Source organism: Bradyrhizobium sp. CCBAU 25360, assembly GCF_028128695.1.
Classification (GTDB): Bacteria; Pseudomonadota; Alphaproteobacteria; order Rhizobiales; family Xanthobacteraceae; genus Bradyrhizobium; species Bradyrhizobium ottawaense.
Genome location: NZ_LBJA01000035.1, coordinates 1 through 112,033 on the forward strand (window position 1 = coordinate 1; position 112,033 = coordinate 112,033).

Sequence of the window (112,033 nt, forward strand, 5' to 3'; positions counted from 1 at the left end):
TTGCTTCCTTGGCCACTTCCTTAACAACAGGCGCGGGCGCTTCAGCGGCCGGCGCGGGCTCGGCCTTGGCTTCAGCCTTGGCGACGGGCGCGGGCGTCGGCGCCTCGATCGCGGTCTCGCGGAAGGCGCGCTCGAGCTCGTCGAGCGAGACTTCGCCCGGACGCAGCGGGCGCTCCAGGGTCTGGTCGATCAGCGAACCCGTGGTCAGGTTTGCCGGCGCAGCAGCGGCAACCGGGGCTTCCGGCACCAGCGGCGGGGCTTCGGCAACGGGAGCGGCGGCAGCGCCCGCGGCCATAGCGGCCATGCCCTGCTCGACCATCGCTTCCAGCTTGTCGATGAGATCGCGGTCGGTCCCCTCGGGCTCGGCTTCGGTCGCTTCGAGGCCGGCGAGGATTTCCTTGATGCGGTCGATCGAGGACAGGATCACCGTCACCGCTTCGGCCTTCACCGGCATGCCGTCGCGGAATTTGCCCATCAACGTTTCGCCGGCATGCGCCAGCGCTTCGAGCCGCGGCAATCCGAGGAAGCCGCAGGTGCCCTTGATGGTGTGGACCAGGCGGAAGATGTTATCCAGGATCTTGGCGTTGTTCGGCTCCTGTTCGAACTTCACCAACTGGTTGTCGACGGTGTCCAGGCTCTCGCTGGTCTCCGTCAAAAACTCCCGCAACAGATCATCCATGAGCTACGCCTTACTGACCTGACCCCTGGACTTCGGCGCCTGCGCCACCTTTGGCACGGACGGAAGCCCTATTCTCGATCGTTAGACATCCCTTTTCACAGTCCCGTTAATTTCATCCTCCGTCCTAATACGGATATTGAAGAGAAGTTTGCGGTTCGCCCGCATGCGGCTGCGCCTTTCGGCAAAACCGGCTCCGCGCCGCGACGGTGGGGACGCGTGAGGTAAACGGGCCGATAACAGCGGGCGAAGCGCGCCGGAAAATCCTGCTCATGAAGGACGATAGGGGCGGCCTGCGGGACATCGAACCGCGCCGTCCGCAACCAGAGGCGCAGTCGCGCCCCTCAGTTCGCATTGGCGGCGCGATCTGCGTGGTCCGCGGACGCGGTAAACGAACCGTTACCCCGTGGCCATAGCCGCCCGCGCCGCGCTAACCCAATCGCGCGGCCGAGGCGATGTCGCCGTCGGGACGGTGCTCCGCCAGGCAATCGTTGATGGCGGCGAGCAGCGCGTGCGGCGTGAACGGCTTGCGCAGACAGCGTGCGGCACCGAGCTCGAGCGCCATCCGGAGGAAATCGGGTGCAGGCGAATTCAGATTTGCAAAGGCGTAGCCGGACATCGCGATCAGCGGAATGACCGGCGCCCGCTCGTGAAAGAGCCGGATCGATTCGAAGCCGCGCATGTGCGGCATAAAGATATCGATGATCATCAGATCGAATTGCTGGTGTTCGAGCGCGCGCAGTCCGGCTTCACCTCCTTCGGCAATCGTTACCCGAAAATTGTTGCGCTGGAGATAGACCTCGATGGCCATGCAGAACCATCGGGTCGTCGTCGACAACGAGAATATGGCGCAGACCTTCTGTCCCCATTTGAGTTTCCCGTTTTGGCGATTCAATAATTGAACCGTGGGGCACGCCGTTCTCCTTTGCTTTCAATCGAAAAAATGGACGGTCGCGAATGTCATTGGCGGCACGGGGAAGATGGACGCGAAATCTGCGGCCACGCGACGCCAGGCTTCATGGCAATATTGGTTGGCTGTAAATGCTGGTCCAGCGGACGACACTGCGCGGGTCGACCGGCCTCTGATCGCAGCGCGGATGCAATGCTTCCGGCTCATGAAAGCCCCTCGCAGCTTTTTCCTGCGCAACCCCCGCAGGACCGGCGCACAGGCTCATGAGCGAATCAGCGCGCCATTCTTATTTCCGCCGCAAATGCCGCAGCCTGTCTGCCCTCTAACGGGTATATGGACAGCCCCACAACCTTTACAATATGTTTTTGTCACCGTGCAACTGGATGACGGGCGGGCTTTACACCGATCGTGCATCGAACACGCCGGATTGACCTTCAATGATTGCGAGCGGCTGCCCGTCCAACCAATTACTGCAAATGCTCGACGCGGCAGATCTCGATCTGCTGCGTCCGCATCTCGCCACAGTCGAAATGGTCAGGAAATCTGTCTTGTGCGAGGCGGGTGCTGCGCTGAGATATGTCTACTTCCCGCATGGCGGATCCGTTTCGATCACGGTGGGCCTGTCCGAAGGACAGATGATCGAGGTGGCGATGCTGGGCCGCGACAGTGTCGTCGGTGGCGGCGCGGCGCTTGCCGGCGGCATCGCGCCGACAGACGCGGTCGTGCTGTTCCCAGGGACCGCTTCCGTGCTGGAAATCGCAGCTTTCCGTACGGTCGCTGCCGCAAGCGCGCCGTTTCGCCAGCTGATGGTCCGCCATGAGCAGGCCTTGCTCGCGCATGCGCAGCAGTCGCTGCTCTGCAATACGCTGCACCCGGTCGAGGCGCGCCTCGCGCGCTGGCTCCTGCGTGCCCGCGATCTCTCGGACAGTGAAATCCTGCCGCTGACCCAGGAGGCGCTGGCGCAGATGTTGGGCGTACGGCGCAATGCCGTCTCGCTGGTCGCGCATGCGCTGCAGCGGGCCGGCATCATTCACTACAGCCGCGGCCAGATTGAAATCCTCGATCTGCGGGCGCTGGAGACGACGTCCTGCGACTGCCATTCGGCCGTGAAAGCCCACCACCTCCGCCTGGTAGGAACCGTGCCGTGACGACAGCTCGGCACAATCGACTGTATGCCGGCATGCACGCAGCGTGGCAGGACCGCTGCCGTGGTCGGACAACTTGTCCCAATTGCCAATATATCCCGGCGTGAACATGATGGAACTTACCCGCCGCCGGGCGTGATTTCGTCTATCGCGATTCGATGACGCGGGAACGGGAGGCAGCTTTTGGAAACGATGGTGCGCTCAGCCAACGGTTTCCTGTCCGCACTGTCGGCAGACGACTATGAATCGATCCGCCCGCACCTGCGAACAGTCGACCTGCCCCATGACGCAGTGCTGGTCGAGACCGGCGAGGCGCTGAAGCGCGCGTATTTTCCCCACCGCGGCGTCATTTCGCTGGTGGTGAAACTCGCCAAGGGCGAGCATGTGCAAGTCGCCATGATCGGCCGAGACAGCCTGCTCGGGACGCTCTCGACCATGGGCGATGCGTCCGCGCTGAACACCGCCATCGTGCTGGTTCCGGGCGTCGCGTCGGTGATGGATCTCGACCGGCTGCGGATCGCCGCCGATCAGAGCAGCACCCTGCGCACGTTGCTGACGCGCCACGGGCTCGCGGTCTACGCCCAGGTCCAGCAGACGGCAGGCTGCAATGCCGCCCATCCGGTGGAGTCGCGGCTGTCGCGCTGCCTGTTGCACACGCATGACCTCTCGGGCGACTACCGGCTGCTGCTGACCCAGGAGGCCATGGCGCAGATGATCGGCGCACGGCGCAACAGCGTGTCGCTGGTCGCCAACACCCTGCAACAAGCCAATTTCATCCATTACAGCCGCGGGCACATCCAGATCACCAACCTCGACGGCCTGCGCCAGACGGCGTGCGAATGCTACGCCACCGTGAAGGCCCAGTACGACCGGCTGCTCGGCGCGCGCTGACCGCCGCACGCGCATGGTAAACTGCCTGCTAATGCCGGCCTGCAAACACCTAGTGTCCTGCTACCGGAACTGAAATTCGAATGCCGTAGACACGGGGCATTCCTCGCGCCGGGACGTGCCGCGCGACAAATGACCCGTGATCAAGGCAGCAGGCCCGTGTTTGAAGTCACCGTCGCGCCCGCGCAGAAGGCGCTCGATGCCGAGCCTGCGCGCGAGCCGCGCGCTTACGAAGCGCTGGTGCGCGAGATCGGCGAGGACGGTGCCTGCGAAGTGCGCGATGTATTCTGGAGCGAGACTTCCGCGCGCCTGCAATTGTTTCGCACGCTCCCGCCGGCGCAGCATCACGCCAGGATCGCGCGCGAAGCGCATTCGCTGAAGAGCGCGGCCGGAACGTTCGGCTATGTCAGGCTCGCGGCGCTGGCGCTGCGACTGGAGAAGTCCGCAGAGAGGCTCGGCGATGGCGAATTCCGCGATCTCCTGGACCTGATGGACGCCGCCTACGCCGCCGCGCGCGCGCAGGAGCCGCAGGGCTAACCACACGCGCGTGCATTCCCGCCGTACTTCTACGGCTTGGGATTTTTAGAGATGGCTAATCATAGGTGGCGATAGTCGCCGGAAACCAGGAGGGTTTCCATGTTCACCTACGAGACCGCGGACCAGAAAGAGGTTCGCCGCTTCCGTATTGCTCAGTTCAACGGCCGCATGGCGACGGTGAGGGCTGGCGAGTCCACGGTGACCGGCTTCGTGCGTTCGGTGCTGGAGCATGAATCGAGCATGCCGCCCCGCTGGACCATTACGATCATCCCGAACGGACCGAAGGAAGAGATCAAGCCGCTGCGTCCCGTCTCGCGCGCGCGTCCCTTCGCCGAAGATTATTTCTGAGCGCGATCGGGTTTTTCAGACGTCCCGGAAGATCTCCCGGGGCTTTTCCGCATCGCCCGCCGGCGCTGCAACACACCAGCCTCAGTCGATCGAGTGCAGCAGCGCTGCGCGGACGAGATCCGCGGTGTTGCGCGCACCGAGCTTGCGCATCGCCTCGGCGCGATGGCTCTCGAACGTGCGCGGGCTGATCTGCATTCGAAGCGCACCCTGCTTGTTCGAATAACCTTCGCTGATCAGCCTCAGCACCTCGCGCTCGCGCTTGGTCAGCCGCTTCTGACCCGACAGGCTGAGGAGTTCGGCGCTCGGCACGCGCTGGGCCTGCTGGGCGCGGACGGCCTTCGATTCCGCGTCCTCGGCGCTGGAGGGGATCGACAAGCCACCCTTGTGAGGACCGGCAAGCTGCTTGACCAGGCCGCAAACGCGCTCGGTTTGTGCCAGCGCGTTCTCGACCACGCGCTGCAAATAGGCGCGGTCGCCGGTCACAGGCGCGAGTTGATCGCTGTGATGCTTGATCTCGCCCATGTAGAGCAGCAGGGCAGTCAGGGGGCCGTTGAGCTCGCGGGCGATGGCAGCAGCCATTTCGTCGGCGGCCTTGGCCCGGGCGGCGCTCAGGCGGACGAAATCGAGCTCTTCAGTTGGAGCAGCGCTGCTTTCGTACCATTCCGACGGCCGCGAATCGGTGGCCGTATCATTCTGTGACCCCATGTCACTCGTTTAGCGGAACCGGGGGCGGTCTGTGGTTAACTTTTTGCTCCGTAAGACTACGGTGATTTTGTCGGTTTTGCGTTAAAGTGGTGTCGCCGGCACAATTTGTGCTTGCGTTTGGCGGCGCCGGCCCACGCCTGGGTTGAGTTTTTTGCCAAAAACTTGGGCAGACGGACGAAATCATCCTTAACCGCTGCTTTGGCCCGACGCCGCCCCCGGGTTTTACGGATTAATTAACGGCGACTTGCTTCTCTGAGGGGAAGTAGAGAGCGCGCAAATGCCTCCACGCATTGGGCCCGCACGCCCGCGGGAAACGCTGCGAAAGATTGCGTGCCATGAACGACATCGATCGGCTGTCGGAATTCCTGCAGAGGCTGACGCCGCTGTCGCGCAGCTGTCTGCTCAGCGAACTCGAACGGCTCGAGCTGTGCGGCATCGACATGCCCGGCTCGTCCGACATCCAGTCGCGCTTGCGCGCCGAGTTTCGCAAGGACGGATCGACCCAGGCGCGCGCCACCAGCCCGTCGCGCTATTTCTTCGCGCCGCTCGAGCTGCTCCTGATCGACGCCGCGCCCGAGCACGCCAATATGGGACGGATCTCGCGCAACACCCTCACCCCGATCTGGGAGTGGATCTGCCGCGACCTGCTGCCGACCATGGCACGCGATTACATCAAGGCGATCAACGACCAGGTCGCCGCCAACAACCCGAAGGAAGTCCTGAAGGTCGCCTCGACCTTCCAGACCAAGGTCGTGAAGGTCCTCGAGAGCACCTTTGCCTCGGCCGAGAGCACCGAATTCGCGCGCGGCAAACTCGCGCAATACACGGCCTCACGCACCGCCTTCGACGACGTCAGGAAGATGCAGCACGTGCTGCGTGCGGGCAATGCGCTGCCGAAGTTCAACGAAAAGCTGCCTGAGAAGATCGTGAAATTCGACGACGGCCGGGTTGCCCAGATCACCGCGCAGCTCGACGCCTTCAAGAAGTCTCATCCCGATGCGCTGCCCTTCGCGCTGGCGCTGGTGGCGAGGCGCCTGACGATGCCCTGGCAATTGGCGCGTCTCGCCACCAAGGCCGCTGCGAGCAAGAGCGTCACCGATGTCGCCGCGACGCCCTATGCCTGCGTCATTCCCATGGTACTCGACCGGCTCGACGACAAGCGCCTCGCGCTTCGGATCGCACTCCGGCACAACCGGGTGCTGGTCGCGCGCGACCTGCTCGCCGAGATCTACGACACCGAATATGCACTCAAGGTGCGCATCGACGGCATCGAGGGTTGCGAATGGGGAATCCGGCTCCAGCAATTGATGGACGCGATCGCGGCGCTGGTGTCGGCCGAGGTGAGCCGCTTCCCGTCCAATGTCGGCCACATTCTCGGCTCGCGCCGGCTGCGCAGCCACGACACGCTCGGCGGCAAGCTGACCTATCTGGCCTGGAAGGGCCGCGACGTGGTGCAGGACGGCGCGGCGGCGTTTCGCAAATTGATCGGGCAGACCTGATATCGCGCGAGGTGCCTAAAGCATGATCCGGAAAAGTGCGCAGCGGTTTTCCGAAAAGATCACGCTTGAACAATAACCCAAAGCGCGATGATCGCATCGCGCTTTAATGCGCACGCGGCAGGCACAGGAAGCGATCGAGAAATCGCCCTGACATCACGATCCTGAACCACCAATACATCATTCGCCGCATCGTCATTGTCGTAAATCCTCGACAGCCCACCACCGGCTGTGCGGAGCAATAGCGCAGGTGCAGCAATGCGCGTGTGATGCACTTCACATTTGCAGCCGTGGGCCCGGACGCGGTGTCGCAGAACCGTCACGAGCGAAAGCGAAACTTGCGCGCATCGCGCGAATGCAATCCTCCGAACGTCGCCGCCGCACGCTCCCAATCCACCCAAAGCCATCGGGGAGAGCGACCGCCGCAACGCAGCCCGCCCACCGCGGACGACGCGGTCCTGTTCACCGTCTTCGTCGCAACGAGCGGTCGCACACCCCGAAGAAACGCCGGAAGTTAATCTCCGCTGGTCGCGTCGTTGCTTCGAAAGGGCACACATCTGCGTCGCTCGCTTCCATCCGTCGGCGAACAGGACGCAGCTCAGATCGCGCGAGAGACATTTCGCGTGCGCTGGCAGGCGTTGCGCGCGTGGTGCTCGGGTATGCGAGTTCTTTGCGAAGAGTGTCTGTCGACAAATTAGCTCGAATTGCAGGGCTTAACGTTACTCAGATAATTCAAGAACGATGTGAAGCTCTCCTTATTTGAACCCACGCTCGGCGTTTAAGAAACCGTCACGGAACGGGAGTGGTGTTGATGAACGATGGGATGGTTGAACTCGTCGGACGAAGGCCTGTGACCTTCGGACGACGAAAGGTAACGCCGCGCGCCTGCGTGGCCGACAGCAAGCGGCATCTGCGCGCCTTCCTCAGCGAGGTGCTGGAGGATCTCGGCTTCGTCACCAGCGAATGCGCCAGCTCGGACGAGCTGCAAACCGTGCTCGCCACCGAATTGCCGGACCTGATCCTGCTCGGCGTCGCCGCCGACGGCATCGAGCCGGGGAGATTCCTCGAAATACTGGTGCGCGAGGCATTCGCCGGCAAGGTTCTCGCCGTCGGCGCCCGCGAGTCGATCATCGTCAAGGCCGTGCGGCAGGTCGGCGAGGAATATGGCCTTGCCATGCTGCCGCCATTGACCACGCCCTTTGCGGCGGAAACGCTGCGCGAGCGCATCGCCATGCTGCTGCCGGAAGAGCCCGCGCCGAGTCCCGCCGTGCATGTCGGCGAGGCCCTTCATGCCGGCTGGCTCGAGCTCTGGTACCAGCCCAAGATCGACGCGCGCACGCTGATCCGCAGCGGCGCCGAGGCGCTGGTACGGATGCGGCATCCGACCTGGGGCGTGGTGCCGCCGGCTTACTTCATTCCCGAAGAGCGCGATCCGCATCTGCGCGACCTCTCCGAATTCGTGATCGAGCGCGCGATACGGGACTGGCATTATCTGCTGGAGCAGCAGACCCCGGTCGATCTCTCGATCAACCTGCCCGCGTCCTATCTTAAGGAGCCGCAGGCGGTGCGCGATCTCTGCCGCCGCGTGCCGACGCATCCGGCCTTCGGCGGGCTGACGGTCGAGATCGACAGCGAGGAGGCGATCCGCGATCTCGATCTCCTGACCGAGGTCGCGCGCGAGGTCGGGCTACACAATATCGGCCTGTCGATCGACAATCTCGGCGCCAACTGGCCGGCGCTGATGGAGCGGGACAAAGTCCCCTTCGTCAAGCTGAAGGCCGACCGGCAATTCGTCACCGGCAGCGGCAGTGACCGGTTGAAGCGCACGGTGTGCCGACACATCGTCGAGCTCGCGCAGGGCTTTGGCGCGCGCAGCGTGGCCCAGGGGGTCGAAAGCCGCGCCGACCTCGTCGCCGCCAACGAGCTCGGCTTCGATCTCGTGCAGGGCTTCCTGTTCGGCAAGCCGATGCCGCTGAAGAAGTTTGCAAAGGGCGCGCTGACGAAGACAGTGATGGGGCAGGCGTGAGGCACAAGCCTCACGCAAACCGGCGTGCGAAGAAGACGCAGGCGACAACGAGCGCGGTCGCCGCGATCATGCTCCAGGCGACGGGCTCGTGCAGCAGCAGGCCGGCGAGCGCGAGACCGAAGAACGGCTGGAGCTGCTGCAACTGGCCGACACGCGCAATGCCGCCGATCGCAAGGCCGCGGTACCAGAAGATGAAGCCGACGAACATGCTGAAGATCGAGACGTAAGCGAGCCCGATCCAGGCGGGCACGCTGACGCCGCTCCAGCTCGCCGGCCAGGTCAGAACCGCGACCGGCACCATCAGCGGCAGCGCGAGCAGGAGCGCCCAGGAGATCACCTGCCAGCCGCCGAGCCGGCGCGACAATGCGGCGCCTTCGGCATAGCCGAGGCCGCACAGCACGATCGCAGCCACCATCAGGAGATCGCCGGTGAGCGAGGCCGAACCGCCATTCGACAAGGCAAAGCCGGCCACCGTGGCGCTGCCGAGGATCGCGAACAGCCAGAACAAGGGCCGCGGCCGCTCGCCGCCACGCAGCACGGCGAAGACCGCGGTGGAGAGCGGCAACAAGCCGATGAAGACGATCGAACGGGCCGAGGTGATGTGCTGGAGCGCGAGCGCCGTCAGCAGCGGGAAGCCGACCACGACGCCGATGGCGACGATGGTGAGAGAGGCGAAATCCCCCCGCTGCGGCCGGGCCTGCCGCAGCACGCCGAGCACGGCCACACCGATCAGCGCCGCGATGACCGCGCGGGCCGATGTCAGGAACAGCGCGGAGAAGCCGCCGACCGCGACGCGCGTCGCCGGCAGCGAGCCGCTGAAGATGATGACGCCGAGCAGGCCGTTGCCCCAGCCGCTTCCCGCAGATTGCATGTCCGTTCCGCCTTTCCCGAGCCGCGATACTCGGCTGCCGGCGGTGGCACGACCAGTCACAATCCAGTACAATCCGGCAAATCTGTATGGGTATGGAAGGTGATACACCTTGGACATCGGAGCGCCATCGAAGGGACGCGGGGGCACGCGGACCATTGACGTGATGAGCGCGATCCGCGCCAAGGTCGCCGGCCGCGCGCTCAGTGCCGGCGACCGCCTGCCATCGGTCCGCAGCCTGGCCGCCACGATGGGCGTGTCGCCGTCGACCGTCGTCGAAGCCTATGATCGCCTCGCAGCCGAAGGCCTGATCCGCGCCCGTCGCGGCTCCGGCTTTTATGTCTCGCCGACCATCATGCCGCCGCTTGCGCTGACCGAGGCCGGGCCGCGGCGCGACCGGGAGGTCGATCCGTTCTGGGTCTCCAGGCAATCGCTCGATGCCGACGCCGCCGTGTCGAAGCCCGGCTGCGGCTGGCTGCCGGCGGAGTGGATGCCGGAAGCGGCCTTGCGCCGCGCCGTCCGTGCCCTTGCGCGGACCGATGCGGATCTCTTGACGGACTATGGCAGCACGCGCGGCGGCCTTTCGCTGCGCCGGCTGCTGCTCGCGCGCCTTGCCGAGGATTCGATTCCCGCGTCGGTCGATCAGCTCATGCTGACGGGCTCGGGCACGCAAGGCGCCGACCTCGTCTGCCGCTTCCTGCTCCGTCCCGGCGACACGGTGCTGGTCGACGATCCCTGCTACTTCAATTTCCGTGCGCTGCTGCGGGCGCATCAGGCCAGGATCGTCGGCGTGCCCTATACGCCGTCGGGCCCTGATGTCACCCGCTTCGAGCAGATCCTCGGTGCCGAACGTCCCAGGCTCTACGTCACCAATTCAGCGCTGCACAATCCGACCGGCGCGACGATGTCGCTTGCAACCGCGCACCGGCTTCTGACTGTGGCCGCCGCGCACGACCTCGCCATCATCGAGGATGACATCTTTGGCGATTTCGAGCCGGAGCGCTCGCCGCGCCTAGCGGCGCTCGACGGGCTCACCCGCGTGATCCGCATCGGCAGCTTCTCCAAGACGCTGTCGGCCTCGGTACGCTCAGGCTACATCGCCGCGCGCGCCGACTGGATCGAGCATCTCGTCGACCTCCAAGTCGCAACCAGCTTTGGCGGCCCGAGCCCGGCCGCGACCGAGATCATCGCAAAGGTGCTGGCCGGCGGCAGCTATCGCAAGCACATGGACGAGCTCCGGCAAAAGCTGACGCGGACGCGCCGCGACGTCGCGCGAAAACTTCAGGCGTTGGGGCTGGAGCCATGGCTGATGCCACGCGGCGGATTCTTCCTCTGGTGCCGGCTCACAGGCGGACAGGACGCCGCGCAGGTCGCGCGCGCCGCGCTTGAGGACGATGTCGTGCTCGCGCCGGGCAACGTGTTCAGCGTGTCGCAGACGTCACATCACTTCATGCGCTTCAACGTGGCGCAAATGAACGATCCCCGAATGTGGGACGTGCTGCGGCGAGCATTGAAAAAACACGCCCGAAACCATGGCGCCTGATACCCGTCGCAACAACGGAATTAGCCAAACTGTGCAAGGCCGATGCTAATTGGACGGAAAGAAGTTGCAGCATAGTTCTGCTGGTTTAAGCTGCGAGTGAAAATTGTTTTGCCGGCCGTCGATCCGGTCACATCATTAGCTGAATGACATTCATGCGCTACTTCATTCTCGCGGCAATTGCAGCTGTTGGAGCCTGCAATTTTCCGGCCCAGGCCGAGACCCTGCAGAAGAAGCACGGTCCCGGGTGGAACTGCAGCTACATCTCCGTCGAATTGCAGGGTCTGTATAAAAAATGCATGGAGTGCGACAGTCTCAAGCAGGACGTCGCTCGAACTGCCTATGATGCCGGACAATGCATTGACAGGGCTTCGTTGAGAGAAAACCTCACGACCCGGCCGGACTACGAGAGTCCCCAGGAGGAGCGGATGCGGCTGAACGGCGCAGCCGCTGTCGCTCGCGAGTTGCAGGAGCTTCAGCGTTGGCGAAATCAGCGCACGCCGCTGGACTCGGACGTTTCAGGTGACGGCGGCGGACGAGTGGCCCCCAGCGCCCGGAGACCAAATTCCTCGCCAAGCGGAAATTCCTTTCCAACCAGAGAGTCGGGCGTCAGCGGCGCCGGCGAGCGAGCTGGATCAGGTTCGAATTCACCCGAAATCGGCTCAAAGCCATCCGGGTCAAACGTCAGCAGTCCAACTCACTCGCCATCCGCGGCACCTGTCGGCGGCGTGCACATCGGAGCGGCTCCGACGGGGAAGGAAAGCGACCTGGGCGAGCTCAGGCGCAAGGTTCTCAATTTGAAGAAGCCGGATACTTAACTTCGAAATTTCTCGAAGCGGGGAAATAGACCTTCATGATGCACAGAGTGCTTGTCAATCGGCGCGGCTTCCTGGCGTCGGGCGTCAGCGCGCTCGTCGCGCAACAGCCCCTGGCTGCGGTGGCGGCTGACAGCGCCTGCAAGGCTCCCCCCGCGACGGCGATCACGGACATGCGGGCGGACGTCGCGGTTTCGCTGCGCGAAGCCTTGAAGCGGGCGAAGTCGGGCGGACCAAAGCGGCTTACCGGATTGACCCGCATCGACGCTGTCTGCCGGGACGACGACAACGATATCCTGCTTTGCGGAGTTGCCGAGAGGGGCCAACCGGATCTCTATCTCGACGATCTCATCGTCGCAATCAGATCGGCCGACAGAAAATACGGGAAGATCGAGCCGGGAATCTCTCTGGACCCGGACAGAAGCCAAACGCCCGGTCTCGACCAGATTGCCGGGCGCGACGCGGCGGCGAAGCAACAATACCTGCGCATGTGCTCGCAACAGCCGCAAATGGTTCGCGTGGACGCCCTGCCCAGGCATTCCCGCGTGACGAAGGTGCTCGTCGAAGCCGATTATCGCATGAAGCAGGTTTCGCAGGGCACGCTTCAATTGCCGGTTGATCCGCCCTTGCCCGGGACGTTCACGCGCCGGCTCAACCAGTCGCGGCAGATGCTTCGGGCTGGCACGTCCACGGGCGATTGGAGCAGCCGGCGCCGGTTCTGGTTTGAACCCGGCAAGTTCGAATATGCGCACGATTATGAAACAGCGTTCCTGCAGTCGGCCCAGGTGATCCTCAGCGACGCGGATGCCGACGCAGATGCAGGGGCCAAGAGCGGGAACGAAGATCCCATCGCAAGGGAGTTCGCCTGTGATTGGACCGCTCGCATGGAGGAGACAATTCGTGCCGAGCCGATCTGGCGCGACATGTACAATATCTACCGGCATTTCGCGATTGCACATATCCTGAAGGAGCGGAACCTCTACGCGTATGATCTCACGCGACTGATCGACGCTCATGAGATCGATCACGTTGCATTGCCGGATTCGCTTCCAGGCCTGGGGCGCTGGGAAACCCTCGAAGAAGCGAAGGGCAATCGTCGTCTGACGCTGGTCTCATCGGTCTGTGGTGGGGTTTCGCTCGGGCTCGCATCGCGTTTGACGGCGAACAGAGTCAGTTCTGAAAGCAAGTCGCCGTCGCAAATGGCACTGCTGTCGCGGGCGATCGTTCTTTCAAGACCGGAAAAATCATCGGTGAGCTGGACGGTTCCGCCGACGGCGCTTCAAGCCGCTGCAAAGTGGTATGTGGAACGGGAAGAGCAACGCTTACAAGCGGCGAGGGAGTCCGAGGAGAAGGAGCGCAAGGAGGCTAACGACATCAAGATGGGAATGGCGCTGCTGGGCGGGTTCGTGGTGACCGGAATATTGGCCGGGTGGCTGCTGAATCGTCGAAACGCACCGACCCCGGAATTGGCGGCCGCCGGTCCGGGCGCATCATCAACGTCACTCCTGAAGAGTCCCGGTGAACCAGGGACGTCGGGGGAGCTTGCAGGCTTGCGACGCAACGACCTTTGCCCATGCAATTCAGGAAAGCGCTTCAAGCATTGTCATGGCGCACACGAAGCAACTTAATACAGCGGCTCCTCATAGACCGGCTCGCCGTCGAGCAGCAGCCGCTTGATGGCGGCGCGGCCTGAGGGGAGCACGGCGGCAACGATCCGCAGCTTCTGCTGGTTGCGGGCCTGCTCTAGCTTGCCGCCCTCGCCTTCGGGCACGAAATAGCTTTCGAGACCGTATTTGATCGTCAGCCTGTCGCAGAAGGTGCGGACGTTGGATCCGCAGGAATGGCTGACGCGGCCGCGGATCAGCACCTCGGGCGCCGTGACCGGCACGGACTCGGCATGCACCGAGACGGCGGCGTAGACGCCATCGGCATTGGGCGCGAGCTTGACGAACACGACGGGGTTGCGCGCGTCGGCCGTCTTGCCGGCGAGCGCACCGGCCGGCAGCTGCGAGATGTCGTAGCGCAGCACGACATAGTCGCCGCGCAGGAGATCGCGCGGATCGACCGGCTGCGTCTGCAGAGTGACCTCGGTGCCCTCGCGCAAAATCTGCATGCGGTCGGCGACCATCAGCACCAGCAGAACGCATTGCAGCAGGACGGCGGCTGCGAACAGCACGGCTTTCGGGATGCGCTGCCAGAACTCGGAAACGGACGTGACCAACCTGTTCATCGCGCAGCCCTCGGCAGCGCGCGATTGAGCGCCGTTGCAAAGACGACAGTGACGATGCCGGCCGCCGCAAGGAACGCCGAGCGACGCAGCAACGAGCCCTTCACCGCCCAGGTGATGCCGGCGATGACGCCGGCGATCCCGAGCCAGCCGGCGACGATGCGCGGACGCACGTCATCGAGCACGCCTGACACGACGAGGCACAGCATGGCGCACAACAGCGCGGCATAAGCGAACCAGGGCTCGCCGGCCGTGGAGACCGGCCAGATCGGCGCGGCGAGCAACACCAGCCCGGTCGCGCAGGCGCCGAGGATCTCACCCGCACGCTTCGTGAACGTGGCGGAGACGAGGGCGAGGATCACCCCTGCGGCCCCGCACAGGATCGCCCACAGCGGCTGGCCGGACGCCGTGCCGGTCCGGAAGCGAATGAAGTCGTCGACCGTCGTCACCTCCAGGACAGCGACAGCGGCGAGCGAGAACGCCCCGTAGATCGACAGGACGGTCCCGAGCCGGAGCGCCCTCGGCGAGGGCCAGGCTGCGAGCGCGAGCCCGGCGCCGAACAGCAGGGCGGCGCCGTTGGCGAGCACGAAGGACGGCTGGGCGCCGTCGAACTCGAAGCGGAGCGACGTCGCGATCCACCACGGCAGCACCGCGAGCGCGACGAGATGGGCGGCGGCGCGCGAATTCCAGGCGAAGGCGAGGCTTGCTGCGATCAGCCAGACCGCCACGAACGGAAGATGCAGGACGTCGGGCGCGTCGTAGATCCGCATGCAGGTCCAGATGCCGGCGGCGACGAGGCCGACCGCGAGCGCACCGCGCGAGCCGGTCAGCAGCGCCGCGGCGAACGCGCCGATCGACCACAGCAGCATGCCGCCGGCAAAGTCGTCGCCGAGATGATACATCTGGCCGACCAGCGCGATGCCCGCGCCAAAGATGATCGCGCCGACGCTGGCGCAGAGATCGGCGAGAACATTGCGGCCGCTCGCCGCGAACCAGGCCCCGAGGCCAGAGGTAGCGATCATGCCGGCGAGCAGGATCGCGAACCGCAACAGCCGCGCGATCTCGGTCCAGTGCGCCGCCACGAAGGCGAGGAATGCAGCCGCGATCAACAGACCGCCGACGATGCCGACGACCACGGCAATGTTGATGCCCGCAGGCAGCGGCGGCAGCGCATTACGGATCGAGGCAGCCGCCGCCGGCGCAATCACGCCATCGGCCTCCCATTGCGCAAGATCAGCCTCGAGGCGGTCGCGGTAGGACTTTTCGAACATTGGGGTGAGGTTACCTTGGGCCCGCATGATGGCGGGGCATTGCTAGGTCGGGTCGTGCGGGTGGTGGGTTCAAGCTGGCACCGCTTTGGTGGGGACATCGGGGTGTCGGTTGCTGCGTAGCAGGTCAACCGGTGAGGCTGCGTTCGCGGATCGCATGCGCGACCGCCAGAATACCGCTCTGGAGCCTGCGCGAGAAATATTCAGCCGGGATCCAACTCGCCTGTCCAGCGATCTCGTCCCCTCCAGAAGGAACACCTTGGGCAAGGCTCGCCCATCGGATAATCAACGCCTTCTTCGTGCGGACATCCAATGATTCCGTCCACCATCGCCACCGAGTGCACGGAGCTTTGACGCAGATGCGCAGCGATCTCCGAGAGAATTATCGGATCGGTTCGCACGTCGCCGGTTTCCGAAAACCAGCGACGCAGATCGGGCTCAGCTCCTTCATACCGGATCACCGACACCGCAACCTTCGAGGCCCGTTGATTGTCGGGACCATAGAAGGCAAGCGTACCGACCGGATAGCCACGCATCCCTTGCTTGGCTTTTTTGTGCAGCCATTTCGCGGGCTGCGGTCCGATCTTCATCGCCATCACTGGATACTTTACTGCTCGCGCTCACAGATTGATGGAGGTCGGGCGCTAATTGGCGGAGAGGGAGGGACTCTCCCCCGCCGGTGCGAAAACACCCGGTAAATACAAGTTTATCTGTGTTTTTGGGCGTTCCTTGAGCCGTCGGTTCTACACCGAGGGTCTACACTACTATGGGAACGACGAAAATGCCGACCCCTTTCCGGCCCAAGAAGGCCAGCGGCAAGGAGCAGAACGTCTACTGGATCCGAAAGAAGGTACCGGCGCGCTACCGCGCTCTGGTCGGCCAGACCGAGGTCTGGAAGTCGCTGAAAACTACGGACCGCCGGACGGCCAACGCCCGGATCGTGGCCGTCTCGGAGGACCTGGAACGCGAATGGGCGCGCCTCGCTCTTGAGGCCAAGCGGGGCCCAGACGGTCGGGGCCCGGTGGCGCCCCTGACCCATCAGGACCTGTTCGCGATCCAGCGCGAGACCCACATCCGGATCCGCGACGCCCACATCGCCGAGCCCGGCACGGGATTCGGCGCACTGAGGTGGCTCGCACTCACGGAGAACCAGGATGATCCGGGAGCCGAAGAGGCGCTCGACCAATGGGCGCGCGAGGTCCTGACCCGCGAACTCGGAGAGCCGCCCGCGGAGGCGCAGGTCGAAAAGCTGAAGCCTCTTCTCGCCGAAGCGAGGAAGGGGGCCTACGGCGACGTCTTCCGCGCCTCGACCGGCGACTTCGAGGAGAACAAGAAACTCGGCAAACTGCCCAAGGAGCGGACGAAGCCCAAGGTCGACATCATGGAGGCCTTCGAGCTCTACTGCAGCCAGCCTCGGATCAAGGGCGGCCTCGACGGGCCGACCGCCAAGCGCTGGCGGCCGGTAATCGAACGTTTCGTCGAATGGATCAAGCACCGAGACCTCGCGCGGGTGACGCCGCAGGACGCGGTCCGTTGGCGCGACTACATGATCTCCCAGGGCATCGCTTCCAAGGCCGTCCGCGACGTCTGGCTGGCGGCGCCCCGGTCGGTGGCCACCCACATGCTCAACGCGCTGCGGCTCGAGGTCAATCCGTTTGCCGGGATCAAGGTCGAGGGCGTCAAGGCCTGGAAGGAGGACGACGAGCGAGGTTTCGATCCGGAGCAGGCGCTGAAGATCCTGTCGGCGACCGTAGCGACGCCGTCGCACTTGATGTCCGCCGAGATGAGGGCGGCCAGACGTTGGGTGCCCTGGGTCTGCGCCTATACAGGCGCGCGCGTCAACGAGATCACTTCGCTCCTGCCGTCGGACGTTCAGCCCATCCTCGGCCATTGGTGCTTCGTGCTTAGACCCGAGATCACGAAAGGCAAGCGGCTGCGCCGCGTGCCGGTCCACAAGCATCTGCGCGATCAGGAATTCTTGGTCTACGTCGAACAGCGCCGCAAGCTGGGCAAACCGCTGTTCTACGATCCAGTCCGCGCCCGCGGCGGAAAGGGGGCCAATCCCCAATGGCAAAAGGTCGCCGAACGGCTGGGAGAATGGGTGCGCGATACGCTCAAGATCACCGACGTGCAGCCCAACCACGGTTGGCGTCATCTCTGGCGTGAGATTGTGCGCGGCACGAAGATGAAACCCGAGTTGTGCGACTACATGTGCGGCCATGAAAGCAAGAGCGGGACTGGGGCGCGGTACGGCAAACGAAAGGTGCCGGTGCTCGCGAAGGAGCTGGCTCTCTTCCCGAGATTCAAGGTCCCAGCCTTGAATCGGCCGCCGGCGCCTCTCAAGCGGACGCGACGCTCGCCGCAGCAGATCGCCGCGGACAAGGCCGAAAGAGCGGCTCGGCGCGCGGCCGCCTGAAGGCCCAGCGACTAGGCATGCTTGGCGAGATCGAGACGCAGCCGCTCTACGTCCGCCTTCGCGGCGCGAGACGGTTCGTGCTAATTATCAGCGGACCGAGACAGCGACGGCCCGCCTTGACAGCCACGACCATTGCCGACCCGCAATCCTTCATCCGAGCCAACACCCGGCTGCGGTCGGTGCCCCTGGTGCCGGAAATCGCGGTCTTCCTCGCCGATGAATCAGTGCCGCTCTGGCAGAAGACCGAGAACGAGCTGAACGAGGCCGGCCTTCCCCCGCCCTTCTGGGCCTTTGCCTGGGCGGGCGGCCAAGCGCTGGCTCGCTACGTACTCGATCATCCTGATACCGTGCGGGACCGGCGCGTGCTCGACATCGCTTCCGGCTCCGGACTCGTCGGCATCGCGGCGATGAAGGCTGGCGCGGTCGGGGTGACCGTGTCCGACATCGACGCCTTCGCGATCGCGGCGGCGGAACTCAATGCGGAGGTCAATCAGGTCCACCTCACGTCGTGCGGCGAGGACGTGCTCGACACTCAACCAAGCGGCCGATGGCAGACCATCCTCGCGGGCGACATTTTCTATGAGCAGGACACCGCGGCGCGTGCCTTCGCATTTCTGGCCGACCATGCGCGCGCCGGCGCGACCATCTTGATCGGCGACCCTGGGCGCTCTTTCCTTCCGAAGACAAAACTTGTCCGACTCGCCGACTATCGCGTACCGGTGACCCGCGACCTAGAAGACGCGGAGATCAAGCATACGGCTGTTTGGACCATCTCGCCGGATTACCTGTAAGGATGCGTTGCATGACGTTAGCGGTTTCCGAGCGGCTCGACGAAATCAACTTGGATCAATTCTCAACGACTGAACATGCGCTTTATCGCGCACTGCGGCGGAGAGAGTGGGACTCTCTTCCCCTATGCCCCCAAATGCGCGAATTCCGCCGAAAAACAAGGATTCCCGAAAAGCCGGCCGGTGTTTTGCGACCACCGCTGTGTACCACCTGTTCGGCTGATTCGGCCGGCAATCTCGGCCGATTTCGAGGCGTGCTGTGAGAATCTATTTTGGACCTGGGCAGCGGAAGCGGAGCGCGTTTGGGTCAAGGGCTGCCCTGAGTAACAGCACGACCTTGTCAGCTCACCTGTTGAAAGGAGACCTCAAAGCGCGCCCGGCGGAGGTCAGGCAAGAGCCAGAAGGAGACCCCTGCTCGTAAGTAAGCAAGCAACGAAGGTCCTGGCCATCTCATTGCTCGCGAGCGCCGGCCTTCCTCAGTCCTTCGACGATGTCGTCGTACTCACGACGAAACTGCGGATTGCTCGAACGTGCGTAGCCGATTTGCTGAAACCATCGGATCGTGAAGTCCGGTCGGATTGCATTCAATTCGACCAACACTTGCTGGGCCATTTCCAATTGGCCAGTGGCTCCATAAGCTGAAATCAGATCTACATACGGAAACCAGTCCAATTTACTCAAGTTGATGGAGCGCTTACATTCCTCGATGCCTTCCGCGTATTGACGCAGATGGACATGAGCATGACAGAGGAAGTAGTGCCAAGTGCCAGCGGCCGGATCTTTGGGGCTTAGGCGCAAGGCGATCTGAATCGGAGGAAACGCTTCGCGCGCGCGACCCGCCGTAACAAGTACGATCCCCTTGGATGCATATGCGACGGGCGAATTAGGGTCGATTTCCAAAGCTGCGTCATACTCAGGCAAAGCTTCCTCAGGATTTCCATAATTCAAAATGTTTCCCTTGGCTACGTGCGCGCTTGCGGTCGCCGGGCGCTTTGCGAGAACTTGATCAATTAGCTTCAGCGCCGTTCTTTTGTCCTCAACCACGGATGTCGACCATCCGTAGATCACGCCCTCGGCTATGCACAACGCCTTCCCGATCATTGCATCGGTGTTGTCTGGATCGAGGCGCAGTGCGCTATCGAACAAGTCGTTTGCCTGTGCATTCGTAAACTTGGTCCGGGGGCCATAGCGCTTCGCCCAGCCGCGCATGCTGAAATCCACAGCATCTGGATTGGTTGGCCTGTCCATTTGGCTGCGCCGGCTTTCGGCCTGGATGAGTTCGACGTTGAGAGAGCGAGCGAGGCGCGCCGTGACCTGCTCCTGCAAGGCCGCAAGATTTGTCCGATCGCCGTCAAAGCGGTCAGACCAGACGTCACGACCAGTCGACAGTTCGGCAAGTGACACGTTCATCCGGACCCGATCTCCGGCCCGTTGCACCGCGCCCTGTACCGCCCATCGGATACCGAGATCCTTGCCGAGCGTCTTGAGATCGACCTGCTTATTCTTATAGGTGAAAGCCGTCCCGCGCCCGATGACGAATGTATCGGGCATTTGCGCGAGGTCTGTTGTTAGATCGGTCGTAATGCCGTCGGCAAAATAGTCCTGCTCCGCATCGTTGTTGAGGTTTGCGAATGGCAGAACAACGAGAGACAAACGGGGAGCAACGTCGGGCCGTGCGGTAGCCTTCTTCTGCGTTTTTTGGCTTTCCGGAAACACGTCTGTGCGGAGCGTCTTCCAAACAGTCCAGTAGCCGACGAGCCCGCCCGCAATCGCTCCCACGGCAGCAATTGAAGCGAGCGCGCCGCCGATCAACTGCAATCGTGCCCGCAACCGAATCTTTAGATTGCGATCGGATGGCGGCTTCCGCTCCTCATCGAATGCCGCTTTGTCTGGCTGCTCATTATTGGATGGCGGCTTGCCCGGAGGGTCATTGGAGACTTCCAAGTTTGTCACCCTCGCCTCCCTGCACGGGCCACACGCCCGGACTGCAAACACTAGCAGAATGCACGGCTTCAGGTTGGTCAAGACTTCTGACTCATTCGCTTTTTTTTGCGAAGACTATGTTCGGTCTACGAGGTCCGATTACTGGGGCAGACCGGCTTTGTGAAAGCCCTCAATCATCAGCTTCGCATTAGTTGATAGCCGGCTCCGAGCGACCCACGCCGATATTGTGAAGGTGGGGTCCAAGTCAAGCACACCAGCTGCCGCCTCACGAGCTTCAGCGTCCCGTCCGAGATGTGCGAGAGCGGATGCGAGGCAGCGGTACGATCCTGGATAGGAAGAGTTCTGGCGCAGGGCTCTCTTCCCTGCAACGACGGCCTCGTCAAAGCGACGAAGCTCAATAAGGGCAAATCCCATCCCGGTTAAAACTGTGAACTGTTGCGGGTCCACCGGGCTCATTCGGATTGCGTGTTCAAAGCTCCGGATCGCTTCCTCCGGCTGCCCCACAACGCTGTAGACCCAACCTCTGCGTCTCCATATGTGAGATGAATTTGGGTTGAGCGCGACCGCCCGATCGGCAATCTCAATCTCAGCCTCACGATCGCCTACCAAAAAAGCCGAGATTGATGCAGCAGTTGCTAACGTGTCTGGATCATGATCGTCGAGGCTCAATGCCAAGCGCATAAGCCGAACGGCTTCACTGCGTTCGAATTGTGGATCAATCGCATAGCTTCTAAAGACGTTTTCCATATGACAGTCGCCTGCCAACGCCGCCGCAGCAGCAAACCCGGTGTCAAGCTCCAAAGCGTGCTGAACCAGTCGGAGTGCCTCGGCCAAACTCTCGCGGGTCGATCGGACGGCTTGCTGTATTGCCTGGAGATAAAGATGATACGCGGTGAGGTCTTCCGGTCGCCGCCGAGTCGCCAGTGTAATTTCTGCTCGAAACAACTTTGGCTGGATCGCTGAGACAATGGCGAGCGTGACTTCGTCCTGCAACGCGAAAACATCTCTCATGTCACGCTCGAACTTGTCCACCCAAATGTGTGCGCCTGTAGCCGCTTCAATCAATTGGCCCGTAATGCGAACTTTCCCCGACGCCTTTCGCACCGCTCCTTGAAGGACATAGCGCACCCCAAGCCTGCGCCCGACTTCCTTGACGTCGACGGCTTTGCCCTTGAACGTGAAACTAGAGTTTCGAGCGATCACGAACAACCATTTGAAACGAGAAAGAGCGGTGGTGATCTCCTCAACCATTCCATCCGCGAAGTACTCCTGCTCGGGATCGCCAGACATGTTCGCGAACGGCAGTACGGCGATGGAGGGCTTGTCGGGAACTGCAGGAGCGCTCTCGGGCTCATCGCCCGGATCTGGGTTCGCAACTTCTCCCGCCTCCCGGACCCGTCCGATGAAGCGGAAACCCTTGCGTGGTAGTGTTTTGATTAAGCGCTGTTCCTCGCCAGAATCGCCGATTGCGGCCCGGGCGGCATTCAGGCGGGTCGTCACCGCCGCGTCGGATACGCTACGCCCATTCCAAATGGCCTTGATGAGCTCGTCCTTGGTGACAACTCGCTCCCTGTTGCGGATCAGGTAATCGATCAAGTCAAATACCTGCGGCGCGACGGGCACGAACTCGCCCCCGCGACGCAGCTCGCGCCGGTCGGTGTGGAAGACGTACTCCTCGAACAGATAGCGCAACTGCCATCCTCCGCCGTGTCAGCCCCGCAGCGAAACAACGCCTCTCCCGCCAGTCGGAATGGAAGAGAATAAGCCGCTGATAAGGAAAATGTAAGCCGCTCGTAAAGCGCACCGGACCGCGCTTCGGCAGTCTAGCCGCCGAGAATACGTAGCGGAGGCGACGATGAGTGCGACCTACGACTCCAAGAGAATGCGACGGGCTGGTGCATTTGCACAACGGAGTGCTGGCCTACTTGTCTGCTCTGCGCTTGTCGTCGCCTGCGCCAACGCTGCTGAAGCCCAATGCTCGGCGCAGGATGTCCTGCGCAATCACCTGGCGCTTAAGGGGACTCCACCAGCCCGCGACACTCGGACTTCATTCAGCTCCGCCGCCGAGGTTCCTTTCTGGAAGAGGATTACTGTCGGGACGTTTAGGGATTTGGCCGCTCTTCGGGACGCGATGAGTGCACTGGGCTGCGGTGTTGGGAGCTCGGCCGACGAGATTCTCGGAAGGCCGACCTTTACCCTCAGCACGAAGAAGACAGAGGTCGAGCTTGTTGCCGTATCGCCAGCCGAACTTGGCTTTGCGGGCACAACGGCAACGCTGCGAAAAGTCTATGCGCGCGCGCAATTGCTGGGCCTTCTGCTTGCACCCGCCGAAGTCGCGCTGCAGCTAAGGCTTCAGTATCTGGATCAGCCGATCGGCGAATTCCTTATCATGGCCATGGAGCCGATCAGGACATGGGCTGGTGTACCGGTCATCCTAACAGTGGCCAATGGTGGGGCGGGTCTCATTCTGATCGGGCAGGACGGCGAAGACGGTTTGGACCTGCCGGTGAGGTCGCGTTTTGTTTTCGTTCGGCCCGGTACATCCGGGCCTTCCCAGGCAGCCGCATTCGCTCCATAGCCAGGGGTAAAACCGATTTTGTCGCTTCCGTCCTCCGCATATCGCAGAGCGAGACAGTAGATAGGCGCATAGCGCGCTTGCAGCATCGTAGAGAGGAACGAATGTCCGCGAGAATACATGCAGCGCTCATGCTTGGCCTGATTGTGTTGGCGAGACCGGTGCTCGCCCGTGATGACGGGCGCTACGCTAATTCGCCGCTGAAGCCATGGTTCGAGAGCTTGCACAGTGAGTTTGGGCAGTGCTGTACGAATGCCGATGGGTACATCGTCTTCGACGCCGATTGGGAATCCGACCGTGGCCATTACCGCGTCCGCATCGAAGGGAAGTGGGTCGTGGTTCCTGAGGGCGCCGTCCTAAACCAACCGAACCGCGCCGGTCCGACTATGGTATGGAAGCACTACATCGATGGCCATCCGCGCGTTCGCTGCTTCCTGCCCGGCAGCATGATCTGAGAACGTGCCTCAGAATTCGATGCGCTATTAGTTATCAGTGGTCGATCAGGTCAAACACCTGGGCGCAAGGATACTAGGTCGGCCCCGCGACGCAGCTCGCGTTGATCGGTGTCGAATTCGTACCCGCAAAACGATAGAGCAGCTGCCAATTCCCCCGGTTGTAGCAAAACCTAGAACGCAAAGAGTAAGCTGCTCTTAATGGAAATGTAAGCAGCACGTGAAGCGTTCCCGCCGGGTTTCTGGCATCCTCTCTTGGTGGAAACAACGGAGCGCTGCAATGAGCACGCTTTACCAGACGGGCTTAGCCCAGACGACCGTATCGGACCGACACTATTCCGGTGCCTTGAAGAGTTTGTGGGGCGCGTTTCAAGAGTGGCGGAAATGGGAGCGGCTGCGGGGTGATCTTTGGCGCCTTACCGACCGGGAAGTAGCAGATCTCGGAATTACGCTCTGCGAGATCGACTATGTCACGTCGAATCGAGATGCCCACTCGTGAGGCATTCGATCCGGATGATGTCGATGTCTACCGTTTGGACGATTGGAATTGGACAGCGCCAGCTGCCTCGTGACGCAGATGCTGACTGACTTCCGACCCGGTCAAAGGCTGCCCTCGGTAGCCAGCATTACTTTGATCGGTTCACCTCTCGGAAGCGGACGTGGAGCCGCTCAGAGCTAAGGCAGAGACGGGACACAATCGGACTGGGACCATTTAGCGGAGAGAGCACGAAGGTCTCTGCAGGTTAAAAGGCGATCATTATGTCCGGCGGCCCTCGCGACGAGAGGGGTTCCTTTTTTCTCGCCGCCGGTATTTCATCTGCACAGCGGAGAACGGGCATGCAGGGATCGCTGGGGGAAAAGATCGGTGAAGGCGCCTTCTCCGAAGCCTATGCTTGGGCGCCCGGTCAGGTCGTGAAACTATTCAAGGCCGGCGTCTCTCATCTGCTCGGCCGGCACGAGGTACGCATGATCCACGCTGTGCGGGCCGCCGGCGTCCCGGTGCCGGAGGTGTTCGGCGAGGTGACGCTGGACGGCCGCTTCGGCATCGTGCTGGAGCGCGTCGACGGACCGACCCTGTGGCATCTCTCGCGGATCGGCGCGGTGACGTTCGAACAGGCGGGCGCGATCCTCGCGGCTCTGGCCATGTCTGTTCACAAGACGTCCCTGGCGTCGGAGCTCCCCTCCATGCGCGAGTATATGGACAGCGAGTTGAGGCACGACGGCGGCAAGGTCCCGAAGCACATCGCCACCGACATCCTCGCCCTGATCGATCGCCTGCCGACCGGCGACGGGCTTTGCCATTGCGACCTTAGCCCCGGCAACGTGATGATGACGGCGGAAGGCCCAAAGCTCGTCGACTGGACCTTCGCGATGCGCGGGCCCGCCGCCTTCGATCTTGCGTTCTTGCATATCATCCTGTCCGAGCTCGCCCCGGAAATAGCCGACAATCCGGAGCGGCCGCGCGCGACCAATGCGGCGGCGCAATCCGAATATGCGCGATTGGCCGGCATGTCTCTCGCTGAGCTGACGGCGGCAATGGAGCCGTATTTGCCCATCGTCCGCACCTTCGTCGTCCTTGGCAACGTGGTGCCTGCGCTGCGGGAGCCACTGATCCAGCGCATCGAAGCGGGGCTGCGTTCGGAACACTGAACCGTCTTGTCGCGCGCGCGAGCCGAAGTGGCCTCGAAGCGACGCATCAGTGTCTTGTTTGGGATCACTGGCGGTCCTCGACATGCAGCTGGCTCGATGTCCTCAATGAATATCGAAGCCGAAGTTGACTGGCCTGACATTCGGCCCATCCCAGCCTTCGCTAGAATTCCGAGCCATTTTCCGCAAAGCTTAATATGCCTGAATCCCCAAGCCGGCAAACGCGGCTAGGATGGGGTTTTCCCTTTTGGGGGGAACCTCATGTTCGACACGGAAACTACCGCGCTTTTGCGCGCCTCGATGAAGTCTGCGAAAGCGTTTCGCACCGCGAGATTGGAGCCGGACTCACGTCGCTTCGAAAATCCTGGAGGCCGCCACCAGAGGCGAGGTTTCGCCCGATGGGCTCAGGCGGGTCGGCCACGACGCGCTGTCCCGTGCACCCACGATGTGGCGCTGATTGATCCGGAGGGGGCGTGAACTTCCAGGTGACGGTCCTCAAGATCCTGGTGAGCTATCCGGATGGCTTCGCCGTCATGGAGGACCTCAAACGCGACATGGCCATCCTGGCGACCAGCGGCCGCGTTGCTTCTCGCCTCGATCGCCCCGGTAGCCGCCGCCCCGCCAGCCAGCTGCGCCGGCAAGTTCGTCGGCCGATGGACCCACACTGGCGGCAACAACTCCACAGTGACGGCCGACGGCCGCGCGACGTGCGAAGACCACGCCTTCTGCGTCAAGGGTGAGCACACTTGGACCTGCGACGGCAACGTCTTCATCTACACCAATTCCGTCGGGACCTGGAACTACACATTGGCGCCCGACGGCCGGACGATGTCGGTAGGCACTGCCGTCGCGACCCGCTCGGGCCGGTACCGGCCAGTGCGCGGTCGCGCGATATCGGCGGCGCTTCGAACGTCGCCGCCGGCGTTTTCGGCGTCGACCGCACGCCGTCGGCCGCGCCGCCCGCAGCTGCAGCCGTGGCACCCGCGAAGCCCGCCGCCGGCCGCCCGGCTGCGGATCCCGCAGCGGAGGCCGACGCTAGGGAGGCGCGCAGATCCTTTCAGGCCGGCCTGGCTGCCGCCAAGCGCCGCGACTGGTCCGCAGCGGAAGGCGCTTTCTCCGTGGCGAGGGAGCGCTTCCGCAGCGCCAAGATGCCAAACGAGGCCCAGACCGCCGCGGACAACGCCACCGTGGCCGGAAACAACCGTCTCCGTCAGTCGGCGGCCAGGCTCAACGGGACGACCGGCCCGGCGCCAAAGGCGACTCCCTCGAACAGCGGCACGCACGCGAACAAGCGGTCGAAGGAGCAGTGCGAGCAGATCGAGAGATACATCATCGACAGACAGATCGAACAAATGAAATCGGGCAAGAATAGCAGCGCCGCCGCCGGCCGCGAGTTGGCTGGCGCACGCGGTCAACTGCGCAGGGAATGTCAGTGACCCCCTACCGAGGCGGGTATGTCAATCGGCGTTCCGCACGACGCAGGGAAGGCTGCCATGGCACTACTGTAGGAAGAATTCAGCCCAAGGGCTGATTTACAAGCCCGTCCGAACCGTCTGATAGTGGCCCCGCTGCTGACCTTCACGCGAACTCCGGCAGCGTCTGCTATCCCGCGTACACCGGATCAGCCCTGAAACAGGGCTGAAGTCGCAGTTTGACCCGCAGCAGACTCAATCAATATTGAAGCAAATTCTTAAAACGCCTGCGAACAGCCGGCTGCTAAAGGCCTAGCAGGAGATTCCTGGGGAATGGATCGCCGGGCGACTCATCGGCGATGTCGAATGACCGGCGCGCGCCGCTTGTTCCCGGACGAGGGCATACCAAGATGATCAGCCACTCTTCCCCGACGATTGTCCTTACGGTGTCCGCTGTCCTCCTCGGCTTTGTCGCCGCCGCACCTCGATTTTCCGTAGCGAGCGGCGGCACGCAGTCCCGTCCAAAGTATAGGCGCTACGCCGTCAGGCAGCAGGACCGCGCTGTAGGCCGGTAATTGCATGCCCTCTCTTTTCAGGTCCGCATGAAGCCCTCGCACTCGCCTTCCGCCCAAGCGAGAACCCTCTCCATCGCTTCGCCTTGTGCGTAACGGAGACACATCTTGGTTAACGTCGCCTGGACATTGATCTGCGACGCAATCTTCGGCGGAGCCGGCGAAGCCACGACGGAGAGTTTCTGATGTTTGTAGGGATTTGGGTAGTGATAAAGGGTGCCCTTGGGGGGCTCTGCTTCCGCCCAAATCTTCAACGTCGTGAACTTCTCGTAGGCTGGAAGATCATAGCCTCCACTTGCAACCACCATTCTCTCAATCGATGACGGCTGTGAGAGATGAACGAGGAGGCTCTTGGCGGCTTCCTTGTTTCTAGTAAATTTCCATATCGCCCAGAAGAAGGGCAGGTACGGCGCGAAGCGGCCTTTCGGACCCGCCGGGAAGCCGTGGGTCCAGCATTGCGCGGCGATCTGTGGAGCATCTCGCTTCGCCACCGCCCAGGCACTGGGCGCATTCATGATCAGCGCTCCTCGGCCGGAGATGAGCCATTTATTATTGGATGCATCGTCCCACGCTGCTACATCGGGAGGCAAAAGCCCGATCAACTTCCTGTAAAATTCCAGAGCTTGACGCACTTCGTCGGTCCTGACTGTGATCTTACCAAAGGCGTCGACCAGCTGTGCGCCGAATGAGTGGAAGAATGCGCCGGCAGCAGCGACGCTATCGATCGTCTCTCCCAATCCGATTCCAAAGGGAAATCCTCCCTTGTGACAGGCTTCTGCTGCTTTCAGGAAGGTTTCTGTTGTCCAATTGTCGGCTCTCGGTGCTCCTCCGGCCGGATACATGTCCTGCGCGTCAATGCCGGCATATTTTTTCATTAGGTCGATGCGAGAGCATGAAGCCTGGATTTGGCTACCAGCCGTGGCCGGAACGGCCATCCATCCGCCGTTCACTTGGCCGAGATACTGCACGACGCTGTTAACTTCGCCGTTCTGCTTGACGATCGGCTCCATGATATCGTTGACCGGCTCGAGCTGCTCGGCATGCGTGTGAGGCCGCCACGTCGACATCGCGAGAATGTCGTGGCCAGCTCTCGCTTGCGCTTCGGCGGCGATGGTCAGCAAGAGCTTGTTGCCCTGGGTTGTAATGTAATCGATCTGGACCTCGACTTTTTCCTTCGCAGCCCATTCCTTGATGAGATCGCCCGACGCCTTGTTGGCCTCAGGCACGAAATGATCCCAGAGACCTATCGATAGTTTGCCGGCGGCGTAAGCACTGCGCACATGAGGCGCCGCGAAGAAGGCAACAGATGACATGGCGGTCGCTGCCGCAAATTGTCGTCGCGATATTCTGCGTGACATTGTTTCCCTCCAAACGGAGAAATCGGCCTTGCGATGCCCTTAAATTATCCGAGATCAGCTGGCGACCTTCTCAAACTGGATAAGGCTGAACGCACCGACACTGGACGTTTTGGCAAAAACGAAGCCGGCAGACTCAATCAGAGTGCAGTATTCGGATTCCGTTCGTTCGACGCCGCCGGTTCCCCGCAACATATTGAGATCGCTCATAGCGCGCGAACGGTGTTCAGGGTCGGCCACGGCAACCTCCGGCATGATCCGTTCGACAATGATCAGCTTGCCGCCGGATGGAAGTGCATCCCGGCAATTGCGTAGGATGATCCTGCAACGATCGTCCTTCCAATTATGGATGATGCTCTTCAATAAGATTGTGTCGGCGCCGCATGGCACCGTTTCGAAGAAGTTGCCGGCGACGAAGCGGCAGCGATTTGCGATACCCAGACGGTCGAAATGTGCCCGTGCTGCTTCCTCGCAGCGTGCAAGGTCAAAGGCGATCCCTTCAAGACCGGGGTGGTGGCGCAGCACGCCGCCGAGCAGTTCGCCGGTGCCCCCACCCACATCAAGGACGACACGCGCGGTCGAGAAGTCGAAGGCCTCAACGATCCTAGGAGCCACAGTCCGCGTGAGATTAACCATCGCGGCGTTAAACCGAGCGATCCATTCCGGCGAATTGCCTGCCGCGGCATAGCGGTCGTCGCCTTCTCCCCAGAGCTGGGTCGCGCTTTTTCCGGTGCGAACCGAATCGATTAGTCCGCTCCAGGATTGCACGAGCATCTCGCCCTCAAACAGAGCCCAGTCCTTGAAAGATTGATCGGCGCTGCCGTCGAGCTGCCGCCCAAGATCGGTCAGGGAAAATCGGTCCCGGTCCACTTGCTTGCAGAGGCCGACGGTTGTCATGCCAACGAGTAGTCTGCGTAGCGCGCGCTCGTCCGTGGATACCAGCCCGGAGAGCTCGGCGGCCGATTTCGCATCTTCGCCGATGGCCTCGGCGAGATTGAGCTTCGCCGCCACATAGATCACCGCCGTGATGCGATGCGCCTGCACGAGATCATGAATAGATTCTGATTGGCTCATGTGTTCCCCCGATGGTTCCTAAAATCGAAACTTCCGCCGGTCCAATCTCCTAGATCAATCGGTCGGGACGAAGCCGGTTGCCTGTACGATCGCCTTCCACCGATCGGATTCGGATGTAATCAGTCGCGAAAAGTCTCCCATAGCGATCGCGTCGGGCTCGACCGCCAATTTTTCCATGCCGGACTTGACCTCATCGGTGCGTAGCGCCGCTTGGATGGCGGTATTGAGCTTTTCAACGATGTTGGCCGGTGTCTTCGCGGGAACGAAGAACCCATACCATGTGAGGTCCTCTAGCGACGGATAGCCGGCTTCCCCCACCGTCGGTACCGCGGGAACGAACGGGCTGCGGCGCGGGCCGGTGGTGGCCAAGGCCCGAATATCGCCGGATTGGACGAGGCCGAGCGAGCTGCCGACCGGCATGATCGCCGACGCGATCTCGCCTTTGAGCAAATCCTGAATCGCGCCATTGCCCTGATAGGGTACGTGAAGATAATCGAAGCCGGCAGTGCGCCCCAGCATCGCACCAAGGAAATGCAGAGTGGTCCCGGCACCCGGCGTGCCGTAGGTGGCCTGTTTCGGATTGGCGCGGCACCAAGCGACGAAATCTGTAAGGGTCTTCACTTCGCCTGGCACCTTCGGACCGATCGTCAGCAATGTCGGGGTCGAGGCAATGGTCGAGACCGGGGTGAAATCCTGCGGCTGGTATCTGAGCGACTTGTAGACGTGCGGAAAGAACATCATGAATCCAAGCGGCGCGAGCAGCATGACCGATCCGTCGGCGTCGGCCGTTTTCACCGCCTCCACCGCGACACGACCGCCTGCACCCGGCCGGGTCTCAACTACAATCGTTTCAGCATAATCTTTCATCTGGCCGGCAACGACCCTTGCCAGGGCGTCCTGCAGCCCGGGCGTGAAACCCGACAATATATGTGCGGTTCTTGGCAGCTGTTGTGCGGTGGCCTGCTGCGCAATGTTCGCGGCGGAGAACGCGACGCCAGCCGTCGCCACGGTCAACAAATCACGACGTGTGATCATCAACTGTCTCCTCACCGCGGTTTGATGCCTCGGCCCCCGCTCTACGTTTTCATGTACCACGGCGGGGATGGGGCTGGCTTGGTTTCCGGCTTACTTTTTCTTTACCGTCAGCTTATTCTTGCACTCGGGTGTAAGAACATCGATGTCGCAGTTACGGGGAAGTGGCGTGCGCTATTTCTTTGAAGATTTTTCATTCGATACCGATCGGCGCGAGCTACGTCTCGGGTCGGATGTAATCGCCATCGCGCCGCAAGTGTTCGACTTGCTCGGCTATTTGATCGACAATCGTGAGCGCGTCGTCAGCAAGGACGACCTCATACGCACCATCTGGGAAGGCCGCGCTGTCTCGGAAGTGGCTCTGACCACACGCCTGAATGCAGCGCGGAAGGCCGTTGGTGACTCCGGCGATGAGCAACGTCTCATCAAGACCCTTCCGCGCAAGGGCTTCCGTTTCGTCGGCACGGTACGTGAAATGCCCGATCCGGCGAGCGCGACCATCGCGAGCGGCTCGCCGAGACCTGCCTTCGCCGTCCCTGACAAACCCTCACTTGTTGTTCTGCCGTTCGCCAATCTGAGCCCTGATCCCGACCAGGAATATTTTGTCGACGGCGTGACTGAGAGCCTGACGACGGATTTATCACGCATGGCCGGCATTTTCGTGATCGGTCCCAACACTGCTTTCACCTACAAGGGAAAGCATGTTGATCTGAAGCAGGTGGGTCGCGAACTTGGCGTTCGTTATGTTCTTGAAGGTTCCGTGCAACTTGGTGGTGGCCGCATGCGCATCAACGTCCAGCTCATCGATGCCGAATCCGGCAATCATCTATGGGCTGAGCGATTCGACAAACCGATCGCCGATATTTTCGACATGCAAGATGAAATCGGTGCGCGCCTTGCGGGCCAGCTCGGAACGGAATTGGTCACTGCCGAGGCCCGCCGGGCGGCGCGGGCGCCACATCCCGATTCGATGGATCTGTATTTCCAGGGCATGGCCAGTGTGAACCGGGGAGGAGCTCCCGCCATCCTGTCACAAGCGCGCAAATTCTTCGAACGGGCCCTCTGCCTGGATGCCGGCAACGTTGAGGCCAAGGTTGGGATGGCATTCGTCGATGCCATGCGGGCCACGTCCATGATGACCAGCGACCGAACCGCGCGCCTGTTGGCGGTCGAGGCGTCCCTGGCCGAGATTCTGGCACACACGCCAGATCATGCGATGGCGCATTGCATCGTGGGTGTGACCCAGATTTTCTCCAAGCGCGCCGCCCAGGGTATCGCCGAATGCGAGCGCGCCTTGGCGCTGGATCGAAATCTGGCCGCCGCTCACGCGTGGATTGGACTTGGCAAGTGCTATCTCGGCCGGGCTGAGGAAACCGAAGCCTGCATCATGAATGCGTTTCGGCTGTCTCCTCGAGACAGCCGGGCGTCCAGCTGGATGAATACCGCGGGCGTCGCGCAGTCATATCTTGCCGCCGATGAAGCTGCGGTCAACTGGTTCAAGCGATCAATCGAGAACAACCGGAATGTCGCGGCATTCGTTCACTTCTATCTGGCGGCGGCGCTGGCGCATCTCGGGCGGATCGAGGAAGCGCAGGCGTCGTTGCAGGCGGGCCTCGTTCTCGACCCTGGTTTCAGCATCGCCGAATTCCACGCCAGTTCGCCCTCGGATCATCCGACCTGCCTCGCTCAGCGGGTGCGGATCGCCGATGGTTTGCGCAAGGCAGGACTTCCGCAAAAGTGAATGGGTGCCTGCGTCGCCGTCAGATGGATCGATCTGGCGAAGTCTGCTTGTGACCCGTGGCTTACGTTAGCCAAGAACCCGAGGGTGTCCGCTTCCGACGGCCGAGAGCAGACGTTTCCCCCTTGCAGGTGAAGATTCTGGACAAGTGGGAGGCAAGTATCCCTCCATTGAGGGCCGCCTTGTTTGACGGGCGCGATCGCTGCAGGTCCTAGGGGTAATCCTAGGAGAAGCGCTATGACGAATTCGAGGGCGGAGGTGATCACATCGGTCGAGCGGCGGCGCCGGTGGTCGCAAGACGAGAAGGAGCGGCTTGTTGCGGCGTCGCTCGAGCCCGGCGCCAATGTTTCCGAGGTAGCTCGCGTGGCCGGGCTTCATGTGAGCCAGCTGTTCAGGGGGCGCAAGGAGCTTTGCAGACACGGCGAAGCGAGCATAGCTCCGTTTGTTCCGGTCGAGATTGGGCCGTCTGCGTCACCGCAGGAGGTGGCCGAAGCGCCGTTGACGACGACGGCGCGTCGGCGGAAGAGCCAAGGCATCATCGAGATCGACCTTGGTAGTGGGCATCGCATCCGGGTCGATGGCGACGTTGATGGAGACGCGCTACGTCGCATTCTCGATGCTTTGGCCCGCCGATGATCCTGATTCCGACTGGCGCGCGAGTGTGGCTCGCGACAGGCTACACGGACATGCGCCGAGGCTTTCCGTCGTTGGCTCTCCAAGTGCAGGAGGTGCTGCGCAAGGACCCGCTCAGCGGTCATTTGTTCGTCTTCCGGGGGCGCCGCAGCGATCTTGTGAAGGTGATCTGGCACGATGGCCAGGGGGCATGCCTGTTCACCAAGAGGCTGGAGAGAGGAAAGTTTATATGGCCATCCGTTGCCGGTGAAGCTGTGACGATCTCGGCGGCGCAGATGAGCTATCTGTTGTCCGGAATCGATTGGCGCAACCCGCCGACCTGACAGCACGCATTTTGAATGGTGAGGAAGCTCATTGGACCCTCGATGACGCTGCAGGTTGGCAAGCTGACAACAATCATGCCATTTCGATCGTGAAGTTGCAGCTAGTCACCAACAAAGTTTTAAATTGCAGACCTCCAAGCATAAAACATTTGTGAGGTGGAATGTGGGGCTAAAATCCCCATAAAAAAATTAATACAGACAAATCAACTTGTTGATCAAACCCATTGGCGGAGAGAGTGGGACTCCCATCCCCGATGCCGCGATTGCGCAAAAACAGCCGAAAAACAAGGATTCCCGAAAAGCCCGGCCGAATTTTGTGACCACCGCTGTGTACCACCGCGACGGCCATTTCGGCCGTCAATCTCGGACGATTTCGAGACGCTTGAGGTCGCCGGACGCCCTGACCGTTGCTCTATCCGGACTTCCCGGCCTCTATGCGATCGAGACGTAGCCGGTGTCTATGGTCGGTAAGCAGGCGAGCGCCTCCCAGGACGGCCGCCAGCGTTCCCAGGCCGGTGCCACCGGCGATCAGGAACATGATCAGCAATTGATATTTGACCGCATCGACCGGCTCGACGCCGGCAAGGATCTGGCCGGTCATCATCCCGGGCAAAGAAACGAGGCCGATCGCCGCCATGCTGTTCACGATCGGCATGAACCCACTTCTCAAGGCGTCCCGTATGATCGGCAGCATTGCTTGGTGTCGGCCGCCGCCTAGCGCCAGACAAGCTTCTACGGCGGCCCGTTCGCGCACCAAGCTGTTCGTCAGCACGTCCAGGCCAAGGCTTATTCCGGTCATGGTGTTGCCCAGCATCATGCCCAGCAGAGGCAGCGCATAGCGCGGGTGATACCAAGGATCGGGGCGTAGCTCCGTGAGGAGCGCGAATATCGTGACGGTGCCGGCGGCGACTAGCGTGCATGTCGCTCCCAGACCGTACTTCCAGACCCCCCTCAGGCGTCGCTTCTGCCGCGCGACGATCTCCCGCGAGGCGAAGAGAACCATGACGAAGGCGGCGAGTGCGGTCCAGAGCGGCGAGACCGCGGCAAACAGGAACGTCAGCACGTATCCGACGAGGACGAGCTGAACCACCATCCGGACGGTCGCGATGGCCAGTTGCTTCTCGAGCTTGAGGCGGAGAACAAGAGAGAGGACGCCATCCATGACAACAAGGAGCGCGGGTAGGACCAGATCGCCGTACGAAAGCTGAATGTACGTCACGGCCGGCTTTCCTTGATGCCGCCGTCAGGGCCCATCGCGAAAATCCTTGATCCGACACGTCGCGCTTGAGCGTCATCGTGGGTGCTCCAGATGACGCTCGTTCCATGCGCGACACGTTCGGCAATCAATGCCTCGACGGTGGCGGCGGATGCAGAGTCGAGCGCCGAAGTCGGCTCATCCAGCAGCAGGACGCGCGACCGCAGCATCAGCCCCCGCACAAGCCCCAATCGCTGTCTCTCGCCCGTCGAAAGTCTCTGAACCGGCCAAGGTCCGCAGTCGCCCGGAAGGCCAAGACGCATGACCAGCGGTAGTGCATCATCCCAGGCCGTGAAGTGCTCCTGCACGATGTCGGACCACCAGCCGGGCTCGGCGGCGAGATAAGTCACTTGCTTTCGCCAGGCGGGCGCGAACACCGCCTCCCGCGGCGTTCCGTCAAGCTTGACCGCCCCTTCGTTGGGGTCGAGGTCCGCGATCGAGCGAAGCAGCAAGGTCTTCCCGACGCCGGATGGTCCCTGCAGGACGACGCATTCGCCGTCCTGCAGATCGAATGACACGGAGATGTGCAGGCGCTTGAGCCCGCTGACCGTCAGCATGCGTCAAAGCTTGAGCTTTAGCCGGTCGGCGACCCGTCGGGCGATCTCCGACGGCGCCTCTGCCGGGTACGGATGCACCGAGCTGACATTGATCTCGCCGAGCACGTAGCTGTCGCTCCCATCAGGCTGGACGGGGCCGAGCATGAAGTCGGCGTCCCAGATCGCCGGCAGGTCGCTTGGCGCGATATCCAGCAGCGAGGTTAGCTGCAGCGTCCACTCGTCTTCCATCAGCCGACGCAGCCGCTGGAAGCGCGGGTCGGCGTTGGACGTGTAGAGCCGCGGCCCGGCCGCGGCGCGCGCGGCCGGCGACTCCACCAAAGCTTTGACCTTGTGGTGACCGAAGCCGGCGCAGCGGTCGCCGGCCATGTAGCAACGCACGACGCCCTCATCTAACCGGGGCTGGAACGCCTGGTCGACCACGCTGCCGTTCTCGAAATACTCCGCACAGCGGCGGAGAAAATCGTCCAGCGTCAGTTCCTCCGGCGTGTCTTTGGTCGCTTCCAGCACCCTGATCATGGATGAGGTCGCCAGCTTCTCGACCTTCCAGACGCCTTGGCCACCGTTGCCTCGGTTGCGCTTGATCACGCGTGGGCCGGAGGCGAGCCGCGACGGCAGCTCGGCGCGCATCGCAGCGGCGGTTTGGTACAGCGCCATGTCGCCTCCCCAGCCCATGGAGCGGGTGCGATAGAGGACCTCCTTGGTGCCCATCTTGAGGATGACGTCCGGGTGGGCGCTCACCCAAACTCCTTGCGCGGCGACGTCGCGCAGCAGGGCGTCGAGACCGGCGCGGTTGCGGCCGTCTTGGATGGGGTTGACCCAGACGAGTACGCCGTCAAACGCGAGCAGTTCTTCGCGGGCGGCCTCCGCAAAACTCTCGTCGTAGATCACGGGGCGCCCCTCGATGCCGACGGCGGCAAGCGCATCGAATACGTCGACGAAGCGGCCGCTTTTCGGGGTGGCATCTCGACGCGCGGCGGCGTCTCCTCGCGAGAGGATGGCTACCGTGCGTCGGGCGGAGGAGTGTTTTTCGGTGTCCATGCGCGAGCTCCACGTGTTGCGTGCTGCGCAGAGCTTGGACCGAAGTCTCGCCGGGAGTCTGCTTGATCCCGCCCCGGCACTCTACGTGAGATCGCGTGGATCCTTCAAGCGGCGGTTTTCCGTGGCCGGCGCGTTGACCCGGCGGTGAGGCCTTTCCGCTCCGGACGGCGGTGAAATTTTCGTGACGGTCGGTTTCACGCGCCCGAGCGATCGCGGGTTGACAGCCTCGCCGAGTGAGTTTTTAGTCGCGTGACGGGGATATGCGATCTCCCCGCGAGGCGTCATGCTCAAGAATCGCGTCCTGATCACCAAGGGCGCAGCATGTCAGCATTGTACACCTACCTTTCACCCGACAAACTTTCTCGATCGGTAGGCTCGGCGGTCGCGCCGCGCTGGGCCGGCTCGCGGCTTCGCGCGGCGTTTCGCGCATCGAGCGGGTGAACCCAGGTCTTCTCCTACACGACCGATGTTGCCGCGACACGATCAGGGGATCGCACGATGGGCCGGCCAACAAGGTCAGGTGAGGCCGGATGCGGGACTACTTCTGGGGCTGGGACAACCAGGAGATCAGACATGCGAACTTCGACGATCTATCAGGTAGCGATATTCGTGGCGCTTGCAGCGGGACTCTCGCCTGCCCGCGCCCTGACCCAAGACGAGTTTGTCGCCAAGATCCAGGCGGCCGGGTACTCGCAGGTGACCGACGTCAAATCAACCGCCGAGGGCATCACCGCCAAGGCTGTGAAGGACGGCAAGCCGGTGACCCTCGTCGTCGACAGCAGCGGCCAGATCAAGGAGCGAAACTGAGATGGAGGACGCGCATGATGAAACGCAAAATCTTGTCCCTGGCAGTGACCGGCCTCGCTCTCGCCTACTTGCCCTTTGTCTACATGGCACGCGCGCAATCGATCGATTGGCAAAAGGTCGACGAGACCCTCGGCCGGAAGGCCGCGGTCTCCGATGACGTCCACCGCTACGGCTTTCCACGTAGCGACCTTTCGGTGACCCTGGACGGCGTGACGATCAAGCCTTCACTGGCGCTTGGCGGATGGGTCGCCTTCAAACCTGGGCACGGTGGCGCCATGGTCATGGGGGACCTTGTGCTTCTTGAGACCGAAATTAACCCTGTGATGGCGAAGACGGTCGCGAGCGGTCTCGAAATCACAGCCGTGCACAATCATCTGCTGCGCGCGAGCCCGGCGACGTTCTACATGCACGTGGCCGGCCACGGCGACCCCCTCAAGCTGGCCTCGGCGATCCATGATGCGCTGGCTGAGAGCACGACGCCGCTGACCATCGCGGCCCCCGCAAGCCCGCCGCCTGCCGTGGACCTCGATACGGCGAAGCTCGACCAGATCATCGGCGTTAAAGGCCAAGCAAACGGCGGAGTCTACCAGTTCACCGTGAAGCGGCGCGACCCGATCACGCAAGACGGCACGCCGTTGACGCCCGTCGGCCCGATGGGCGTGGCGATCGGCATCAATTTCCAGCCGACCGGGGGCGGAAAGGCCGCCATCACGGGCGACTTCGTGCTGACGGCCGACGAGGTCAACCCCGTCATCGTGGCGCTGCGGACACACAGCATCGAGGTGACGGCGCTACACAGTCACATGCTCGATGAGCAGCCGAGGCTGTTCTTCATGCACTTTTGGGCGAATGACGACGCGATCCGGCTTGCCGAAGGTTTGCGCGCTGCCCTGGACAAGACGGCGAGCACGAAGAACTAAGGCGTAGATCGCAAAGGAGGCGATCCGATGTCCTACCGGGCCAAGCCGCTGCTCGCCCTAGCGTTCATGTCGATCTCGTTGATGGGAGCGTCCGCCATGGCTCAGACCGTGAATTTCGATGACGCTCCCGCGGGAACGTCGCCTGAAGGTTGGATCCTTACGATGACTGGCCGAGGAGAGGCGAACTGGACCGTTGAGCCAGACCACACGGCGCCGAGCAAGCCGAACGTCCTCAAGCAATCCGGCAGGGCGACTTTCCCAGTGGCGCTCAAAATGGGTACCGACATCCGCGACGGCTTCGTCGAGGTGAAATTCAAGGCGGTCGCCGGCTCCGAGGATCGCGCTGCGGGACTCATCTGGCGCGCGAAGGATGCCGACAACTACTACGTCGTCCGGGCAAACGCTTTGGAGGACAATGTCGTGCTCTACAAGACGCTCAACGGCGTTCGAACGTCTCTGGATATCGCAGGTCGCAAGGGCGGATATGGCATGAAAGCGCCCGTGGCCTCCGGCCAGTGGCACGTGTTGCGCTGCGATTTCACAGGAACGCGGTTCAGGGTGACGTACGACGGACGGCAGTTGTTCGATGTGGAGGACGCCACGATCTCCCAATCGGGCATGATCGGCCTGTGGACCAAGGCGGATAGCGTGACCCTGTTTGATGATCTGACGTATGGTGAGGTCAAATAGGTCCCTGTCCCGTTGCCGGAGATAACCATGAACACTCGACCCCTGATGGTCGCGACTGCCTTGGTGATCGCTTCCGTCTGCCCGCTGCGGGCAGAAGAAAACTTGGTCGCCTACAAATCACTAGCTCCAGAGTTGGCATTCGATCTTGCACGCGCCGCGTTGAATAGCTGCCGCTCCCGGGGATTCCAAGTCGCAGTCGCCGTGGTCGATCGTTTCGGCGTGACGCAAGTGATGCTGCGTGATCGCTTTGCAGGTCCTCACATGCCACCAACGGCGGCAGGCAGGCTTGGACGGCCGCGTCGTTCAGGACCAGTACGACTGAGCTCAATGCGATCAGTCAACCCGGCATGATGCAGGCGGGCATTCGCCATCTTCCTGGAGTAGTCATCATAGGAAGGGGACTGGTGGTCGAAGCCACCGGCTCGCTGGTCGCAGCGGTAGGTGTCTCCGGAGCTCCGGGGGCGACGCTGACGAAGCGTGCGCGAGGGACGGCATCGACGCCATCCGCGACAGGCTGGAGTTCTGACCTGGATATGGAGCGGCTCCAGTATCCTAGATTGGAACCTGACCCAATCGCCAGCGAGGCCCCTCCCGCTGCAACGCTAGAAGTGAGAGCAATCTGTGAACTAGCTCATTTTAGATTGAAGGAGATCGTGCCCTAACAGGAAGGCGAGTTCGAGGATTGCACCAGGAGCGGGCAATGGCGATCACCACCGAAAGGACCTCGTTCACCAAAGACATCCAGGGCCGCTACCTCTGCAACAACCTGGCCGAGGTTGATGCGTGGAAATCCACAGGCGGGCGACCATTCGATTTCATCATCGTGGGAGGCGGTACGTTCGGCTCGGCTATCGCCGAGCATCTGTGGTTCCGACAGAAGCAGAGTGGCGGCGGATTGCGGACACTGGTCGTAGACGCCGGGCTGTTCACCGTTCCTGAGCACGTTCAGAACACGGGGATCCAGGGGTTCGGCGATCCGGCCAATCCATTCTTTCTGGACGAAAACTTGCCGCAGCCGGAGCCGCCACGCAACGAGGTTTGGGGCATTCCTTGGAAATCGACCATTCCCTTCAAGGGACTGGCGTATACACTCGGAGGCCGATCACTCTATTGGGGCGGTTGGTCGCCTCGTCTTCTGGACGAGGAGATGTCGGGTTGGCCGGCAAATACCGTAGCCGATCTGAACAGCCGCTATTTCGACGAGAGTTCGCGGCAGATCGGTGTCGACGAGGCGAACGACTTCATTTTCGGCGAACTGCAGAACGCGCTTCGTCGTCAGCTCTTCGATAATTTGTCCAGCGTGCCTGGGGCGATTACGCTCGACGCGCTCCCGCCCTCGCCGCTGCTGAAGCCCGGCGCGGACCCCGCACAGTTGCTCGGTCTGTCGTCGAGTGGCGGGCTTTCGCAAAACGACCTCCTGAACATGCTAAAGCTCGAAGCGCCGCTTGCCGTACAGGCGCGCCCGCCACATGCGGGGTTCTTCCCGCTCAACAAGTTCAGCGTCGTTCCGCTGCTCATGAAGGCGGCGCGAACCGCGGCGAGCGATTCCAACGGCAATGATTCCGTCAAGGAATTCATGGTGCTGCCCGATACGCATGTGCTGACACTGCGCACCGTGCCGACCGCGGCAGGGACATGGCGCATCTCCGGCGTCGAGACGAGCCGCGGCCCGATTGACCTGGCTCCGGGCGGCGCCGTCATCATGGCGCTCGGCACGATCGAGAACGCGCGGCTCGCTCTGGCGTCGTTCGATGCCACCGGACTTCCAACCCTGCCGCTCATCGGCAAGAACCTGATCGCTCACCTTCGCTCGAACCTCGTTATCCGCGTGCCGCGCTCGGCGATTCCCGGGCTTTCGTCGGCGGTGAACGAATTGCAGACCGCGGCCATGTTCGTGAAGGGCCGGGCGACGCGCCCAAATGGTGACCTGATCGGTCACTTTCACCTTCAGATTGCTGCGAGCGGCGGCGGCAATACCGTAGGCGGCGAGGACGAACTCTATCGCAAGGTGCCGGACGTCGACTTCTACGACCAACTGCGGACTTCGACCGATACGCATATCGCAATTGCAATCAGGGGCCTCGGAGAGATGGAGCCGGCCGACCCGGCCGATCCCGCCGCTCATCCAAGCCGGGTCGATTTGAGCGCGCGCACCGACGAATACGGGGTTCGTCGTGCATCGATTGCGCTAACACCGACACAGCGAGATTGCGATCTTTGGGCCGCTATGGATGCGGCAATGCAGAAGGTGGCCGCCACCTTCGCCAACGGGCAGCCGATGCAGGTGCTCCAAAGCAACCAGGACGGGCTCGGGACGACGCATCATGAAGCCGGGACGCTTTGGATGGGCACCGACCCGGCCGCGAGCGTCACCGATGGCAACGGACGCTTCCATCACACTGAAAACCTCTATGCGGCAGGCCCCGCGCTGTTCCCGAGCATCGGCTCTCCCAACCCCATGCTGACCGGGATCGCGCTGTCGCGCCGCACGGGCGACTTGATCATGGCGCCGCCACCTGTCGTGGCCGATGCGGGCTTCGAGACGCTATTCGACGGTAATACTCTTGGTGACTGGACAATGTCGACGATCAGCAACCAGCCCGGTCGGAACGACCCTGGCTCGTTCCGGGTTCGGCGCGGTGTGCTCGAGACGCGAACGGGAACGGACCTTGGGCTCCTCTGGCTGAAGCGCCCCACGCCTCCTCGCTACGTTCTGCGGCTGCAATGGATGTTGACCGCGCCCGACGACAATTCGGGTGTCTTCATCGGCTTCCCCGACCCTCGAAACGAAGGTTACGACAACACGGCCTATGTCGGCGTCAACTTCGGCTTCGAAATTCAGATCGACGAATTGGCCCGACCGGACAGGGCACCGGTCCACAGGACAGGTGCAGTCTACTCCTTCAAGGGGCCGACCGACGGTCCGCTGACTGTCCATCCTGTCGGAGAATGGAACAGCTATGAAATCACCGTCGATGGTGCGGACATCACCGTCGTGCTGAACGGGCAGACGGTAAACATCTTCCATTTCGCCGGCGATCCGCAGTCTCCGCGCCGCGGTCTGCCGTCCACCGCGCAGGACCCGCGGTTCATCGGCCTGCAGACACATACGGGCCGAGTGCTCTTTCGCAACATCCAGTGGAAGCCGCTGGAAGGCGCTGTGGCATGAACTTGATGCCACTCGGATCATTGGGCGCCGTCGAAACACACGGAACGGTGACGTTCGGACTGTGGCTCCCCTGGGTGTCGGCGGCCGACGGCGACGTCGTCACCGTGAAGATCATCCATGAGGCAGATCAGTTTCTCCAGGCCTTTCCGGCTCGAGAGTTCCAGCTTACGCACAGTGTTCGTCCGCCGTATGGGGACTTCTGGTCGGCCACCGAACCCATCGCCGGCACGCTGCCCGCAGTGCCGGGCTCAGCTTGGGGCAATCCGGGCCGCTACGTCTATCGCTACACGATCACGAATCCGAGCGTAGGCACGCTCGACTGGATCATCGATCCCTTCGCACGCGAGTTCGGTGTCGGCAAGCAATCCGCCTTCACCCTGGGCTATGAGCCCTACGTCTGGAGTGCGGGCGAGGCGCAATGGCGGACGCCGGCGCTGGCAGATCTGATCCTCTATGAGGTGAACATCGCCGAGTTCGGCAGCGACCTCAATCGGGCCCGCGGCTTCGCGGCCTACCTAGCTGACCTCGGTATCAACGCCATCGAGATCATGCCGCTGTCCAACGTCGGCAACTCGGTCGACTGGGGCTATCTGCCGATCGGCTATTTCGGCGTCGACGAGCGCTTCGGCAATCGGTTGGATTTCCAGCAATTGGTCGACATTTGCCATCAGCACGGGATCGCAGTGATCGTGGACGTCGTCTATGGCCATACGGGCGTGGATTTCCCGTACTACGACGCCTACACGCGGCTGCGGTACCGCGACAATCCGTTCATGGGGCCGTTTGCCAAAGACTACTTCAGCAATTTCGGGAAGAGCACGGACTTCAATCGGGAGATCACGCGCGACTTCTTTTTCACGGCCAATCACCATTGGCTCGAGGTCTATCACGTCGACGGCTTCCGCTACGACTGCGTCCCGAACTACTGGGACGGGCCCATGGGCGTGGGTTATGCGAGCCTCGTCTATGAAACGCACCAACTGACCAAGGCGAACATCGCGTCGGGTCGACCTTACTGGAGCCGCTTCGACGCAGGAGCAGGCAAGCCGCTGACGCTGGTGCAAATGGCCGAACAGCTCGAAGCCCCCGAGGAAGTGCTGCGCTCGACCTATTCCAACTGCACGTGGCAGAACGGCACCTACGGCGCTGCGCGCGCGGTTGCCCATGGGGATCGCGGCCGGCTGGCCGACCTGGGTCTGCAGCTGGGCCTCTTCGGCTACCCCGACCGGGAGACGCTCAATGGTGACGAGATCCCCAAAACTGCACTTCAATACGTCGAGAACCACGATCACGAACGCTTCCTTTGCAATTTCGGGACCTCCAATCCCGACGAAGCCGTCAATCCGCTGTTCGCCGAGGGCGACCGGACACTCTGGTACATGCTGCAGCCCTATTTGATCGGCCTGCTGATGAGCAAAGGCATTCCGATGCTCTGGCAAGGCGAGGAATTTGCCGAGAACTACTTTCTGCCCGACTTTGGAATGGGCCGCGTCTCCCTGCTGCGGCCGATGCGATGGGATTTCTTCTACGATGAGTCCGGCCGACCCATCGTGAGCCTGATCCGCAGGCTGCTGCGGATCAGGCGGCGACGCGACCACATTCGTCAGGGCACGTACTTCTTCTTCAACGATTGGGATCGCTATCAGCAGTTCGGAGTCCTGCTGTTCGCGCGCTATGCAGCCACCCAGTACACGTTGGTCGCAATCAATTTCAGCGACACCGGCCGGACTGTCCCGTTCTGGTTTCCGATGGGGGGTGACTACGTCGAAGAGCTGCATGGCGGCGCTCTCGACCTGAGGAACGTACTTTCATTCCGGCGAGTAGATCTTGATATCCCGTCGCACTATGGACGGATCTGGACGCTGATGTAAGTGCGGCTGCTGCCCTCACCCAGTTCACGGCAGGGTCGATTACCGATCGACGCGCTCTCAGTGGCAGCTGATCTGAATGCGGCCGAACTTCTAGGAACGATTGGGATCGTTCAACGTGGCACGATCGCCCATTGATGGAGGTAACTTAGGAAGCCGCAGATTTGCTGTAGCGATCTTCTCACATGCCCACTCTGAGCTCCGCAGCGGGCATATCCGCGCCAAGCGGGCCTTCATGTTCATGCAAACGCCCGCATCTCCTAAACAGCCAAAGGCCTCGCGCAAAAAAGAAGCCCCCTAGTGTTCTGGCGGGCTTCAGTCTGATCGCAGCCGGTCCTTTCTTAGGCGACCTCGACGCTATTTCTTCGGCGCAGAGCCGTCCTTCAAAGAGGCGTCGTAGTCCGCCTGCGAGCTATTGATGTGTGATTGATTGCCAGACGCACTGCTACCTGTTGTCGTCCCGACTGTGTTGGTTGTCTCCCCCGGCGCATGAGAAGCCGCGCCGGGCCGGTCCTGGTTGCCGACATAGCCCGATTCGCCGGAATTACGGGTTTTGATACCCTTATCAGCTTCGGTCTGCACGTTTTGAGCTGCTCCGGATTGCAACGTCGGCCCTGTTTGCTGGGCTTTAGTAGCTATCGGCATGATTGGAAGTGCGAGAAGCAATGCCGCAGACAAGTATCGCATGGCTATTCTCCATCTAGGTCCCGCCGCTTCGTCAACGTGTGCATTCCAGAAGATTTCCGCCAAAATTGATCAAAACTTGCGACTGCATGGCTGACACTTTCCGTGCAGGATCTGGCAGGAAAGAAGCAATCTCGTCCTTTGTCCACCGCTACAGCCAAGTCATGCTGCCAATCGCTTCGCGTCGCGCAGGAACGACCACGCGTCGGTTTCGTTGTGCTCGCTCCATGGACGAGAAGGGAAAGATCATGGACCGTGAACATGTGAAGGGCGCCGCCGACAAGGCGAAAGGCGCGATCAAGGAGGGGGCTGCCAAGCTCACAGGAGACAAGGACCTGCAAGCCGAAGGCAAGATGGATAAGGCCAAAGGAGCCGCCCACAACGCTGCGGGAGACGTCAAGGACGCCGCAAGAGACGCCGCTGACGCACTCAAGAAATAGACACAAGAAGCAAGATCTGAAACTAGCCGCCGCAGCGCGGCTCTTTTCTTTCTCACTTTTTGCGGGACTGCAGGTTGGAGGCAGCGCCGCCCGCAATGCCAAAACTCCCTCTTGTCGTGGCAGACACTCTGCCAGTGATGGCGGGGCGGTGGAACTCGCAGGCTCGGCGGCCGTTGCCTGCCGCGACAGCAGTAGCGAGTAGGAGAGCCCGTGAACCGACGCCAGCTTGTTCGAGGGTCGGCGTTGCTGCCGGCGGTGCTGCTCGCTGCGCGGAGCGGCTTCGCCGCAGCTGGACCGCCGGAGGGCGCGTTCAGCCCTTCCTCTGTGAGAGACCTCGCCCGTGCGTTGGCGAGCAAGCCGTACGAAGCGCCCGACGAAAAGCTGCCGGGCGGCTTGAAGGACCTGGACTACGATCAGTACCGTTCAATCCGCTTCCTGCCCGATCGCGCGCTCTGGCGCGGCAAGAATCTTCCTTTCCAAGCGCAGTTCTTCCATCGCGGCTTCTTCTACAAGAACCGCGTGAACATCTTCGAAGTCGCGGACGGAAAGGCCAGCGAGATCAAATACCGCAAGGAAGACTTTTCCTTCGGCGAGAAGGTGCCGGCGTTTGAGGAGACAGATCTCGGCTTCGCCGGCTTCCGCATCCACGCGCCGATGAACCGCCCTGACTACTACGACGAGGTCTGCGTCTTCCTGGGCGCGAGCTACTTCCGCGCCGTCGCCAAAGGGCAGACTTACGGGCTTTCCGCCCGCGGCCTTTCGATCGATACCGGCGAAGCCAAGGGCGAGGAATTTCCGCTCTTCAAGACGTTCTGGCTGGAGCGGCCGGCGCCGGGCGCGACCTCGTTGGTGATCCATGCCCTGCTCGACAGCAAAAGCTGCGCCGCGAGCTATCGATTTACCGTGCGTCCGGGGGACACGACGGTCTTCGACGTCGAAATGTCGGTCTACCCGCGCGTCGAGATGCCGCGCGCCGGGCTCGCGCCCATGACCAGCATGTTTTTCTACGGTCCGAACGACCGCAACGACATCGATGATTTCCGTCCCTCCGTTCACGATTCCGACGGGCTCGCGATCTTCAACGGCAAGGGCGAAAGCCTGTGGCGGCCGCTCAGCAATCCCCGTGACCTCCAGATCAGCACCTTTCAGGATCTCAATCCGCGCGGCTTCGGCCTGATGCAGCGGGAGAGAAACTTCTTCGCCTACCAGGACATCGAGTCCAGCTTCGAAAAGCGCCCCAGTCTCTGGATGGAGCCGATCGGGGATTGGGGCGAGGGCGGCGTCACGCTGTTCGAGATCCCGACCAAAGAGGAGGTCCACGACAACATCGCTGCGTTCTGGCGGCCGAAGAACCCGCTGCAGGCCAAGGGCGAACACAACTACACCTATCGGCTGCATTGGGGGCCGGATAGTCCGAAGCCGCATTCGCTGGCCCGCTTTACGCGAAGCGGGATAGGGGCGCGGGGCGAGGACGCACGCCTGTTCGTGCTCGATCTGCTCGGCGATAACCTCAAGGGCATCGATCCGGCGGGTGTCAAAGGCGTGGTCACGGCGGAGAAGTCCGAGGTGAAGAACATCGTCACGCAGCCCAATCCCTACACCGGCGGCTGGCGGCTGAGCTTCCAGTGCCAGGTGAAGGGAGAGCCGATCGAGCTGCGGGCGTTTCTGACCGAGGGCGACAAGCCCTTGTCGGAAGTCTGGGTCTACCGATGGGCACCCTGAACACGGCGCCCCGCCCGGTCGCCGGCGACATCACGACGCAGCGGCTGTTGCCTGGCGAGTCCCCGCTTTCGATGGCTCCTGGCGACCTCGGGAAAGGCCGGGTCCTCGACCGCGTTCCTGCGGCGGTAGGCCCCGCGATGGCCTGGCGACGCGGCGTCATTCTGCTCGCGACAGCGGCGCTCACGGGGGCGGGCGGTTATGAGATGTATCGCGTGCTGGAGGTCGGCGGCGTCACCGTCCTCGAAGCCATGGTGCTGGCGCTCTTTCTGATCCTGCTCGCCTGGGTCGCCTTTTCATTCGCCTCCGCGCTGGCGGGCTTCTTCCTGTTGCTCGCCCATCGCCCGGGCGCCTTCGCGCCGGACGCGGAACTGCCTGCGATCGCAAGCCGCACCGCCATGCTGCTTCCCACTTACAACGAAGACCCGCACCGACTGACGGCACGACTTCGTGCGATCATCGAATCCTTGGAGGCGACCTCGCACGGGGAGTTGTTCGACTGGTACGTCCTGAGCGACAGCACCGATCCGGACATCTGGGTCGCCGAGGAAAAGGCGCTTCTCGCGCTGCGACAGGCTGTCGGCGTGCCACGCCTGTACTATCGTCATCGGGCCGAGAACACGGCCCGGAAAGCCGGCAACATCTCCGAATGGATCACGCGATTCGGCGCCGTGTACGACTTCATGATCGTGCTCGACGCAGACAGTCTCATGAGCGGGCAGACCATCGTCCAATTAGTCCATTCCATCGAGACCAATCCAACCGCCGGGCTCGTCCAAACGCTCCCAATGGTCGTCAATGCGCGAAGTCTGTTCAGCCGCGTCCAGCAATTCGCGGGCCGCCTGTACGGACCGATGATCGCGGCCGGCGTCGCCTGGTGGCACGGCTCGGAAGGCAACTACTGGGGCCACAACGCGATCATCCGCGTGAAGGCGTTCGCGGAAGCTGCGGCGCTGCCGCAGCTTCGGGGGCCCAAGCCGTTCGGCGGGCACATCCTCAGCCACGACTTCGTCGAGGCCGCGCTGATGCGGCGGGCCGGGTGGGGCATCTACATGCTGCCGATGCTCGGGGGAAGCTACGAAGAGGTGCCGCCTTCACTGCTCGATTTCGCGGCGCGCGATCGGCGGTGGTGCCAGGGCAACCTTCAGCATCTCGCAGTGGTGCCCGCTCGCGGTCTCCACTGGGTATCGCGCCTGCATTTCATGGTGGGGATCGGAGCCTATCTGACGGCGCCCCTTTGGCTGCTGTTCCTCTTGCTGGGGATGCTAATCTCACTGCAGGCTCGCTTTGTGCGTCCGGAGTATTTTCCGAAGGGCTTCTCGCTGTTTCCGACCTGGCCGGCCCAGGATCCCGTGCTGGCCATCTGGGTGTTCGTCGCCACGATGGGACTGCTGCTGCTGCCGAAGCTGCTCAGCCTTGTCCTTGTCTGGCTACGGCGCGCGGAGCGACGCCAATTCGGCGGGGCTTTGCGGACCTTGGCCGGAGTTTTGGCGGAGATAGTGGTCTCCGCGTTGATGGCGCCTGTGATGATGATCTTTCAGTCTATCGCGGTCATCGAGATTCTGGCTGGCCGCGATGCCGGCTGGCAGACGCAAAGGCGCGACGACGGTACGGTAGAGCGCCGGGAGCTGTATCGGAAATACGGCGTCCCGACCCTGTGCGGCGTTGCGATGGCGGCGAGCGCTTACGCCGTTTCGCTGCCGCTTCTGCTCTGGATGTCGCCGGTGATCGTCGGGCTGCTGTTCGCCGTGCCCATCGGTGCGCTGACGGCCAATCCCGCTTCCGGCGAACTGTTTGCCACCCCTGAAGACCGGGAGCCGCCGTCGGTCTTGCGCCGGGCCAACGAATTGAGCGCGGCGGCGGATGTCAGCATTAAACCCGCTCTTGTGGCGCTGCGCGAAGACTCCGAGTTGCTGGCCTTTCACGTCGCTCAGCTGGCGCCTCCTGGCGCCGTCCGGCCTGACACGGTCGACGCGAACCTGGTGGTCGGGCGCGCCAAGGTCGATGCCAGCGATACTTTTCAGGAGGCCGCCGCGCATCTGTCCTCGCGAGAGATTTTCTCGATCTTGAACGACGGCACGGCGCTCTCCACCATTTTGCAGAAGCAATGACGGCGAGCGTCTGCGCGCCGGCTGGTATGGCAAAGCGCTGCGTCGAAGGCTTCGGTCATCGCCTGACCTGATGCTCTTCACGCCTGAAGGACCGACGGCGATCCCAAGGTTCTCGGGTTACAGGATGTAGAAAAGGCAGCCCAATGCAGCCCCGAAGGGACAAGTCCAGCAGCAGCCTTCGCTGAGGTCGGCAGGACCTTTGACCGGGGCGCAAGACGGCCTGGCAGCCCTTTCTGACGCCGGAAGCACGATGCGGTCGTCTCCGTGCGGGATTACGACCACACCATCGAGCAAGCCATGCCCATGATGCACATGAACATAGCCGCGGTCGCGACCCAGCCCAGCCAATAGACTGGCCCCGAAACCATGAGATCGCCCATCACTGATTTCCGCCGGACCAGCAGCATCATGACGGTCATGATCGGCGCAGCCAGTATGCCGTTAATGACGGCACTCCAATAGAGCGCCTTGATCGGGTCAAGCGCCGTGAAGTTGAGCCCGACGCCAAGCGCGACCGATAGTGCGAGTACACCATAGAACGCAACCGCCTCCTTCGGCTTTCGCGACAGGCCGACCGGCCACTTGCGACCTTCTCCGATAGCGTATGCTGTCGAGCCGGCGAGCACCGGGATCGCAAGCAGGCCCGTTCCGATGATGCCGAGCGCAAAGATCAACTCGGCCATTGCCCCCGCGACGGGCCTCAGGGCTTCTGCCGCTTGGGCCGACGATTCGATGTCGGTCTTTCCGGACGCGTGCAACGTTGCCGCCGTCGTCATGATGATCGCGATGGCGATGACGTTCGACACTGCCATGCCGACGAGCGTATCAATCCGAATTCTTTTGACCTCCTCGTCCTCCTTCTCGGGCTCGCGCTTGAGCGGCTTCTTGTCGGGATCGATCCGCTGCTCCTCGGCTTCCTGGGAGGACTGCCAGATGAACAGATAGGGCGAAATCGTCGTGCCGAGGATCGCGACTAAAGTCGTCAGAAAGGGCCCATTAAATTCGATTTTCGGAATTAGGAGTCCTTTCAGCGCCTCGCCCCAAGGCACCTTTGCGAGGAATAGGGCGATGACATAAGCGAGCAAAACGAGCGTCAGCCATTTCAGGATCGCCACATAACGCTCATACTTGAAGAAAATCTGCGCTATGACGGACACCGCGCCGAAGACTACGACGTAAAGGGTGCCAGGTCCGCCGATCAGAAGCTTGAGCGCATCGCCCATCGCCCCAAGGTCGGCGGCGACGTTGATCGTGTTGGCGACGAAGAGCAGCACGATCATGGACCAGATAACGGGCGCGGGGAAATTTCGGCAGACATTTCCGGCGATGCCGTGACCAGTGACGCGTCCGATACGACCCGAGATCTCCTGGATCGCGGCCATCAGCGGATAGGTGATCAGCATGGTCCAGCCAATGCCGAATCCTAGCTGAGCGCCAGCCTGGCTGTAGGTGCCGATACCGGATGGATCGTCGTCGGAAGCGCCCGTGATGAGGCCGGGCCCCAGGCGCTGCAAGAAGCTGTCCTGATCTTTATTCTCGACCGGCTTCTTGCGCGTTTTCCTCCTCGCCACTTAGTCGCTCCTCGCTGCATTGGATCCGATTCCGGAACTCATAACGTCCGTGCAGGCCTATTGGTTCGGCGTGTGCATTTTTGACCACCAGACCAAGTCGGCATGGACTGCAAAGTTGTAACCACGTCCAAAACCTGCATCATGCTGTCATGGTTGGATGGGTCACATGCGTCGTCTGTTGATTTTGCTTGGGGCATCACTGCTTTGTGGCGTCGCACTCGCTCAAGAGGACAAGAAGACCGACGACCTCAAGCCCGCCGATCCTGATACCGGCGAAAGTACCGTGCAGGAGACGACGCTGGGATTGCTGCCCAATCCCTTCGAGAGACAGGGCGTCAAGTTTGCGGTCACTTACATCGGCGAAGTTCTGGGCAACCCGTCCGGAGGCGCAAAACAGAGTGCCGTGTACGAGGATCGCATTAACTTCGCTTTTGATGCCGACCTCGAGAAGCTGGTCGGGCTTAAGCAGGTCACCTTCCACGCGAACGTCTTTCAGATCGACGGCGGCGGACTGTCCCGAGGTTCGTTGTTCAATTTCATGGATGTCAGCGGAATCGAAGCGCTGCCGACGACCCGTCTCTATGAGGCCTGGTTCGAAAAGAAATGGGGCGAGAAGATCGCGCTCAGGGCGGGACAGCTTGCCGCCGATACGGAATTCATGACGTCGAAGTACACCGACGTCTTCACGAACGCCTCTCTCGGTTGGCCGGCCGGTCTGTCGCTCAATCTCCCGAGCGGCGGTCCTTCGCCGCCGCTTGCCGCCATGGGAGCACGCCTGCGTGCCGACTTGAGCGACAATCTCTCGGTGCTGGGCGCCGTATTCGACGGCAATGCGGCTGGCCCGGGCTTCAACGACCCGCAGCTACGCAATCGCTACGGCGTCAATTTCCGCGTGAATGATCCGCCTCTCGTTCTCTACGAAGCGCAATTGCAATGGAACGCGAAGAAGGGTGATCCCGGCCTCGACGGCAAGCTCAAGCTTGGCGGCTGGCGCCATTTCGGCAGCTTCACGGACCTGCGCTTCGATACGACAGGCCTTTCGCTGGCGGATCCAGCGAGTTCGGGAACGCCTGCCGGCATCGCAGGCGACTACGGCCTCTACGCCGTGTTCGAACAGAAGCTCTTTCGCGTCGGCCGCGACGACGATCGCGGCATCGGCGTATTCGCTCGCGGGTCCTATGGACCGTCCGATCGCAATCTGATCGATATCTACGCCGACGGTGGCCTCGAGTTCATCGGGCTGTCCGACGCGCGTCCCCACGACAAGTTCGGCATCGCGGCTGCTTACGCCCATGTGTCGCGTTGCGCGCAGGCACTTGATCGGGACTTCCAGTCGGCCTCCGGGCTGCGATGGCCGCTGCGGACTTCAGAAGAGCTCCTGACGGCCGTCTACCAGTACGAAGTTCAAGCCGGTCTGACGATTCAGCCGAATGTCCAGTTCATCCGCCGTCCCGGTGGAGGCGCCACGGATCCCCTCGGGACATCGGCCGGGAGGCATCTCAAGAATGCGACCGTCGTCGGATTGCGGTCGGTCATCAAGTTCTGATTTCACCATGGCTCTATCCGCACGGCTCGCGCCATCATTTCGGGAAAAATAAGCAATCATCCTGCGTTTTCCCGGAACCTTGCCATCATTCCCGGGTTCTCGGATGCCGCATATGGCGGCGAGGAGAACAACATGAACAAGCTTCTATTGACGACCGCGCTGGCGGCGCTGATCTCGACGAGCGCGATGGCGCAGTCGACCGTCGTCACCACCACCGGCACTGGTCATGCGGCCGCCGTGCAGATCGAGCCGGAATACCGCACCAAGATCCGCACCTACGTTACCGAGCATAAGGTTCGTCCGGTGCAGCAGAAGATCGTGGTCGGCCAGCCTGTGCCGCGTGAAGTCGAGCTCGAGGCGGTGCCTGCCGACTGGGGTCCTTCGCTTACCAAGTACCGCTATGTCTACTCGGGCGAGCGCGTAATGCTGGTCGATCCGTCGACCCGCACGGTCGTCCAGGAGATCGACTGAGTTTCCCGGCGGGTCGCTGATCGCAGCGGCCCGCCACCCATCCGGCCCGGCCGATCCCCTGATTTCATTTGCGAGCGGCCGTACATGCCGATTCTGCGCTATTTCGTCTTCGTCGGCGGGTTCTTGCTGGCGCTGCTTTTCGCTGCGGATCGGTACCTGCCCGCACCGGTCGAAGCCGCCGCCCTGGCCGACCCCGACAGGACCATCATCCGCATAAAATCGGCGAGGAGCATCCCGGAGAAGATTGTCTTCGACACCAGCCAGCGGGCCGAAGCGCCGATTCTCGCGCAGGCCGACCCGGTCCCGGAAGAGCCGCTGCGAGAAGCCATGGCCGCCGTGCCCGCAGCACCCTCCGGCGAGACCCGAAAGGAAGCGCCGGCCCGCGCTGCGGCGGTCCTCACACATCCGAAGCGATCGGCAAAGCTGCAGAAGCGAACATCAGACAAGCGTCTCGCCTTCGAGCGGACTGATCCGTTTGCCGGCAGATGGTGGTGAGCGGAAGCGTGACTGGGGTTAAGGAAAAAGGCCGCTCCCTCGGGGTGCGGCCTTCGTCGCTTTCACGTGCGCCCGCACTCACCAGTGGCGGTGGTGCCGATGCCAGTGATGACGAACGACCGGATAGGACCCACGATAGTAGGCGTAGGCAGGGCGAACGACGCGGCGATAGCGATGACCGTAGGACACCGGCGCAGTGTAGTAGGTCGTGGTGTAGCCGCCGCCCCAACGATAGGGCTCGTCGTATCCGTAGTCGTAGGCGTAGGGACCGCCATAGTAGCCAGCCCCATAGTAGCCAGGGCCCCCGTAGTAGCCATAACCCGGTCCCCACCCATATGCCGAAGAGGCGAGGCCGCCGATCACGGCACCCGCGACGAGGCCGCCAGCGATGCCCGGGCCCCAGCCGCCTCGCCAGTGAGCTTCGGCAGGGGCCGTGGTGGCTACCGAGGCGAGACCAAGGGCGCCGACCATCAGCGCCGACATTGCAATCTTCTTCATTGAGCATCCTTTCAAGTTGTTCGTGCGCCCCACCGACAACGGGAAAAAATGGCAATGGTTTCGCTCGCCCGGCGGCGAGCCGACATCGGCGCCTGGGCAGCTTCGCTCGAGAGGATCGAGCTTGGACCACAACAGCAAGTCCCGGTTGGGTTCTCTTCATGTTGCGTCGCGGAAGCTCTCGACGGCCTTTCGCTTGATGTGACCGCGTTAACTTTGTTGAGTTCACCGTACAGCGTTTCCGAGTAGACTAACTCTTCTCGCGTTGGGGGTTCCCATGTTCGATCCGGCCACGACCGCGCTCTTGCGCGCCGTCTTCGACGAGGTCTGCGAGGACGTCTCGCGCCACGAAACCGCGGCACGCACCCATGTTGCCTCGAGAATGCTGGAAGCGGCCACCGACGGCGACACCTCGCCCGAGAGGCTGAAGCAGGTCGGACGCGAGGCACTCCACGACGCGCCGACGACGGGACGATAGGAGAAGGCGGGGTGAACTTCCAGGTCACCGTGCTCAAGATCCTGGTGAGCTATCCCGATGGATTCGCCGTCATGGCGGACCTCAAACGCGACATGGCGATCCTGGCGACGAGCGGGCGTGACTGGGCGGACCGCACCAAGCGCTTGGCCGCTCGCGTGCCGGAGCTCGACATCTTCTCGCAAGGACTGGTCGAGCGTCTGAATGGCGGATGGCGAATAACGGAGAAGGGCCGATCCGTGCTCGAGCTCATGGAAGCCAAGCCTGCCGAGCCGAGGACAGAGAGCCCGGCGCCCGCCGTTGATCCGCCGGCTTCAAGTCCAGCGGCGTCCCCACCTCTCGCCGCTGGCCGAAGCCAGCGGCTGCAGCGCCGTCGTGCGGCACGTGAGCGGGCCCGCGCAAAAGCTTGCTGAACGCGCGCTTGTCCGGTTCGCGAGGGTAACCGGGAAAAACTGGAAACTTTTGCTGACCCTGACGAGTTGCCAGCGATCGGATCGGTCGCCGGGAGCATGCAGATGGTCGACGAAGTCGTCTTGAAAAATGCCACGGAGACCGCCTGGACGGCGTATCGGGCACGGCACCCCGACGTCGACGCTCATGATGGCCGACGCTGCCTTATGGAGCGCTACCTGCATCGGAGATGGGAAGCGCGACAGAGCGACACCGAAGACCTCGCGACCTTCGGAATAGCCTACTACCTACACCGGCTCCCCAAAGACGAATGTTGACGTGCATGAAAATACTTGTCGCGCGCGTTGCCAACGGAAGCACACGGCCCAGTTGGACGCTGCTCGCGATTTCCTTTCTCATTTCCGCAGTCCTTGTGGTTGGCTTGCGCAGCGCATTCGGGGCCTAGCTCGATGCGGATCGCCCAGCTTGCCCCTTTGGCCGAGAGCGTTCCTCCGAAGCTGTACGGCGGCACCGAACGGGTGATCGCCTGGCTGGTGGACGAACTGATCGATCTCGGTCACGACGTCACCCTGTTCGCGAGCGGAGATTCCAGCACAAAAGCCAAGCTCCACCCCGTATGGCCGCGCGCGCTGCGCCTGGGGCGGCGGGGCGCCGATCCGAACGCCGCCTGCGCGCTGCTCATCGAGGCGATAGCCGAGCGCGCGCGCGACTTCGACGTCATCCACTCCCATATCGACTGGTTGCCGCTGCCGGTCCTGAGACGCACGGGAGTGCCGTTTCTGACGACCATGCACGGACGCCTCGACCTTCCCGGCCTGGCGGACGTGATCGGCGCTTTTCCGGAGGCCCCCTTCGTCTCCATCTCCGACAACCAGCGCCGTCCGCTTCCGGATGCGAACTGGATCGCGACGATCCCCCATGGGCTTCCCAAGGACCAGTTTCGACCGTCGTTCGAAAGCGGTTCGTATCTTGCGTTTCTCGGACGGCTCACGGCGGAAAAGGGGCCCGAAGATGCGATACGCATCGCACGCGCCGTCGGGATGCCGCTGCGGATTGCGGCTAAGATACCCCGGGCGGAGACGGCGTATTTCAAAAAGAAGCTGGAGCCGGAGATAGACGGCAAGGAGATCAAGCTCGTCGGCGAGGTGGACGAAGCCCGCAAGGAGCCTTTCCTCGCGGGGGCTGCCGCGCTCCTGTTTCCGATCGATTGGCCGGAGCCGTTCGGTCTCGTCATGATCGAAGCGATGGCTTGCGGTACGCCTGTGATCGCGTACCGCTCCGGATCGGTGCCGGAAGTGGTCGAGGACGGCGTCACCGGCTTCATAGTCAATGGCGAGGAGCAGGCGATCGAGGCGGTCGGGAAAGCGGGCCTGCTGGATCGGAGTAGGATCCGCGCCCGTTTCGAAGAGCGATTTGCAGCCGACCGTATGGCCCGCCGCTACGAAGAAAGCTATCGCGAGCTGGTCGCTCGCGGAGGCTGTCTCGCCTGAGGCGCATCCGAGCGCGCAGGATCGAAGAGATCGTCGCACGTTCCGATCTGGGAACAAGCGGCAATCATACGCGTTGGGGCGGGCATCCGAACGGGTGCGTCACCTGGAGGAGAAAATTCGATGAAAAGCTTTCTTGCCGTCGCTCTGCTGAGCACTGCCGTGATCGGCGGCGCCGCGTTCGCGCAATCCGCTCAGCCGGCCGACCGCGCCGCGCCGGCGGCCACCGCACAACCCGCCGACAAGATGATGCTGAAGGACAATTGGCGCGCTTCGAAGCTCATGGGCCTGAACGTCTATAACGAGGCCAACGAGAAGCTGGGCGACATCAACGAACTGCTGGTCGACAAGAGCGGCAAGATCAATGCTGTGGTGATCGGTATCGGCGGTTTCCTCGGGATGGGCGAGCACGACATCGCGGTCTCGATGGACAAGCTGAAATTCGTCGAAGAGCCGGTTCGGACCAGCTCGACCGGCAACTCGACCACTACGCGCGAGACGACGACCACCGGCGCGGCTTCGACTAGCACGACAAACCGCAACACGAACGATTGGGTCCCGGACCACGCGGTGATGAGCGGCAACAAGGAGCAGCTGAAGGCGCTGCCGCAGTTCAAGTATTCGGACTACAACTGAGGGACCAAGCATTCTCGGATTGAGGGGCCCCCATCGGAGGCCCCTTTTTCTTTGAGGTTCGATCACGCCCGCCAAACAGAAACGGCCCGTCCGGGGAGACGGACGGGCCGTTGGTGCGAAAGCTAGTAGTTTAGTGCATATGAACCAGGAAATAGCCGACGCCGCCAACAACGAGAACGGCGGGAACGGCCCAAAGAATCAAAACGGGCATTTTCTCCTCCAATTGCTGTCAGTAGTTCGCGGGCCTGTCGGCCCGCGAATGGTCGCTTACTGCTCGGTGCAGACCTTGGTGGTCTTGACAGCCGACTCGGCCTCGACCTTGGTCTTGTAGACGCCATTGCCGACAACCGTGGTGGTGGTCGTGGTCGGCTTGCTGTCGACAACAGTGCACTTCTTGGTGGTCGCATCGCGCACGATGTAGAACTCGGCGGCGCTGGCGGCCTGGGTGCCGAGGGCGAAAGCGGCGAGCGCGCCGCACACGATCAGCTTCTTCATGATGTCCTCCTCAGTGTTCGCAGGTAGTCACTGCCAACGGAGATTCTTCGTCGAAGTTCCGGTTGTTCCCGCCCCACTAACCCGTCGTGCCATTTCGCTACAGCACGAATTATCCGGCCTGCGGAAGAAATTGCCGAATTTTCCCGAAACGGAACCGAGACCGGCCCTTCGGGTTAACCGACGTCTGCTTTTAGGAGGTTTCAGAGATGAACAAGCGTTTATTCTTGGCAACGACCGCTGCCGTCGCCATCGCGACTTCGGCATTCGCGCAATCATCTCCGAGCACGTCGAGCTCCACTCCGTCCGCAACGCAGCAAAAGGACTCCACGGCGACGCCGTCCTCTCCGACGTCGACACCCTCGAATTCATCGGGCTCGGCTCAGACCACTCCCTCGAGCAACTCGGCTCAGAGCCAGTCGCCATCATCGACCAACCAGACCGCTGGTAGCCCGCCGTCCAATTCCGGGTCAGGCACCAACACCACCCAGGCGCCCGCCTCGGGCAACTCGACGAACCAGGCGCAGACCAATCAGCCGACGAACCAGTCCACGACGCCGTCCAACCAGGCGCAGACCAACTCGCCGTCTAGCACGACGCAGAGCGCCAATCCGCCGGCTTCCGGCACTAACCAGGCGCAGTCGCCCCCGGGTAGCGGCTCGACCAAAACCGCGCAGCAGCCGAACAATCAGCAGAACACGGCGGATCGTTCGTCGAACACCAACGTGAATGCGTCGGTGAACATCAACGACCAGCAGCGGACCCGCATCAGCACGTCAATCTCGCACCTGAACGTGCAGCCTCTCACCAACGTGAACTTCTCCCTGTCGGTGGGCACCGTCGTCCCGCGCGACGTCCGGCTGCAGCCGCTGCCGGCCGAGGTCGTCGAGATCGTGCCGCAGTATCGGGGCTACAACTTCGTCCTGGTGAAGGATGAGATCGTGATCATCGAACCATCGACCTACAAGATCGTGACCGTCCTGCCGTACTCGGGCCGTTCGACCGCGTCGGCGCCGGCGCGCACCGAGCAGCGCAAGGTGACGTTCAGCGACCGCGATCGCGAGGTCGCCCGCAAGCACGCGAAGGCGCGCCCGGTCGAGCGCGAGAAGCGGGTGACCACCGGCAGCTCGGTCCGGACCGAGCTCCGGACCGGCGAGCGCGTGCCGGAAGGCGTGGAGATCGAGGCGTTCCCTGAAGAGGTCTATCGGGATGCTCCGACCCTTCGCGAGTACCGGTACATCAACCGGGACAGCCGCACCTACATCGTCGAACCCCATGAGCGTCGCGTCATCGAAGAGATCGATTGATCTCGCAACGGAGGAGAAGAACCATGAAGACTATCGTGTTGGGAGCGCTCACGGCGACCCTGATGGCGGCGTCGGCGAATGCCGCCCCGCTCGCACCTGCGGCCATCGCATCGGCCGAGCTTGGCGGCACCGAGCAGGTCCGGCTCGTCTGTGACGAGTACGGTCGCTGCTACCGGACCCGCGGCCCGCGCTACGTCCAGCGCTACTACGGCGGGGACGACGGGTATGTGGTCCGCCGGAGCTACGGCTACTACGGCGGTCCCGGCTACTACGATCGCGGCTACGGCTACTACGGCGGCGGGCCGAGCATCGGTTTCAGCTTCGGCACCCGAAGCTGGTGAACTACGAAAGGGCCGCTCTCGAGCGGCCCTTTCTCGGTCGATTTCCTGTGGGGATGATGAGATGTCGGCTGTTGCGAAGCTCCTAGCTCAGAAAGAGCAATTGCTCGCTCGTCTCGAGACCGATCCGGGTCCGAACGAGCGGGCCGAGATCCAGGCGGTGCTTTCGAAAATCGAGACGGCGCTGAAGCTGCTCGGCGCCCAGGATTCCGCCGCTCCCGCGGCCGGCGAATAGTCTCGAGCGATTTCTCTAGAGCTTTTCTGAAAGACCCGTACAGAGAAGGCCCCAGCTCTGGGGGCTAGGGGGCTATGAGCTGGGGCCAGTACGGGGTTCGCCCCTGGGGCAGGGGCATTGGGAAAACTTGGCACTGGAGCCTTCGTTCCTGCGTGAAGGAAGTTTGAACCTTCCGCGTCCAACCCCGCTGAAATTCCGAAGGTCCGCCGGTTGATCGCTAACCCGGCGGCGCACCCCTCACTCGGTCGAATTCCTTGACCACCCGCACGATCTCGTCCGGGTGGAAGGGCTTTCTCACGATACGGCTGCCTTGGACCGGGCGAGGCGGGACCGGCGAGAAGCCGGTCGCGTAGACGACCGGCAAATTCGGGTACTGCTCCCGACAGCGTTCCGCGATCTGCCACCCGTCGACCTGTCCGGGTAGCCTCACGTCGGTGATCAGCACATCCGCGACGCGGCGGTCGCACCAAGCGAGCGCTTCCTCTCCCGTGCTCGCATGGATCACGTGATAGCCGGCCTCGCGCAGGGCATCGACGACGAATTCGCGGATCAGAGGATCGTCTTCGACGAGAAGTACGCTCACTGGTGGCTCTTGTGGATTTAGTGTCTCACATTCGAACGGCGCAACGTTGCGGTCGTTCCCGGCTCTGATGCAGCTTGCGAGAGAGCTGGTCCCGTGGCCTGGAGCCGACGCGCCGTAGTGAGGAACGGGCATGCGTGGCTGGCGGTTCTCGGTCCATGAACAGGCTCTTCCCTCTCGTCCTGGAGCATGGGCTTCCGACAGTAGCCAGGTACGCCATTTCGACGTGCATCATGCTGGGCTGCGCCGTCCTGCAGATGGCACTGCAGATGCAGACGGGTTCGCCGGGATATTTCCTGCTGCTTCCCGGTGTGTTTCTCTCGGGCCTGGTCTTCGACCGCGGCTCTGGAATTTTCGCAGTCATCATCGCGGTCGCCGTCGGTGCCTACGTCGGCTATGCCGGCAACAACGGCATGGACTACTTGGCGACTAACGCTCTCTTCGCCATCACCGCAGCCGGAACGGCCGCCGTCGCCGAATTCCAACGCTCCGAGCTGGGGCGGGTGGTTTTGGCGGACAAGACGAAGGCCCTGCTGCTGCAGGAGATGGCTCACCGGACGAAGAACAACCTCGCATCCTTGGCGGTATGATTAGGCTGGAGGCGAGACATGGCGGTTCGGAAGTCGCGGCCGCGCTGGAGGCCACCGCGCGTCGCCTGCAGGTGATGGCGGAGGCCTACGACCATCTCTCGCCAAAGCGGGATTCGAGCTCCGTGAACATGCGCTTCTTTTTGAACAACGTCGTGGAGAAGGTCTTCCAGTCTTTGGCGCCTCCCGGGCCGATTGCATTTCAGGTGGTCTGCGAGGACATCGACCTGGCCAGCAGCCATGCGCTCGCGATCGGCATGATCACGAACGAGCTTGTCACGAACTCGCTGAAGTACGCTTTTCCCGGCGACAGGCCCGGCCACATTGCGGTCTCGTTCGCTGCCCGAGGGGGCAGAGCCCGGCGGATTGGGGTCACGCATCGTCCAGTTGCTCGCCCAGCAGCTGGAACGGCCAAACCGCAACCGTCGAAGGAAGTTCACCAGTGGAGAGAGGACGAATGATAGAAGAACCGCGACAGTGATCGGTACAAGCACTTCCCTTGCGAAATAGAGCGCAGCTACGATGACGACGCCAATCTGCAGCGATAAGATGGTCGAGGCCGGACTGGCGGCGGCTGGGACATTTTCATCTTCCCAGGACGAGGAGCGATCCGCATTAGACATGGCGGCCCTATAAGGCAAGCGCCCCGAAAGCGGCGCGGCGCTAAGCCGAACCCGCCGTTCTTCTAAACGTTCCGACTGCGCAGTCATCGTTTGGGATACGCAGCGGGTGATGGCCAGAAGCGAGGCGCGCCGAGTGCCAAGGGAGCCCGCGTCCATCGTCCTGTCTGCCGGGCGTTAGGAACTCAGCTGTCTTCCCCGAGTTCGAGTGTTTAACCTGTTGAGGAGTCCTAAGATGAGCCGCGGAATGCCCTCCATGACCGCACTTCTCGGAATGCTGGCGATCGCCGGGTATCAAAATCGAGACAAGCTCGCGGAATTGCTTAGAGGGCCGGGCGCCGGATCGCTGGAGCCAGCCAACCCCCAGCAGCCGCTCGGCGGCCTTCTCGGAAATCTTACAGGTATGTTGAGCGGCGCAGGCGTTGGGGGCCTGCTGCAAGGAGGAATTGGCGAACTCCTGGAGAAATTCAACCAGAACGGCCATGGAGACACGGCCAAGTCTTGGGTCAGTTCTGGGCCGAACAAGGAAATCTCGCCTCCGCAGCTCCGGGAAGCAATCGGGCACGACGTCTTGGACAAGCTCGAGAAGGAGACCGGGCTCTCTCAAGAAGAAATTCTCGCAAGGTTATCGCGTGAGCTGCCCCAGGCGATCGACAAGTATACGCCTGAGGGGCGTCTACCAGCCTAATAGCAGTTGAACGGGTCGTTTATTCGAAGGAGAATTATTTGGACGATCATCATCGGCTTTATCGCAGGCGTGATCGCAAAATTTATCATGCCGGGTGACAACGAACCATCAGGGTTCATTCTCACCACCATTCTCGGCATTGTCGGCGCCTTCGTTGCAACCTATCTCGGCCAAGCTCTTGGCTGGTACCGTCCAGGAGAGGGTGCCGGACTCGTTGGTGCCGTGGTCGGCGCCATCATCGTGCTCTTTGTGTATGGCCTCTTCGCCGGCCGACAAAGGCGCGCGATTTGAAGAGCATCAATTCAGGCTTTTTGCTGAGCGACCATCTCGGATCGCAGGAGCGCGCGGTCGCCATCGGGCTCCTGCGATATCACTTATGAAGGGGACTTCACCTCCGCACGCGCAGCGGCGGCAACATCAGAGCCAGTTTGCTTGAGGCGGTCCACAAGTTCGGCACCGGTGTCGCTTATCTCCGCGACGACGGTGTCCGAAGCTTCCCTCAGAGCTTGCGAGACGGCACCGGCGCGTCGATTCAAATCCGCCTTCACATCGTCGCTGACGTCGCCGACGTACTTGTTCTCGATATCGGACGCGCGAAACGAGCCTGCAACCGCTGCACCGATCGCGATACCCACGACCCCGAGAACGAGAGGTTGCCGCTCGAGCACATCCGTAAGTGACGATTTCGCGCTGTTGACGGTCGGTCTGTCGGGAAACGAACTGCCGAGTTTGTTGAATTGCTCCCGTGCAAAGGCGACTCCCTCGTCGAAGCGGTCGCGCACGCTGTCGGCAGCTCCCGCCATCGCATCGGAAGCGGCAGCGGTCGCGCCCTGAAACGTGTCTCCGGCGCCCATCGACCCTTGGTCGTCCATCTCAGGTGCGGTCGGAGGCGCCACGGTCTGCTTGACCGCGGATGCCGCCGACCTGAGACCACTCGTCCCAGCATCGGCGGCGGATGCAACGGCCTCCGTCGCCGATCGCGCCGCACTCTTCAGCCTCTGGTCGCCCGCGAGCAACCAGAGCGCTCCGCCTCCGATCAGCGCGGCGGCGAGCGGGTTTTCCCGGGCGGCGGTCACCAAACTGTCTATAAAGCTGCTCTTTGCGCTGCTCATCGCACCATCCCCTTCACCGTATCCTTATCCTTTTCGAGCTGGCTGATCGTTTCCCGAGGGGTCAGCTGACGCGCATCGAGCCGGTTGACGCCGATAGCAACCAGTACGGCGGCGATGACCCCCGCAATTACTGCCGAGGTCAGATAGGAGACAGCCGGCGACCATCCGGCCGAGATCAACGCGGCGGACAAGGCGAACAGCACCATGATGATCGCCGGGATCACCAGAACGGCGCCACCTACAATCAGGCCTAACGCCCCACCGATCTTCTGAAGCTTCTCGCCGAGCTCCGCCTTTGCCAGGTCCATTTCATTCTGGAAGAGCTTGGCGAACTGCGACAGGGCGTCGCCGAGCAGCGTCGAGACAGCCCTGAATTCGCCCTGGCTGGTTTTGATATTGCGCTCGATGCTCATGGTACGTTGCTGCCCTGTGCCGACGAGGTTTGTTTCGTATCAGAACTACGCTGCATAGAGCCCTGAGACCAGGTTTGTTGTCCCGCCGAGAACGAACCGCCCGGCCTCTGACCGTGTTGCGACGACGAAGATCTCTCTGTCGTGTCGCGCTGCTGAGAGGATGACGAGCGCTCGCCCGATGCCTTGAGGAAGCGGACGGCCGCGAACCCTGCCAGCACCGATATCCCGAGAAAGGCGGCGGGCTGACGCTTGGCAAAATCGGTCGCACCCTGGAGGAGATCTCTGAAGCTCCCTTCCCGGATCTTCTGCGCAGCGTCCTCGACATAGTCGGCGGCGGAATCGATCCCCCGGGCCGCGAAAGGCACGTCTGCCTCAAACGCGCGGCCGGCTTCGCGAATGTTGCCCGCCAGGCGCTCGATGAATTCGGCGCCGGACCGCTGCTGCTCGCGGGCCTGGCTCTGGATCTGGTCAACGGCCCCGTCTGCGACGCCCTTCGCTGCATCCGCGGCCTCGCCGAACTTATCCTGTGCAAGACCGGCCGATGCCTGGAAAGCATCGCCGGCGCGCTGCTTCATCTCCGCTCCGACCTCACCAAGCTGTTCTTTCAAGTCCTTCGCGGCGCCCTTGTCCTGGTTCTTTCCGAATTGGGTGACGTTGTGTGGGTCCAAATCGCTCATGATGGTATTCCTTCAAGTGTTGGTTTGAGAGGGGCTAAAGGCAGCTTTGACCACGTCTTCGGCTGCCTCCTTCAATGTGTCCGCCATGTTCCGCGTCATACGGCTGGTATGGCTGCCAAGATCGGCTTCGGCGACCTTTTGCGTCGCAGCGTCGGCTGCGGATGTAGCCGCATCTTTCGCCGCCCCGAATCCGGATTGCGCTGCAGCGGCCGCAGCCTGCTTCACTCCGTCGCTTGCCCGGCCCATCACCTTGGCTTCAGCCTTGGTCTCAGGAAGAGCGGCAGCAATGATGGCGCCGATCGCGATGCCCAAGCCCCCAATCAGGGCGGCATTGTCGCCGATGGTCTGTCGGGCCTGCTCAGGCGCGTTCGCAGCGGCATCCTTGGCGGCGTCCATGCCGCTCTTCAGCTTTTCACTTGCGAAGCTGGCAGCCTGCGCTGCGCTCGCCCGCAGGTCAGAGGCGAGACCAGCGGCCTTGTCCTGCACGTCAGCAGCCATCCCGGCGGCTCGGCTTTGGGCGGACGACAGCGTCTCCTTAGCGTCACCCTGTACGGCTCGGGCGCCCTCCGTCACGTCCCCAAGCATGTGTTCCGCTTTGTCCATGACCGGGCCGGTGACGTCTGCAGCGCGATCCCGCACCGTCTTCGACGTCAGGGCCAGTCCGGCGCCGATCATGAGAAGTGGCAGCGGCGTGCCTCGCACCAAGCGGAGCAGCGGGATACCGATTGCGCCGCCCGCAGCCACTGCGCGCATCGGATTGTCCATGATCTGTTGCTTGAGCCCGTCAACCCAACTCTGGGTCTTATGGCTGACGTATTCGGTAACTTCGGACTTGATGTGCTGCGGCGAGATCTTGTGGCGAATGTCATCGGCGGTGTCCGATATCTGCTCCCTCAATCGCCCCACCGTCGCGGCCAGCTCCGCGCGGCTGCGCTCGGACTCGCGTCTCAACTCCTCCACGGATCGTGTCATCGGGTTACCTCTTCATATCTCTTGAATTTGTTTTCTTGAATTTGAGAATCGAACTCACCCTTTCTTGAATCGTTCCTCGCATCGCTTGGCAGCCTGCCTGGCGACAAAACGGTTTTGCTTAAGGGAAGGGGAGTGCTCAGCGATAGCGGTAAAGCTGCTTGCCGGATATCCGCGGAGAAGACGCCGGCGTAAGAAGACGCTGTCGCGAGGAACGTCAGGGCCAGAGAACGCTTCGCCGTCTGGCCCACGAAATAAAAAGGGCCGCGATTGAGCGGCCCTGGTTATGATTCACCAATGACGGTGGCGGCTCCAGCCATAGTGATGGCCACGGCCCCTTCCCCACCCGTAATGATGGCCGCGGCTACCGCGGTGCCCCCATCCGTGGCCGCCGCCATGACCGTGGCCACCTTTGACTTCGATCGCGGTCGAGGCAGGTCCACCAATTGCATTCGAAGTTGCAACAGGCATGGCCGAGACGGACGTTGTAGAAGCTATGGCAACAGCGCACGTCAGATAGCTAAGCCTGCAAATCCATTTCATGTATTGTGCCTCCCTGTAGCCGGCGCAACCGTCGCGACCGGGTATGACCCCAACAGTCCAACCGGGAAAAAGTTGCAATCCTGCGACTATGGTGTCGGAACGACGCTGCTGCAAGGCGAGGCTTGGTTGAACGAGGGTGGCGGCCGGTGTTCGGACGCCGTGTCTCCTCGCCTGCTACGACTGCTAAACGTCAAAGGCTTCCCTCGGCGTCTCCACGATGACTTTCCGCTCAGCCCTGAAGGCGGACCCTGCGAAACCGAAAGGGGAGGTCAGCCACGGGCCAATTCCGGACATACCAGCAAATCCGCGGTGGGAAGCCAATCGAGGTGGCCTATCGCCTGCGATGCTCGTCCAACCAGTCCTTTACCAGAAAATAGCCTGGCCGGATTGCGACCTCGCCCAGTTCGTCCGTTGCGAAAGTTGGCCGAAGAAGACCCTCTAATATCAACATGTCGGCATAGAACCGAAGCGGCCTATCAAGCCCGCGTATGCGGGTCCAAGCAAGTCCTTCGATGAACTCGCGCAGCAGCGACATGCACTCTTCATGCTTGGCCTCTTTCGAGATTGGTCGCTCGACGATCAACTGCCACTGATTGACCAACTCGGAGTATGCGCGGACTATTCGCGATACTGCCATAGGTCTCCTCCGCCCGACCGCTTAAGCACCTTATGCCGCGATTGAATAACCGTAAAACATCAACCTGTCGCATAGCAGAACGCAATAATTTTATGCATCCCTACAAGTCTGTTTCGGGTCGATACTGTTGAAAAAGTCCTCTGTGGCGCGCATCCCAAATTTCTAAAGGCTGCTGGTGCGCTCGACGCCGTCTGACGCGAGGGACCACGTCATTCCTTGCGGGATCGCTGTGTGTTTTCCTAGGACGTGGACTCATTAAGGCGCAGCCACAGCCTGATTGATGCAAGTTGAACGAAGGCAAGGTAGTTGGCGGCAAGCCTATCGTAGCGTGTCGCCACACGGCGACATTGTTTGATCTTGTTGAAGAACCGCTCGACCTGGTTGCGAGCGCGGTAGAGATAGGGGCTGAAGCAGATCGGATCGCTGCGATTGCTTTTGGGCGGGATGTTGGCCCACGCGCCCTTCCTCGTGGCAAGCTCCCTGATCCAGTCTGCGTCGTAGCCACGGTCAGCAAGCAGCATTGACCCCGATTTCAGTCGAGACAGCAGCTTTCCGGCGAGTCGAACGTCGTGGGCCTCACCAGGGCTCAGCGCCAGCCGTACCGGCAGACCGTTGCTATCGACGACCGCATGAATCTTGCTGGTCAGCCCGCCGCGCGACCTTCCCATCGCCTGGCGCTGGTTCCTTGTGACGCAGGCTCCATGCTGATGCACGCGGACAATCGAGGTGTCGATCATCTGGACAGCGGCATCGTGGGCAGCGGCAAGTGCGTCTATGATGCGGCCCCAGACACCAGCCCGCCGCCACCTAACGAAGCGGTTGTAGCAAGTAGTGTACGGACCAAACGCCTCGGGCAGATCACGCCAGGGTGCTCCGGATCGCAAGATCCAGAAAATTCCATTGAGAACCCGCCGGTCGTTTACCCGGGGAACGCCACGCGCCTTGTTCGGCAGCATTGGCTTGATCGCAGTCCATTCATAATCTGCGAGTTCGTAGCGCATGATTCGAGCTCCCAGTTCGGGAGGTTGAATCACGGGAGTCTGGCCGAAAGCAATGTCGTTGGTCGGCCTGGTACGGCACTTACGAGCGGACAGCAACCAGCCAACGATGCATGGTGAACCGGTCAAACAACCTAAGCGGACTTCCTGGACGGAAGGACGCGCTCGCGGCCAAGGAGAACAACCATTGCAGCCAAAAGCTGGATGCAAGCGACAATCCCGAACGCCAGACCATAGCCTGAAGTCGCATCGTGGAAGGCTCCAATAATGGCTGGCGCAAATGCAAAAACTGCTTGATTGATCGCGACGATCAGGGCAACCACAGCCAAGACGTCCTGGCGATTGAACTCTTTCTGCGCGATCAATGGCGGCAGAGTCGTGAGATTCCCGATCCCCAGGCCGAAGACAACGCAACCAAATGTCAGTACGATCCATCCATTGCCAAGGATGAGCAGCAGAACTCCTATGGTCTGGATAGCGAAGTTGATGGCTGCAGCGATCCGCCGGTCGTGATCTCCGATCCACCAACCTGTCAGGCTCCGTCCGATTACTGCGCATACCGTCGCTAAGCTGAGAAGCAAGCCTGCAGTTGCCGCACCAAGATCGGGTGTGAGCCGGGCTATCAAGTGTGACAGGAGGCCGATCTGCGCAAACAAGCCAAGAGCAAACGCTGCCGAAAGCGTGATAAATCCTGGTATCCGAATAATCTCGGAGCGAGATAGTCTCGGCCCCGGTTTCGCGACAAGTGTAGGCACTCCGTTGCCATCCGGGCCGAGGCCAAGGCTCGTTGGAGTCAGCTTGAAGTAACGGACAGAAAGCCCCCCAATCACACCGATAGCAACAATGGAGATCGCCTGCGCAGCGTTCTGGAAGCCGAATTGATCGATCAAGAAGAGCCACAACGGCACGAACAGAACTCCCCCGACACTTGCGCCATTGAATGCCAGACTCATTGCTTTCGGACGATCGCGGTCGAACCATCTGGCGACTATTGCGTTCAAGGCTGCACCGCTGGTCGCGGCCCAACCTCCCGCACTCGGAATAGCCGCCAAGAAGAGTTGCCACGGCTCCCACGAAACGGACCATCCGATCAACCCGATGGCCATCAGAAGTGCACCGCCCAGTGTGGTTCCGGCAATACCAATCTTGCGATGGATTTCGGGCAGATGCGCGACGAGGAGCGCACTGAGCAGGAAGTGGAAGGTAATGGCAGCCGAAATTTCTGATATGGGCCATCCGCGCGAAGCGTGCAGAGTCTGAAGGAAGACCGAAGGACCATAGAAACCGATGCCCCAGGCAAACACCGCCAAGGTAAAGGCAGCCCATGCCACCGACCAACCAACGAAACGCTTTTCGTCACCCATTGTCTCGCTCATTCATGCTGATAGGTTGATGGCGTGGTAGCAATCGGAGCGTGTTATGGCTCGCCGGAATCGGACTCCGTCGTCGGTCTTAACAGACATCGAGACACTCGATGCTGCCGCATGCGAACAGGCGCGAGTGAACCGCGACCCGCGCTATGACGGTTTGTTCTTCTCGGGCGTCAGAACAACGAGGATCTATTGCCGACCCGTGTGCCCCGTGCGACCCGCCAAGGCGAATAACGTGACGTTTTATCTTTCGGCCGCTGCAGCAGAGCAGGAGGGATATCGACCGTGCCTCAGATGCCGTCCCGAAACCGCGCCGTTCTCTCCAGCTTGGAAAGGCTCACGGACGACAGTTGAGCGTGCCCTACGTTTGATTAGCGGTGGCGCACTGGATGATGCCAGGGTCGAAGCACTGGCGGAACGTCTCGGCATCGGACCAAGGCATCTATCGCGGCTGTTCAACAAATATGTCGGCGCAAGTCCCGCCCAAGTCGCGCGAACGGGGCGTATTCAACGGGCGAAGCGTCTCTTGGATGAGACGAAGCTTCCGATGACCGAGATTGCACTTAGATCGGGATTCCGCAGCCTACGGCGTTTCAACACAGTATTTGCGGAGGTCTACAAGCGCCCACCGACGGCGATTCGACGGACGAAGGCATGATCAGCTAACACGGGCCTTCCCTCATCGGGACATATTGCGCTGCCGCACGAACTTAGCCGCTGTCGGAGGATCGCGGACATTGCCCTCGCCATATTATGCCGCTGCATTTATAGGTACACGGCCTAGTCTCGTGGCAACGGCCTTTATTGCCAAGACTCGACTAGAGCTGATCCGAGCGAGATTTTTGCTGTCTCTCTACTTTCGACTTTTTCAACAGTATCGGTCAACAGCGGAAATCGGCACGCGAGCGACAAGTCTCATGCGGCCCAGAAGCAGACCCATGCAGCGCAACAGGGCTAGAGAATAATGACGCCTTGCCGAGGCGATCCCGCAACCTTAATGCATCGATAGCTCACTCGGAGGCACTAGTTCAAACGGTTCCAAGAGCTGAGATTGCTGACCAATCCCCTATCTCACTGCAAACGGAGCCTGATAAGGCCGGCCGAACGGCACACCGTTGATAACGGTCTGGATCGGCTTGAGATAGGCCCTCCCGTCCCTCTTGTTGTTGCGGGTATCGAGAAAGCTGACCGGTCCCTCCACTAGTTCCATGACGCTGACGTCTCCGGGCGCTCCAACCTGCAGGGTGCCAATCATCGGCGCACGATTGATGACCTTCGCCGGAGAAGTCGTGGCCATGGCAACCACCTGCTCGAGCGTGAAGCCAAGCGCCATGAACTTGCTCATGACATTCGGCAGGAAAGGGATGCCCGGCGAATTGCCGGAGAAGACGTGGATGTCGGAGGAGATGGTGTCCGGCGTGCATCCGCCCGGGATCGCCACTTCAGCCACCGTGAAATCGAAGCTGCCACCGCCATGACCGACATCGAAGATGACACCGCGCTGCTTGGCCGCCAGGGCCGCAGGCAGCAGGTTGCCATCTTGAACGATATTCGTGAAGACGTTGGACATGTTCGGGGCGCCTGAATAGGCGTGGGTCAGCACGTCGCCCGAGCGAAGCAAGTCGAGAATTTGCGACATCAACTCCTTGGTCTCGACCCCGCCGATATGCACCATCATCTTCGCCGGCCAGCCGCACTTTTCGCAGGCCTGGATGCCGCGTTTGAGGGGCTCGAGCCCGTATTTGAAGATGACGTTCTCGGACATGCGTACCTTGACCCCGAGCAGGAAGTCTGCATTCTCGGCAAGGGCCATCGCGCAGGCCTCGGTTTGCGCGTTGTCGATGTTGTACAGCTCTGACACGGGGGCTGCGGAGAGGCCGTTATTTGCGATGTGGAGGAAGGCGTACATCCGGGCTCGGGTCTGCGCCACGATGAAGCGGCGCAAGGCCGCCAGATTGTTGACGCCGGCATCACCTGCCGACACGACGGTCGTGGTGCCCTGGAATTGCACGAGCTCGTCGGCGGGAATGCCGATAGCCGAACCGTATGGATAGACGTGACAGTGCAGATCGATGAGGCCTGGCATCACGAGCTTGCCCGACGCGTCGATGCTTTTCAGCGCGCGTTCGGCCGCGATCGTCTCCTGGACCGTTTCTATCCGGCCCCAGCGAATGCCAATATCGCGTCTGGCGCGCAGCGACTGGCTGGGGTCGAGTACCTCACCGCCACGGATCACCAAATCGTACTTGTCATTTGGCCCCATGGCGGCACGCGCGGGCGAGGCGAGACCGACCGCTGCGGCTGACGTCGAAAGTGCCAAGAAATCGCGACGCGACAACGCGGACATGATGGCCTCCTGTGCTCCTGTTCGCGAATACGGAATAAGCAGCCGCTCTTCGGCGGCAAACCTTGCGATCTTCCACTGCCACTCATGCTAAGTCCCGTCGGGTTGCGACTTTGACCTAAGCAAGAGGGCTCATTCGAAATCAGGAATTCGCGAAGTGAAAATCCTGGTTCTAGCCAGCTGGCGCTTTTACTTTAGCACGAGAAAAGTTGCGCGCGAGGTCCGAGAGGTACATCCGAAGAAGTCAATTTGAGCAAATCTCGTCCACCATGCGCCCAACGTAAGCGTAGAGACCCAATGTCAATCGGATTGAGGGGGTGGAGCTTTACCGTCCGGCGCGCCCTACCCGGGACACCGGAAATCTCATTACCCTAGTTTTCGTAAAGACTTCCGAAGGATGGCGTATTGCTCACGCTCACAAACTACCATTACCTCCGATCAAGCAGAAAATGGGTCATTAGTCGGCTTTGGGTCAAAATGCGAAAAACTCAGCGTTAGCAAATCTAGTCCGTTCCGCCCACTAAGCGGACCTCAAAGAGAGGTGTGGCCACTTCGCATCTGGGCCCAGCAGCAGACATCACATGCCTTGGCCTGTTATAAAGCGCGCTCGTTGAGGCAAGTGAAAATGAGCAAGACGCAGATTACCGATAGCCGACAATAAACTAGGGGTTTGTCATCAAGGCTCTGAGCTTTGGGGGCTGCAGCGATACATAGGGTTCCAGCACGCGCCCGCAGATGCAGCGTATGGACAATCTGACGAGATGCCACGTCCCAAGGCGGGGTCGGTTGGCAGCGACCCTCTCTCGAACGGCTAGAATTGTCGCCTGATCCCTTCTACACTTAATGGACAGGCGGAGCGGTCATGTCGCGAGAGAATGGAGGCCGAGGACGCAGGTTGGCGGCCATCATGGTCGCCGACGTGGCGGGCTATTCTCGGCTCATGCACAATAACGAAGAGGCTACACATGCCCGCCTCACGGCGCTTTTGACTGATGTTGTCGAGCCGACCATTAGGCAACACGGAGGCCGCATCGTCAAACACACCGGCGACGGCTTCCTCGCCGAGTTCCCGAGCGCGGTCGAAGCGGTTCGAGCAGCCGAGCACTTTCAGAGTGGCGTTGGAGACCTCGCAGCCGGAGAGGAGGAAGAGAAGCGCATTGTCTTTCGCGTTGGCATCAACATCGGCGACGTCATCGTCGAGGCGAACGATATCTTCGGCGACGGCGTCAACATCGCCGCCCGCCTTGAGGGGATCGCCGAGCCCGGTGGTGTTTGCCTTTCCGCGTCCGCCCATGATCAGGTCAGCGGGAAGATCGACGTCGAATTCATTGATCTCGGCGAGCATAGCCTCAAGAACATTGCGCGTCCGGTACGCGCGTATGCAGTGAAACGCAACCGGCTCGACTTTGTCGCACAGGGCTCAACGTCGCGTGAGCTCGCCGCGCCGCGTCTGTCGATCGTTGTGCTTCCTTTTGCTAATTTCGGTGGCAATCCCGATCAGGAATATTTTGTCGACGGTATCACCGAAAGCCTGACGACCGACCTGTCGCGCATCCCAAGCGCCTTCGTCATTGCACGCAATACTGCGTTCACCTTCAAGAACAAACCGGTGGACGCCCGCGTCGTCGGACGCGAGCTCGGTGTGCGCTATGTGATGGAAGGCAGCGTGCAGAGCAGTAGCGATCGCATCCGCGTGAATGCTCAGCTCATTGACGCGACAACCGGCGCGCACCTCTGGGCCGAGCGTTTCGACAAACCGCGCGCCGATATTTTCGACATGCAGGACGAGATCACCACGCGCCTTGCCCGGATCGTTGGTGTCGAGCTTGTAGCCGCTGAAAGCCGGCGGGCGGAGCGTGAGCGGCCAGGAAGCATGGACGCCATCGACCTCGCGATGAGGGGCTGGGCGATTCTGAACCAGCCCCTATCGCTGCGTGGCCACCGCGCGGCATGTGAGCTCTTTGAAGACGCGCTCCGACGGGACGATCGCAATGTCGAGGCGTTGATCGGCATTGCCAACTATCATTCTGATGAGGTTCGTACGTTTGCTTCGACAAACCGGGATGAACAGCTGCGTATCGCCGGGACGGCGATCACTAAAGCTTTGGATCTCGCTCCGCGTAACGCCGCGGCACATCTTATCTATGGGAATGTGCTTCATGTCTCGGGAGCGACAGAGCGGTCCCTGCGCGAATTCGAATTTGCCATCACTCTTGATCGCAACTTGGCTTGGGCTCACGCCAATGCCGGCTTTGCGAAGGTGTTGCTCGGGCGTGCAAAGGAGGCGGAAGCGGACCTCATGAACGCTATCCGGCTGAGCCCGCGTGATCCCGGGTTGGATCGCTGGCACGCCCTGCTCGGAATTGCAGACTTGTTTCTTGGGAGGCTGCAATCGGCGCTGGACCGATTGCGCAAGTCGATCGAAATGAACCCGAACGTCGCCATGGTGCATTTTTTCCTGGCCGCCGCATCCAGTCTGAGCGGGCTTATGGACGAGGCGAGCGCGGCGCGGGAAGCCGGCCTCCGGCTCGACCCGAACTTTACGGTGGCCCGATTTCGCAACGAGCGGCGCAGTCAGAACGCTACATTTTTGAGCCAGAGGGAGCGGATCTATGAAGGCCTGCTCTTAGCTGGCGTGCCGAAAGGAGAATAAATGTCCTCCACGGCTGGTGAAATGCATGTCTGCTTTGGGTCTTGGCTGTGTGAAAACGCCAAGATGGTTGAGAGCGATAGAAGAAGTTGTTCGTCCAAGGCCGATCTAGCGCTTATGCGCGCAACCGATTTCAAGCCAGACGGAACGCAATTCTAGCCGTTTTTCGCCTCCTCGCGTTTTTACACAGCAAGGGTCAATCGCGTCGATTCCCTCGCGTCCCCACGTGTCTGGTCCGGCCTCGACTGCCGACGTCCGGGACACGATGCCGATCTTCGCCTTCGGGCCAACAGCGAACATCACCGCTTCGTTCGTCTTTGGACTGAACTTACAATTTCCGCCGCTGCGTTTTGAAGCTCGGCCAGATGATGAGCTGCGAAGGCTTCGATGGAGAACGCTTTTTTGAGCCAGAGCATGTTGATCGCTCCAAGCACGCGGGGACCATCGCGCAGGGGAACCGCGATCGAAAATAAGCCGTCCGAGTGCGGCGGCCCACCATAATAGCCCCCGCTGTGCATTGAGTTGCGTATGCCATAACCGCGCTCCCGCACCTCGTCGAGAATAACGTTGAGCCGCCCCGGTTCACGTGCAAGCCGGTCTTCGGGACGGCTCGATTTGCGAAGTAAATCGAGCACGCGTTGACGTTCTTTCGTCGGACAGTACGCAAGATAGGCTGTCCCGACGGCGGACCACAGCCAGTTGACAGGCAGTCCGATCCGCTCCTGCTGCAACAGGAAGGGACTCCGGGCCCGGGTCGTTTCGCGGATTTGCATGTGATCGCCTGCGGGCACCATCAAATCTGATGGCCAGGAGACGCGCTCGCACAAGCGCTCCAGGATCGGCGCCGCGGCTTCCGCTATCCGGTCGTGATGTTCGCGACGCGAGGGTGCATGCGAAAGCATGGCACCGATCCGGTAACGCCCGTCACCAAGCCTCCGCGTCACAATACCTGCTCGGGCGCAGGTGTGCAGGATGCGCAGTATGCTTGGTTTCGAGATGCCCGTGAGGAGGTAAAGCTCCTGCAGCGACGAATCCGGCTGCATCTGCAGCGCTTGCAGAACACGTAATCCGCGTTCCAAGCTCTTGATAACTTTTGGCCCGGACATCGAGTGACCTCACACGTTCCACGGCGTGAAACGTACCATTTCACACTGCGGAACGCATGCCGATTTTCCTAGCTCGGCGCGAACAGGGGGCCGAAGCTGGCGTGCGTGCTGAAGTTCACTTTCATCGTTTGATGGAGACTTCCATGACATCTCACCTGTTTCGCCACTCCACCGTCTTATCAGTTGCGATCCTGCCTCTGCTTGCCGCCACAGGATTGGCGCAGTCATCCTTCCCAACGGGGACGATTCGGTTCGTGGCGCCTAACTCGGCTAGTACCCCGCCCGACATCATCAGCCGCATTATCTCGAGGGAACTAACGGAATCCGAAGGCTGGCGAGTCATTGTGGAGAACCGGCCGGGCGGCGTCACCACGATTGCGGCGAGCGACGTCCTGAACCAGCCGTCGGACGGCAACAGCCTCTTTGCGATGTCTGTACCATCGGTTGCAGCACCGTCGCTGTTGCCGAAAATCGCGTACGACCTAAGCAAGGACTTCGACCCTGTCATCAAGGCTACCGTCTCCTACAATGTGCTGGTCGTGAATCCATCGGTGCCGGCCACGACGGTGGCCGAACTGGTAGCGCTGCTGAAAAGCCAGCCGGACAAGTTGACGTTCTCCTCGGGTGGCTTCGGCACGCCCGCACATCTTATCGGCGAGCAGTTCAAGCAGCAGACCGGTACGCGCGCCCAGCACGTTCCCTACGCGCAATTTTCGCAAGCGATCGGCGATTTGCTCAACGGCACAAACACGTTTCAGTTCATCACCGTATTGCCGGTCGTTGACCTGATTAAGACGGGCAAGCTGCGCGCTTTGGCGGTGACTGGTCCGAAGCGTGTCCCGGCCCTTCCCGACGTCCCAACCATCATCGAAGCTGGCTATCCCTCTCTCGTGGTTGAGGACTGGACGGGTTTCGCGGTCAAGCACGGCACCCCCAAGGAAACTGTCGCGCGGCTTAATGCAGCGATTAACAAGGCGCTGCAAAAGCGATCGGTCCAGGAAGCGCTGGCAAAGATTGGCGCCGAACCGGCAGGCGGCACGCCGGAGCAATTTGGCCGCATGGTCGGCGACCAGGTCGCGCACTGGTATCAAATCGTCTCCGGCGCCGGCATAAAGGTAGAGTAGCAATGACCGCTGATTTCCGGGTGACGCTGCTCGGGACGGGGGTACCGATCCCCCGTCCCGACCGGTTCGGGCCCAGCACGTTAATCGAGGCCGGCGGCCACACTCTTCTTATCGACGCCGGCCGCGGTGCTACGATGAGGCTATTTCAGCTCGGCGTTCCCATAGGCAGCATCGATGCACTGTTGCTCACGCATTTTCATTCCGACCACACTACAGGGATTCCAGACCTCTGGCTCACCGGCTGGCTGAGCTCTTATTTCGGCAACCGCCGGCGGCCTCTTAATGTGATCGGGCCCGTCGGCACCGCCAAGCTGATGCATCATATTGAAGCAGCCTATGCGCACGATATCGACATCAGGGTCGCGGATGAGAAGCTCGCCCGTGAGCACGCCGCTATCGACGTGAAGGAATTTGCTGATGACGGCGCCGTTTATCAGGCCGGCGACCTAAGGGTTGTTGCCTTCGCCGTCGACCATGGTGAGGCCATTAAGCCGGCTTACGGCTATCGAATCGAATATCAAAATCGGGTTGCCGTGATCTCCGGTGACACCCGCTACAACGTCAATGTGCTGCGCTACGGCGCGGGCGCTGACCTGCTGGTGCATGAGGTCGCCATGGCGCGGCCGGAACTTTTGAGCGAAGTTTACATCCGGCGCATTCTCAATCATCACACCTCGCCTCAGGAGGCTGGGCGAGTGTTTGCGCAGACCAAGCCGAAAATGGCCGCTTTTACCCATCTCGTCATGCTCGCGAGTAAGACCGTCGCGGCGCCTGCTATAGCCGATCTAGTAGCGGCGACACGCGAGACCTATTCCGGGCCGCTTGTCGTCGGCGAAGATCTGTCGAGCTTCGAGATAGGCGAGACAGTTACAATCGGACGTTCAAAATCGGAGATCTGAAAATGTCGGCTTCGGGTCAAAATCGGTCGTCCAGAACGCCGCAATCAGTTTCTGCTCCACACTCGCCAGCCGACGTCCCATCGATCATTCCGTTTGGAAGCGACGCGCCAGAGGCTGACATCGAGCGTATGGCGTTTTACTTTCCGCCCCAGCAGACGCAGACGAATGCGGAAACGGCTCCGGGCAAGCTTCCGACAAAAACGGGAGGACTACGAAAGCCGAATGGAAGCGGCACAAAGTAAACGAGGCTGACCGAGAGCAAACCTCCGAAGAATAAGCAAGCGACACTGCTCGACCAGAGCGGAAGTGATCGATTGATCATCTCTCGATCAAGGCAATAGACGAAAACGGCAAGAGGAAGCCCGAACAGATAGATAAACGGCATGCCTACGATCGTGCCAAGGAATAGCAAGCCGGGCTGTCCGAGCACCGCGCAAAGCACAATCCAGCCAATGAGGGGCGCTACCAGCACAAAAATATATTGTCGGCGGACTTGTGTAGCGTCCATCAGTCAGCACAAGGCGGTTCGTTGATATTTACTCGTCGACGCTGGCGACGAATGGCGCGGATACACTCGAAGCCGACGTAACCGAGCATCAAGAGGACCATGAGAGCCGGGACAAACTTGCCGGGGTGAAGCGCAAGCTCGTGAACGCGGATCGTCCGCTAAGGGTCACAAGCAGTCCTCCACCGGCTGCGTGAGCTGAGGGACCACAAGCTGGCGAGAAGACTGATCACTAACAGCCATTAAAAAGCTTTAGGGGGAGGCCCACCATCCGTCGGGAAAAACAAGCAACGTCCAATCCACTTGGTTGTCGCTCTGAGGGGGGCTGACACCTCCTGCATTTCTGCCTGGTGGCGTGAAGCGACTGCGACGGACAGACAGGACGCGGAGATCGCGGCTTCGGAGGCGGCGAGAAGCATGGCGTCTAGAGCGCAATGCTGGTGCACCGCGGGCGCGCTCTGCATTTTCGACTAGACTTCGAAGGTCTTCCAGCTCTGAGAGCTGAGAGGCAAGGTCGCAAAGTCGTTGCAGATAAAGGATCGCGCGAGAGCTTCGCATAAATGTCCTCCACAGTACAAAACGCACTACTAGGACGGGAAAAATCGGCAATCTACCATGGCCAGAGACCGGCTTTCAATATGTCAGGCTCACTGGCTCTAAGAGGCGATCGCCTATTGCGCGCCTGCAAGCGGGCACATAAACCGCCAGACCAAATGCCACGGAGGGCTATAGCGATTTGCATAGTCCTGCCGCGCGGCATCGACATGGCGGAGCGGCTTCGCTGCCCTTGCGCAGCAGCAAATCTTGACAATAAATGCTGGGCGACTGGGGCGGACTGAGGCGTGCCGTGAAACTTCTGACAGAGTATCTCGAGCGCGCAGTTCAGCTGGAAGCTTTGGGACGAAGCGAAGCTGACCCGGCTTTCAGGCAGCAGCTGTTCGAACAGGCCAAATTATATCGTGAGCTGGCGGCAAGGCGGGCCAAGGATTATGGGCTGCCGCCCCCCAGCCCTCCGGAAACTCAAAATTGAGCAGACATGGCTTAATCACGATCTTGCTGAGCTGGACTCGTCTCAATCTGCTGAAGTTGCTCGAGCAGCTCAGCTTCCAGATCACGAAGGTTCTTCGCACTTACCCCTTCCGAAAAGTCTTTCTTTAACCGCCGACACCGGGCGAGCTTTTGCTCGACTGCCAGTTTTTCCTGTTCAAGGTCCATACCGCTGAAATTCCCGCGAGACGGAAATGTTCCGGGATTTCACGTGCCGAAGGTGTGTCACGGGGCCTGACGTTTTCAGGAAAAAGTGGCAATATGCGCAAATGGAGCAGGATAGATCATCGAAGCGACGCCGGGTCTTCAAATCTGGGAAAATCATATTTGGCCCGACAGCCCTTGATTGCGTCGTGAGAGATATTTCGGAAGTCGGAGCGAGGATCGCAGTCAAAAGCCCGCTCTGGTTTCCTGACAATTTTGTGCTCGGTATTCCCTCTGACGGTCTCTTGCGGCATGGCCACATCGTCTGGCGGCAAGACGGTCAGTTTGGGTTGGCGTTCGAAGATTAAAGGGCGCCTCGGTTGGCGGCCATTAGTGCTGCGTCGGCTGCTCTGGGATCTGCTCGCCGTGCAAATGGTCGAGGACCTCGCCGAGGTCGCGCATATCGAACAGTTCCCCGCATATGGTGCAGCGGATAAAGTGCTCGCGTTCGTCCTCCGCGGTGAAGCCGGGGGATTTGCCTTCGGTCGGCATCAAGCGACGCTGCGCAGCGGCAGGGCCAATTGTACGTTGAACGGACTTGTCGCATTGGCGTGTATGAAGTCCTGCAGGGCAGGCGAGATCTCCGCATCTGTGTTGGCGGCGCGTTCGGCCAGGGCGTCAGCGATGTCAGGGGTTGCGTCCCGCGACCACCCCTCGACCGCATTGAAGCACACGATGCGGAGCGGATAGGCGTATTGCCCGGAAAGGATATCCCGCAGGACGGTCTTGAGGTCGGTATCGGCTTCGTCGGTCTCGCGCCAGGCGCATCCCGCGCGAGCGCCGAAATCCTCGAGCACCAGGTAGATATCGCGGTCCAGACGGTCGGCCGGCACGATCGAGGGCGAGGAACGCATACGCAAACTCCGAACTCTGGGCGAAGAGACGGCCCCGGCAGGGGATTTTCAACGGGGGTAGGCCGGGGCCGCTCCGCCGGCTTGGCGGCAGCCGGCGAGACTCTTAATTTTTTCACAAGACCTTCGTTCCAGTCGTTCGATCCTGCAGCTGGGCTCTACGCAACGGTGCGGTTTGGTCGCGATTGCAGCTTGAGATGCCTAGTCACAGTCCAAAGTGCGTGAGAAAATCAAATCATAGTCGTGCGTCGCGGAGGGAAGCCCGATGCGCCTTGCTTTGCCTTATCTCGGAATTTGTCTCTGCACCTGCCTCGCGGCATGGCTGTCCTTGGTGCTGATCTACTGACCGAGTAGGTCCTCACCAGACGTCACCAACGTCACATAGGTGCCGCTTTCGTGGAGCGTCAGCCAGCCCTGCTGGATGGGGCGAGGCCGGCGCTGAATTCGCTGTGCCGCTACGCCGCCGCAAAGTCGCTCGGGCTCGCCGAGGTGCCGGTGGTGCCGCTCGGGCACCTGTCCGAGGCCGCCCGCCGGGCCTACTGCATGGCGGACAACCGCATTGCGGAAAGCTCGACCTGAGACGAGCAGCTGCTCGCCCGCGAGATGGCGTATCTGCGGCAGGCCGGCGCCGTCGACCTGGCGTGCTCGGTTTCTCCAAGAAGGAAATCGACCGGCTGCTCAAAGGTGCGCACGGCGGGCCACGCGGGCGCACGGAGCCCGATGCGGCGCCGGCGCGGCCGAAGGTCGCCGTCTCCCGGCTTGGCGACACCTGGCTTCTGGGCGGCCACCATGGCCCAGCAGCTCAGATATACGCCTATCCGTTGGCGCAGAGCCGCACGGTCCAGCAGGAGCAAACTGAGGCGGCATCTTCAATCGTGGAGTCATCCATGAATGGGATCATGGATATGATGACCGAGATGGGATGGAGCATAAGCCTGATCGTCCTGCTCGTTCTCGCGCTGATCGTGCTCGGCATCGCTGCGCTCATCAAGTACCTAGCCAAATAGCGCGACGAATTAGGACGCGGACTCATTAAGGCGCAGCCACAGCCTGATTGACGCGAGTTGAACGAATGCAAGGTAGTTGGCAGCGAGCCTATCGTAGCGCGTCGCGACCCGACGGCAATGTTTGATCTTGTGGAAGAACCGTTCGACCTGATTGCGAGCGCGGTAGAGATATGGGCTGAAGCAGATCGGGGCGCTGCGATTGCTTTTCGGGGGGATGTTGGCCCACGCACCCTTCTTCATGGCAAGCTCTCTGATCCAGTCGGCGTCATAGCCGCGGTCGGCAAGCAGCATTGCCCCGGATTGCAAACGAGACAGCAGTTTTCCGGCAAGTCGAACGTCATGGGCCTCGCCGGGGCTCAACGCCAGCCGTACCGGCCGACCATTGCTATCGACCACCGCATGTATTTTGCTCGTCAACCCGCCGCGTGACCGTCCCATCGATTGGCGCTGGTTCCTTTTGATGCAGGCTCCATGCTGGTGCACGCGGACAATGGAGGTATCGATCATCTGGACGCCGGTATCATGGGCGCCGGCAAGTGCTTCCATGATACGGCTCCAGACACCCGCTCGCCGCCACCTGACAAAGCGGTTATAACAAGTGGTATACGGACCAAACGCCTCGGGGAGATCACGCCAGGGTGCTCCGGATCGCAAGACCCAGAAAATTCCATTGAGGACACGGCGGTCGTTAACCCGAGGAACGCCACGCGGCTTGTTAGGGAGCATGGGCTTGATGGCAGTCCATTCATAATCCGCGAGTTCGTAGCGCATGATTCGGGCCCCAGTTTGGAAGTTTGAATCACGGCAATCGCACCGAAAGCAACGCCTAGATTTCCTCTGGTCCGGCGCTTACGGGCAGAGCGGACATCAAACAACCGATAGTCCCCGCCGAAACCGTCGAATATGACCCGAAGCACCGTTGGACCTGATGTGGCGAGTTCGCCAACTTAATCGGCGAACAGGCGCACCGCCGAGCGGCGAAGGCCGCTGACGGACGGCATTTTTAGTCGATCCGATATCATCTCTCTGCAAGACGGAATGGAATCTTTTAACGAACTGCCGACTCGAGACCTTGGAGAATTTCACGGGCGCGCTTTATTGAAAAATCATGTGCCGCCCGATCGAAGGACGGGCTCCCCCGCATCATGTAACCGTGGCGCCCCCCGAGAAAGATGTGCAGTTCGACGTTGTCCATACTCGCCGCTAGATCACGATACGCTTCCAGCACCTCGACCGGCGCGCGATTGTCCTCGTCGCCCCAAATGAGACAGACTTGCTCGCGAACCCCGACAAGTTCGTGAAGATAGTCCAGCATCTGGGATCCGTGGCAGCAGATACCGGCGGCATAGCCAAGTCGTTTCGGCCCGAGAATCGCATACGGGCCGCCGTAGCAAAACCCCATGACCACCGCCTGGCCATTGAATTGCGGAATTGTGCCGAGGTGCCTCAAGGTATCGATCATATCGTCTTCGCCGGCCTTGATTTGCTCAAGGCGCGGCTCGGCGCGCTGGGCCGTGCGCGGGTCGTTCCGGGAAAGCGGCCCGGCAATCGAACGCCAGAACAGATCCGGCACCGCGACAACGAAGCCGTATGCCGCAAGCTCGTCGGCGATTGCGAGCATGTCGGTATCCACGCCATGAATGGCGGAAGCAAGCACAACGCCAGCAGCCCGCTTTTCAGGCTCGGGCGTGACCAGATAGCAATCGAACGCGCCGCCGCCTTTCGCGCAAATCCTGCTGAACTTCCCTTGCATCTCGAATCCCACCTTTCGCTTGAGGTGCAGCGGCAATGCCTGGTCCAGCTGGGATGCGCGGTACAGAGATTGCGGCTGCCCAAGACACCGTTATCTATTCCGGTCGGATCTTCGCGAGGCGGATCACTTTGGCCCACTTCTTGGTTTCACCGGCCATCAGCTTGCCGAAATCGCCGGGCGAGCCGCCGAGTGCCGTCGCGTCGAGACCACGAAGACGCAACCTGAACCCCGGATCGGCCAGAACGGCGTTGGTCTCGTTGTTGAGCCTGTCGATAATCGCGGCCGGCGTGTCCTTCGGCGCGCCGAGGCCGAACACCGAACTCGCCTCGTAACCTGGCACGAATTCGCCGATGGCTGGAACATCCGGCAGCGCTTCGGATCGCGCGGCCGTCGTTATCCCAAGCGCACGCAGCTTGCCGCTCCCGATGTAGCCGATCGATGGCGCCAAGTTCACAAAGACGACCTGTACCTGCCCGCCGAGCAGATCCGTGATCGCGGGCGCAACGCCTCGATAGGGCACATGCTGAAGATCGAGTCCGCCGGCTTCCTGCTTGAACAGTTCCGCGGCGATATGGGTGATCCCGCCCACGCCACCCGAACCATAGGAGAGTTTCCCGGGATTGGCTCTGGCATAGGCGATGAACTCTGGAATTGTATGGGCAGGAACCGATGGGTGTATCACCATCACCAGGGAGCCACGGGTCAGACTCGCGACCGGCGCGATATCCCGCAGGAAATTGAAATTAAGATTTTCGTAAAGCGTTGCATTGATCGCGTTGGGGGAGCCAACCAGCAGGAGAGTGTAGCCGTCCGGAGGCGCACGCACGACCGCATCAGTGGCGATGTTGCTTCCCGCTCCGGGTCGGTTCTCGACGATGAATTGCTGGCCCAGCCGCTCCGAGCACCATTGCGCCACCAGACGCGCAAGGATGTCATTTGGCCCGCCCGCGGCGAAGCCAACCATGATGCGCACTGGCCGGGACGGGTAAGTATCGGCCCGAGCCAAGCCCGACAGCAGAGGTGGCGCAGCCATCCCCATTGCGAGGTGCAGAAATTGACGTCGGGAGGGCGTCATACGCATTGCTCCGTCGAACCTGCACTCGCACCGGCTCTCTTCAACGCGCTGAAGATAGTTGATGCTGTCATAAGCGCATAAGGCTATTGTCTGATGAGATCATCTCAAAACGGAAATGGGTACTCTCATGCAGATGAGTGATCGCATCGGAAAACGAATGAAGCTGCAGGACCTGCATGTGCTGATGGCGGTGGTGCAGGCTGGCAGCATGGGCAAGGCGGCGCTCATACTCGATACCACCCAGCCTAATATTTCGAGATCGATCGCGGAGCTTGAGCATGCGTTCGGCGTCCGCTTGTTGGATCGCCACCGGCGAGGGATAGAACCGACGGAGTGCGGCCGCGCCCTGCTCGATTGCGGTAGCGCCGTCTTCGACGAACTACGCCGCGGTGTGAAGAGCATCGAATTTCTGGCCGACCCCACCGCTGGTGAAGTGCGGATTGGAACCACGGCTTTTCTGGCGGCGAGCTTCGTCTCCGCTCTCATCGATCGGCTCTCCCGGCGTCATCCGCGGATCAGATTTCAGCTCTTGACCGGCTACCTAGAGACACTGCACCGCGATCTTAGCGAGCGCAAAGTCGATCTGTTAATCGTGCGGAGCAGCGGCCCGATGACTGACGAGCGGTTGCATTTCGAATTTCTTTTTGAAGATCACTATGTCGTCGCGGCTGGTGCGAAAAATCCTTGGACGCGGCGCCGCGACATCCAACTCTCGGATCTGGCGGAGGAACGTTGGGTGCTTCCACCGCGGGAGAGCGTGATCGGATCAATCATCACGCAAGCCTTTCGCGCCGGCGGATTTGAATATCCACGCGCGACGGTCGTCACTGATTCCCCCCATATGCGGGTCAGCTTGCTGGAGACAGGGCGGTTCATCACGGTTTTCCCGTCTTCCGCACTGAAATTTCTCACCAAGAGGGCAGCGCTTAAGGTGTTGCCCGTTGAACTGCCGGCGGCACGTCGACCGAACGGGATCGTCACTGTTAAGGATCGCGCCGTCAGCCCGCTTGTGCAGATCGTCATTGACAGCGCCCGTGAGCTCGCAAAGCCGACGGCGAAACGAAAGTGACAAACCGTATGTCTACTTTGGGCCATCGCGACATATTGCGCTGCGGCACGGACTTGGTCGCTATTGCGGTGGCGGACATCGCCTTGTCGCATCTCGGCGCTGGGTTTATGGGTACATGGCCTAGGGCTTGCGCCGCAGCACTTGCTGATCGACGCCAAGCGATTGAAGGAGATCGATATCCCCCAGCAGGCCATCATCAAGGGCACCAAGTCAGCCAGCATCGCTGCGGCGTCGATCCTCGCGAAAGTCGAGCGCGACACGGTCATGCGGACTCTCGACGTCCGATATCCCGGCTACGGCTTCGCGGATCACAAGGGCTATCCGGTGCCAGCTCATTACGAAGCTCTCGCCAGGCTTGGTGCATGCGCAGCTCACCGGAGATCGTTCGGACCAGTCCGCAAGGCTCTAGGGCTACCGCCCCTGCCGCCCTGGCCTTCAGCAGCCGAGCGCGAAGCCGGCTGACCAGGAGTTTTTGCTCCGCCTCGGGTGCCTTATTTTCGCGGCCAACTCCTTTCGCGAACGACGTCCTTAGCCTGTTTGTCGGACCGCAGGCCGAGATAGACTGGCTGGCGCAGCTCTCCCTTGCTGGTCCACTCGGCGAACTTCACCTCCGCGACCAACGAAGGACGCACCCAGGTCGTGACCTGCTCATCCTTTACCTTGGCGGGAAAGGGCGACTTGGGCGTCTTGAGCTTCAGGAGCTTGCCGTGAAGCTCTCCGAGAACCTGGTGGCTGAAGCCGGTGCCGACGTGGCCAATGTACCTCCATGCCTCGTCCTCGCGTACCGCCAGCACGAGAGCGCCGAAGAAAGGCCGGGTTCGCCTAGGCGCCGTGAACCCTGCGATCACGACCTCCTGCCGCTGTGCCGTCTTCACCTTCAGCCAATCAGCGGTCCGGCGTCCCGAGGCGTACGCGCTGTCGGCGCGCTTGGCCATGATGCCTTCGAGATGTCTCCGCTCGGCTTCTGCGAAGAACTTAGTTCCCTTGCCTTTGCGGTGGTAGCTGAATGCGATCAGCTTGTGGCGCGGCAGGATGCTCTTGAGCCGCTTCTTGCGCTCGAGGAGCGGCAGCGCGCGTAGGTCTTCGCCGTCCGCGAACATGAGGTCGAACGCGCAGTACAGAAGCTTGGCCTCATGGCGCAGGGCATTCTGGAGCAATTGGAAATGGGATGCGCCGTCCTTGCCGATCGCGACGAGCTCGCCATCGATCACGGCATCCGCCTTCACGCCCTCTAGCGCTTTCGCGACCTCGACGTAGGAGTGGCTGATGATCTTTCCATTGCGGCTGTAGAGCGCGACCCGACCACCCCGGACTTCCGCGACCATACGAAAGCCATCGTATTTGTCCTCGAAGACCCAATCGGCATCGTCGAACGGCGCGTCCGTCAGCGTGGCCAGCATGGGCTGCAGGCGACGAGGCAGGGTCGATTGTCGGGCCATGGTTCGATCTCTCTACAGGGCCGGCAACGGCCGAAACGAGGAGGATGGAAGGCGAACCCGCGCGATATCATCAGCCGCGACCGTCCCGCCAACCCGTACCACGCCCAGCACCCCGGACTTGAACGGAGGGCCCGTTTGCGCCGACGAGAGGACCTGCCGCTTGAGGCCAGATCGGAAGCGGTCGATGAGGACGCAGGGCGTCCGGAGGCCCGTCAGCTCGACGACCGCGGACGGCCCGAGCTCAATCAGGGTCCCGAGTGGCATCCGTTCGAGATCCAATCCGGCGGTGGTGACGTTCTCGCCGAGGTCGCCTGCGCCAACCTCGAAGCCAGCTTCTAGGAGGGACGGGAAGAGTTCGGACGGGATCAAGTGGACTTGCCGGAGATTGGGCAGGCGGGGCCGGCGGCGTGCCAAATAGCGGTGCCGGACGAAAGGGCCGGCGTGGGCGTCGCCTTCGACGCCGTGGCCTTGCACCAGCATTATGCGCTCCTGAGTTGGTTTGCTGAAGTGGTGCCCGCGCTCGGCGGCGACCGCCACGACCCTGCCCGCGAGCGCCAGATCGTGCCCCTGCGACATCAGGCGGCGCGCGCGAGCGAGCGCCGCTTCTGACGCAGATAGCGCGTGATCTCCGGGAGCGTCATCGCGTTCAGGACCCGGTCGGCAGGGACACCGCCCTTGCGGGCCATCTGAACGCCCCAGTGCATGTGGTCGAGTTCGGGGATCGAGTGCGCGTCGGGATTGATGCTCAGCATACAACCGAAGTCGAGGGCGGCCTGGTGCCAACGCCAGTCCAGGTCGAGACGCCATGGGTGGGCATTGATCTCGACCACAACGTCGTGCTTGGCGCACGCCCGCAGCACCTTCTCTACGTCGATTTCGTAGCCCGGCCGTCGCTGGAGCTGCCGCCCCGTCATGTGGCCGATGATGGTGGTGTGAGGGTCGGAGATGGCCCGAAGCAGGCGCTGCGTCTGCGCCTTGCGATCCAGCTTGAAGCGCCCATGGATGCTGGCGACCACGAAATCGAAGCGCTCGAGAACGTCGTCGTCATAGTCGAGCGACCCGTTCGCCAGGATGTCGGACTCGATACCCTTGAGGATCCGGAAGTCCTTGCCAAAGCGCTTGTTCAGTCGATTGGCTTCCCGGTGCTGCTGCGCGATCACCTCAACGGAGAGACCGCCGGCATAGTGGGCAGACTTGGAATGGTCCGCCACGCCGAAGTACTCGAAGCCGCGCTGGCGCGTGGCCTTAGCCATGGTCTCCAGCGTCTCGGTGCCGTCGGAGGCATCGGTGTGGCAGTGAAGAATGCCGCGCAGGTCCTGGTCGGTGACGAGCTTCGGGAGCTTGCCTTTCAGAGCCAGTTCGAGCTCGCCGCGGCCCTCGCGGAGCTCGGGATCGATGAAGGGCAGCCCGAGCGCCTGGTAGATGTCCGCCTCCTCGCCGGCGATCAGCGTGCCGCCCTCGTGCAGGCCGCCAGGGTCCAGCCGCATGCCCTTCTCGGCGGCCAAGGCTTGGAGCTGCTCGATGTGAGCGGCGGAGCCGGTGGCGAAGAGAAGGGCAGCACCGAAGTGCTTTCGGTCGGACACGCGGACTTGCAGTCCTTCGGCCGATGGCACGGACGTCTTGTCCGGCTTGGCAGCCTCCGCAACGATTGCGAGATCGCCGACGAGTTCGCAGCCGCGGCGGAAATCGCCGGCGATTGTCACACGCTTGAGTTCGGGGCGTGACGTGCGGATCGAGTCCTTCGAATGCGCGAGCAGCGCGGCAGCGCGGTGCAGGTGGAGGCGGCCTTCTCCGCTTTTGGCGATCGCGAGGTTCTGCAGGATCTTGGTCTGTAGCGCGGCGCCGAGTCCTTTCGCCTTCTTGATGCGGTCGCCCTTGGCGGCGGCCTCCAACTCCGAGAGCGAGCCGATCCCGAGATCCTTGTACAGGCGCAGCACCTTCTCCGGACGAAGGCCGGGTACAGCGAGCATCTCGAGCACGCCCGCCGGAATCTCCTTCCGCAGCTTTTCGAGGCTGGGGTGACTGCCCGTCTTGTGAACCTTGGTGATGATGTCGGCAATAGCATCGCCGACGCCCGGGATCTCGGTGAGCCGGTCCTCGGCGATGAGCACATCGAGCGGGTCGGCAAGAGCCGTCAGGCTATCCGCGGCCCGAGCGTAGGCTTTTACGCGGTACGGATTGCCGCCGCGCAAGGCGCTGCGCTGCGCATATTCTCGAAGGAGGCCTGCTACCGCGCGGGTGTCGAGGGCTGGCACTCAATGAGCCTCCCGCCCCATGTGCTGCGATGCCGGTGGAGCGACACGACGTCGATCGCTCGCGACCACGTCAGCCTCCCGATCGAGCGACCTCTCGAGCTTCTGCGCTGCGCGGAAGTCCTCGAGGTGCTGCATGTTTGGAGCGTAAGCGGCCTCTTTCTTCAGGAGGTTATAAATTCGTCCCACCACAAGCTGCAGGTGCTTCATCTTGCCCTGCGGCATCGAGCGGGCCTTGCACAGAGCCCGGACGGCATAGGCACGAAAATAGTCAAAGGCATCTGACATGATTCGATAACGTCCGTTGTCGTCTATGGTTCGGAAGCGGGCCTCCAGCTTGCGGGAGACGCGGCGAGCAGCTCATGGGCCGTATAAACGGCGCTCGCCGCAACAACCCGGCCCGTCAGCCGGCAGGTAGGAAACGGGTGTGGAACCTGCGAATCCTGGCGGCGTTGCACCCTCATTAATCATTCGCGATAGGAGTACCCGATGGCTGCAAAGAAGAAGACCGCGCGAGGGCGCAAACAGGACCGAGCGCGGGTAGCCAAGGGACAGGACTATGAAATCCGCTACGAAGCGAAGAAGACCGGCCGCTCGGCATCGGCGGTGAAGAAAGCCGTCAAGAAGGTCGGGAATTCCCGCAAGCGCGTCGAGAAGCGCCTCGGCCGCTAGATTCCGTCAAATCCTGCCGGAAAACCGCGTGAAGGCGGTCAGCCTCTGCACGGTTGGCTCGACGTCCTGCATGTAGATCTGGGTACGAAGGAAGGCGATCTCGTCGTCGAGAGCGGCCTCGTGGACGTCTATGAACCAGGACTTGGGGCGCCCGTCGCTCCCGTCGTTCCAGCGATAGCCTCGCCGCTTCAGCGAGTCCTTGAGCTCGAACGCGGTCTGCTCCGCCCACACCCGCATCGTCGGCTTGCGGGCGGTCTCCAGCAGCAGGGCCAGCGCCGGCGAGCCCGTCGTCGGCAGTTCGAGAGCGAGAACCTCCAGCAGAGCGTGGCAGTCGTCGACCGCCCGGTGCGCCTGATGGAAGTAGCCGGCTCCGTGCAGCAGATAGCCGAGCTGCGAGCCCGCGAAGCCGTGTTTGCGCCAGTCGATCTCACTCATGCTGCAGCCCCAGGCCTTGTGCTCGAACACAGGCCAGTAGCGCTCCGCGAACATCCGGTCGAAGCTGCTGTTATGTGCGATCACGATGACTGCGTCGTCGACGAATGAGGTCACAGCCGCATCGTCGAATTTGTGGCCGGCCACGTCTTCATCTGTGATGCCCGTGAGTGCCGTCACTTCCGCGGAAATCGGCACACTAGGCTCGTTGAAGGCGGAGAAGGTGTCGCGGACACCGATGATCCGCCCGTCCGCAGCGTAGTCGAATTTAACCATCCCGAGCTCGATGATCTCGTCCTTGGCGTGGTCGAGGCCGGTCGTCTCGGTGTCCAGAAGGATGCCCGTCCTACAATCCTGCCCGACGGTCGGCTGGTACGCGGGCCGCGGCACCAGGCGCCGCAGCACCCGGTAGTCCGCCGACCGGCTCAAGGCCTCCGCCATCGCGGCCAGATTCGTGGTGTCCCGAAGCATGGATATGGCTTGGCACGATATCTCGCCAGGAGGTACTTGAAAAACAAGCGATTCACGGGCTTTTCGGCTGGCATCGGCCCATTAGAGCCCTGCTGCGGGCTGCCGCTTCGCCCCGGACCAACCGATGCCCGCGCGCTTGTGCTCAGCTCAATCGTCGACCGGATATGACCAGGCCCTACCGTTGGGAGCGTTCTGCTCGAGCCACTTGTCGGCGGCCTGCTTGGAGGCGAAGAGCTTGGCCCAGGAGGCGTCGCCGATCGCTCGGGAGTTCTCATCGGCTAGATGGATCCAAACGGAAGTTTGCCGCTGCCCGCCATCGACCTCGTATTCCCAGGCAACGCCCTCCGGATCGTGCTTGTCGAACCATCGGTCGGCCGCCTCTGCGGACGCGAACACCTTTACCCATTCCGGATCGCCGACATTCCGCTGTTTTCCATGCTCGTAGTCGTTGAGATAAAGCCAGGCCGTCCTTCCGGTCCGAGTCAGCTCGGCCCGATGTTCGACGGCGGCGTTGACCTTCTGCCGGTCGACACGATCCTCTCGAGGGAGAGAGGCGAGAGTGGCGTGGATCTCGGACGGGAGCCCTGGTCTGTCGCCGGGCTTTTTGTTGGCCCATTCGATCCAACGGTCGAAGGCGTCCGTCATGAGGGCCTCCTTTGCTTCGCCCGAAATGGGCTGTCCATCGTGAACGCGTCCGGCCTGACGCCATTCTCGATGCGCGCCCAGGTGACGGGCGCAGCGATCGGAAAGGATGGGCGCGCTCGCGGCGAATAGGTGCCGATGGCGGTCGTGCCGCGTCCGTTGCGCAGGTAATCCAGGAAGATCCGGCCGCTGCGCCTCGCTTGCGCCGAAAGGAGGTAGCGCTCGGGCTGGCGCGCGGCAAAGTCGGAACAGAGGCGGCGCGCGAAGCGATGCGCTTGATCGTGCAGCATCGGCGTATCAAGCGGGGCCACCAGATGGATGCCCTTGCCGCCAGTCAGCTTCGGCCAGGCGTTCAGTCCTTCGCGCCTCATGAAGGCCCGGAGTTCGAGCGCGGTGTCGGCGACCTGCCCCCAGTCAACGCCGTCGCCGGGATCGAGATCGATGACGATGCGGTCCGCGTGCTCGATATCCTCGATCGTCGAATTCCAGGGGTGCAGCTCGACGGCTCCGATCTGCACCAGGCCAAGGAAGCCATCCAGGCTGTCGACCCACAGGCGCGTGCCTTGGCCTCCCTCGCGCTTCTGGATGCGAAGCTGGTGGACGGCTTCCGGAATATCCTTCGGAAGCGGCCCCTTGTGGTAGAAAGTGGTGCCGTGAAGGTGCCTCACCATCTTGAGAGGCCGGTGGCCGAGATGCGGGAGCGCCTTCTTCCATACCCGCTCCCAGTAGTCCGCAAGCTCTTCCTTGGAAGGCACGACCGCGTCGGGAAGAAGCTGCAGGATGTTTTCCTTGGGAATGCCCAGCTTCGGCCGTCCGGAAGAGGGCACCAGGCGCGGCGCCTTCACCTTACGCATCGGAAGATCGTCCCGAAGTCCTTTGAAGACGGCCTCTCGCAGCAGGCCATCGTCGGTCAGCGCGCCATACTCCACCTCGGCATTCACGCTCGGTTCGACCCAGGTGGCCTTCGGCTTCTTGACCTTCATGTCCAGCGGCGATGTGCGGCGGATCAGCGGATCCAGCCGCTCGCGCAATTCGCGCGCGGCTGCCTCGGTGTAGCCGGTGCGCACTTTGCCCGCGTAGAGCAGCTTGCCGTTCTCACGGCGGCCCACGTAAAGGGAGGCTATCTTGCGCGGGTGAGCTCCGAGCTTCTCGACGAACGCGACGATCGGAAACCTCTCGCTCTTCTTGCATTTGAGCTTGATCCAGGTCTCCTGCCGGCCCGAGCGGTAGAGCTGGCCGAGCCGTTTGGCGATCAGACCTTCGAGACCGAGCTCGCAACCTTTCAAGAAGACCTTGTCTCCGTCGGCTTCGAGAGCCTCGACGTAGATGAAGGTCTCCGGCGCCGCCTTCAGAAGCTCGTGCAACAACTGCTTGCGATCCTCATACGCCGCCCCGCGTAGATCGTACCCGTCGAGGTGCAGGAGATCGAAGGCGTGATAGCGCACACGCTCGCTGCGTTTGCGCCCGAGCTCGCGCCGAAGTTGCTGGAAGTCGGGCAGGCCGCCCGGGCCGTAGACGACGGCCTCACCGTCGATGATCGCGCTCTTCGCCTTCAGCTCGCGAGCCGCGGCTGCGATCGAGGAAAACTGCTCGGTCCAATCGAGTCCCGTGCGCGAATAGACGGTGACATCGCCAGCTTCCAGATGCAGTTGCGCACGGTAGCCGTCGGCCTTGATTTCGTAGACCCAATCCTGACCACGTGGCGGTTTCTCGCGCAACGTGGGATCACACGGCTCGATATAACCTGGAATAGCAGCTTTGCGCGCGCCGGCAACGCGCGGTACTCCCGAACGAGACTGACGCAACGCCACGGCACACATGCGGACTCAACGCGCACCGCCGGAATCGTTCCGTCCTGCCGCCGCGGCCGGGGGTTGGCAGCGAGTCGCTGGGATCGGTGCAGCGGCTGCCCTACGGGAGCGCCCTGCCCCTCAGATCGTGAGGCGTCGCCGACCTCCGGATCAGCCTGCTTGCCACGCGGGTCTCCGCCGCAGGTCAATGGCTGGGTCGTTCTCCACGGTCTATGACAACCGGTCTGCGGTCCCGGCCAGCTTCAATTTGATGCGCGCGGGAGTCAGGCGTCGAGTGCGAGGGAGACCTGCACCTCGCAGCCCTGCGGAAGAGGCCGTCTCACCACGGTGCCCTTCATCTGCGTCGCGAGAAGGCTGACGAGCCGGGTGCCTAGCCCGCTCTTGACTTCGGCCGGACAGCCCGCGCCGTCATCCTGCACCGTCACTAGGACGTGGCCGTTCCTGGCGCGAACGTCAACCTGCACTGCGCCGCTGCGCCTCTCCGGAAACGCATACTTGAAGCAGTTCGTCACGAGTTCGTCGACGATCAGCCCGATCGAGGCCGCCTGCGAGCTTCGCACCTCTATATGGTCGCAGCGAACGCCGATCGTGATGGCGCGGACGCCGCGATGGAAGTCGGCGAGGCTCCCGCACAGGGACTGGATGTACGGCGCGAGCGCGATGCGGCTGCTGTCGGCGGTATCGCGCAAGCGGTCGTGGACCTTCGCGACCACGTCCACCCGGCTCACCGCCGACGCGATCGCCATTTGTACGGCCGGATCGCTTTCATCGGAGCAACGTGCCCTCCGGGCTCCATGTTCCGATCGACAACGTGCGCTCCCCATTGCCTATGCGTCTCAAGCCGCGTTGGCCGCTCCGCGCCATTTCGTCAGCTTGTCGGGGAGAACGCGTATCGGCTTGAACTCGGTTTCTACGTCGTTCACGCCATTGCAACGTGGACAGACGAAGCGATGCAAAATCGTGCTTGCCGACGATTGGCGAACCAGCGTCGACATGATCCATATCATCTCGACCCTGCAGTTCACGCAGGCGGGCGGCTCCAAGCCGGCGAGTGAGTCCTTCAGACGATCTACCACGCGAGCCGAGCCCCTTTCGGCCACCATAGCACGGCCACGGCAGGCGTTTGTATCATTTGGTACAGAAGGGGGCGCGGTCGGCTCGAAGCTAACGGCTATTCAGTCCTGCGCGAGGCGCAGGGAACGGGGGATTCTTCTGGTCGTTGGCGGAGCTGTGGGGCGTACTGAGGAGCCGTCGCGATGTTGGAAACCAACGATCTGCTGGTGAAGTGTCCCCGATGCGGTGCGTGGCCGATGGCCGTGAGCGCGCAGAGAAGCATGGTTGCTCAGCCTGAGGTATCCTTTCGCTGCTCGCGCTGCGGCAGCGAGGAAGCTGGACGGCTGCGCGTTGCGGGGCCGTATCTCGCCGGTCGCGGGCGAGACGCTGCGTGACTGGATGGGCCGCCGGAGTCGCGGCCCTCGGAACGCACCTCGCACGGGCGACTTGATGGATCAGAGGTCAACCTGAAAGTGGAGACGATCATGAAACCTATCCTGGCCGCTGCGTGCCTGGTTGCACTGGCATCGATTTCACCGGCGAACGCAAAGGGCTGCATCAAGGGCGCCATCGTCGGCGGCGTTGCGGGCCATATGGCCGGGCACGGCAAGCTTGGTGCCGCCGCGGGCTGCGTGATCGGGCATCATGAGGCCAACAAGCAGAAGAACCCGAACGACTCGAATGCCCAGGCGCCCGGAGGGCGGAAATAGCGGCCGCGGGCCTTGGCCTCAGGGACGCCTCGAATGAAGATCCGCTCGCACTCCGAGAGCCACATCGTCGAGCTCGAAGACGGCTCGCGCTGGCAGATCTTTCCGGGCGATCTCGACCTGACGCTCGACTGGAAGCCCGAGACCGATCTGACGGTGGTGGAATCCGAGGACGAGGTGGCCACGCACGAGCTGGTCGGAGGCAGCGCGAAGGTGCGTGTCCGGCCCGCCGGCGGGAGCTGGCCGGCGAGCGAAGTGAAGGACGCGCTGAAGGACGGCTGACGCATGAGCGAAGGACCGCAACCCGCTCGAAGAAAGCGGGCCGGGAAGGCGATGGAAGACGAGAAGACCCGATGATCGAGGAAGCGCTGAGCAGCACGACCGGCAAGCTGCTCGGAGAGCGAAGCGAGGCCGATCGGACCCAGCGCTCCGCCTGATCCGGTTCGTCCGCTCAGGGACTGGCAAGTTGCTCGGTGGAGCACCAATTCGTTTGTAGACGCCCAACACGCGGGAGGTGCGATGTCGACCTTGGCAAAGCTGCTTGCGCGCAAGCAGGCGCTCATGGAGCGGCTGGAGCACGATCCCGGTCCCAACGAACGCGAGGAGATCGAACGGCTGCTCGCGCAGCTCGAGACGGCGCTTAGTCTGCTGGCGCCAGGAGACGCGGCCGCCACGCCGAGTGCGGAATAGGACGGAATGCAGATCGGCCTCGGCAGCCGTATTGCCGCCGAGGCCGATCGCGCTCTCAAAACTGTCAAATGCTTTGGCCGTCCGACCCGCAGGTCCGGGCTTCGTTCCATCGAACGTATGCCCGCGGGTCGCTCTCGGAGCCGACACCGTGTCTGCGGTCGCAAAACTGAGGCGGAGCCCGGAGTGCCTAGGAGTCCGGGTCTCCGCAACCGTAACAGCACCGGAGCGCGCGCTCATGCCGCTCGGTACGAAACCAACTCTAGACCAGCCGGTGCGGTTCGCTTTGAGCCAGCTCAACTTCGCGTGGCTGCAGCAGTCCTCTCGGGGCCCCTTCCTCAGGGTATCCCGTTCGCGGCAGAGGTCGTCCACCTTCGCCCGCATCCGGTCCAGCAGGAGCTCGGCGCGGCGGTCGCGACGCCAGCCCGTTGCAGCATTCGGATCGCGCACCCCTGAGCTCGGATCTGCCCGCGCATGCGCGTGATCTCGGTTCTCATCCAGTCGAGCTTCACAGCGTGCTCAGATCGTCCGGGACCTCGCCGAACTTCCGGATCAGCCTGGCGTCGCTGAAGTCCCCGCTCGACGGATCTCCGGTTCGACTGAACGCGATGGCGCCAGCGTGGCCGGGCTTTCGGGACAGCGCCTCGGCCCTCATCACCGCGGCGTTGGCGCTCAGGCACTCCGCGGGCTCCCCGGCGGCCACGCCGTCGTCGGAGAAAACGAACGGTAGAGCGACATAGTAGGTCACCTCAGCCATCTGCCTCATCCTTGCGTTCTCGCGCTCCTGGAAGCCGTCCGCGGGCGTAGCCGGTGGACACCTTCGACCGGAGCTCTTCGAGCTGGGTCTCGAGGAAGTCGTTGGCCACGATCAGGGCCTTCACGGCTTGCCGGGCGTCGCCTCCGCAGGCCGCGATCGCCTGGTCCGCGGCGGCCTCAAGACCGTCAGGGGCCGATGCGGCCTGGTCGGACGTGGCGTTCATCCGATTATGTTCCCGCTTTGTTCCGAGGAGTCAAGAGGCTCCCGCCGAATTCCCATGGCGCGGCAGCGGGCACTGAATGAATCTCCGGGATCGGCGGCTGGACTGTCGGAACTGCCGCCTGCCGTTCGTCTTGAATCCAAGCCGCCTCGAACCGGAGTTCTGCGTACATGGCCCCCCGCGCTAACTGGAAAGGCTTCCTGCGTCTGTCCCTGGTGACCTGTCCGGTCGCGCTCTATCCGGCCACTTCCGAGAGCGAGAAGATCTCGTTCAACCAGCTCAACCGGCAAACGGGCCACCGCATCAAGTACCTCAAGGTCGACGCTGACACCGGTGATGAGGTGCCGAACGAGGACATCGTTAAAGGCTACCAGCTCGAGAAGGACCAGTTCATCGAGGTCACCAAGGAGGAGCTCGAGGAGATCGCGCTGGAGTCCACGCGCACCATCGAGATCGACGAGTTCGTCGACAGGTCGGACATCGACCCGCGCTATCTGATCCGCCCCTATTACATCCGCCCCGACGGCAAGGTCGGCCACGACGCCTTCGCAGTGATCCGCGAGACCATCCGCGAGATGGACAAGGTCGCGATCGGGCGGGTAGTGCTGACTAACCGCGAGCACATCATTGCGCTGGAGCCGATGGACAAGGGCCTTGTCGGCACCCTGTTGCGCTACCCTTACGAAGTACGCAGCGAGCAGGAGTATTTCGACGAGATCCAGGACGTGAAGGTCACTAAGGACATGCTCGATCTCGCCAAGCACATCGTGAACCAGAAGGCTGGGCGGTTCGATCCGGAGAAATTCGAGGACCATTACGAAACCGCGCTGATCGATCTCATCAACCAGAAGCGCGCGGGCAAGGCCATCCGGCCAAAGGAACGGCCCAAGGGCGAGAACGTCGTCGACTTAATGGAAGCGCTGCGACAGAGCGTCGGGCGAGAAGCCGCACCGACCACGGAGGCCAAGCCCGGCAAGAAGTCGAAGAAGGCGTCAGCTGGCCAGAAGGAGATGCTGATGCCGATAGCCGGCAAGAAGCCTGCAAAGGATGCCGCGAAGAAGCCTGCAGCAGGAGCGCGGCGGAAGTCGGCTTGAGGTCCGGAATCCCGTGGCTCCTGATGACAGTTGCGGACTGACACGGGAAGAGGACGCGCATGTCAAGGCTGGGCTTCGGATCGGAACAGCGGGGTGGAATGTTCCTCAAAACTGCAAGGAAAGGGTTGGCGGCGCAGGTAGCCACCTTGAGCGCTACGCGCGGGTCTTGAACGCCACCGAGATCAACTCATCGTTTCACAAGCCGCACCGGCGTTCGACCTACGAGAAATGGGCAAGCGCGACGCCGGATGATTTCCGCTTCTCGGTGAAGGTGCCGAAATCTGTCACTCATTCGTCACGGCTTGCGCGACCTGAACTCGATCGGTTCATCGAAGAAAGCGCCGGCCTCGGTGCGAAGCTGGGGGTTTTGCTCGTTCAGTTTGCGCCTCGCAAGATGTTCGTTGAGTCAGACGCGGAATTCCTGTTCGGCGCACTGCGGGAAGGGACCTCAGCCGCTCTCGCGTGCGAACCACGTCACGTCAGCTGGTTCACGCCCGAGGTCGGTGCTTGGCTCAGGGAGCATCGGATCAGCCGCGTCGCTGCGGACCCGGCGCGCGTGCCAGATGCCGACCTGCCGGGCGGGTGGCCGGGACTGCGCTATTTTCGGCTCCACGGAACGCCGCGTATCTACTACTCCGCCTACGACGGGGCATACCTTCGCGCACTGAAGTCACGCCTCGGTGCTGCACCGTCCGGCGAGACCTGGTGCATCTTCGACAACACCGCCGCCGGCGCAGCACTCCAGAACGCACTCGATTTGCGCCCTTGAAAGGCCTCTTGGCAGAAGTCGGTTTCCCTCACATCCTGCATTTACCGAGAGCCCTTGAATTTCGCGCGCCTGCGCCTCTCCTATTCGGCGACATCTTCTTGCCAGCCAGCGCGGACTTTCCACCACGAGCTCATGCAGGTCGACGAACGGAAGCTGCCGCGGCTTCAGGCGGCGAGTTGAAGAGGAACGCAGGCGGCAACTGCACGTTCGAACTGATCGGAGCCGCGAGACGCGCTTCGAAGCCCCAAAAGGGAGGATCAGTCATGAGGTCTGTCGCAAGCGCACTTGCTTTCGCTCTGACACTTTCGGCGCCGGCCGCAATTGCCCAAACCACAACACCCGACGTCTCGACCGCGCCAAGCGCCCAGAACTCGGGCGCCGGCATCGCGGGCCAACCCGGCAACAAAAATGGTCCTGCTGCCAAGCCTGGCGATACGGTCGGCTCCAGCACCACGCTCAACCAACAGAATCCAACGGTGCAGCAGCAGGACACGTCCAACATCAAAGGGCTGCCGGGCAACAAAAGCGGCCCGCCGGCCAAGAAGCCCGAAAGCAAGTGACGCGGGGCCCGGGTCGGCCTAGGGCGGCGTACAGTCCGGACGATCTCGTCCGATCGTCTTGATACGCTGCCGCGCACGGGATGCTCCGCAGTGCGGCTGGAGGCGGAGGCGTGCGGGACCGCCCCCGGATTCGTACGGAGCTGAGCGCCACCGGCCGTTTACCTTAGTAGGCTACGACGTTCCGCATCATGGGTGACGAGTTCGATCCTAAGGGCCGTGCGGAAGAGGCGATCAAGGAAGCCGTCCTGGCGGATGGCTCCGAACGGCAGCGCTGGCTCCGGCTCGCGCAGGCTTGGCTCGAACTCGCCCGCATCCGTTGCCACGCGAAAAGCGCGACAGCCGAACTAATCGGGACTTGAAAGGCACTCAGGGCACGTATCGCCGATAGAATTCAAGACGTCGCGCAATTCCTGGGCGGCCTGGTCCGGGGACAAACCCTCGGGCGGCTCCTGCCTGGCGATGTCCAATGCGTGATCGCGCGCATGAGGGTCGGCCCGATCCCTAGCCCAGCCGTGCTCCTCGCATTCGCGGATAGCGCCCGCCTCCTGCAGCACGTGGATCGCCCAGCCGCGCAGCGTCCGGATCGCCGGTCGCCTTTCCTCCGTCATCGGCATCGAGGTCGCTCCTGCCAGGACGAATCTATCCGCCCTCCTGCTAGTTCCGGGCGGTTAGCACGGGTCAGAGATTCGCAAACGGTAGGGCTGAGGGTTGTCCCCCTGTTCCGCGTCGCTGTGCATAAACCAGAGGCGCTGGCCCGATGGAACGGGCCGCCTCGAGTTTGATCGGCGTTGCCAGCCCGAACGCGCGAGGTGTATTTGCTAGGCTTGGTGCCTCTGAAGTAGCAGGAGGGGTGCATGGGTAACTGGCTCGTCGTTCCCAAGGGGACAGGCTTGGCGAGGCGGACCCGAGCGCGTCGCGCCGCGCAATACGTCCGGATGTCGAGGGAACTCCAACGCTACTCGATCAAGAATCAGATGGCAGCAATCGCCACCTATGCCGAGGCGAACGCTCTTACAATCGTCCGCACCTATTCGGACGAGGGCCGCAGCGGCCTCCGGATCAAGGGACGGCCGGGTCTCATTGAGCTGATTGAGGACGTGCAGTCGGGGCAAGCCGACTTCGACCACATCCTCGTCTACGACGTCAGTCGCTGGGGCCGCTTCCAGGACGTCGACGAGAGTGCCTACTACGAATTCTTGTGCAAGCGGAGCGGCGTGCAGGTCGAATACTGCGCCGAACTCTTCAAGAACGACGGCACATTCGTCTCCGGAATCGCCAAGAGCCTAAAGCGCGGTATGGCCGCAGAGTGGAGCCGAGAACTTTCGGTCAAGGTGCACGCGGGGCACTGCCGGGTCGCGAGCCTTGGATACCGCGTCGGCGCTCCCGTGGGCTACGGCCTCCGGCGCTTGATGGTCGACGAGAGCGAGCATCCGAAGGGCTTCCTCGAAAAGGGCCAGTTCAAGGCTTTGCAATCGGACCGCGTTCGACTGCAGCCCGGCTCCGTCGAGGAGGCAGCCGTGGTCCGGATCATTTTTGACCAGTTCGTCAACGGCCGGAAATCCTACAGCGACATCCGGCGCCAACTGAACGATGCCGGCATCGCCAATCACAACGGTCGGCCGTGGACCGACGGCATGATCCCGACCATCCTCGCGAACGAGAACTACATCGGCAAGACCGTCTACAACCGTACCTCGCGACGCTTAGGGCAGAAGCTGGTTAAAAACCCGGATCACGCCTGGGTCCGGGGCGCTGCGGCGATCGAGCCTATCGTGGACCCGGGCATCTTCGCACGCGCACAGAAGCTGCTTGCCGAGCGCCGCGTGGAGATTCCGGAAGACGAGATGTTGCTGCGCCTTCGCCTTGCGCTCCGTCGGCGCGGTAAGCTCAATTCCCGCATCATCAACGAAACCCTAGGACTCAATCACGTCTCCTCCTACGTGAAGCACTTCGGTTCACTGCGGAAGGCCTATGCGCTGATCGGCTACGTGTCGCCGCGCGACTGCGACTGGATCGGCACCCGGGAGTTTTGGGCTGCCGAACAGGCGAGGCACGCAACCGAGCTCGCGGAGGTGTTGCGAAAGGACCTTGGTCTTCGGCCGGAGCTCGCTCAGGAAGGGATCGGCGTCGATGTCGAAGGCAGGCGCGTAGTTTCGTTTCTCGTCGCGCGACGGCTGGCGCGACGGGGAACGGATCACGCTGCGCAATGGAAGGCCTATCGAAGGCAGATCTCATCCGGCCTGCTTGCCGTGATGCGGTTGGATGCGGCAAATCGCGAGATCGAGGATTACGTTCTACTGCCTGCCTCGTTGAGGTCGGGACGCTACGTCTGGCTTGCATCAAGCTCCCTTCGCCGCCATCGCGGAGCGCTTTACCGGGAAAGGGAGACACTGTTCGCGGCCATCAAAGCAACGCTGGCAAAATCCACTCGTGCCGCCCCAACCAGCTCAGCACCGCCGAAAAAGCGATCGAGATCAGGCCAGCCCACAGCCAAGGGCTTCGGCGGGCGGCGCTCACGGTGCGGAGGTACAAAATTGCACCGATGAGAGTGCCGTAATTCCTTCGGAAGTCACCGTTCAGTTTCGCGATCTTGGACAATTCCGAGGAGGTGTCCACGTCATTCGCCATCGGGCTGGCTCCTTCGTCTCGCTAGGACCAGCGCGTTATGAACCACTGTTTTGCCCGACGGAGCAAGACAAAATTTCGCCTTATCGGAATTTTTCTGGGTCGTCTCCAAGTCGCCCCATTGCTCGAACCGCTAGGCGGCCTCGCCGATATATCTCTCCTCACTCCGTTTCTGGTTGATGAGATTCAACAACTGGGCGGAGGCCCGCGCGTCGCATAGGGCGCGGTGGTGATTGTCGAGTGATATGCCGTAGATCTCGCAGAGCTTCCCTAGTCCGTAGGACTTGTGTCCCGGATAGCGCCGCCGCATCCCGGCACATGTGCAGAGCTTCGGAAATCTGAAGCGCCGCCCGATCCGCTCGAATTCGTAGGAGAGGAAACCGTAGTCGAAGCTGACGTTATGGGCGACGAAGATGCCGTCGGCCATGAACTGCATGAAGGAATCCGCGACTTCGGCGAACAAAGGCGCGTCGCGAACCATCTCGTTCGTGATGCCGGTCAGCTGGACGATCTTGGCTGGAATGGAACGCTGCGGGTTGAGGAGAGAGTGCCACTCGTCCACGACCTGGTGGTTGCGGACCTTCACCGCGCCGATCTCGGTGATGCGGTCTCCGTTCGACCATGAGCCGGTGGTCTCGATGTCGACCACCACGTAATCCTGCTCGGGGTCGAAGCGGTAGTCGACCCGACCGATCTCGGCCACAATGCCGGCGTCGCCGAGTTGGCGGAGGCGGGTCAGCTGATTGCGGCGGATCACGTCCCCTTCGGCCTTGACCTCCATGAAGGACGCCTTGCCGTCCTGGACCAACATGAGGTCGGGGAAGCCGTCCCGCATGCCGCGGAAGTCGTCGCACATGCTGCCGAGGATGCTGGCGACGCCAGCCGGATCGGACCCTTCGAGCAGCGCGCGCAGCGCCTCCACTTGCACGTGATCCCAGCCGAAGATCCCGTTCGGGCGGCCCCATCTCGCTGCGACGGTGCGGAGGATCAACGGGAGGGCGGATCCGGATGCGATGGCTGCCAGCTTCTCGTCGATCGTCGCGGCGAAGAGCCGGCGGAAGCTGCGATCCTTCAGGCAGTGAGGTAGCCAATCGAACCCGCTGGGCATCCGGGTGCTCTCGAAGAGCTCGTCCCAGAAGAGCAGGCCGAACAGGCTGTGCCACAGCACATTCTCGGTGAAGAAAACCTTGGTGCCCTCGCGCCGCAGCACGCCGGCGACGCCCGCCTCGGGATTGCCGCGATGAGTGTCGTCTACGGTGATCGTGCGGCCGGACCGCAAAAGTTCGGTGTGGAGACCCGTGCGCCGTCCGCCGAACTTGCGGGCATAGAAGTCGGTAGCGAAAAGGTGTTCTTCGTCGCTGGCGGGATCATCGATCATGCGCTGCAGCAGCGCTTCGGCCTCTGTCTTGTCGCCCTCATTGTAGAGCAGTCGGACCAGTCGCTCGTTGCAGTCCGGCGAAGACCCCGCCCGATAAAGCGTAAGGGCGAGATCCCTTTCGCCTGCTTTCTCGAAGAAAAGCCCAGTTCGATGCGCGGCTCGGCTGCGGAGATCGGCGGCGAACTGGGTCATGCAGGCGGGTCCGCCGAGCACGTCGACGGCCGCCCGTCTGTGGGCAGGCTCCGATCCGTCCTCCAGACTGTCCAGAACCTTGCTGTAATGGAACGAGGCGAGCGCCTCCTCGGCATCGGTGAAGCGCGCGCTGAACGAGGTCTCTTGGTTGGTGCGGAGGATTCCCAGGTCGCGCAGCGCGAAGTTCTTCAGATCCACCTCGGTCTTGCCGAAGTAGAGGTAGAGCAGAAACTCGATCGGCTGTGTCCCGTCGAGCGCGATGAAGTTGCGGGCGCCGCAGTGCTGCGCGGCGACCGAAAAAGGGATGCGCTCCAGGTAGTAGTCGACGAACTTCGGCTTCGGCCAGGATTTGCGGACGTCTCCTCGCCCCGCCGCCTGCGCTCCGGTGACGAGGATGTCCTTCGGCAGGGATGAGACGAAGGCCGCATAGTCTGCCTCGCCGAGCTCGCGTGCGTGACCGGCCGCGGTCAGATCGGCTGCCGCACTCTCGACGTCATCGATCTCGGGGTAGCTGAACAGGGATCGGTTGAATATGGCACCCCGCCTGTTGATCATGCGGACCAAGAGGCATCGCGCATCTCTCGTAAGGCCCTCGAACCGCGCTACGAACGCGTGATGCTCCGGACCAAGCACGGAGGCGTACGTCCGCTGCACGAACCCCAGCATTTCGGTGAAGTGGTTCAGGTAATAGTAGACGGGCAGTTGGGGCAGTTTGGCCAAGCAGACCTTCGCGGCAGGAATCGTTTGTTCTATTTTTGTTCGAGAGAAGTCCTCTGAGTCAAGCGCCTAGGCGCTACAGGTAGCTCGAGCCGTGGACTTCGGTGGTCGCCGGCGCAGCGTCTTCCTTCGCGCCCCGAGCAACGATCTTCAACGTCCCGTCCGGTAGGGGCCGCTGCAGCGTCAGGGCTTCCTCCGCCGGCGCGGTCATCCAGGTCTCGACCTCGGCGGGCTTCGTTAGGATCACCGGCATCGCCTTCGGGTGGATGGCGCCGACCTCGGCGTTCGGCTCCGTCGTAAGGAACGCGTACAGGTCGTTGGTGGTCTCGCCTTCCTTGACCTTCCTGACCGACGTCCAGTTGGTCCAGATGCCGGCGAAGCAAAGCAGCGGGCGGGTCTCGTCGAGCGCGAACCAGATGTCGCCGCCCTCGGCCTTGTTGAACTCGCTGAATGAGTTGAAGGGCACCACACACCGGTTCTCGACGCCCAGCCACCGTGTCCAATGCTTCGACGTCACGTTCCGGATGTTGGTGGTTCCGGAATCCGGCTCCATCCGGAGCAATTCCTTGAAATCGACCTGTTTGCCCTTTGCCTGCAGTTTCTCGGCCCGCTTCTTCGTCGCGTCCATGAGCGCCTTCGACGACGACGGCATACCCCATCGGGCGGTCGCGAGCTCCCGACCTGCAGCGCCATTGCGGACGATCGGCGCCGTGTAGTCGGGAAAGACGCCGGGCATCGTCGCGAGATTGCCGACGTAGCGGTTGACGACGCGGAACAGCGCGCTGATGGCGGCCTGGTTGGTGGTGATCGAATAGAGATTGCAGATGTGGACGGCCCCCCACTTGCCAGGATTGTAGCAGACTTCTGACCAGATCGCTTGCTATCAGATGTCCGGCCTGTTTGCGCGGACAAAGTCCGCTGGCCGAGATGGTGTTCGCTACGCACGCTCCAAGCACATGGGCGACACTCGTGGTGCCAGTGTAATCTTCGGAAGCTCGCGCGTATCGACCGATCGGTCCTTCCATCTACTGCGTCCTGCAAGTTCGTGGGCAATCCGCCGAGCAACCTCGCTCGCGGTCCGATTTCAGATCAAGTCGGCATGGCTGCTACCGGCTGGTTGTACACGCCGCCCGATATCATCAAGCGCCAAGCGATGCGGGCAAACTTGTTGGCCAATGCCACCGCAACCAACTTCGGCGGCTTTCGCTCCAGCAGTGAGGCGAGCCATGGTGTGGGCTTATGACGACCCTTGCGGATATGCCTCAGCAGCGCGGTGGCACCGACAATCAACGTCGATCGCAGTACAGAATCTCCAGCCTTTGTGATGCCGCCGAGTCTTTGCCGGCCGCCAGTTGAATGATCCTTGGGTGTCAGTCCGAGCCATGCCGCAAAGTCGCGACCCGATCTGAACGTCTCGGGCGGCGGTGCCTTCATGCTGAGCATCGACGACCCAATCGGACCGATGCCGGGAATTGTCGCAATACGCCTGCTGATGTCATCCTCGCGATGCCACTTCATCAGCTTGGCCTCGATCTTCGCCAGGCGGGCTTCAACCGCGGCATACTCGTCCGCCTGAAAGCGGAAGAGATCCCGCGCCATTTCCGGCAGGCTATCGTCTTCCAGCACACGTTTGATGAGTGCGGCTACGTTCTGCCGGCCGGCGGGGCCGACGATACCAAACTCAGCGGCATAGCTTCTGAAAGCATTGGAGAGCTGAGACTTCACGCTGACCAGGCGTTCTCGCACGGTCATCAACATGCAAGCCGCTTGCCGTTCCTTCGATTTCACCGGTACGAACCGCATGCTGGGCCGGGTGACCGCCTCGCACAGCGCCTCGGCGTCGGCCGCGTCGTTCTTGCCGCGTTTCACGTAGGCCTTCACATACTGAGGTGGGATTAGCTTTACCTCGTGTCCAAACGATTGCAGCAGGCGCCCCCAATGGTGCGAGCTGCCGCAGGACTCTATGGCGACGAGAACTGGCGGAAGCCGCTCGAAGTAGCGGATCATCTCGGCTCGCCGAAATTGGCGCCGAACGACCACTACCTCATTCTCATCAACACCGTGAAGCTGGAACACCGACTTCGAAGTATCCATGCCGATACGAACGGGAATATTCATTAGACTTTCCTCTCATCTTCCGTGACGCCGAGGGCGCCATCAAACCGTGGGGATGAGAGGCCGTCCACACCAGCACAAGTCTTCAAATCTCCTGGTCCGGATGGCGCGCCCGCACCGCCAGTTGCAGCAGGGTGGCGGCCGGTCGTCGTTCCGCCTTTGCACACTTGCTGCAGCGAAGTCGGCTGGCCAGGTCGTGGACGAAAGTGGTCGGCGGATGGCGCAGCGTGGCCATGTCGACGTCGCGGGCGGCTTTGCAGCGGGAGCATTCGATCTGTAGCCAGCTATAGCCGCCGTTGATGGCTTGGTCGATCGTGGGAGAAGGGTCGATCGGCCCGCCGTCCGCCCAGATCCGTTCATTCCACGACTCGGAGAGCAATTTGTCGGCCTGACGAATGAGGGCCTCACCTTTGGCACGGGTCTCGCCGGCCTGCGTCGCAAGAATCGTCGTCATAGCGCGCGAGCGGCCGAGCTCCTTGGCGAGCGCCTTGCGATCGCCGCCGGAAAGTGGCGTCGGATGATGTTTCGGTGGCATAGCAACATCCCGGCCGCGCCGACGGCTACTCGAGCGTAGGCCAGCAGCCGTCTTCTTCATGTCGCCCAGTCCGCTCCGCGCAGGTACTGTCCAAGAGCCGCCGCGCGACATCCTTCCAGAGCGCCTCACGACTATAGAGGCGCACGGCGTCTGCCTTCTGGATCTCGACCAGCCTCGAGCAGCGGCGGCATCCCACTCTCAAGAGATGTCCCGGAATTTGGCTGAGCCGCAGCGTCGCTCCGGAGGGGACCGACCGCCCATCGGCTCGAGGGTCGTCCAGTATTGCCTGCCAGTACTCTGCCGGTAGATCGCTGTTGGGCGCCAAACCGGGCTTCTGCGGTATCTTTCTGCCGACGAGAGCGGCCATTTTATCCATCTGCTTCGGTCTCGGCATGCGCCAGCTCGCGGGTCGGTCGCTCATGCTGGAATAGAACATAACAAGAACATTGAGTCGAGTGGGACGAGAACCCGCAGGGCAAATAAACTTATGCGGTCGTCCTAAGCGCCGAGAGAGGCTTGCCGGAACCTCACCCCGATGCTCGGCTGCATTCGGGGCACCTGTCGCCGAAATCCTCCAGAACCTCACCGACCAGAGCTATGGCTGCGCTGTCGGAAAACCCGGCCGGCGGCTCCCGACGCGCGGTATCCAAAGCTCGCTCGCGGGCATGCGGGTCGCCGACGTCCTGCATCCAACCATGCTCCTCGCACTCCCGGATCGCGCCAGCCTCTCTGAGAACAGACACGGCCCATCCCCTGAGCGACTGGGTCTTCAGGACGTGAATTTTGACGGAAGGCTCAACGACTTTCGCGATCTCGCAGAGATGACGGTGATGGGTGAAGTAGACTACCTGACCTCTGCGGGCCATCGCGGCAAGCAAGCGGAAGGCCTCCTCCGCCCGGAAGTCATCGAATGTCTCCATGATATCGTCCGCAAGAAAGGGGGCTGGCGAGCGGGCTTGTGCGATCTCGTGATAGCCGGCGACACGTAGCGCCAAGTAAAGCTGAAATCGCGTTCCTTTCGACAGCTCGGAAGCGAGTTTCGAGCCGCCGTCGGATCCCTTTGCGATCAGGAGTTCGCTGCCGTTCGAGGGCTGAGTGGCGAGTCCTGAGTAGGCGCCACGGCTGATCAGTGCGAATGCCCCTGATGCCCGTGCCATCATCGAACTTCGATGACGCTCGCGATAGGCCCGCAGGGCCCTCTCGGCGCCGGCCATCCCAAGCTTCAGTTTGAGATACTCGAGCGCCTGCTCTTCGATGGTGAGCAATATCGTGCGTCGCTTGGATTCAAGGACGGCCACCGCCGCATCGCCGCCCACCCCGGCTATGCCGGCTTCTGCCCTGTCGAGTGCAGCGAAGCGATCGCGGGTTCGGCTGTCCTCGTCCTCGAACCGTGCTTTCAGTTCGATCAGTTCACTTTCCAGCGAACCTTGTTGTAGCGCGTCGAGGGCGTCTTCGGCCTGCTCGATCGTTTCGACCTTCATCACCTCGACTATCTCTCGCTGCGTCTGCTCCAGACGCGTTTGGAGGTCCGACCTGCGGTCGAGCGAGCGCAGACAACCTTCGACTTCCGCGAGGGAGCCGACATCGAAGTGCTTCATCATGAGGTCCGTTCGGCTCTGCACCTCCGCGATGTCATTTCCGAGCGAGCGAGCCTTGTCCTGCTCTTTGCCGAGCCGCTGCTCGAGTTCTTGCCGACGCTCCAGCGCCTTCGTTTCGGAGGCGATGGAGTTCACGATTTCTTCGCAGAGTGCCAGTACGTCAAGGCGACCTCGGGCGAGGCCGATCGCTCCAGCGAGCGCTTCCACCTCGGCCTCGAACTGGGTTTGGTCGCGCTGCATCTTCGCGATGCGATCGGCAAGTTCTGCTTTCCTTTCCAGCGCCGATCCCAATACGGCAAGCGCCTCCAAGGTTTCTCGCACGACGGCGGTCGTAGCTGCTCTGCCGCGCTCGCCCAGCCAGCATGCCGCGCAAGCCTCTTGCCATGCTTTGCGCCATGATCGGTCTGCGAGCCTCGCCTCCTCGAGCCGTGTCTCGCGGAAGTTCAGGTCCCGCCTTCGATCCTCGAGGGTCGCTCGTAGGTTCTTGGCGCCTGCTGCGCGATCCAGAGCTGCTTGTCCCGCGGACAGCATCGCCGCCATGTCGTCGCTCCGCGGAACCTCGAGGCCCGACCTGCGGAGCATCTCGGCAAGGCGCTCGCACGAAGAGGCGGCGGCGTCCTGGACCTGCTGCCATTCTCGCTCGGCTGCCGCGAGTTTTCTCTCGGCCCCGATCGCGCGGTCGAGCTTCTGCAGCCAAAGATTCAAACCGCTCAGACCCACAGTATGGTCCAGCCGGTTCCCTACGGCTCGAAGCGACTTCTCGACGTCCATGATCAACGTCGCACGTCTTGCGAGACTTTCTTCCAGGTGCCGCTGGACCTGCTCCCGCCGCGTGCGAACATCGGCACTGTCTAGAAGCGCGCGATTGAGGTCCGCGATTGCGGAGGCATGACGGGATCGCTGTTCCGTGATCAGGTCCAGTTTCCGCATCGCGGTCTCGAACTCGGCGGCCGTCCCTGCGTCGAGTGCCTTCTTGTGCTCGGCCCAGGCGGCTTCGCGGGCGGACCAGGCCTCCGCAGTTTCCTGGTCGCTGACGACGGCAGTGGCGGCGCCAAGCGCTCCAATCTTCGCCTCGAGGCGCTTCGCTTCCGTGTCGATGCGGTCGAACTCTAGTTGCGCGGCGTCGATCTCGCGAGAAAGCTGCGTTTCGGCCGCTGCCCAACGCTGAAGCTGGTCGGGCTCGGGCACCATAACGGCGAACAGATCGTCCCTGCCACCGGTCCAGGGGAGCAATTCGCGCAGCCGATCGGCGAATTCGTCCTCACGCTCGCGGCGCATCCGGTCGGCCTCCCGCAGCCGAGCCGCGTCGTCCGATTGTCGGGCGCTCGCGATGGTCGCGGACAGGACGGCAATCGTCGCCTCGTCAAGACCCGCCCCGTGTTCGCATACTCTCGCCTCGGCCTCCGCAAGCGCACCCTCGGCTTTGGCGAACTCGGCCTCGGCAGATGCAAGAGCCGCCTCGACGCCCGAGCGTCGCTCCATCAGGTCACGGAGAGATCCGGTCACGCCGGTGGAAAGGAGAAGTCGCGCGGGATCCTGCTCGGACGTCCGATCTAGCAGCGTCAAAACATGAGCGATCTTCTGCTCGGCAAGTCCAAGGGCGAGCCGACGATCCGGAAGGTCCTTCGCCGCCGTGACGTACCGTGCCCGCAGGTCCGTCAGCAATTCCATGCGGCTGTTCATGGCGCAAGCCGAGGCGTTCACGACGAGCCCATCGAGCTCACGCTGCAGAGCGACAATGGTCTCGGTCGCTGACCGCATCTGCGCCGCCAAGGCCGTCTCGCGGTTCGTCAACGCCGGAAGATCCCGCCCCCACGACGACGGTGCGACGGGCAACCGTGCGAGCGGAGACAGTTCGGTGCGAAGGGCGCGCAAGCCCCGCAACCGCGGCAAGGCGTTGATGAAGCTCTGCACTTGATCCATCCGTGCCTGCGTGCGGCTACGTTGCGCGATGGCTTCGGCGTAGGACGCGGCCGCGTCGTCGCGCTGGATCACTAGGCGGGCGTACTCGGTAGCGAGGGTATCTATGCGTTCCCGCTCCTCGTTGAGAGCCGCCAAATTCTTCTTGAGCTCGATGAGACCTCCCGATCGCTTCCCTGGACGGAAGAACGCCTCCGTTTCCGCCTGCACGGATCCGAGACGGGCGCTGAGATCGGCCAGACCGGCGGTTGCAGAAAACAGTAGATGACCGAGATCGCCCTTGCTGGCGAGGATGCTTTCCCCACCGGCCTCTAGGGTCTCGTCGTCGAGGCAGAACATGGTGTGGTAGGCGCCGCGATCGAGGCCTCCCAGTTCGCCGGGAAGCAGCGTATCGGGAACCGGATTGTCGGCCTCGTCCAGCAGGCTGTTGTGAGGACGCTTGATGCGGCAGAACCTGCGGATCCCGCCCGAGGTCTCCACTTCGGCTTCGATACGCATTGCTGCGTAGGGGTGAAGGAAGTTGAACCTGCTCTGGGCTGGGATGCCGAAGATCAGATCTGTGCACGCCGACATCGCGGTGGATTTCCCGGCCTCATTCGGCCCATAGACGATGTGCAGGTCGGCGCAACCCGCGACCCGGTCACCGAAGTCGATGAAAGCGTCCGTGAACTTGCCGTACCGACGAAGTCCGAGTTTGCGGATGCGCATCAGCGCGCTCCATCCGAGTCGCCGATCGAAAGGCGCGCCAGGACCTCTTCCGCGCCCTCTACCGCGAGCCGCGCGACAAGATTCTCGAGGGCGGCCTCGTCCGGAGCGATGGCTCGCCGGCACTCAGGCGGCAACTGCGCCAGCAGCTCCTTGACCGTGTCGGTCGCCTCGTTTTGGAAGCCTTCCGATGCGGCGACCTCGTCGTTCATCGTCTTTCGAAGAGCATCTAGCTGGTCGGTACTCGCTGTTGCGCCAGATTGCGTACGCCGGCAGTCGATTTCGAGCTTGTCGATCCATACGTCGCCCAGCGATTTCGCGCGAGTTTCGGCCTCGGTCCGCAGGAGATCGGCGTCCCGTCTCATGTTCCACGCCAACGGCGTCGTTCCGGAAAACGCGAGCCGCACGACGAGATGATCGCTGACGGATCGGGTCGCAGCGTCCTCAAGCGACGTATCGAGCCGCGCGACCAGATCGTGCCAAGTTGCCGTTCCGGAAGCATCAAGTATGACCCACTCGAACTGGGCCAGGCTCACGATCCGCTCCTCGAGCGTAATCGAGCCGTCGTCTAGCACACTCGCCAACGTCACGGACTTGGGTCCGCTCTCGCCGATGTCCCGCCCTTGTGGGATACCGGGCATCACGATGGCGCAGGATCCTTCGATCGTCGATCGCTTGTGTATGTGCCCCAGCGCCCAATAGCGGAAGCCAGATCCAAGGAGGTCGCTGGTGGAGCACGGCGCGTACACGTCGTGAGAGGGTGAGCCGCCAAGACTGGTATGCATCAGTCCGATGTTGGTCGCGTCCTGGACCGGTGGCCGGTACTTGGAGAGGAGACCCTCGGGGGCGTGCGGTTTCGCGAAGCTGAGACCGTGTATTGCAACGAGTCGCTCTCCGCGGTCCCGCTCTATCTCGACCGCTTCGGCGCGTCCGCCGAAAAGATGCACGTTCGGCGGAAAGACGAGCTCCTTCGTGATCCTGGAGAGAGCATCGTGGTTGCCCCGGATGATGAAGACGTCGATACCAGCAGCATCCAATCGGCGAAGTTGCTCGCCAAGAAACCGCGCGGTCTTCATCGACGTCTGATCGCCGTCGTAGAGATCTCCGGCGAGCAGAAGCGCCTGCACCTTTTCTTCGATGCACAGATCGATGATGCGAGTGAAGACCTGCCGGGTGGCGTTACCGATGAACTCGGCCAGCGCGGGATCACGCAGGGCGAGCGAGCGCAAAGGCGAATCGAGATGGATGTCGGCCGCATGGACAAAACGGTAGGCAGTCATCTAACAGCTCGCTTCTTTTCGAATCAGCGGAGTTTACCGCACCTCGGAAGCGGGGGGGTTCAGCGAGAGTGTCGATATCCTCGATATTCGCAGCCGACCAGGAGCTAAAACGGACCTCGACAGCCTTCGATGCCATGGGTGGTCAGCGCGGCCAATCGAAGCTCTACATTTCCTGGCCCACAGCAAGAGCTCTGATCGCGTCCAGCAGCACACGAGTCGCGCGGCAATCATCCTCATTGTACGCGAGGATTCTGTGCTTGAGCTCGGAAGTCCGGTGGGTACACCACCGATCGTACCACTCAATCGAGGCCGCGCCGGATGGGTTCGGGTCGCGCCAGGTGAATCCTAGATATCGGGCCAGCGTCTTGATGGAACGGTCTCTGGTCGGCCATTCAGTGGCCTTCAGGACTACGTCTCCGTACAGATCCGTTGCGCGTGCGGGGCTGAACAATCGATCCACGTCTTCCGACGAGCAGATCTCCGGATATTTCCGCTGAAGATTCCGGTAAGCGGTGCGTTCGTACTTCGAATAGTAATAGACTGTAGCTGCGTCTCGCTGCGCGAAATAATCGAGAGCCGCCGCAAAGGCATCGCGCTCCGCCAAGGACGACGTGTCCTCCGCAAAGAACGAGACGTAGCGCTCGGTAGTGCTGTCTCCATTCCGTCTTTCGACGACGCCGTGGAGGTAGCACACATTCCGCAGCGGATCGACCTCGACATCAAAGAACAGCTCCAACGCGGCGGCATCGAGCCTTATGGGGGTCTTAAGATAGGGCTTCGGCTCACGCTTCTTGAGCAGCGCGGCCCGAGCTTGCAACGCGCGGAAGCGCTCGGCCCCGATGCCTCGGAAAACCGACTTCTTGCCTCTGGTGAAGCAGTCGGGATCGATGGCCGCGAAGGCTGCTATGGATGGGATACGCTCGTGCATAGCGTCGCGGTCCGATCGCCGAAGGTCAGCGATCAGCGTCAAATCGTCCGCGTCGGTGAGCTCGTCGAGACAGCACGAATGCCAATGGCAAAGCTTGCACACACCCCCATAGGCAGGCAGCGGGACGGTCCGGCGGGCAAGTATCGAGCGGGCCGCGGCGAGCGTTTTCAAGTAGTCGCCCCAAAGATCTCTGCCCGCCGCATGGCTGGTGAAATCGTACTCGACCCGGTCGCCCCGAACGTCCAACACGAAGGCGCGCCGTCCGGCCGACCGACCGAGACGCTCGAGAATGTCGACGTAGCAGGCTAGTTGGACGGCATAGCTGAGCTTCGGCTTGCCGTCTCGACCCTCGCCTCCACCCTCCTTGCCGCGGCCGGATTTGATGTCTCCCGGCACATAACCGCCAGGCTCCTTGCGTAGCAGGTCGGGCATGCCCAGCAGATCTGCCGCGCTTATCCGGCCGCCGTAGATCAGCGGAGCGCCCTGCGCCATGGCCTCCAACGTGAGCCGTTGCCTGTCGATCTCGGCGGTATTCGACAGGTCCACGAACGGATCTCCCGGCGCGGCGACGGTCTCCCTCTCGAACCGCGCGCCGCGTTCCCACAGCAGCCTGACGAAGACGTTCGTCTCGTCTCGCCTCGCGACGTCGCCGAAGGCGTCGAGCGCGACGCGCCGCGGGCATGCGGCGAGATCGTAGAGGATGGACGCTGTTACCTTCATGCTCGCTCCACAGCCGGTACGAGCAGCTTGCCGCAGCGGATCGCCGGGCGGCAACGGATCGGAAGATGGCCCTTACCCGCGTCCGCTTGGAGGACGCTGAAGAGGCCATCGGCATCGCATCGCCGCTTGCCGCGCTCATGATCCCGCCATCTAGGGTTCTGCGCCGCATGTCCTCGGTCCATGCGCGACTTCCGTCGCCGTCCTTCCGCGGGGCGAGCGGCCATCGAGGTCCAGACGAATCCTTGGCGGAAGTCGGCGATTGCCCGTGGAGTGTCCGACCGTTTTGTGGCACTGCTCTT

General features: G+C 62.0%; 112 protein-coding genes and 5 pseudogenes. 62 read left to right on the forward strand and 55 right to left on the reverse strand.

The genetic code is table 11. The features are described 5' to 3' along the window. Both XH81_RS11765 and XH81_RS11770 read right to left on the reverse strand, forming a co-directional pair. Positions 1–679 (reverse strand): Hpt domain-containing protein (locus tag XH81_RS11765; RefSeq protein ID WP_271596198.1); only part of this gene is annotated, 679 nt, incomplete at its 3' end. A gap of 427 nt (positions 680–1,106) precedes the next feature. Continuing rightward, a pseudogene (locus XH81_RS11770) lies at positions 1,107–1,590 on the reverse strand (response regulator). Between the two features lie 433 nt (positions 1,591–2,023). On the opposite strand from XH81_RS11770, the gene XH81_RS11775 reads away from it, so the two are divergent. The 4 genes from XH81_RS11775 to XH81_RS11790 all read left to right on the forward strand — a co-directional run bounded on the left by XH81_RS11775 (position 2,024) and on the right by XH81_RS11790 (position 4,504). After that, a complete protein-coding gene (locus XH81_RS11775; protein ID WP_038974749.1) occupies positions 2,024–2,734 on the forward strand; it encodes a Crp/Fnr family transcriptional regulator in 711 nt (236 codons plus the stop codon). Positions 2,735–2,923: 189 nt separating this feature from the next. After that, a complete protein-coding gene (locus XH81_RS11780) occupies positions 2,924–3,622 on the forward strand; it encodes a Crp/Fnr family transcriptional regulator (protein WP_038949375.1) in 699 nt (232 codons plus the stop codon). A gap of 156 nt (positions 3,623–3,778) precedes the next feature. Continuing rightward, complete coding sequence (locus XH81_RS11785; RefSeq protein ID WP_028139175.1) at positions 3,779–4,156, forward strand: Hpt domain-containing protein; 378 nt, start codon at positions 3,779–3,781, stop codon at positions 4,154–4,156. 99 nt (positions 4,157–4,255) lie between these two features. Beyond that, entirely contained in the window at positions 4,256–4,504 is a 249-nt protein-coding gene (locus XH81_RS11790; RefSeq protein ID WP_038949373.1) for a hypothetical protein, read from the forward strand. An 81-nt stretch (positions 4,505–4,585) separates the two neighbouring features. Here XH81_RS11790 and XH81_RS11795 read toward each other — a convergent pair whose 3' ends face one another. Further along, positions 4,586–5,209 carry a helix-turn-helix domain-containing protein gene (locus XH81_RS11795; protein ID WP_028139177.1) on the reverse strand — a complete coding sequence of 208 codons (624 nt, stop codon included), beginning with the start codon at positions 5,207–5,209 and terminating at the stop codon, positions 4,586–4,588. Between the two features lie 335 nt (positions 5,210–5,544). On the opposite strand from XH81_RS11795, the gene XH81_RS11800 reads away from it, so the two are divergent. Further along, positions 5,545–6,708: a hypothetical protein gene (locus XH81_RS11800; protein ID WP_028139178.1), complete on the forward strand. Its 1,164-nt coding sequence runs from the start codon at positions 5,545–5,547 to the stop codon at positions 6,706–6,708. Positions 6,709–7,516: 808 nt separating this feature from the next. Continuing rightward, complete coding sequence (locus tag XH81_RS11805; protein WP_028139179.1) at positions 7,517–8,731, forward strand: EAL domain-containing response regulator; 1,215 nt, start codon at positions 7,517–7,519, stop codon at positions 8,729–8,731. 10 nt (positions 8,732–8,741) lie between these two features. Here XH81_RS11805 and XH81_RS11810 read toward each other — a convergent pair whose 3' ends face one another. Next, the gene (locus XH81_RS11810; RefSeq protein ID WP_028139180.1) at positions 8,742–9,602 is read right to left on the reverse strand and encodes a DMT family transporter; all 861 of its coding nucleotides are present in this window, start codon (positions 9,600–9,602) and stop codon (positions 8,742–8,744) included. Positions 9,603–9,765: 163 nt separating this feature from the next. Here XH81_RS11810 and XH81_RS11815 point away from each other — a divergent pair, with 163 nt between their 5' ends. The 3 genes from XH81_RS11815 (at position 9,766) to XH81_RS11825 (ending at position 13,582) form a co-directional block, all read left to right on the forward strand. After that, positions 9,766–11,142, forward strand: coding sequence for an aminotransferase-like domain-containing protein (locus tag XH81_RS11815; protein WP_370091442.1), 1,377 nt, complete (start codon positions 9,766–9,768; stop codon positions 11,140–11,142). Positions 11,143–11,294: 152 nt separating this feature from the next. Further along, the gene (locus XH81_RS11820) at positions 11,295–11,957 is read left to right on the forward strand and encodes a hypothetical protein (protein WP_131233037.1); all 663 of its coding nucleotides are present in this window, start codon (positions 11,295–11,297) and stop codon (positions 11,955–11,957) included. 35 nt (positions 11,958–11,992) lie between these two features. Beyond that, on the forward strand, positions 11,993–13,582 hold the full coding sequence (locus XH81_RS11825) for an SEC-C metal-binding domain-containing protein (RefSeq protein WP_028139182.1): 1,590 nt from the start codon (positions 11,993–11,995) through the stop codon (positions 13,580–13,582). Here the strand turns inward: XH81_RS11825 and XH81_RS11830 are convergent. The 3 genes from XH81_RS11830 to XH81_RS11840 all read right to left on the reverse strand — a co-directional run bounded on the left by XH81_RS11830 (position 13,579) and on the right by XH81_RS11840 (position 16,045). After that, entirely contained in the window at positions 13,579–14,184 is a 606-nt protein-coding gene (locus tag XH81_RS11830) for a GDYXXLXY domain-containing protein (protein ID WP_028139183.1), read from the reverse strand. The two genes, XH81_RS11825 and XH81_RS11830, sit on opposite strands and share 4 nt — an antisense overlap. Then, complete coding sequence (locus XH81_RS11835) at positions 14,181–15,452, reverse strand: DUF2157 domain-containing protein (protein WP_028139184.1); 1,272 nt, start codon at positions 15,450–15,452, stop codon at positions 14,181–14,183. The genes XH81_RS11830 and XH81_RS11835 overlap by 4 nt, the downstream gene beginning before the upstream one ends. A 200-nt stretch (positions 15,453–15,652) precedes the next feature. After that, complete coding sequence (locus XH81_RS11840) at positions 15,653–16,045, reverse strand: hypothetical protein (protein WP_240536464.1); 393 nt, start codon at positions 16,043–16,045, stop codon at positions 15,653–15,655. Between the two features lie 185 nt (positions 16,046–16,230). Between XH81_RS11840 and XH81_RS11845 the strand changes: the two genes are divergently transcribed. The 3 genes from XH81_RS11845 to XH81_RS11855 all read left to right on the forward strand — a co-directional run bounded on the left by XH81_RS11845 (position 16,231) and on the right by XH81_RS11855 (position 18,916). Beyond that, the gene (locus XH81_RS11845; protein WP_157158086.1) at positions 16,231–17,865 is read left to right on the forward strand and encodes a DUF6538 domain-containing protein; all 1,635 of its coding nucleotides are present in this window, start codon (positions 16,231–16,233) and stop codon (positions 17,863–17,865) included. A 116-nt stretch (positions 17,866–17,981) separates the two neighbouring features. Beyond that, a complete protein-coding gene (locus XH81_RS11850) occupies positions 17,982–18,656 on the forward strand; it encodes a class I SAM-dependent methyltransferase (RefSeq protein ID WP_271596222.1) in 675 nt (224 codons plus the stop codon). A gap of 11 nt (positions 18,657–18,667) precedes the next feature. Then, on the forward strand, positions 18,668–18,916 hold the full coding sequence (locus XH81_RS11855; protein ID WP_157158085.1) for a hypothetical protein: 249 nt from the start codon (positions 18,668–18,670) through the stop codon (positions 18,914–18,916). A gap of 187 nt (positions 18,917–19,103) precedes the next feature. Here the strand turns inward: XH81_RS11855 and XH81_RS11860 are convergent, their stop codons facing one another. Next, complete coding sequence (locus XH81_RS11860) at positions 19,104–20,606, reverse strand: tetratricopeptide repeat protein (RefSeq protein ID WP_038949360.1); 1,503 nt, start codon at positions 20,604–20,606, stop codon at positions 19,104–19,106. A gap of 129 nt (positions 20,607–20,735) precedes the next feature. Then, a complete protein-coding gene (locus XH81_RS11865; RefSeq protein ID WP_038949359.1) occupies positions 20,736–22,289 on the reverse strand; it encodes a winged helix-turn-helix domain-containing tetratricopeptide repeat protein in 1,554 nt (517 codons plus the stop codon). A 163-nt stretch (positions 22,290–22,452) separates the two neighbouring features. On the opposite strand from XH81_RS11865, the gene XH81_RS11870 reads away from it, so the two are divergent. The 6 genes and pseudogenes from XH81_RS11870 (at position 22,453) to XH81_RS11895 (ending at position 26,707) form a co-directional block, all read left to right on the forward strand. Next, positions 22,453–23,175, forward strand: a complete 723-nt coding sequence (locus XH81_RS11870) for a hypothetical protein (RefSeq protein WP_244429156.1) — start codon at positions 22,453–22,455, stop codon at positions 23,173–23,175. Between the two features lie 128 nt (positions 23,176–23,303). Further along, positions 23,304–23,627, forward strand: coding sequence for a hypothetical protein (locus XH81_RS11875; RefSeq protein WP_249162664.1), 324 nt, complete (start codon positions 23,304–23,306; stop codon positions 23,625–23,627). Positions 23,628–24,461: 834 nt separating this feature from the next. Beyond that, positions 24,462–25,274, forward strand: coding sequence for an aminoglycoside phosphotransferase family protein (locus XH81_RS11880; RefSeq protein WP_038949356.1), 813 nt, complete (start codon positions 24,462–24,464; stop codon positions 25,272–25,274). A gap of 258 nt (positions 25,275–25,532) precedes the next feature. Then, positions 25,533–25,728, forward strand: a pseudogene (locus tag XH81_RS11885) (hypothetical protein). A gap of 16 nt (positions 25,729–25,744) precedes the next feature. After that, positions 25,745–26,011, forward strand: coding sequence for a hypothetical protein (locus XH81_RS11890; RefSeq protein WP_083859335.1), 267 nt, complete (start codon positions 25,745–25,747; stop codon positions 26,009–26,011). 6 nt (positions 26,012–26,017) lie between these two features. After that, complete coding sequence (locus XH81_RS11895; protein WP_157158084.1) at positions 26,018–26,707, forward strand: hypothetical protein; 690 nt, start codon at positions 26,018–26,020, stop codon at positions 26,705–26,707. Positions 26,708–27,275: 568 nt separating this feature from the next. Here the strand turns inward: XH81_RS11895 and XH81_RS11900 are convergent. Genes XH81_RS11900 through XH81_RS11910 form a run of 3 tightly spaced genes read right to left on the reverse strand, consistent with a single transcriptional unit; the run spans position 27,276 to position 30,719 of the window. Further along, entirely contained in the window at positions 27,276–28,613 is a 1,338-nt protein-coding gene (locus XH81_RS11900) for an ABC transporter substrate-binding protein (protein ID WP_271596199.1), read from the reverse strand. A gap of 54 nt (positions 28,614–28,667) precedes the next feature. After that, positions 28,668–29,684 (reverse strand): methyltransferase, encoded by a 1,017-nt coding sequence (locus XH81_RS11905; protein ID WP_038949351.1) that lies wholly within the window; start codon positions 29,682–29,684, stop codon positions 28,668–28,670. A gap of 54 nt (positions 29,685–29,738) precedes the next feature. Continuing rightward, a complete protein-coding gene (locus XH81_RS11910; protein WP_038949349.1) occupies positions 29,739–30,719 on the reverse strand; it encodes a Bug family tripartite tricarboxylate transporter substrate binding protein in 981 nt (326 codons plus the stop codon). Between the two features lie 166 nt (positions 30,720–30,885). Here XH81_RS11910 and XH81_RS11915 point away from each other — a divergent pair, with 166 nt between their 5' ends. The 3 genes from XH81_RS11915 to tnpB all read left to right on the forward strand — a co-directional run bounded on the left by XH81_RS11915 (position 30,886) and on the right by tnpB (position 33,410). Then, positions 30,886–32,457 carry a winged helix-turn-helix domain-containing tetratricopeptide repeat protein gene (locus tag XH81_RS11915; RefSeq protein ID WP_038949348.1) on the forward strand — a complete coding sequence of 524 codons (1,572 nt, stop codon included), beginning with the start codon at positions 30,886–30,888 and terminating at the stop codon, positions 32,455–32,457. A 234-nt stretch (positions 32,458–32,691) separates the two neighbouring features. Continuing rightward, a complete protein-coding gene (gene tnpA / locus XH81_RS11920) occupies positions 32,692–33,090 on the forward strand; it encodes an IS66-like element accessory protein TnpA (protein ID WP_038949347.1) in 399 nt (132 codons plus the stop codon). After that, positions 33,087–33,410, forward strand: a complete 324-nt coding sequence (gene tnpB / locus XH81_RS11925; RefSeq protein WP_038949345.1) for an IS66 family insertion sequence element accessory protein TnpB — start codon at positions 33,087–33,089, stop codon at positions 33,408–33,410. Before tnpA ends, tnpB begins: the two co-directional genes overlap by 4 nt. Positions 33,411–33,822: 412 nt before the next feature. On the opposite strand, the gene XH81_RS11930 is transcribed toward tnpB, so the two are convergent. From XH81_RS11930 to XH81_RS11940, 3 genes are read right to left on the reverse strand one after another with little or no spacing between them, the layout of a single operon-like run. Further along, positions 33,823–34,629 carry an ABC transporter permease gene (locus XH81_RS11930; protein WP_038949344.1) on the reverse strand — a complete coding sequence of 269 codons (807 nt, stop codon included), beginning with the start codon at positions 34,627–34,629 and terminating at the stop codon, positions 33,823–33,825. Continuing rightward, entirely contained in the window at positions 34,626–35,222 is a 597-nt protein-coding gene (locus XH81_RS11935; protein WP_038949343.1) for an ABC transporter ATP-binding protein, read from the reverse strand. The genes XH81_RS11930 and XH81_RS11935 overlap by 4 nt, the downstream gene beginning before the upstream one ends. A 3-nt stretch (positions 35,223–35,225) precedes the next feature. Continuing rightward, on the reverse strand, positions 35,226–36,260 hold the full coding sequence (locus XH81_RS11940; protein WP_038949342.1) for a Cj0069 family protein: 1,035 nt from the start codon (positions 36,258–36,260) through the stop codon (positions 35,226–35,228). Positions 36,261–36,833: 573 nt separating this feature from the next. On the opposite strand from XH81_RS11940, the gene XH81_RS11945 reads away from it, so the two are divergent. The 6 genes and pseudogenes from XH81_RS11945 to XH81_RS11970 all read left to right on the forward strand — a co-directional run bounded on the left by XH81_RS11945 (position 36,834) and on the right by XH81_RS11970 (position 43,717). Continuing rightward, positions 36,834–37,067, forward strand: a complete 234-nt coding sequence (locus XH81_RS11945; protein WP_038949341.1) for a PepSY domain-containing protein — start codon at positions 36,834–36,836, stop codon at positions 37,065–37,067. 17 nt (positions 37,068–37,084) lie between these two features. After that, the gene (locus tag XH81_RS11950; RefSeq protein WP_038949340.1) at positions 37,085–37,987 is read left to right on the forward strand and encodes a DUF1259 domain-containing protein; all 903 of its coding nucleotides are present in this window, start codon (positions 37,085–37,087) and stop codon (positions 37,985–37,987) included. 27 nt (positions 37,988–38,014) lie between these two features. After that, positions 38,015–38,677 carry a hypothetical protein gene (locus XH81_RS11955; RefSeq protein WP_038949339.1) on the forward strand — a complete coding sequence of 221 codons (663 nt, stop codon included), beginning with the start codon at positions 38,015–38,017 and terminating at the stop codon, positions 38,675–38,677. A 27-nt stretch (positions 38,678–38,704) separates the two neighbouring features. Further along, positions 38,705–39,203, forward strand: a pseudogene (locus tag XH81_RS11960) (GlcG/HbpS family heme-binding protein). A gap of 174 nt (positions 39,204–39,377) precedes the next feature. After that, on the forward strand, positions 39,378–41,846 hold the full coding sequence (locus XH81_RS11965; RefSeq protein ID WP_049806621.1) for a family 16 glycoside hydrolase: 2,469 nt from the start codon (positions 39,378–39,380) through the stop codon (positions 41,844–41,846). Beyond that, a complete protein-coding gene (locus tag XH81_RS11970; protein ID WP_038949337.1) occupies positions 41,843–43,717 on the forward strand; it encodes an alpha-amylase family glycosyl hydrolase in 1,875 nt (624 codons plus the stop codon). The genes XH81_RS11965 and XH81_RS11970 overlap by 4 nt, the downstream gene beginning before the upstream one ends. A 354-nt stretch (positions 43,718–44,071) precedes the next feature. On the opposite strand, the gene XH81_RS11975 is transcribed toward XH81_RS11970, so the two are convergent. Next, on the reverse strand, positions 44,072–44,401 hold the full coding sequence (locus tag XH81_RS11975; RefSeq protein WP_157158083.1) for a hypothetical protein: 330 nt from the start codon (positions 44,399–44,401) through the stop codon (positions 44,072–44,074). 245 nt (positions 44,402–44,646) lie between these two features. Between XH81_RS11975 and XH81_RS11980 the strand changes: the two genes are divergently transcribed. The 3 genes from XH81_RS11980 (at position 44,647) to mdoH (ending at position 48,668) form a co-directional block, all read left to right on the forward strand. Next, positions 44,647–44,838: a CsbD family protein gene (locus XH81_RS11980; RefSeq protein ID WP_271596223.1), complete on the forward strand. Its 192-nt coding sequence runs from the start codon at positions 44,647–44,649 to the stop codon at positions 44,836–44,838. 210 nt (positions 44,839–45,048) lie between these two features. Next, on the forward strand, positions 45,049–46,560 hold the full coding sequence (locus tag XH81_RS11985) for a glucan biosynthesis protein G (RefSeq protein WP_038949335.1): 1,512 nt from the start codon (positions 45,049–45,051) through the stop codon (positions 46,558–46,560). Then, positions 46,548–48,668 carry a glucans biosynthesis glucosyltransferase MdoH gene (gene mdoH / locus XH81_RS11990; protein ID WP_038949334.1) on the forward strand — a complete coding sequence of 707 codons (2,121 nt, stop codon included), beginning with the start codon at positions 46,548–46,550 and terminating at the stop codon, positions 48,666–48,668. Before XH81_RS11985 ends, mdoH begins: the two co-directional genes overlap by 13 nt. 272 nt (positions 48,669–48,940) lie before the next feature. Here mdoH and XH81_RS11995 read toward each other — a convergent pair whose 3' ends face one another. Further along, positions 48,941–50,239, reverse strand: coding sequence for an Nramp family divalent metal transporter (locus XH81_RS11995; RefSeq protein ID WP_038949333.1), 1,299 nt, complete (start codon positions 50,237–50,239; stop codon positions 48,941–48,943). 166 nt (positions 50,240–50,405) lie between these two features. On the opposite strand from XH81_RS11995, the gene XH81_RS12000 reads away from it, so the two are divergent. From XH81_RS12000 to XH81_RS12010, 3 genes are all read left to right on the forward strand, one after another. Further along, positions 50,406–51,785, forward strand: coding sequence for a carbohydrate porin (locus tag XH81_RS12000; protein WP_049806620.1), 1,380 nt, complete (start codon positions 50,406–50,408; stop codon positions 51,783–51,785). 132 nt (positions 51,786–51,917) lie between these two features. Further along, a complete protein-coding gene (locus tag XH81_RS12005) occupies positions 51,918–52,256 on the forward strand; it encodes a DUF1236 domain-containing protein (RefSeq protein ID WP_038949331.1) in 339 nt (112 codons plus the stop codon). An 84-nt stretch (positions 52,257–52,340) separates the two neighbouring features. Then, positions 52,341–52,751 carry a hypothetical protein gene (locus XH81_RS12010; RefSeq protein WP_049806619.1) on the forward strand — a complete coding sequence of 137 codons (411 nt, stop codon included), beginning with the start codon at positions 52,341–52,343 and terminating at the stop codon, positions 52,749–52,751. A gap of 78 nt (positions 52,752–52,829) precedes the next feature. Here the strand turns inward: XH81_RS12010 and XH81_RS12015 are convergent, their stop codons facing one another. Continuing rightward, positions 52,830–53,249 (reverse strand): hypothetical protein, encoded by a 420-nt coding sequence (locus tag XH81_RS12015; protein WP_038949329.1) that lies wholly within the window; start codon positions 53,247–53,249, stop codon positions 52,830–52,832. A 274-nt stretch (positions 53,250–53,523) separates the two neighbouring features. On the opposite strand from XH81_RS12015, the gene XH81_RS12020 reads away from it, so the two are divergent. The 4 genes from XH81_RS12020 (at position 53,524) to XH81_RS12035 (ending at position 56,255) form a co-directional block, all read left to right on the forward strand. Then, entirely contained in the window at positions 53,524–53,724 is a 201-nt protein-coding gene (locus XH81_RS12020) for a hypothetical protein (RefSeq protein WP_038949328.1), read from the forward strand. Positions 53,725–53,735: 11 nt separating this feature from the next. Then, a complete protein-coding gene (locus tag XH81_RS12025) occupies positions 53,736–54,134 on the forward strand; it encodes a hypothetical protein (RefSeq protein ID WP_271596200.1) in 399 nt (132 codons plus the stop codon). A 447-nt stretch (positions 54,135–54,581) separates the two neighbouring features. Then, the gene (locus XH81_RS12030; protein ID WP_038949325.1) at positions 54,582–55,622 is read left to right on the forward strand and encodes a glycosyltransferase family 4 protein; all 1,041 of its coding nucleotides are present in this window, start codon (positions 54,582–54,584) and stop codon (positions 55,620–55,622) included. 120 nt (positions 55,623–55,742) lie between these two features. After that, the gene (locus XH81_RS12035; RefSeq protein ID WP_038949324.1) at positions 55,743–56,255 is read left to right on the forward strand and encodes a PRC-barrel domain-containing protein; all 513 of its coding nucleotides are present in this window, start codon (positions 55,743–55,745) and stop codon (positions 56,253–56,255) included. Between the two features lie 267 nt (positions 56,256–56,522). On the opposite strand, the gene XH81_RS12040 is transcribed toward XH81_RS12035, so the two are convergent. Then, entirely contained in the window at positions 56,523–56,750 is a 228-nt protein-coding gene (locus tag XH81_RS12040; protein WP_038949323.1) for a hypothetical protein, read from the reverse strand. A gap of 206 nt (positions 56,751–56,956) precedes the next feature. Here XH81_RS12040 and XH81_RS12045 point away from each other — a divergent pair, with 206 nt between their 5' ends. From XH81_RS12045 to XH81_RS12055, 3 genes are all read left to right on the forward strand, one after another. Then, entirely contained in the window at positions 56,957–58,054 is a 1,098-nt protein-coding gene (locus XH81_RS12045) for a DUF1236 domain-containing protein (RefSeq protein WP_038949322.1), read from the forward strand. Between the two features lie 23 nt (positions 58,055–58,077). Continuing rightward, a complete protein-coding gene (locus tag XH81_RS12050) occupies positions 58,078–58,395 on the forward strand; it encodes a hypothetical protein (protein ID WP_038949321.1) in 318 nt (105 codons plus the stop codon). 61 nt (positions 58,396–58,456) lie between these two features. Next, a complete protein-coding gene (locus tag XH81_RS12055) occupies positions 58,457–58,627 on the forward strand; it encodes a hypothetical protein (protein ID WP_193375315.1) in 171 nt (56 codons plus the stop codon). A gap of 217 nt (positions 58,628–58,844) precedes the next feature. Here XH81_RS12055 and XH81_RS12060 read toward each other — a convergent pair whose 3' ends face one another. Further along, complete coding sequence (locus XH81_RS12060; protein WP_038949320.1) at positions 58,845–59,210, reverse strand: response regulator; 366 nt, start codon at positions 59,208–59,210, stop codon at positions 58,845–58,847. A gap of 230 nt (positions 59,211–59,440) precedes the next feature. Between XH81_RS12060 and XH81_RS12065 the strand changes: the two genes are divergently transcribed. The 4 genes from XH81_RS12065 to XH81_RS12085 all read left to right on the forward strand — a co-directional run bounded on the left by XH81_RS12065 (position 59,441) and on the right by XH81_RS12085 (position 61,393). Next, positions 59,441–59,797 carry a sensor histidine kinase gene (locus XH81_RS12065; protein WP_244429155.1) on the forward strand — a complete coding sequence of 119 codons (357 nt, stop codon included), beginning with the start codon at positions 59,441–59,443 and terminating at the stop codon, positions 59,795–59,797. Next, a complete protein-coding gene (locus XH81_RS12070; RefSeq protein WP_244429154.1) occupies positions 59,794–60,255 on the forward strand; it encodes a sensor histidine kinase in 462 nt (153 codons plus the stop codon). The genes XH81_RS12065 and XH81_RS12070 overlap by 4 nt, the downstream gene beginning before the upstream one ends. 394 nt (positions 60,256–60,649) lie before the next feature. Beyond that, positions 60,650–61,102, forward strand: a complete 453-nt coding sequence (locus XH81_RS12080) for a YidB family protein (protein WP_271596201.1) — start codon at positions 60,650–60,652, stop codon at positions 61,100–61,102. A gap of 87 nt (positions 61,103–61,189) precedes the next feature. After that, on the forward strand, positions 61,190–61,393 hold the full coding sequence (locus XH81_RS12085; protein WP_049806618.1) for a GlsB/YeaQ/YmgE family stress response membrane protein: 204 nt from the start codon (positions 61,190–61,192) through the stop codon (positions 61,391–61,393). Positions 61,394–61,476: 83 nt separating this feature from the next. Here XH81_RS12085 and XH81_RS12090 read toward each other — a convergent pair whose 3' ends face one another. The 6 genes from XH81_RS12090 to XH81_RS12115 form a co-directional block, all read right to left on the reverse strand. Further along, positions 61,477–62,214, reverse strand: a complete 738-nt coding sequence (locus tag XH81_RS12090; protein WP_271596202.1) for a hypothetical protein — start codon at positions 62,212–62,214, stop codon at positions 61,477–61,479. Further along, the gene (locus tag XH81_RS12095; protein ID WP_038949316.1) at positions 62,211–62,627 is read right to left on the reverse strand and encodes a phage holin family protein; all 417 of its coding nucleotides are present in this window, start codon (positions 62,625–62,627) and stop codon (positions 62,211–62,213) included. Before XH81_RS12095 ends, XH81_RS12090 begins: the two co-directional genes overlap by 4 nt. Beyond that, the gene (locus XH81_RS12100; protein WP_038949314.1) at positions 62,624–63,304 is read right to left on the reverse strand and encodes a hypothetical protein; all 681 of its coding nucleotides are present in this window, start codon (positions 63,302–63,304) and stop codon (positions 62,624–62,626) included. The genes XH81_RS12095 and XH81_RS12100 overlap by 4 nt, the downstream gene beginning before the upstream one ends. 12 nt (positions 63,305–63,316) lie before the next feature. Beyond that, positions 63,317–64,276: a DUF3618 domain-containing protein gene (locus XH81_RS12105; RefSeq protein ID WP_038949313.1), complete on the reverse strand. Its 960-nt coding sequence runs from the start codon at positions 64,274–64,276 to the stop codon at positions 63,317–63,319. A 1,416-nt stretch (positions 64,277–65,692) separates the two neighbouring features. Then, on the reverse strand, positions 65,693–66,454 hold the full coding sequence (locus XH81_RS12110; protein WP_271596203.1) for an IS5 family transposase: 762 nt from the start codon (positions 66,452–66,454) through the stop codon (positions 65,693–65,695). Between the two features lie 131 nt (positions 66,455–66,585). Then, entirely contained in the window at positions 66,586–67,815 is a 1,230-nt protein-coding gene (locus XH81_RS12115) for an MFS transporter (protein ID WP_271596204.1), read from the reverse strand. Positions 67,816–67,870: 55 nt separating this feature from the next. Between XH81_RS12115 and XH81_RS12120 the strand changes: the two genes are divergently transcribed. After that, positions 67,871–68,479, forward strand: a complete 609-nt coding sequence (locus tag XH81_RS12120) for a bifunctional transcriptional activator/DNA repair enzyme AdaA (RefSeq protein WP_271596205.1) — start codon at positions 67,871–67,873, stop codon at positions 68,477–68,479. Positions 68,480–68,887: 408 nt separating this feature from the next. Here the strand turns inward: XH81_RS12120 and XH81_RS12125 are convergent, their stop codons facing one another. Next, entirely contained in the window at positions 68,888–70,168 is a 1,281-nt protein-coding gene (locus XH81_RS12125) for an amidohydrolase family protein (RefSeq protein WP_038949310.1), read from the reverse strand. An 892-nt stretch (positions 70,169–71,060) separates the two neighbouring features. Between XH81_RS12125 and XH81_RS12130 the strand changes: the two genes are divergently transcribed. Then, complete coding sequence (locus XH81_RS12130) at positions 71,061–72,818, forward strand: adenylate/guanylate cyclase domain-containing protein (RefSeq protein ID WP_333913370.1); 1,758 nt, start codon at positions 71,061–71,063, stop codon at positions 72,816–72,818. Between the two features lie 296 nt (positions 72,819–73,114). Here the strand turns inward: XH81_RS12130 and XH81_RS12135 are convergent, their stop codons facing one another. Continuing rightward, on the reverse strand, positions 73,115–73,921 hold the full coding sequence (locus XH81_RS12135; RefSeq protein WP_038949308.1) for a helix-turn-helix domain-containing protein: 807 nt from the start codon (positions 73,919–73,921) through the stop codon (positions 73,115–73,117). A 143-nt stretch (positions 73,922–74,064) separates the two neighbouring features. On the opposite strand from XH81_RS12135, the gene XH81_RS12140 reads away from it, so the two are divergent. Next, positions 74,065–75,045, forward strand: a complete 981-nt coding sequence (locus XH81_RS12140) for a Bug family tripartite tricarboxylate transporter substrate binding protein (RefSeq protein WP_038949306.1) — start codon at positions 74,065–74,067, stop codon at positions 75,043–75,045. A 2-nt stretch (positions 75,046–75,047) separates the two neighbouring features. Beyond that, positions 75,048–75,944, forward strand: a complete 897-nt coding sequence (locus tag XH81_RS12145) for an MBL fold metallo-hydrolase (protein ID WP_049806614.1) — start codon at positions 75,048–75,050, stop codon at positions 75,942–75,944. Positions 75,945–77,490: 1,546 nt separating this feature from the next. Here the strand turns inward: XH81_RS12145 and XH81_RS12150 are convergent. Continuing rightward, entirely contained in the window at positions 77,491–77,664 is a 174-nt protein-coding gene (locus XH81_RS12150) for a hypothetical protein (RefSeq protein WP_157158082.1), read from the reverse strand. Positions 77,665–77,765: 101 nt separating this feature from the next. Between XH81_RS12150 and XH81_RS38740 the strand changes: the two genes are divergently transcribed. Beyond that, the gene (locus tag XH81_RS38740; protein ID WP_442868201.1) at positions 77,766–78,008 is read left to right on the forward strand and encodes a PilZ domain-containing protein; all 243 of its coding nucleotides are present in this window, start codon (positions 77,766–77,768) and stop codon (positions 78,006–78,008) included. A 22-nt stretch (positions 78,009–78,030) separates the two neighbouring features. Here XH81_RS38740 and XH81_RS12155 read toward each other — a convergent pair whose 3' ends face one another. Next, on the reverse strand, positions 78,031–78,192 hold the full coding sequence (locus XH81_RS12155) for a hypothetical protein (protein WP_271596206.1): 162 nt from the start codon (positions 78,190–78,192) through the stop codon (positions 78,031–78,033). Further along, entirely contained in the window at positions 78,192–78,554 is a 363-nt protein-coding gene (locus XH81_RS12160; protein ID WP_038949303.1) for a hypothetical protein, read from the reverse strand. Before XH81_RS12160 ends, XH81_RS12155 begins: the two co-directional genes overlap by 1 nt. 393 nt (positions 78,555–78,947) lie before the next feature. On the opposite strand from XH81_RS12160, the gene XH81_RS12165 reads away from it, so the two are divergent. Both XH81_RS12165 and XH81_RS12170 read left to right on the forward strand, forming a co-directional pair. Then, on the forward strand, positions 78,948–79,130 hold the full coding sequence (locus XH81_RS12165; protein WP_038949302.1) for a hypothetical protein: 183 nt from the start codon (positions 78,948–78,950) through the stop codon (positions 79,128–79,130). A 62-nt stretch (positions 79,131–79,192) separates the two neighbouring features. Beyond that, positions 79,193–79,558: a hypothetical protein gene (locus XH81_RS12170; protein WP_271596207.1), complete on the forward strand. Its 366-nt coding sequence runs from the start codon at positions 79,193–79,195 to the stop codon at positions 79,556–79,558. Positions 79,559–79,567: 9 nt separating this feature from the next. Here the strand turns inward: XH81_RS12170 and XH81_RS12175 are convergent, their stop codons facing one another. From XH81_RS12175 to XH81_RS12185, 3 genes are all read right to left on the reverse strand, one after another. Further along, positions 79,568–80,329: an IS5 family transposase gene (locus XH81_RS12175; protein ID WP_083859327.1), complete on the reverse strand. Its 762-nt coding sequence runs from the start codon at positions 80,327–80,329 to the stop codon at positions 79,568–79,570. Between the two features lie 277 nt (positions 80,330–80,606). After that, a complete protein-coding gene (locus tag XH81_RS12180) occupies positions 80,607–81,347 on the reverse strand; it encodes a dienelactone hydrolase family protein (protein ID WP_038949298.1) in 741 nt (246 codons plus the stop codon). Between the two features lie 58 nt (positions 81,348–81,405). After that, positions 81,406–82,386, reverse strand: coding sequence for a Bug family tripartite tricarboxylate transporter substrate binding protein (locus XH81_RS12185; protein ID WP_038949296.1), 981 nt, complete (start codon positions 82,384–82,386; stop codon positions 81,406–81,408). 157 nt (positions 82,387–82,543) lie between these two features. Between XH81_RS12185 and XH81_RS12190 the strand changes: the two genes are divergently transcribed. Further along, positions 82,544–83,455: a LysR family transcriptional regulator gene (locus tag XH81_RS12190; RefSeq protein WP_162131341.1), complete on the forward strand. Its 912-nt coding sequence runs from the start codon at positions 82,544–82,546 to the stop codon at positions 83,453–83,455. Positions 83,456–83,566: 111 nt separating this feature from the next. Further along, positions 83,567–83,917, forward strand: a pseudogene (locus XH81_RS12195) (ribonuclease HII); the annotation flags it as partial. A gap of 29 nt (positions 83,918–83,946) precedes the next feature. Here the strand turns inward: XH81_RS12195 and ligD (XH81_RS12200) are convergent. From ligD (XH81_RS12200) to XH81_RS12215, 4 genes are read right to left on the reverse strand one after another with little or no spacing between them, the layout of a single operon-like run. Then, on the reverse strand, positions 83,947–84,894 hold the full coding sequence (gene ligD / locus XH81_RS12200; RefSeq protein WP_271596208.1) for a non-homologous end-joining DNA ligase: 948 nt from the start codon (positions 84,892–84,894) through the stop codon (positions 83,947–83,949). Between the two features lie 12 nt (positions 84,895–84,906). Next, complete coding sequence (locus XH81_RS12205; protein ID WP_038949292.1) at positions 84,907–85,470, reverse strand: MOSC domain-containing protein; 564 nt, start codon at positions 85,468–85,470, stop codon at positions 84,907–84,909. Continuing rightward, on the reverse strand, positions 85,470–87,149 hold the full coding sequence (locus tag XH81_RS12210; RefSeq protein WP_038949291.1) for a DNA polymerase/3'-5' exonuclease PolX: 1,680 nt from the start codon (positions 87,147–87,149) through the stop codon (positions 85,470–85,472). The genes XH81_RS12205 and XH81_RS12210 overlap by 1 nt, the downstream gene beginning before the upstream one ends. Next, positions 87,150–87,434, reverse strand: a complete 285-nt coding sequence (locus tag XH81_RS12215; protein ID WP_244429150.1) for a hypothetical protein — start codon at positions 87,432–87,434, stop codon at positions 87,150–87,152. A gap of 201 nt (positions 87,435–87,635) precedes the next feature. Here XH81_RS12215 and XH81_RS12220 point away from each other — a divergent pair, with 201 nt between their 5' ends. Further along, complete coding sequence (locus XH81_RS12220) at positions 87,636–87,818, forward strand: DUF3606 domain-containing protein (RefSeq protein WP_038949288.1); 183 nt, start codon at positions 87,636–87,638, stop codon at positions 87,816–87,818. 6 nt (positions 87,819–87,824) lie between these two features. Here the strand turns inward: XH81_RS12220 and XH81_RS12225 are convergent, their stop codons facing one another. The 5 genes from XH81_RS12225 to XH81_RS12245 all read right to left on the reverse strand — a co-directional run bounded on the left by XH81_RS12225 (position 87,825) and on the right by XH81_RS12245 (position 92,169). Beyond that, positions 87,825–88,721: a 3'-5' exonuclease gene (locus tag XH81_RS12225; RefSeq protein WP_038949287.1), complete on the reverse strand. Its 897-nt coding sequence runs from the start codon at positions 88,719–88,721 to the stop codon at positions 87,825–87,827. A gap of 147 nt (positions 88,722–88,868) precedes the next feature. Next, complete coding sequence (locus XH81_RS12230) at positions 88,869–89,366, reverse strand: hypothetical protein (protein WP_049806612.1); 498 nt, start codon at positions 89,364–89,366, stop codon at positions 88,869–88,871. Continuing rightward, complete coding sequence (gene ligD, locus XH81_RS12235; protein ID WP_271596209.1) at positions 89,363–91,183, reverse strand: DNA ligase D; 1,821 nt, start codon at positions 91,181–91,183, stop codon at positions 89,363–89,365. The genes XH81_RS12230 and ligD (XH81_RS12235) overlap by 4 nt, the downstream gene beginning before the upstream one ends. Positions 91,184–91,437: 254 nt before the next feature. Then, positions 91,438–91,998: a sensor histidine kinase gene (locus XH81_RS12240; RefSeq protein ID WP_271596210.1), complete on the reverse strand. Its 561-nt coding sequence runs from the start codon at positions 91,996–91,998 to the stop codon at positions 91,438–91,440. A gap of 12 nt (positions 91,999–92,010) precedes the next feature. Next, positions 92,011–92,169, reverse strand: a complete 159-nt coding sequence (locus XH81_RS12245) for a hypothetical protein (protein WP_157158080.1) — start codon at positions 92,167–92,169, stop codon at positions 92,011–92,013. A gap of 543 nt (positions 92,170–92,712) precedes the next feature. Here XH81_RS12245 and XH81_RS12250 point away from each other — a divergent pair. From XH81_RS12250 to XH81_RS12260, 3 genes are all read left to right on the forward strand, one after another. After that, the gene (locus XH81_RS12250) at positions 92,713–92,937 is read left to right on the forward strand and encodes a hypothetical protein (RefSeq protein WP_038949282.1); all 225 of its coding nucleotides are present in this window, start codon (positions 92,713–92,715) and stop codon (positions 92,935–92,937) included. A gap of 33 nt (positions 92,938–92,970) precedes the next feature. Next, positions 92,971–93,216: a hypothetical protein gene (locus tag XH81_RS12255; protein ID WP_038949281.1), complete on the forward strand. Its 246-nt coding sequence runs from the start codon at positions 92,971–92,973 to the stop codon at positions 93,214–93,216. Between the two features lie 237 nt (positions 93,217–93,453). Beyond that, complete coding sequence (locus XH81_RS12260; RefSeq protein WP_193375314.1) at positions 93,454–93,624, forward strand: hypothetical protein; 171 nt, start codon at positions 93,454–93,456, stop codon at positions 93,622–93,624. Positions 93,625–94,129: 505 nt separating this feature from the next. Here the strand turns inward: XH81_RS12260 and XH81_RS12265 are convergent. Continuing rightward, a complete protein-coding gene (locus tag XH81_RS12265; protein WP_038949280.1) occupies positions 94,130–94,378 on the reverse strand; it encodes a hypothetical protein in 249 nt (82 codons plus the stop codon). Continuing rightward, positions 94,371–94,601 carry a hypothetical protein gene (locus tag XH81_RS12270; protein ID WP_049806610.1) on the reverse strand — a complete coding sequence of 77 codons (231 nt, stop codon included), beginning with the start codon at positions 94,599–94,601 and terminating at the stop codon, positions 94,371–94,373. The genes XH81_RS12265 and XH81_RS12270 overlap by 8 nt, the downstream gene beginning before the upstream one ends. Before the next feature lie 167 nt (positions 94,602–94,768). Between XH81_RS12270 and ku the strand changes: the two genes are divergently transcribed. The 4 genes from ku (at position 94,769) to XH81_RS12290 (ending at position 97,380) form a co-directional block, all read left to right on the forward strand. Then, on the forward strand, positions 94,769–95,692 hold the full coding sequence (gene ku, locus XH81_RS12275; RefSeq protein ID WP_038949278.1) for a non-homologous end joining protein Ku: 924 nt from the start codon (positions 94,769–94,771) through the stop codon (positions 95,690–95,692). Between the two features lie 13 nt (positions 95,693–95,705). After that, positions 95,706–96,461 (forward strand): DUF72 domain-containing protein, encoded by a 756-nt coding sequence (locus XH81_RS12280; RefSeq protein ID WP_312015371.1) that lies wholly within the window; start codon positions 95,706–95,708, stop codon positions 96,459–96,461. Positions 96,462–96,724: 263 nt separating this feature from the next. After that, positions 96,725–97,021, forward strand: coding sequence for a hypothetical protein (locus XH81_RS12285; protein WP_038949276.1), 297 nt, complete (start codon positions 96,725–96,727; stop codon positions 97,019–97,021). Between the two features lie 188 nt (positions 97,022–97,209). Next, positions 97,210–97,380: a hypothetical protein gene (locus XH81_RS12290; RefSeq protein WP_085971794.1), complete on the forward strand. Its 171-nt coding sequence runs from the start codon at positions 97,210–97,212 to the stop codon at positions 97,378–97,380. On the opposite strand, the gene XH81_RS12295 is transcribed toward XH81_RS12290, so the two are convergent. After that, a complete protein-coding gene (locus tag XH81_RS12295; RefSeq protein WP_038949275.1) occupies positions 97,366–97,635 on the reverse strand; it encodes a hypothetical protein in 270 nt (89 codons plus the stop codon). The genes XH81_RS12290 and XH81_RS12295 overlap by 15 nt on opposite strands. Positions 97,636–97,875: 240 nt before the next feature. Between XH81_RS12295 and XH81_RS12300 the strand changes: the two genes are divergently transcribed. Continuing rightward, the gene (locus XH81_RS12300) at positions 97,876–99,567 is read left to right on the forward strand and encodes a recombinase family protein (RefSeq protein WP_271596211.1); all 1,692 of its coding nucleotides are present in this window, start codon (positions 97,876–97,878) and stop codon (positions 99,565–99,567) included. A gap of 212 nt (positions 99,568–99,779) precedes the next feature. Here the strand turns inward: XH81_RS12300 and XH81_RS12305 are convergent, their stop codons facing one another. The 9 genes and pseudogenes from XH81_RS12305 to XH81_RS12345 form a co-directional block, all read right to left on the reverse strand. Next, the gene (locus XH81_RS12305) at positions 99,780–101,936 is read right to left on the reverse strand and encodes an exonuclease domain-containing protein (protein ID WP_212477377.1); all 2,157 of its coding nucleotides are present in this window, start codon (positions 101,934–101,936) and stop codon (positions 99,780–99,782) included. Between the two features lie 73 nt (positions 101,937–102,009). Further along, positions 102,010–102,759 carry an SOS response-associated peptidase gene (locus tag XH81_RS12310; protein ID WP_038949273.1) on the reverse strand — a complete coding sequence of 250 codons (750 nt, stop codon included), beginning with the start codon at positions 102,757–102,759 and terminating at the stop codon, positions 102,010–102,012. A 263-nt stretch (positions 102,760–103,022) separates the two neighbouring features. Further along, entirely contained in the window at positions 103,023–104,051 is a 1,029-nt protein-coding gene (locus tag XH81_RS12315; protein ID WP_271596212.1) for an IS110 family transposase, read from the reverse strand. A gap of 82 nt (positions 104,052–104,133) precedes the next feature. Further along, positions 104,134–104,583, reverse strand: a complete 450-nt coding sequence (locus XH81_RS12320; RefSeq protein ID WP_038949272.1) for a hypothetical protein — start codon at positions 104,581–104,583, stop codon at positions 104,134–104,136. Positions 104,584–104,608: 25 nt separating this feature from the next. Continuing rightward, on the reverse strand, positions 104,609–105,004 hold the full coding sequence (locus XH81_RS12325) for a hypothetical protein (protein WP_271596224.1): 396 nt from the start codon (positions 105,002–105,004) through the stop codon (positions 104,609–104,611). Between the two features lie 106 nt (positions 105,005–105,110). Continuing rightward, the gene (locus tag XH81_RS12330; protein WP_244429153.1) at positions 105,111–105,365 is read right to left on the reverse strand and encodes a hypothetical protein; all 255 of its coding nucleotides are present in this window, start codon (positions 105,363–105,365) and stop codon (positions 105,111–105,113) included. 2,853 nt (positions 105,366–108,218) lie between these two features. Continuing rightward, a pseudogene (locus XH81_RS12335) lies at positions 108,219–108,809 on the reverse strand (ATP-binding protein); the annotation flags it as partial. Then, on the reverse strand, positions 108,809–110,086 hold the full coding sequence (locus XH81_RS12340; protein ID WP_038949268.1) for a metallophosphoesterase family protein: 1,278 nt from the start codon (positions 110,084–110,086) through the stop codon (positions 108,809–108,811). The pseudogene XH81_RS12335 and the gene XH81_RS12340, both read right to left, overlap by 1 nt. A 163-nt stretch (positions 110,087–110,249) precedes the next feature. Then, positions 110,250–111,734: a TM0106 family RecB-like putative nuclease gene (locus tag XH81_RS12345; protein WP_038949267.1), complete on the reverse strand. Its 1,485-nt coding sequence runs from the start codon at positions 111,732–111,734 to the stop codon at positions 110,250–110,252. Between the last annotated feature and the right edge of the window lie 299 nt (positions 111,735–112,033).

Coding starts and splice junctions, on each gene's coding strand:
- XH81_RS12255 (WP_038949281.1), top strand. CDS start 92,971: ATGAAGATCCGCTCGCACTCCGAGAGCCACATCGTCGAGCTCGAAGAC.
- XH81_RS12315 (WP_271596212.1), bottom strand. CDS start 104,051: ATGAATATTCCCGTTCGTATCGGCATGGATACTTCGAAGTCGGTGTTC.
- mdoH (WP_038949334.1), top strand. CDS start 46,548: ATGGGCACCCTGAACACGGCGCCCCGCCCGGTCGCCGGCGACATCACG.
- XH81_RS11970 (WP_038949337.1), top strand. CDS start 41,843: ATGAACTTGATGCCACTCGGATCATTGGGCGCCGTCGAAACACACGGA.
- tnpB (WP_038949345.1), top strand. CDS start 33,087: ATGATCCTGATTCCGACTGGCGCGCGAGTGTGGCTCGCGACAGGCTAC.
- XH81_RS12145 (WP_049806614.1), top strand. CDS start 75,048: ATGACCGCTGATTTCCGGGTGACGCTGCTCGGGACGGGGGTACCGATC.
- XH81_RS12100 (WP_038949314.1), bottom strand. CDS start 63,304: ATGAGCGATTTGGACCCACACAACGTCACCCAATTCGGAAAGAACCAG.
- XH81_RS11900 (WP_271596199.1), bottom strand. CDS start 28,613: ATGTCACGCAGAATATCGCGACGACAATTTGCGGCAGCGACCGCCATG.
- XH81_RS12190 (WP_162131341.1), top strand. CDS start 82,544: ATGAAGCTGCAGGACCTGCATGTGCTGATGGCGGTGGTGCAGGCTGGC.
- XH81_RS38740 (WP_442868201.1), top strand. CDS start 77,766: ATGGAGCAGGATAGATCATCGAAGCGACGCCGGGTCTTCAAATCTGGG.
- XH81_RS12300 (WP_271596211.1), top strand. CDS start 97,876: ATGGGTAACTGGCTCGTCGTTCCCAAGGGGACAGGCTTGGCGAGGCGG.
- XH81_RS12345 (WP_038949267.1), bottom strand. CDS start 111,734: ATGAAGGTAACAGCGTCCATCCTCTACGATCTCGCCGCATGCCCGCGG.
- XH81_RS11835 (WP_028139184.1), bottom strand. CDS start 15,452: ATGTTCGAAAAGTCCTACCGCGACCGCCTCGAGGCTGATCTTGCGCAA.
- XH81_RS12295 (WP_038949275.1), bottom strand. CDS start 97,635: ATGCCGATGACGGAGGAAAGGCGACCGGCGATCCGGACGCTGCGCGGC.
- XH81_RS11805 (WP_028139179.1), top strand. CDS start 7,517: ATGAACGATGGGATGGTTGAACTCGTCGGACGAAGGCCTGTGACCTTC.
- XH81_RS12155 (WP_271596206.1), bottom strand. CDS start 78,192: ATGCCGACCGAAGGCAAATCCCCCGGCTTCACCGCGGAGGACGAACGC.
- XH81_RS11940 (WP_038949342.1), bottom strand. CDS start 36,260: ATGGACACCGAAAAACACTCCTCCGCCCGACGCACGGTAGCCATCCTC.
- XH81_RS11810 (WP_028139180.1), bottom strand. CDS start 9,602: ATGCAATCTGCGGGAAGCGGCTGGGGCAACGGCCTGCTCGGCGTCATC.
- XH81_RS12205 (WP_038949292.1), bottom strand. CDS start 85,470: ATGTCGCAGGGGCACGATCTGGCGCTCGCGGGCAGGGTCGTGGCGGTC.
- XH81_RS11820 (WP_131233037.1), top strand. CDS start 11,295: ATGCGCTACTTCATTCTCGCGGCAATTGCAGCTGTTGGAGCCTGCAAT.
- XH81_RS12245 (WP_157158080.1), bottom strand. CDS start 92,169: ATGTCGACGCTGGTTCGCCAATCGTCGGCAAGCACGATTTTGCATCGC.
- ligD (WP_271596208.1), bottom strand. CDS start 84,894: ATGGCCCGACAATCGACCCTGCCTCGTCGCCTGCAGCCCATGCTGGCC.
- XH81_RS11830 (WP_028139183.1), bottom strand. CDS start 14,184: ATGAACAGGTTGGTCACGTCCGTTTCCGAGTTCTGGCAGCGCATCCCG.
- XH81_RS11795 (WP_028139177.1), bottom strand. CDS start 5,209: ATGGGGTCACAGAATGATACGGCCACCGATTCGCGGCCGTCGGAATGG.
- XH81_RS11825 (WP_028139182.1), top strand. CDS start 11,993: ATGATGCACAGAGTGCTTGTCAATCGGCGCGGCTTCCTGGCGTCGGGC.
- XH81_RS11955 (WP_038949339.1), top strand. CDS start 38,015: ATGTCCTACCGGGCCAAGCCGCTGCTCGCCCTAGCGTTCATGTCGATC.
- XH81_RS12115 (WP_271596204.1), bottom strand. CDS start 67,815: ATGGGTGACGAAAAGCGTTTCGTTGGTTGGTCGGTGGCATGGGCTGCC.
- ligD (WP_271596209.1), bottom strand. CDS start 91,183: ATGTGTGCCGTGGCGTTGCGTCAGTCTCGTTCGGGAGTACCGCGCGTT.
- XH81_RS11815 (WP_370091442.1), top strand. CDS start 9,766: ATGAGCGCGATCCGCGCCAAGGTCGCCGGCCGCGCGCTCAGTGCCGGC.
- XH81_RS12160 (WP_038949303.1), bottom strand. CDS start 78,554: ATGCGTTCCTCGCCCTCGATCGTGCCGGCCGACCGTCTGGACCGCGAT.
- XH81_RS12140 (WP_038949306.1), top strand. CDS start 74,065: ATGACATCTCACCTGTTTCGCCACTCCACCGTCTTATCAGTTGCGATC.
- XH81_RS11945 (WP_038949341.1), top strand. CDS start 36,834: ATGCGAACTTCGACGATCTATCAGGTAGCGATATTCGTGGCGCTTGCA.
- XH81_RS12270 (WP_049806610.1), bottom strand. CDS start 94,601: ATGAACGCCACGTCCGACCAGGCCGCATCGGCCCCTGACGGTCTTGAG.
- XH81_RS11875 (WP_249162664.1), top strand. CDS start 23,304: ATGCTTGGCCTGATTGTGTTGGCGAGACCGGTGCTCGCCCGTGATGAC.
- XH81_RS11950 (WP_038949340.1), top strand. CDS start 37,085: ATGAAACGCAAAATCTTGTCCCTGGCAGTGACCGGCCTCGCTCTCGCC.
- XH81_RS12250 (WP_038949282.1), top strand. CDS start 92,713: ATGAAACCTATCCTGGCCGCTGCGTGCCTGGTTGCACTGGCATCGATT.
- XH81_RS12040 (WP_038949323.1), bottom strand. CDS start 56,750: ATGAAGAAGCTGATCGTGTGCGGCGCGCTCGCCGCTTTCGCCCTCGGC.
- XH81_RS12185 (WP_038949296.1), bottom strand. CDS start 82,386: ATGACGCCCTCCCGACGTCAATTTCTGCACCTCGCAATGGGGATGGCT.
- XH81_RS11935 (WP_038949343.1), bottom strand. CDS start 35,222: ATGCTGACGGTCAGCGGGCTCAAGCGCCTGCACATCTCCGTGTCATTC.
- XH81_RS12105 (WP_038949313.1), bottom strand. CDS start 64,276: ATGACACGATCCGTGGAGGAGTTGAGACGCGAGTCCGAGCGCAGCCGC.
- XH81_RS12325 (WP_271596224.1), bottom strand. CDS start 105,004: ATGAGCGACCGACCCGCGAGCTGGCGCATGCCGAGACCGAAGCAGATG.
- XH81_RS12010 (WP_049806619.1), top strand. CDS start 52,341: ATGCCGATTCTGCGCTATTTCGTCTTCGTCGGCGGGTTCTTGCTGGCG.
- XH81_RS12030 (WP_038949325.1), top strand. CDS start 54,582: ATGCGGATCGCCCAGCTTGCCCCTTTGGCCGAGAGCGTTCCTCCGAAG.
- tnpA (WP_038949347.1), top strand. CDS start 32,692: ATGACGAATTCGAGGGCGGAGGTGATCACATCGGTCGAGCGGCGGCGC.
- XH81_RS11780 (WP_038949375.1), top strand. CDS start 2,924: ATGGTGCGCTCAGCCAACGGTTTCCTGTCCGCACTGTCGGCAGACGAC.
- XH81_RS12035 (WP_038949324.1), top strand. CDS start 55,743: ATGAAAAGCTTTCTTGCCGTCGCTCTGCTGAGCACTGCCGTGATCGGC.
- XH81_RS12240 (WP_271596210.1), bottom strand. CDS start 91,998: ATGGGGAGCGCACGTTGTCGATCGGAACATGGAGCCCGGAGGGCACGT.
- XH81_RS12135 (WP_038949308.1), bottom strand. CDS start 73,921: ATGTCCGGGCCAAAAGTTATCAAGAGCTTGGAACGCGGATTACGTGTT.
- XH81_RS11790 (WP_038949373.1), top strand. CDS start 4,256: ATGTTCACCTACGAGACCGCGGACCAGAAAGAGGTTCGCCGCTTCCGT.
- XH81_RS12265 (WP_038949280.1), bottom strand. CDS start 94,378: ATGGCTGAGGTGACCTACTATGTCGCTCTACCGTTCGTTTTCTCCGAC.
- XH81_RS12320 (WP_038949272.1), bottom strand. CDS start 104,583: ATGCCACCGAAACATCATCCGACGCCACTTTCCGGCGGCGATCGCAAG.
- XH81_RS12125 (WP_038949310.1), bottom strand. CDS start 70,168: ATGTCCGCGTTGTCGCGTCGCGATTTCTTGGCACTTTCGACGTCAGCC.
- XH81_RS12000 (WP_049806620.1), top strand. CDS start 50,406: ATGCGTCGTCTGTTGATTTTGCTTGGGGCATCACTGCTTTGTGGCGTC.
- XH81_RS12080 (WP_271596201.1), top strand. CDS start 60,650: ATGAGCCGCGGAATGCCCTCCATGACCGCACTTCTCGGAATGCTGGCG.
- XH81_RS12050 (WP_038949321.1), top strand. CDS start 58,078: ATGAAGACTATCGTGTTGGGAGCGCTCACGGCGACCCTGATGGCGGCG.
- XH81_RS12045 (WP_038949322.1), top strand. CDS start 56,957: ATGAACAAGCGTTTATTCTTGGCAACGACCGCTGCCGTCGCCATCGCG.
- XH81_RS11840 (WP_240536464.1), bottom strand. CDS start 16,045: ATGGCGATGAAGATCGGACCGCAGCCCGCGAAATGGCTGCACAAAAAA.
- XH81_RS11965 (WP_049806621.1), top strand. CDS start 39,378: ATGGCGATCACCACCGAAAGGACCTCGTTCACCAAAGACATCCAGGGC.
- XH81_RS11800 (WP_028139178.1), top strand. CDS start 5,545: ATGAACGACATCGATCGGCTGTCGGAATTCCTGCAGAGGCTGACGCCG.
- XH81_RS12175 (WP_083859327.1), bottom strand. CDS start 80,329: ATGCGCTACGAACTCGCGGATTATGAATGGACTGCCATCAAGCCCATG.
- XH81_RS11775 (WP_038974749.1), top strand. CDS start 2,024: ATGATTGCGAGCGGCTGCCCGTCCAACCAATTACTGCAAATGCTCGAC.
- XH81_RS12285 (WP_038949276.1), top strand. CDS start 96,725: ATGAGGTCTGTCGCAAGCGCACTTGCTTTCGCTCTGACACTTTCGGCG.
- XH81_RS12340 (WP_038949268.1), bottom strand. CDS start 110,086: ATGACTGCCTACCGTTTTGTCCATGCGGCCGACATCCATCTCGATTCG.
- XH81_RS12095 (WP_038949316.1), bottom strand. CDS start 62,627: ATGAGCATCGAGCGCAATATCAAAACCAGCCAGGGCGAATTCAGGGCT.
- XH81_RS11855 (WP_157158085.1), top strand. CDS start 18,668: ATGACGTTAGCGGTTTCCGAGCGGCTCGACGAAATCAACTTGGATCAA.
- XH81_RS12260 (WP_193375314.1), top strand. CDS start 93,454: ATGTCGACCTTGGCAAAGCTGCTTGCGCGCAAGCAGGCGCTCATGGAG.
- XH81_RS12220 (WP_038949288.1), top strand. CDS start 87,636: ATGGCTGCAAAGAAGAAGACCGCGCGAGGGCGCAAACAGGACCGAGCG.
- XH81_RS11975 (WP_157158083.1), bottom strand. CDS start 44,401: ATGCGATACTTGTCTGCGGCATTGCTTCTCGCACTTCCAATCATGCCG.
- XH81_RS12230 (WP_049806612.1), bottom strand. CDS start 89,366: ATGACGGACGCCTTCGACCGTTGGATCGAATGGGCCAACAAAAAGCCC.
- XH81_RS12090 (WP_271596202.1), bottom strand. CDS start 62,214: ATGAGCAGCGCAAAGAGCAGCTTTATAGACAGTTTGGTGACCGCCGCC.
- XH81_RS11905 (WP_038949351.1), bottom strand. CDS start 29,684: ATGAGCCAATCAGAATCTATTCATGATCTCGTGCAGGCGCATCGCATC.
- XH81_RS12290 (WP_085971794.1), top strand. CDS start 97,210: ATGGGTGACGAGTTCGATCCTAAGGGCCGTGCGGAAGAGGCGATCAAG.
- XH81_RS12070 (WP_244429154.1), top strand. CDS start 59,794: ATGATTAGGCTGGAGGCGAGACATGGCGGTTCGGAAGTCGCGGCCGCG.
- XH81_RS12065 (WP_244429155.1), top strand. CDS start 59,441: ATGCTGGGCTGCGCCGTCCTGCAGATGGCACTGCAGATGCAGACGGGT.
- XH81_RS11880 (WP_038949356.1), top strand. CDS start 24,462: ATGCAGGGATCGCTGGGGGAAAAGATCGGTGAAGGCGCCTTCTCCGAA.
- XH81_RS12020 (WP_038949328.1), top strand. CDS start 53,524: ATGTTCGATCCGGCCACGACCGCGCTCTTGCGCGCCGTCTTCGACGAG.
- XH81_RS12085 (WP_049806618.1), top strand. CDS start 61,190: ATGCCGGGTGACAACGAACCATCAGGGTTCATTCTCACCACCATTCTC.
- XH81_RS12005 (WP_038949331.1), top strand. CDS start 51,918: ATGAACAAGCTTCTATTGACGACCGCGCTGGCGGCGCTGATCTCGACG.
- XH81_RS11870 (WP_244429156.1), top strand. CDS start 22,453: ATGAGTGCGACCTACGACTCCAAGAGAATGCGACGGGCTGGTGCATTT.
- XH81_RS11980 (WP_271596223.1), top strand. CDS start 44,647: ATGGACCGTGAACATGTGAAGGGCGCCGCCGACAAGGCGAAAGGCGCG.
- ku (WP_038949278.1), top strand. CDS start 94,769: ATGGCCCCCCGCGCTAACTGGAAAGGCTTCCTGCGTCTGTCCCTGGTG.
- XH81_RS11845 (WP_157158086.1), top strand. CDS start 16,231: ATGCCGACCCCTTTCCGGCCCAAGAAGGCCAGCGGCAAGGAGCAGAAC.
- XH81_RS12150 (WP_157158082.1), bottom strand. CDS start 77,664: ATGGACCTTGAACAGGAAAAACTGGCAGTCGAGCAAAAGCTCGCCCGG.
- XH81_RS12120 (WP_271596205.1), top strand. CDS start 67,871: ATGGCTCGCCGGAATCGGACTCCGTCGTCGGTCTTAACAGACATCGAG.
- XH81_RS12215 (WP_244429150.1), bottom strand. CDS start 87,434: ATGTCAGATGCCTTTGACTATTTTCGTGCCTATGCCGTCCGGGCTCTG.
- XH81_RS12110 (WP_271596203.1), bottom strand. CDS start 66,454: ATGCGCTACGAACTCGCAGATTATGAATGGACTGCGATCAAGCCAATG.
- XH81_RS12225 (WP_038949287.1), bottom strand. CDS start 88,721: ATGCTTCGGGACACCACGAATCTGGCCGCGATGGCGGAGGCCTTGAGC.
- XH81_RS12015 (WP_038949329.1), bottom strand. CDS start 53,249: ATGAAGAAGATTGCAATGTCGGCGCTGATGGTCGGCGCCCTTGGTCTC.
- XH81_RS11910 (WP_038949349.1), bottom strand. CDS start 30,719: ATGATCACACGTCGTGATTTGTTGACCGTGGCGACGGCTGGCGTCGCG.
- XH81_RS12055 (WP_193375315.1), top strand. CDS start 58,457: ATGTCGGCTGTTGCGAAGCTCCTAGCTCAGAAAGAGCAATTGCTCGCT.